General features: G+C 60.9%; 120 protein-coding genes and 2 tRNA genes (2 of these 122 only partly in view). 59 read left to right on the forward strand and 63 right to left on the reverse strand.

The features are described from left to right. From AC1DV9_RS08595 to guaA, 4 genes are all read left to right on the forward strand, one after another. A protein-coding gene (locus AC1DV9_RS08595) for a TspO/MBR family protein (RefSeq protein ID WP_477947244.1) crosses the window boundary here: on the forward strand, positions 1–112 show its final stretch. The gene continues 341 nt to the left of window position 1, outside the view; only the last 112 of its 453 coding nucleotides appear in the window; its start codon lies beyond the left edge, outside the window; it ends in the stop codon at positions 110–112. A 68-nt stretch (positions 113–180) separates the two neighbouring features. Beyond that, entirely contained in the window at positions 181–630 is a 450-nt protein-coding gene (locus tag AC1DV9_RS08600; protein ID WP_112385167.1) for a PaaI family thioesterase, read from the forward strand. Next, positions 627–1,265 carry a 5'-methylthioadenosine/S-adenosylhomocysteine nucleosidase gene (locus AC1DV9_RS08605; RefSeq protein WP_112385166.1) on the forward strand — a complete coding sequence of 213 codons (639 nt, stop codon included), beginning with the start codon at positions 627–629 and terminating at the stop codon, positions 1,263–1,265. The genes AC1DV9_RS08600 and AC1DV9_RS08605 overlap by 4 nt, the downstream gene beginning before the upstream one ends. A gap of 94 nt (positions 1,266–1,359) precedes the next feature. Beyond that, positions 1,360–2,922: a glutamine-hydrolyzing GMP synthase gene (guaA, locus tag AC1DV9_RS08610; protein ID WP_477947245.1), complete on the forward strand. Its 1,563-nt coding sequence runs from the start codon at positions 1,360–1,362 to the stop codon at positions 2,920–2,922. Positions 2,923–2,976: 54 nt separating this feature from the next. Here guaA and AC1DV9_RS08615 read toward each other — a convergent pair whose 3' ends face one another. Continuing rightward, positions 2,977–3,573 carry a TetR/AcrR family transcriptional regulator gene (locus AC1DV9_RS08615; protein ID WP_477947247.1) on the reverse strand — a complete coding sequence of 199 codons (597 nt, stop codon included), beginning with the start codon at positions 3,571–3,573 and terminating at the stop codon, positions 2,977–2,979. Between the two features lie 111 nt (positions 3,574–3,684). On the opposite strand from AC1DV9_RS08615, the gene AC1DV9_RS08620 reads away from it, so the two are divergent. Further along, positions 3,685–4,710 carry an SDR family oxidoreductase gene (locus AC1DV9_RS08620; RefSeq protein WP_477947249.1) on the forward strand — a complete coding sequence of 342 codons (1,026 nt, stop codon included), beginning with the start codon at positions 3,685–3,687 and terminating at the stop codon, positions 4,708–4,710. A 64-nt stretch (positions 4,711–4,774) separates the two neighbouring features. Here the strand turns inward: AC1DV9_RS08620 and AC1DV9_RS08625 are convergent, their stop codons facing one another. Further along, positions 4,775–5,338, reverse strand: coding sequence for a methylated-DNA--[protein]-cysteine S-methyltransferase (locus AC1DV9_RS08625; protein ID WP_477947251.1), 564 nt, complete (start codon positions 5,336–5,338; stop codon positions 4,775–4,777). 324 nt (positions 5,339–5,662) lie between these two features. Between AC1DV9_RS08625 and AC1DV9_RS08630 the strand changes: the two genes are divergently transcribed. From AC1DV9_RS08630 to ybaK, 4 genes are all read left to right on the forward strand, one after another. Beyond that, positions 5,663–6,136, forward strand: a complete 474-nt coding sequence (locus AC1DV9_RS08630; protein ID WP_310293424.1) for a 2'-5' RNA ligase family protein — start codon at positions 5,663–5,665, stop codon at positions 6,134–6,136. Between the two features lie 77 nt (positions 6,137–6,213). Beyond that, positions 6,214–7,272: a M14 family zinc carboxypeptidase gene (locus tag AC1DV9_RS08635; RefSeq protein WP_477947253.1), complete on the forward strand. Its 1,059-nt coding sequence runs from the start codon at positions 6,214–6,216 to the stop codon at positions 7,270–7,272. 2 nt (positions 7,273–7,274) lie between these two features. Then, positions 7,275–7,625: an ArsC family reductase gene (locus AC1DV9_RS08640; RefSeq protein ID WP_477947255.1), complete on the forward strand. Its 351-nt coding sequence runs from the start codon at positions 7,275–7,277 to the stop codon at positions 7,623–7,625. A 2-nt stretch (positions 7,626–7,627) separates the two neighbouring features. Beyond that, a complete protein-coding gene (gene ybaK / locus AC1DV9_RS08645; RefSeq protein ID WP_477947256.1) occupies positions 7,628–8,101 on the forward strand; it encodes a Cys-tRNA(Pro) deacylase in 474 nt (157 codons plus the stop codon). Here ybaK and AC1DV9_RS08650 read toward each other — a convergent pair. Continuing rightward, entirely contained in the window at positions 8,098–8,541 is a 444-nt protein-coding gene (locus AC1DV9_RS08650) for a MarR family winged helix-turn-helix transcriptional regulator (RefSeq protein ID WP_477947257.1), read from the reverse strand. The two genes, ybaK and AC1DV9_RS08650, sit on opposite strands and share 4 nt — an antisense overlap. 74 nt (positions 8,542–8,615) lie before the next feature. Between AC1DV9_RS08650 and AC1DV9_RS08655 the strand changes: the two genes are divergently transcribed. Both AC1DV9_RS08655 and AC1DV9_RS08660 read left to right on the forward strand, forming a co-directional pair. Then, complete coding sequence (locus tag AC1DV9_RS08655) at positions 8,616–9,293, forward strand: glutathione S-transferase family protein (protein ID WP_477947258.1); 678 nt, start codon at positions 8,616–8,618, stop codon at positions 9,291–9,293. A gap of 98 nt (positions 9,294–9,391) precedes the next feature. Then, entirely contained in the window at positions 9,392–10,642 is a 1,251-nt protein-coding gene (locus AC1DV9_RS08660) for an aminopeptidase (protein ID WP_477947260.1), read from the forward strand. 52 nt (positions 10,643–10,694) lie between these two features. Here the strand turns inward: AC1DV9_RS08660 and xseA are convergent, their stop codons facing one another. Both xseA and AC1DV9_RS08670 read right to left on the reverse strand, forming a co-directional pair. Beyond that, positions 10,695–12,281: an exodeoxyribonuclease VII large subunit gene (gene xseA / locus AC1DV9_RS08665; RefSeq protein WP_477947261.1), complete on the reverse strand. Its 1,587-nt coding sequence runs from the start codon at positions 12,279–12,281 to the stop codon at positions 10,695–10,697. A 59-nt stretch (positions 12,282–12,340) separates the two neighbouring features. Beyond that, positions 12,341–14,155: a hypothetical protein gene (locus AC1DV9_RS08670; protein WP_477947518.1), complete on the reverse strand. Its 1,815-nt coding sequence runs from the start codon at positions 14,153–14,155 to the stop codon at positions 12,341–12,343. A gap of 174 nt (positions 14,156–14,329) precedes the next feature. Between AC1DV9_RS08670 and AC1DV9_RS08675 the strand changes: the two genes are divergently transcribed. Both AC1DV9_RS08675 and AC1DV9_RS08680 read left to right on the forward strand, forming a co-directional pair. Then, positions 14,330–15,355, forward strand: a complete 1,026-nt coding sequence (locus AC1DV9_RS08675; RefSeq protein WP_112514361.1) for a glycosyltransferase — start codon at positions 14,330–14,332, stop codon at positions 15,353–15,355. Further along, on the forward strand, positions 15,352–15,729 hold the full coding sequence (locus tag AC1DV9_RS08680; protein WP_477947262.1) for a GtrA family protein: 378 nt from the start codon (positions 15,352–15,354) through the stop codon (positions 15,727–15,729). The genes AC1DV9_RS08675 and AC1DV9_RS08680 overlap by 4 nt, the downstream gene beginning before the upstream one ends. Here AC1DV9_RS08680 and AC1DV9_RS08685 read toward each other — a convergent pair whose 3' ends face one another. Continuing rightward, positions 15,730–16,716 carry a Gfo/Idh/MocA family protein gene (locus tag AC1DV9_RS08685; RefSeq protein ID WP_477947264.1) on the reverse strand — a complete coding sequence of 329 codons (987 nt, stop codon included), beginning with the start codon at positions 16,714–16,716 and terminating at the stop codon, positions 15,730–15,732. Positions 16,717–16,896: 180 nt separating this feature from the next. On the opposite strand from AC1DV9_RS08685, the gene AC1DV9_RS08690 reads away from it, so the two are divergent. Together AC1DV9_RS08690 and AC1DV9_RS08695 are read left to right on the forward strand one after the other, a co-directional pair. Next, a complete protein-coding gene (locus AC1DV9_RS08690; RefSeq protein WP_477947266.1) occupies positions 16,897–17,844 on the forward strand; it encodes an aldo/keto reductase in 948 nt (315 codons plus the stop codon). Between the two features lie 11 nt (positions 17,845–17,855). After that, positions 17,856–18,299 carry an N-acetyltransferase family protein gene (locus AC1DV9_RS08695; RefSeq protein ID WP_477947267.1) on the forward strand — a complete coding sequence of 148 codons (444 nt, stop codon included), beginning with the start codon at positions 17,856–17,858 and terminating at the stop codon, positions 18,297–18,299. Here the strand turns inward: AC1DV9_RS08695 and AC1DV9_RS08700 are convergent. Next, positions 18,289–18,906 carry a hypothetical protein gene (locus tag AC1DV9_RS08700; protein WP_477947268.1) on the reverse strand — a complete coding sequence of 206 codons (618 nt, stop codon included), beginning with the start codon at positions 18,904–18,906 and terminating at the stop codon, positions 18,289–18,291. The genes AC1DV9_RS08695 and AC1DV9_RS08700 overlap by 11 nt on opposite strands. Before the next feature lie 323 nt (positions 18,907–19,229). Between AC1DV9_RS08700 and AC1DV9_RS08705 the strand changes: the two genes are divergently transcribed. After that, on the forward strand, positions 19,230–19,523 hold the full coding sequence (locus AC1DV9_RS08705) for a hypothetical protein (RefSeq protein ID WP_112538347.1): 294 nt from the start codon (positions 19,230–19,232) through the stop codon (positions 19,521–19,523). Between the two features lie 49 nt (positions 19,524–19,572). Here the strand turns inward: AC1DV9_RS08705 and pheT are convergent, their stop codons facing one another. The 10 genes from pheT to infC all read right to left on the reverse strand — a co-directional run bounded on the left by pheT (position 19,573) and on the right by infC (position 28,871). Then, positions 19,573–22,008, reverse strand: coding sequence for a phenylalanine--tRNA ligase subunit beta (pheT, locus tag AC1DV9_RS08710; RefSeq protein WP_477947270.1), 2,436 nt, complete (start codon positions 22,006–22,008; stop codon positions 19,573–19,575). Between the two features lie 15 nt (positions 22,009–22,023). Beyond that, positions 22,024–23,106, reverse strand: a complete 1,083-nt coding sequence (gene pheS / locus AC1DV9_RS08715) for a phenylalanine--tRNA ligase subunit alpha (protein ID WP_310293451.1) — start codon at positions 23,104–23,106, stop codon at positions 22,024–22,026. A gap of 30 nt (positions 23,107–23,136) precedes the next feature. Continuing rightward, positions 23,137–23,955 (reverse strand): BUD32 family EKC/KEOPS complex subunit, encoded by an 819-nt coding sequence (locus tag AC1DV9_RS08720; protein ID WP_477947272.1) that lies wholly within the window; start codon positions 23,953–23,955, stop codon positions 23,137–23,139. 97 nt (positions 23,956–24,052) lie between these two features. Further along, entirely contained in the window at positions 24,053–24,457 is a 405-nt protein-coding gene (gene rplT, locus AC1DV9_RS08725; protein WP_112385144.1) for a 50S ribosomal protein L20, read from the reverse strand. Positions 24,458–24,496: 39 nt separating this feature from the next. Then, positions 24,497–24,700, reverse strand: coding sequence for a 50S ribosomal protein L35 (gene rpmI / locus AC1DV9_RS08730; protein WP_007813308.1), 204 nt, complete (start codon positions 24,698–24,700; stop codon positions 24,497–24,499). Positions 24,701–24,938: 238 nt separating this feature from the next. Then, positions 24,939–26,291 carry an ATP-binding protein gene (locus AC1DV9_RS08735; protein WP_477947274.1) on the reverse strand — a complete coding sequence of 451 codons (1,353 nt, stop codon included), beginning with the start codon at positions 26,289–26,291 and terminating at the stop codon, positions 24,939–24,941. Further along, on the reverse strand, positions 26,288–26,953 hold the full coding sequence (locus AC1DV9_RS08740; protein WP_477947276.1) for a response regulator transcription factor: 666 nt from the start codon (positions 26,951–26,953) through the stop codon (positions 26,288–26,290). Before AC1DV9_RS08740 ends, AC1DV9_RS08735 begins: the two co-directional genes overlap by 4 nt. A gap of 3 nt (positions 26,954–26,956) precedes the next feature. Further along, positions 26,957–27,466 carry a PepSY domain-containing protein gene (locus AC1DV9_RS08745; protein ID WP_477947278.1) on the reverse strand — a complete coding sequence of 170 codons (510 nt, stop codon included), beginning with the start codon at positions 27,464–27,466 and terminating at the stop codon, positions 26,957–26,959. A 149-nt stretch (positions 27,467–27,615) separates the two neighbouring features. After that, positions 27,616–28,176 carry a hypothetical protein gene (locus AC1DV9_RS08750; RefSeq protein WP_477947280.1) on the reverse strand — a complete coding sequence of 187 codons (561 nt, stop codon included), beginning with the start codon at positions 28,174–28,176 and terminating at the stop codon, positions 27,616–27,618. Between the two features lie 158 nt (positions 28,177–28,334). Further along, the gene (gene infC, locus AC1DV9_RS08755; RefSeq protein ID WP_112385381.1) at positions 28,335–28,871 is read right to left on the reverse strand and encodes a translation initiation factor IF-3; all 537 of its coding nucleotides are present in this window, start codon (positions 28,869–28,871) and stop codon (positions 28,335–28,337) included. 170 nt (positions 28,872–29,041) lie between these two features. Between infC and AC1DV9_RS08760 the strand changes: the two genes are divergently transcribed. Both AC1DV9_RS08760 and AC1DV9_RS08765 read left to right on the forward strand, forming a co-directional pair. Next, positions 29,042–29,845: an alpha/beta hydrolase gene (locus AC1DV9_RS08760; protein WP_477947282.1), complete on the forward strand. Its 804-nt coding sequence runs from the start codon at positions 29,042–29,044 to the stop codon at positions 29,843–29,845. A gap of 182 nt (positions 29,846–30,027) precedes the next feature. Then, positions 30,028–30,627, forward strand: a complete 600-nt coding sequence (locus AC1DV9_RS08765; protein WP_112385138.1) for a transglutaminase-like cysteine peptidase — start codon at positions 30,028–30,030, stop codon at positions 30,625–30,627. A 70-nt stretch (positions 30,628–30,697) separates the two neighbouring features. On the opposite strand, the gene mbfA is transcribed toward AC1DV9_RS08765, so the two are convergent. Next, positions 30,698–31,681, reverse strand: a complete 984-nt coding sequence (gene mbfA, locus AC1DV9_RS08770) for an iron exporter MbfA (RefSeq protein ID WP_477947283.1) — start codon at positions 31,679–31,681, stop codon at positions 30,698–30,700. Between the two features lie 179 nt (positions 31,682–31,860). Between mbfA and AC1DV9_RS08775 the strand changes: the two genes are divergently transcribed. Continuing rightward, complete coding sequence (locus AC1DV9_RS08775; RefSeq protein WP_477947285.1) at positions 31,861–32,328, forward strand: group III truncated hemoglobin; 468 nt, start codon at positions 31,861–31,863, stop codon at positions 32,326–32,328. Between the two features lie 3 nt (positions 32,329–32,331). On the opposite strand, the gene AC1DV9_RS08780 is transcribed toward AC1DV9_RS08775, so the two are convergent. From AC1DV9_RS08780 to AC1DV9_RS08800, 5 genes are all read right to left on the reverse strand, one after another. Then, positions 32,332–33,231, reverse strand: a complete 900-nt coding sequence (locus tag AC1DV9_RS08780; protein WP_477947287.1) for an EamA family transporter — start codon at positions 33,229–33,231, stop codon at positions 32,332–32,334. A 90-nt stretch (positions 33,232–33,321) separates the two neighbouring features. Next, on the reverse strand, positions 33,322–33,834 hold the full coding sequence (recX, locus tag AC1DV9_RS08785) for a recombination regulator RecX (RefSeq protein WP_477947520.1): 513 nt from the start codon (positions 33,832–33,834) through the stop codon (positions 33,322–33,324). Positions 33,835–33,881: 47 nt separating this feature from the next. Next, positions 33,882–34,907 (reverse strand): histone deacetylase family protein, encoded by a 1,026-nt coding sequence (locus AC1DV9_RS08790; RefSeq protein WP_477947289.1) that lies wholly within the window; start codon positions 34,905–34,907, stop codon positions 33,882–33,884. A 71-nt stretch (positions 34,908–34,978) separates the two neighbouring features. Continuing rightward, positions 34,979–35,500 (reverse strand): N-acetyltransferase family protein, encoded by a 522-nt coding sequence (locus tag AC1DV9_RS08795; RefSeq protein ID WP_477947290.1) that lies wholly within the window; start codon positions 35,498–35,500, stop codon positions 34,979–34,981. Positions 35,501–35,517: 17 nt separating this feature from the next. Then, positions 35,518–36,087, reverse strand: coding sequence for a helix-turn-helix domain-containing protein (locus AC1DV9_RS08800; protein ID WP_477947292.1), 570 nt, complete (start codon positions 36,085–36,087; stop codon positions 35,518–35,520). Positions 36,088–36,218: 131 nt separating this feature from the next. Between AC1DV9_RS08800 and lepA the strand changes: the two genes are divergently transcribed. From lepA to AC1DV9_RS08815, 3 genes are read left to right on the forward strand one after another with little or no spacing between them, the layout of a single operon-like run. Further along, positions 36,219–38,054 carry a translation elongation factor 4 gene (gene lepA, locus AC1DV9_RS08805; RefSeq protein ID WP_112385130.1) on the forward strand — a complete coding sequence of 612 codons (1,836 nt, stop codon included), beginning with the start codon at positions 36,219–36,221 and terminating at the stop codon, positions 38,052–38,054. A 57-nt stretch (positions 38,055–38,111) separates the two neighbouring features. Further along, positions 38,112–38,342: a type II toxin-antitoxin system CcdA family antitoxin gene (locus AC1DV9_RS08810; RefSeq protein WP_477947294.1), complete on the forward strand. Its 231-nt coding sequence runs from the start codon at positions 38,112–38,114 to the stop codon at positions 38,340–38,342. Further along, positions 38,342–38,641 carry a CcdB family protein gene (locus AC1DV9_RS08815; RefSeq protein ID WP_477947295.1) on the forward strand — a complete coding sequence of 100 codons (300 nt, stop codon included), beginning with the start codon at positions 38,342–38,344 and terminating at the stop codon, positions 38,639–38,641. Before AC1DV9_RS08810 ends, AC1DV9_RS08815 begins: the two co-directional genes overlap by 1 nt. On the opposite strand, the gene AC1DV9_RS08820 is transcribed toward AC1DV9_RS08815, so the two are convergent. From AC1DV9_RS08820 to AC1DV9_RS08830, 3 genes are read right to left on the reverse strand one after another with little or no spacing between them, the layout of a single operon-like run. After that, positions 38,638–39,096: a GFA family protein gene (locus AC1DV9_RS08820; RefSeq protein WP_477947297.1), complete on the reverse strand. Its 459-nt coding sequence runs from the start codon at positions 39,094–39,096 to the stop codon at positions 38,638–38,640. The genes AC1DV9_RS08815 and AC1DV9_RS08820 overlap by 4 nt on opposite strands. Before the next feature lie 55 nt (positions 39,097–39,151). Next, positions 39,152–39,706, reverse strand: a complete 555-nt coding sequence (locus tag AC1DV9_RS08825; RefSeq protein ID WP_477947299.1) for a sugar O-acetyltransferase — start codon at positions 39,704–39,706, stop codon at positions 39,152–39,154. Positions 39,707–39,713: 7 nt separating this feature from the next. Further along, positions 39,714–40,460 (reverse strand): type 1 glutamine amidotransferase, encoded by a 747-nt coding sequence (locus AC1DV9_RS08830; protein WP_477947301.1) that lies wholly within the window; start codon positions 40,458–40,460, stop codon positions 39,714–39,716. A gap of 116 nt (positions 40,461–40,576) precedes the next feature. On the opposite strand from AC1DV9_RS08830, the gene AC1DV9_RS08835 reads away from it, so the two are divergent. Further along, positions 40,577–40,870, forward strand: coding sequence for an Rdx family protein (locus AC1DV9_RS08835; RefSeq protein WP_477947303.1), 294 nt, complete (start codon positions 40,577–40,579; stop codon positions 40,868–40,870). A gap of 3 nt (positions 40,871–40,873) precedes the next feature. Here the strand turns inward: AC1DV9_RS08835 and AC1DV9_RS08840 are convergent, their stop codons facing one another. Beyond that, positions 40,874–41,311 (reverse strand): BA14K family protein, encoded by a 438-nt coding sequence (locus AC1DV9_RS08840; protein WP_477947305.1) that lies wholly within the window; start codon positions 41,309–41,311, stop codon positions 40,874–40,876. Positions 41,312–41,505: 194 nt separating this feature from the next. On the opposite strand from AC1DV9_RS08840, the gene AC1DV9_RS08845 reads away from it, so the two are divergent. Further along, positions 41,506–41,592: transfer RNA gene (locus tag AC1DV9_RS08845), tRNA-Leu, on the forward strand. A gap of 65 nt (positions 41,593–41,657) precedes the next feature. Here AC1DV9_RS08845 and AC1DV9_RS08850 read toward each other — a convergent pair. Together AC1DV9_RS08850 and AC1DV9_RS08855 are read right to left on the reverse strand one after the other, a co-directional pair. Beyond that, entirely contained in the window at positions 41,658–42,293 is a 636-nt protein-coding gene (locus AC1DV9_RS08850; RefSeq protein ID WP_477947307.1) for an NrsF family protein, read from the reverse strand. Further along, positions 42,280–42,846: a sigma-70 family RNA polymerase sigma factor gene (locus AC1DV9_RS08855; protein WP_477947309.1), complete on the reverse strand. Its 567-nt coding sequence runs from the start codon at positions 42,844–42,846 to the stop codon at positions 42,280–42,282. The genes AC1DV9_RS08850 and AC1DV9_RS08855 overlap by 14 nt, the downstream gene beginning before the upstream one ends. 227 nt (positions 42,847–43,073) lie before the next feature. On the opposite strand from AC1DV9_RS08855, the gene AC1DV9_RS08860 reads away from it, so the two are divergent. The 5 genes from AC1DV9_RS08860 (at position 43,074) to AC1DV9_RS08880 (ending at position 45,852) form a co-directional block, all read left to right on the forward strand. Continuing rightward, on the forward strand, positions 43,074–43,343 hold the full coding sequence (locus AC1DV9_RS08860; RefSeq protein WP_112385122.1) for a BufA1 family periplasmic bufferin-type metallophore: 270 nt from the start codon (positions 43,074–43,076) through the stop codon (positions 43,341–43,343). Positions 43,344–43,386: 43 nt separating this feature from the next. Beyond that, positions 43,387–43,674, forward strand: a complete 288-nt coding sequence (locus AC1DV9_RS08865; RefSeq protein WP_112514207.1) for a BufA1 family periplasmic bufferin-type metallophore — start codon at positions 43,387–43,389, stop codon at positions 43,672–43,674. Positions 43,675–43,739: 65 nt separating this feature from the next. Further along, on the forward strand, positions 43,740–44,594 hold the full coding sequence (bufB, locus tag AC1DV9_RS08870) for an MNIO family bufferin maturase (protein WP_477947312.1): 855 nt from the start codon (positions 43,740–43,742) through the stop codon (positions 44,592–44,594). Between the two features lie 9 nt (positions 44,595–44,603). Then, complete coding sequence (locus AC1DV9_RS08875; RefSeq protein ID WP_477947314.1) at positions 44,604–45,377, forward strand: HvfC/BufC N-terminal domain-containing protein; 774 nt, start codon at positions 44,604–44,606, stop codon at positions 45,375–45,377. 4 nt (positions 45,378–45,381) lie between these two features. Further along, on the forward strand, positions 45,382–45,852 hold the full coding sequence (locus AC1DV9_RS08880; RefSeq protein WP_477947522.1) for a DoxX family protein: 471 nt from the start codon (positions 45,382–45,384) through the stop codon (positions 45,850–45,852). Here the strand turns inward: AC1DV9_RS08880 and AC1DV9_RS08885 are convergent, their stop codons facing one another. Both AC1DV9_RS08885 and AC1DV9_RS08890 read right to left on the reverse strand, forming a co-directional pair. Further along, positions 45,853–46,185, reverse strand: coding sequence for a hypothetical protein (locus AC1DV9_RS08885; protein WP_477947316.1), 333 nt, complete (start codon positions 46,183–46,185; stop codon positions 45,853–45,855). Positions 46,186–46,244: 59 nt separating this feature from the next. Then, positions 46,245–47,837 carry a GumC family protein gene (locus AC1DV9_RS08890; protein ID WP_477947317.1) on the reverse strand — a complete coding sequence of 531 codons (1,593 nt, stop codon included), beginning with the start codon at positions 47,835–47,837 and terminating at the stop codon, positions 46,245–46,247. A 124-nt stretch (positions 47,838–47,961) separates the two neighbouring features. Between AC1DV9_RS08890 and AC1DV9_RS08895 the strand changes: the two genes are divergently transcribed. The 10 genes from AC1DV9_RS08895 (at position 47,962) to AC1DV9_RS08940 (ending at position 60,823) form a co-directional block, all read left to right on the forward strand. Continuing rightward, on the forward strand, positions 47,962–49,020 hold the full coding sequence (locus AC1DV9_RS08895) for a glycoside hydrolase family 5 protein (RefSeq protein ID WP_477947319.1): 1,059 nt from the start codon (positions 47,962–47,964) through the stop codon (positions 49,018–49,020). 4 nt (positions 49,021–49,024) lie between these two features. Next, positions 49,025–50,278, forward strand: a complete 1,254-nt coding sequence (locus AC1DV9_RS08900) for a hypothetical protein (protein ID WP_477947321.1) — start codon at positions 49,025–49,027, stop codon at positions 50,276–50,278. A 211-nt stretch (positions 50,279–50,489) separates the two neighbouring features. Then, positions 50,490–51,374, forward strand: a complete 885-nt coding sequence (gene purU, locus AC1DV9_RS08905) for a formyltetrahydrofolate deformylase (protein WP_112385113.1) — start codon at positions 50,490–50,492, stop codon at positions 51,372–51,374. A gap of 95 nt (positions 51,375–51,469) precedes the next feature. Beyond that, positions 51,470–54,397, forward strand: coding sequence for an aminotransferase (locus AC1DV9_RS08910; RefSeq protein WP_477947323.1), 2,928 nt, complete (start codon positions 51,470–51,472; stop codon positions 54,395–54,397). 507 nt (positions 54,398–54,904) lie between these two features. Next, positions 54,905–55,099, forward strand: coding sequence for a hypothetical protein (locus tag AC1DV9_RS08915; RefSeq protein WP_112385111.1), 195 nt, complete (start codon positions 54,905–54,907; stop codon positions 55,097–55,099). Positions 55,100–55,221: 122 nt separating this feature from the next. Then, positions 55,222–56,196, forward strand: a complete 975-nt coding sequence (locus tag AC1DV9_RS08920) for a P1 family peptidase (RefSeq protein ID WP_477947523.1) — start codon at positions 55,222–55,224, stop codon at positions 56,194–56,196. A 56-nt stretch (positions 56,197–56,252) separates the two neighbouring features. After that, positions 56,253–57,158 carry a LysR family transcriptional regulator gene (locus AC1DV9_RS08925; RefSeq protein WP_477947325.1) on the forward strand — a complete coding sequence of 302 codons (906 nt, stop codon included), beginning with the start codon at positions 56,253–56,255 and terminating at the stop codon, positions 57,156–57,158. A 104-nt stretch (positions 57,159–57,262) separates the two neighbouring features. Continuing rightward, positions 57,263–58,777, forward strand: a complete 1,515-nt coding sequence (locus AC1DV9_RS08930) for an ABC transporter substrate-binding protein (RefSeq protein WP_477947524.1) — start codon at positions 57,263–57,265, stop codon at positions 58,775–58,777. Between the two features lie 250 nt (positions 58,778–59,027). Continuing rightward, positions 59,028–59,975 carry an ABC transporter permease gene (locus tag AC1DV9_RS08935; RefSeq protein WP_477947326.1) on the forward strand — a complete coding sequence of 316 codons (948 nt, stop codon included), beginning with the start codon at positions 59,028–59,030 and terminating at the stop codon, positions 59,973–59,975. 23 nt (positions 59,976–59,998) lie between these two features. Next, entirely contained in the window at positions 59,999–60,823 is an 825-nt protein-coding gene (locus AC1DV9_RS08940) for an ABC transporter permease (protein ID WP_477947526.1), read from the forward strand. Here the strand turns inward: AC1DV9_RS08940 and AC1DV9_RS08945 are convergent. The 3 genes from AC1DV9_RS08945 to AC1DV9_RS08955 form a co-directional block, all read right to left on the reverse strand. Then, positions 60,820–61,674, reverse strand: a complete 855-nt coding sequence (locus AC1DV9_RS08945) for a C40 family peptidase (RefSeq protein WP_477947328.1) — start codon at positions 61,672–61,674, stop codon at positions 60,820–60,822. The genes AC1DV9_RS08940 and AC1DV9_RS08945 overlap by 4 nt on opposite strands. A 10-nt stretch (positions 61,675–61,684) precedes the next feature. After that, positions 61,685–62,035 carry a MarR family transcriptional regulator gene (locus AC1DV9_RS08950; RefSeq protein WP_477947330.1) on the reverse strand — a complete coding sequence of 117 codons (351 nt, stop codon included), beginning with the start codon at positions 62,033–62,035 and terminating at the stop codon, positions 61,685–61,687. 113 nt (positions 62,036–62,148) lie between these two features. After that, positions 62,149–63,537, reverse strand: coding sequence for a leucyl aminopeptidase family protein (locus AC1DV9_RS08955; protein WP_112514224.1), 1,389 nt, complete (start codon positions 63,535–63,537; stop codon positions 62,149–62,151). Between the two features lie 141 nt (positions 63,538–63,678). On the opposite strand from AC1DV9_RS08955, the gene AC1DV9_RS08960 reads away from it, so the two are divergent. Further along, the gene (locus AC1DV9_RS08960; RefSeq protein ID WP_477947332.1) at positions 63,679–64,503 is read left to right on the forward strand and encodes a tetratricopeptide repeat protein; all 825 of its coding nucleotides are present in this window, start codon (positions 63,679–63,681) and stop codon (positions 64,501–64,503) included. Between the two features lie 12 nt (positions 64,504–64,515). Here AC1DV9_RS08960 and AC1DV9_RS08965 read toward each other — a convergent pair whose 3' ends face one another. From AC1DV9_RS08965 to AC1DV9_RS09010, 10 genes are all read right to left on the reverse strand, one after another. Beyond that, on the reverse strand, positions 64,516–65,148 hold the full coding sequence (locus tag AC1DV9_RS08965) for a LysE family translocator (protein WP_477947334.1): 633 nt from the start codon (positions 65,146–65,148) through the stop codon (positions 64,516–64,518). A 91-nt stretch (positions 65,149–65,239) separates the two neighbouring features. After that, positions 65,240–66,226, reverse strand: coding sequence for a type II secretion system F family protein (locus AC1DV9_RS08970; RefSeq protein WP_112514227.1), 987 nt, complete (start codon positions 66,224–66,226; stop codon positions 65,240–65,242). Between the two features lie 18 nt (positions 66,227–66,244). Next, positions 66,245–67,252: a type II secretion system F family protein gene (locus AC1DV9_RS08975; protein WP_477947337.1), complete on the reverse strand. Its 1,008-nt coding sequence runs from the start codon at positions 67,250–67,252 to the stop codon at positions 66,245–66,247. Further along, positions 67,252–68,730 carry a TadA family conjugal transfer-associated ATPase gene (locus AC1DV9_RS08980; protein WP_112540008.1) on the reverse strand — a complete coding sequence of 493 codons (1,479 nt, stop codon included), beginning with the start codon at positions 68,728–68,730 and terminating at the stop codon, positions 67,252–67,254. The genes AC1DV9_RS08975 and AC1DV9_RS08980 overlap by 1 nt, the downstream gene beginning before the upstream one ends. A 30-nt stretch (positions 68,731–68,760) precedes the next feature. Beyond that, on the reverse strand, positions 68,761–70,041 hold the full coding sequence (locus AC1DV9_RS08985) for a CpaE/TadZ family protein (protein WP_112514230.1): 1,281 nt from the start codon (positions 70,039–70,041) through the stop codon (positions 68,761–68,763). A 15-nt stretch (positions 70,042–70,056) separates the two neighbouring features. Beyond that, a complete protein-coding gene (locus AC1DV9_RS08990) occupies positions 70,057–70,776 on the reverse strand; it encodes a CpaD family pilus assembly protein (RefSeq protein WP_477947340.1) in 720 nt (239 codons plus the stop codon). A 23-nt stretch (positions 70,777–70,799) separates the two neighbouring features. Then, positions 70,800–72,305, reverse strand: a complete 1,506-nt coding sequence (locus AC1DV9_RS08995; protein WP_477947342.1) for a type II and III secretion system protein family protein — start codon at positions 72,303–72,305, stop codon at positions 70,800–70,802. Positions 72,306–72,315: 10 nt separating this feature from the next. Continuing rightward, positions 72,316–73,128: a Flp pilus assembly protein CpaB gene (cpaB, locus tag AC1DV9_RS09000; RefSeq protein ID WP_310293539.1), complete on the reverse strand. Its 813-nt coding sequence runs from the start codon at positions 73,126–73,128 to the stop codon at positions 72,316–72,318. 110 nt (positions 73,129–73,238) lie between these two features. Next, positions 73,239–73,751, reverse strand: coding sequence for an A24 family peptidase (locus tag AC1DV9_RS09005; protein WP_112514233.1), 513 nt, complete (start codon positions 73,749–73,751; stop codon positions 73,239–73,241). 83 nt (positions 73,752–73,834) lie between these two features. Next, positions 73,835–74,023 carry a Flp family type IVb pilin gene (locus tag AC1DV9_RS09010; protein WP_477947344.1) on the reverse strand — a complete coding sequence of 63 codons (189 nt, stop codon included), beginning with the start codon at positions 74,021–74,023 and terminating at the stop codon, positions 73,835–73,837. A gap of 399 nt (positions 74,024–74,422) precedes the next feature. Here AC1DV9_RS09010 and AC1DV9_RS09015 point away from each other — a divergent pair, with 399 nt between their 5' ends. The 7 genes from AC1DV9_RS09015 to AC1DV9_RS09045 all read left to right on the forward strand — a co-directional run bounded on the left by AC1DV9_RS09015 (position 74,423) and on the right by AC1DV9_RS09045 (position 79,856). Further along, positions 74,423–74,836 (forward strand): pilus assembly protein N-terminal domain-containing protein, encoded by a 414-nt coding sequence (locus AC1DV9_RS09015; RefSeq protein ID WP_112514235.1) that lies wholly within the window; start codon positions 74,423–74,425, stop codon positions 74,834–74,836. A 133-nt stretch (positions 74,837–74,969) separates the two neighbouring features. Further along, positions 74,970–75,560, forward strand: coding sequence for a TadE/TadG family type IV pilus assembly protein (locus AC1DV9_RS09020; protein WP_112514236.1), 591 nt, complete (start codon positions 74,970–74,972; stop codon positions 75,558–75,560). After that, a complete protein-coding gene (locus AC1DV9_RS09025) occupies positions 75,560–76,141 on the forward strand; it encodes a TadE/TadG family type IV pilus assembly protein (protein WP_477947345.1) in 582 nt (193 codons plus the stop codon). The genes AC1DV9_RS09020 and AC1DV9_RS09025 overlap by 1 nt, the downstream gene beginning before the upstream one ends. Before the next feature lie 92 nt (positions 76,142–76,233). Beyond that, positions 76,234–77,454, forward strand: coding sequence for a phosphopentomutase (locus AC1DV9_RS09030; RefSeq protein ID WP_112514366.1), 1,221 nt, complete (start codon positions 76,234–76,236; stop codon positions 77,452–77,454). Further along, positions 77,451–78,419, forward strand: coding sequence for an adenosine deaminase (locus tag AC1DV9_RS09035; protein ID WP_477947346.1), 969 nt, complete (start codon positions 77,451–77,453; stop codon positions 78,417–78,419). Before AC1DV9_RS09030 ends, AC1DV9_RS09035 begins: the two co-directional genes overlap by 4 nt. A 107-nt stretch (positions 78,420–78,526) precedes the next feature. Further along, complete coding sequence (gene upp, locus AC1DV9_RS09040; RefSeq protein WP_112385089.1) at positions 78,527–79,156, forward strand: uracil phosphoribosyltransferase; 630 nt, start codon at positions 78,527–78,529, stop codon at positions 79,154–79,156. A 127-nt stretch (positions 79,157–79,283) separates the two neighbouring features. Beyond that, positions 79,284–79,856 (forward strand): TIGR02281 family clan AA aspartic protease, encoded by a 573-nt coding sequence (locus tag AC1DV9_RS09045; protein ID WP_112540000.1) that lies wholly within the window; start codon positions 79,284–79,286, stop codon positions 79,854–79,856. On the opposite strand, the gene deoA is transcribed toward AC1DV9_RS09045, so the two are convergent. The 9 genes from deoA to AC1DV9_RS09090 all read right to left on the reverse strand — a co-directional run bounded on the left by deoA (position 79,857) and on the right by AC1DV9_RS09090 (position 88,353). After that, positions 79,857–81,164 (reverse strand): thymidine phosphorylase, encoded by a 1,308-nt coding sequence (deoA, locus tag AC1DV9_RS09050; RefSeq protein ID WP_477947347.1) that lies wholly within the window; start codon positions 81,162–81,164, stop codon positions 79,857–79,859. A gap of 2 nt (positions 81,165–81,166) precedes the next feature. Continuing rightward, positions 81,167–81,940 carry a deoxyribose-phosphate aldolase gene (deoC, locus tag AC1DV9_RS09055; RefSeq protein WP_477947348.1) on the reverse strand — a complete coding sequence of 258 codons (774 nt, stop codon included), beginning with the start codon at positions 81,938–81,940 and terminating at the stop codon, positions 81,167–81,169. Next, the gene (locus AC1DV9_RS09060) at positions 81,933–82,742 is read right to left on the reverse strand and encodes a purine-nucleoside phosphorylase (RefSeq protein WP_477947350.1); all 810 of its coding nucleotides are present in this window, start codon (positions 82,740–82,742) and stop codon (positions 81,933–81,935) included. Before AC1DV9_RS09060 ends, deoC begins: the two co-directional genes overlap by 8 nt. After that, positions 82,739–83,128 carry a cytidine deaminase gene (locus AC1DV9_RS09065; RefSeq protein WP_477947351.1) on the reverse strand — a complete coding sequence of 130 codons (390 nt, stop codon included), beginning with the start codon at positions 83,126–83,128 and terminating at the stop codon, positions 82,739–82,741. Before AC1DV9_RS09065 ends, AC1DV9_RS09060 begins: the two co-directional genes overlap by 4 nt. 3 nt (positions 83,129–83,131) lie before the next feature. After that, the gene (locus AC1DV9_RS09070) at positions 83,132–84,103 is read right to left on the reverse strand and encodes an ABC transporter permease (RefSeq protein WP_112385083.1); all 972 of its coding nucleotides are present in this window, start codon (positions 84,101–84,103) and stop codon (positions 83,132–83,134) included. A gap of 9 nt (positions 84,104–84,112) precedes the next feature. After that, positions 84,113–85,216 carry an ABC transporter permease gene (locus tag AC1DV9_RS09075; RefSeq protein ID WP_112385082.1) on the reverse strand — a complete coding sequence of 368 codons (1,104 nt, stop codon included), beginning with the start codon at positions 85,214–85,216 and terminating at the stop codon, positions 84,113–84,115. A gap of 7 nt (positions 85,217–85,223) precedes the next feature. After that, on the reverse strand, positions 85,224–86,735 hold the full coding sequence (locus AC1DV9_RS09080; protein ID WP_310293565.1) for an ABC transporter ATP-binding protein: 1,512 nt from the start codon (positions 86,733–86,735) through the stop codon (positions 85,224–85,226). A gap of 71 nt (positions 86,736–86,806) precedes the next feature. After that, a complete protein-coding gene (locus AC1DV9_RS09085; RefSeq protein ID WP_112385080.1) occupies positions 86,807–87,799 on the reverse strand; it encodes a BMP family lipoprotein in 993 nt (330 codons plus the stop codon). Between the two features lie 236 nt (positions 87,800–88,035). Further along, positions 88,036–88,353, reverse strand: coding sequence for a hypothetical protein (locus tag AC1DV9_RS09090; RefSeq protein WP_112385376.1), 318 nt, complete (start codon positions 88,351–88,353; stop codon positions 88,036–88,038). A 225-nt stretch (positions 88,354–88,578) separates the two neighbouring features. Between AC1DV9_RS09090 and AC1DV9_RS09095 the strand changes: the two genes are divergently transcribed. Continuing rightward, a tRNA-Ser gene (locus tag AC1DV9_RS09095) sits at positions 88,579–88,668 on the forward strand. A gap of 51 nt (positions 88,669–88,719) precedes the next feature. Beyond that, positions 88,720–89,529, forward strand: a complete 810-nt coding sequence (locus AC1DV9_RS09100) for a potassium channel family protein (RefSeq protein WP_112385079.1) — start codon at positions 88,720–88,722, stop codon at positions 89,527–89,529. A gap of 8 nt (positions 89,530–89,537) precedes the next feature. Here the strand turns inward: AC1DV9_RS09100 and AC1DV9_RS09105 are convergent, their stop codons facing one another. Continuing rightward, positions 89,538–90,779, reverse strand: coding sequence for a DUF763 domain-containing protein (locus AC1DV9_RS09105; RefSeq protein ID WP_477947353.1), 1,242 nt, complete (start codon positions 90,777–90,779; stop codon positions 89,538–89,540). Positions 90,780–90,883: 104 nt separating this feature from the next. Then, positions 90,884–91,924: a glutamine synthetase beta-grasp domain-containing protein gene (locus tag AC1DV9_RS09110; protein ID WP_112385077.1), complete on the reverse strand. Its 1,041-nt coding sequence runs from the start codon at positions 91,922–91,924 to the stop codon at positions 90,884–90,886. 391 nt (positions 91,925–92,315) lie between these two features. On the opposite strand from AC1DV9_RS09110, the gene AC1DV9_RS09115 reads away from it, so the two are divergent. Then, positions 92,316–92,510 (forward strand): DUF2735 domain-containing protein, encoded by a 195-nt coding sequence (locus AC1DV9_RS09115; RefSeq protein ID WP_112514244.1) that lies wholly within the window; start codon positions 92,316–92,318, stop codon positions 92,508–92,510. Here the strand turns inward: AC1DV9_RS09115 and pncB are convergent. The 7 genes from pncB to AC1DV9_RS09150 form a co-directional block, all read right to left on the reverse strand. Beyond that, complete coding sequence (gene pncB / locus AC1DV9_RS09120) at positions 92,507–93,811, reverse strand: nicotinate phosphoribosyltransferase (protein ID WP_112385075.1); 1,305 nt, start codon at positions 93,809–93,811, stop codon at positions 92,507–92,509. The genes AC1DV9_RS09115 and pncB overlap by 4 nt on opposite strands. A gap of 166 nt (positions 93,812–93,977) precedes the next feature. After that, a complete protein-coding gene (locus AC1DV9_RS09125) occupies positions 93,978–94,325 on the reverse strand; it encodes a hypothetical protein (RefSeq protein ID WP_477947354.1) in 348 nt (115 codons plus the stop codon). A gap of 100 nt (positions 94,326–94,425) precedes the next feature. Then, complete coding sequence (locus AC1DV9_RS09130; RefSeq protein WP_477947356.1) at positions 94,426–95,385, reverse strand: 2-hydroxyacid dehydrogenase; 960 nt, start codon at positions 95,383–95,385, stop codon at positions 94,426–94,428. Positions 95,386–95,393: 8 nt separating this feature from the next. Further along, a complete protein-coding gene (locus AC1DV9_RS09135; RefSeq protein ID WP_477947357.1) occupies positions 95,394–97,031 on the reverse strand; it encodes an ABC transporter ATP-binding protein in 1,638 nt (545 codons plus the stop codon). Next, positions 97,028–98,176, reverse strand: coding sequence for an ABC transporter permease (locus tag AC1DV9_RS09140; RefSeq protein WP_477947358.1), 1,149 nt, complete (start codon positions 98,174–98,176; stop codon positions 97,028–97,030). The genes AC1DV9_RS09135 and AC1DV9_RS09140 overlap by 4 nt, the downstream gene beginning before the upstream one ends. Next, positions 98,176–99,264: a microcin C ABC transporter permease YejB gene (locus AC1DV9_RS09145; protein WP_112514248.1), complete on the reverse strand. Its 1,089-nt coding sequence runs from the start codon at positions 99,262–99,264 to the stop codon at positions 98,176–98,178. Before AC1DV9_RS09145 ends, AC1DV9_RS09140 begins: the two co-directional genes overlap by 1 nt. Positions 99,265–99,415: 151 nt before the next feature. Then, positions 99,416–101,251, reverse strand: a complete 1,836-nt coding sequence (locus AC1DV9_RS09150; protein WP_477947359.1) for an extracellular solute-binding protein — start codon at positions 101,249–101,251, stop codon at positions 99,416–99,418. 116 nt (positions 101,252–101,367) lie between these two features. On the opposite strand from AC1DV9_RS09150, the gene AC1DV9_RS09155 reads away from it, so the two are divergent. The 7 genes from AC1DV9_RS09155 to AC1DV9_RS09185 all read left to right on the forward strand — a co-directional run bounded on the left by AC1DV9_RS09155 (position 101,368) and on the right by AC1DV9_RS09185 (position 107,996). After that, complete coding sequence (locus AC1DV9_RS09155) at positions 101,368–101,940, forward strand: hydrolase (RefSeq protein WP_477947361.1); 573 nt, start codon at positions 101,368–101,370, stop codon at positions 101,938–101,940. Positions 101,941–102,049: 109 nt separating this feature from the next. Then, entirely contained in the window at positions 102,050–103,117 is a 1,068-nt protein-coding gene (mepA, locus tag AC1DV9_RS09160) for a penicillin-insensitive murein endopeptidase (protein ID WP_477947363.1), read from the forward strand. 85 nt (positions 103,118–103,202) lie between these two features. Further along, positions 103,203–103,583: a methylglyoxal synthase gene (locus AC1DV9_RS09165; protein ID WP_477947365.1), complete on the forward strand. Its 381-nt coding sequence runs from the start codon at positions 103,203–103,205 to the stop codon at positions 103,581–103,583. 12 nt (positions 103,584–103,595) lie between these two features. Continuing rightward, positions 103,596–104,621 carry a glucokinase gene (locus AC1DV9_RS09170; RefSeq protein ID WP_477947367.1) on the forward strand — a complete coding sequence of 342 codons (1,026 nt, stop codon included), beginning with the start codon at positions 103,596–103,598 and terminating at the stop codon, positions 104,619–104,621. 93 nt (positions 104,622–104,714) lie between these two features. After that, complete coding sequence (locus tag AC1DV9_RS09175) at positions 104,715–106,496, forward strand: ABC transporter ATP-binding protein (protein ID WP_477947369.1); 1,782 nt, start codon at positions 104,715–104,717, stop codon at positions 106,494–106,496. An 18-nt stretch (positions 106,497–106,514) separates the two neighbouring features. Then, positions 106,515–107,339 carry a 4-hydroxy-tetrahydrodipicolinate reductase gene (dapB, locus tag AC1DV9_RS09180; protein WP_477947370.1) on the forward strand — a complete coding sequence of 275 codons (825 nt, stop codon included), beginning with the start codon at positions 106,515–106,517 and terminating at the stop codon, positions 107,337–107,339. A gap of 21 nt (positions 107,340–107,360) precedes the next feature. Then, positions 107,361–107,996 carry a 2,3-bisphosphoglycerate-dependent phosphoglycerate mutase gene (locus AC1DV9_RS09185; protein WP_477947371.1) on the forward strand — a complete coding sequence of 212 codons (636 nt, stop codon included), beginning with the start codon at positions 107,361–107,363 and terminating at the stop codon, positions 107,994–107,996. Positions 107,997–108,042: 46 nt separating this feature from the next. On the opposite strand, the gene phnF is transcribed toward AC1DV9_RS09185, so the two are convergent. Continuing rightward, positions 108,043–108,780, reverse strand: a complete 738-nt coding sequence (gene phnF, locus AC1DV9_RS09190) for a phosphonate metabolism transcriptional regulator PhnF (RefSeq protein ID WP_477947372.1) — start codon at positions 108,778–108,780, stop codon at positions 108,043–108,045. 100 nt (positions 108,781–108,880) lie between these two features. On the opposite strand from phnF, the gene phnG reads away from it, so the two are divergent. Together phnG and phnH are read left to right on the forward strand one after the other, a co-directional pair. Then, complete coding sequence (phnG, locus tag AC1DV9_RS09195; RefSeq protein WP_477947373.1) at positions 108,881–109,345, forward strand: phosphonate C-P lyase system protein PhnG; 465 nt, start codon at positions 108,881–108,883, stop codon at positions 109,343–109,345. Then, a protein-coding gene (gene phnH / locus AC1DV9_RS09200; RefSeq protein WP_112539952.1) for a phosphonate C-P lyase system protein PhnH crosses the window boundary here: on the forward strand, positions 109,345–109,948 show its 5' portion. The gene runs 5 nt beyond the window's last position; the window shows 604 of its 609 coding nt (coding positions 1–604); the start codon lies at positions 109,345–109,347; the stop codon falls past the right edge of the window. Before phnG ends, phnH begins: the two co-directional genes overlap by 1 nt.

Here is a 109,948-nt window from a genome sequence, read left to right on the forward strand (position 1 = left end):
CATTGCCAATCGCTGGTCCTCGGACCGGATATCCGCCACCCTTTTCCTGCCCTACGCCGCATGGGTCGGCTTTGCGACAATTCTCAACGCCTCGATTGCCTACCTGAACTGATTTACCCCTTGGCATCCTTGTCGAATCCGGCGCGCCGTGCCACTTTCGCGGCTCGAAGGGGACAAGGCATGAGCGTCGGTAACAACGGTGATTTCCGCGAACGGATAAGGCAGAGCTTTTCGCGCCAAGCGGCGATGGAGACGATCGGAGCGGAACTGACGCGCGTCGAACACGGCGTCGTCGAGATCGAACTGCCGTTCGACGTGAAACTGACACAGCAACACGGCATTTTGCACGCGGGCATCATCTCTGCCGCGCTCGACAGCGCCTGCGGTTTCGCCGCCTACACGATGATCGATGCCGATGCCTCGATCCTGACAATCGAATTCAAGGTGAACCTGATGTCTCCAGGCAGGGGTGATCGCTTTCTCTTCCGGGGAGAGATCACCAAGCCGGGCAGCAACATCATCGTCGCAGACGGGCGCGGCTACGCGATCGGCGACGGTCCGGCCAAGCTGATCGCATCGATGACAGGCACGATGATGGTCGTGCGGGGAAGAGAGGGAATTACCGGATGAAGTTCGAACTGAAATCCGTTGCCGGAAAATCGATCCTGTTCGTAATGGCAGCGGAGGCGGAATACGGTCCATTCCTCAAGTCCCGCTTCGAGCCGTTGATGACCGGTATCGGTCCTGTCGAAGCAGCTGTGGCGATGACCAAGACGCTGACGCGGCTGGATGCCGCCGACGATCTCCCGCAACTCGTCGTCTCGCTGGGATCCGCAGGCTCTGCCAAGCTGGAGCAGACGGAAGTCTACCAGGTTTCCTCGGTCGCTTATCGCGACATGGATGCCTCGCCGCTCGGTTTCGAGAAGGGCAAGACGCCGTTTCTCGATCTTCCTGCGACGCTCGACCTGCCTCTGCGCATTCCCGGCATCCCCGAGGCGACGCTTTCGACCGGCGGCAACGTCATTTCAGGCGCCGCCTATCAGACGATCGATGCCGATATGGTCGATATGGAAACTTTCGCGATCCTGCGGGCCTGCCAGGGATATAACCTGCCGCTGATCGGGCTGCGCGGTATTTCCGACGGCATCGAGGAACTGCAGCATATTTCCGGCTGGACGGAATATCTGCATGTCATCGACCGCAAGCTTTCCTATGCCGTGGACAGCCTCTTTACAGCGCTCGAAGACGGTGTCTTCTGGTTCTGAAAGCCTTGCAGGCAGGGACAATCGGGACAATAAAATCGGCCAGGCCGTGATTTCCCGCATTGCAAGACCGGGTGCTATTCATTAAAGGCTCGCCATGACCCAGACAGCACATCCCGACAGCGTTCTCATCGTCGATTTCGGCAGCCAGGTAACCCAGCTGATCGCGCGCCGTGTGCGCGAAGCGGGCGTATACTGCGAGATCGTTCCCTTCCAGTCCGCCGAAGAGGGCTTCAAGCGCCTCCAGCCGAAAGCCGTGATCCTGTCCGGCAGCCCGGCCTCGACGGTCGATGAAGGATCGCCCCGTGCGCCGCAGATCATCTTCGACAGCGGCCTTCCTGTCTTCGGCATCTGCTATGGCCAGCAGACCATGTGCATGCAGCTCGGCGGCAAGGTCGAAAGCGGCCATCATCGCGAATTCGGCCGCGCCTTCCTTGAGGTCGATGAGGACAGCAAGCTGTTCGAGGGCCTCTGGTCGAAGGGCTCGCGCCACCAGGTCTGGATGAGCCATGGCGACCGCGTTACCGCGCTGCCTGATGGCTTCAAGGTCGTGGCAACCTCGCCGAACGCGCCTTATGCCTTCATTGCCGACGAGAAGCGCAAATATTACGGCGTGCAGTTCCACCCGGAAGTGGTGCACACCCCGGACGGCGCCAAGCTGATCGGCAACTTCATTCACAACATCGCCGGCATCAAGGGCGACTGGTCGATGTCGGCCTACCGCCAGAAGGCGGTCGATACGATCCGCGAGCAGGTCGGCGACAAGCGCGTGCTCTGCGCCCTCTCCGGCGGCGTCGACAGCTCCGTTGCGGCGCTTTTGATCCACGAAGCGATTGGCGACAAGCTGACCTGCGTGCTAGTCGATCACGGCCTGATGCGCAAGGACGAGGCGGCCAATGTCGTCGCCATGTTCCGCGAACACTACAATCTGCACCTGATCCATGTTGATGCATCCGACAAGTTCATCGGCGAGCTCGAAGGGGTCAGCGATCCCGAGACGAAGCGCAAGATCATCGGGCGCCTGTTCATCGAGACCTTCGAGGAAGAGGCCAAGAAGCTCGGCGGCGCCGATTTCCTCGGCCAGGGCACGCTCTATCCTGATGTGATCGAAAGCGTCTCCTTCACCGGCGGCCCCTCGGTGACCATCAAGTCGCACCACAATGTCGGCGGCCTGCCCGAGCGCATGAACATGCAGCTCGTCGAGCCGCTGCGCGAACTCTTCAAGGACGAAGTGCGCGTGCTCGGCAAGGAGCTCGGCCTGCCCGACAGCTTCATCGGCCGCCACCCCTTCCCGGGTCCGGGTCTGGCGATCCGCTGCCCAGGCGGCATTACCCGCGAAAAGCTGGAAATCCTGCGTGAAGCCGACGCCATCTATCTCGACGAAATCCGCAAGGCCGGTCTCTACGACGCGATCTGGCAGGCTTTCGCGGTACTGCTGCCGGTCCAGACCGTCGGCGTCATGGGAGATGGCCGCACCTACGAATTCGTCTGCGCGCTGCGCGCCGTGACCTCGGTCGACGGCATGACGGCGGATTTCTACCACTACGACATGGAATTCCTCGGCCGCGCCGCCACCCGCATCATCAACGAAGTCCGCGGCATCAATCGTGTGGTCTATGACGTGACGAGCAAGCCGCCGGGCACGATCGAGTGGGAGTGAGGGCGAGAACGCCCTTGCTTTCGCTTAGATCGTTTCGAGTCTGATCGGAAGCGCCTATTTCTTCGGTTCGATCAGGCTTGCAATGACCGGCGTCAGCAGTTCGACGAGCAAAGCCGGTTCCGCTTTCGTCAGCGGTTCAAGTTCGAGCATCTGCCGCATCATCTGCACACCTGCAACAACCGCCAGAAATAGAGCTGCACGCTCTGAAGCGTGGTCCCCTGAAATGGCCCCGGTCGCGGCGGCGTGATGCACTTTGGCGATACGCTCACGGGCAATTCGCGCCGCTGTCGCACTTCCAGTGGAGCGAAACAGGATCAGAAATCCGTCAAGCGGCACCTTGCCTTGCGTCGTCACCCCGACGAGCGCTTCCGCAAAGGCGCGGGATAACTCGGCCCGCTTCAGATTGTCCTGTGACAGGATGATCGGATCCCGCATCGTGTCGGTGACCACTTCACCGAACAAACCTTCCTTCGATCCGAAATAGCGCCCAACCATCATCGCGGTAACACCCGCTGCCTCAGCGATGCCACGCAGGCCAGCGCCATCATAACCATGTTCAGCGAAGGCTTTTCGTGCGGACGCGAGGATTGCGGCACGTGTCGCATCGGCTTTGGCGGCCCGGCTCGTGTGCGGCTGCGTTGATTTCATCATACACCCGTAGACTTAATTCGAAATTCAGTATACGGTCGTATATTGAATATAACAACCGCGGTCCGTTCTCACTCTACAACGCCGATCGCTCAATATCCTGAGGAGTTTCATATGGACGAACTTGTCCTCGTCACGGGCGGAACCGGCTTTATCGCACAACACTGCATCATCGCCCTGATCAATTCCGGTTACCGTGTCAGAACAACCGTGCGATCGTTGTCGCGCGAGGCAGAAGTGCGAGCCAACCTGAAAGCCGGTGGTGTCGAGCCCGGCAAGCGGCTGTCTTTCGTTGCCACTGATCTCAGTTCCGACGATGGATGGGCGGAAGCGACAACTGGCTGCACCTACGCTTTTCACGGCGCTTCACCCACGCCCTCCGGAACCTATGCTAGCGAGGAAGAATGGATCAAGCCTGCAGTCGATGGCAACCTCCGCGTTCTACGTGCTTCGCGCGATTCGGGCGTAAAGCGGGTTGTGCTCACCTCGGCGTTTGGAGCAATCGGCGCTGGGCACAAGCCCCTCGCCCGCCCCTTCGTCGAGACCGACTGGACCGATCTGACCGGAAACGTCGCGCCCTACCAGAAATCGAAGACCCTTGCCGAACGGGCGTCATGGGACTTCATTGCCAACGAAGGCCGCGGGCTGGAGCTCGCGTCTGTCAACCCCACCATGGTACTCGGACCGGCGCTGGGGGCGGATTATTCGCATTCGATCCGCACGATCAGAGAAATGCTGGAGGGTCAGCCCGGATACCCGAAGATCAAGACCTGCGTGGTCGATGTGCGGGATGTCGCCGAGCTGCATCTGCGTGCCATGACCGATCCTGCTGCAAACGGCGAACGCTTCCTGGCCACCTCAGGCGAAGGGCTTTGGCTGGCGGAAATTGCTAAGCTGCTTAAAGAGCGTATGGGCATGGCTGCTAGCCGTGTCTCGACGCGTGTGTTGCCAAACATACTCGTGCGTTCGATGGCTCTCGCCAACCCAGCAATGAAAGGTCTCGTGCCGCTTCTAGGGGCCAAACTGGACGCCAGCGGAGAAAAGGCAGAACGCCTGCTCGGCTGGACGCCTCGCTCGCGAGAAGAGGCAATTGTGGCCAGCGCCGAAAGTCTGCTAAGGTTGGGCCTTGTCAAAACCTGATTGCCGATGAGCAGATCCCGCCGTAAACTCGAAAGGCAGATGGGAGCAGAATCCCTCTCGCTGCCTAAAACCCCAGCGACTGCTGGGCCGGTTCAGGCGGACCGAGGTTGACACCCTCCAGTTCCAGCATCTTCGCCTTGGAGTTCGCCCCACCGGGGGCGGAGAAGCCGCCGAGCTTGCCGCCGGCGGCGAGGACGCGGTGGCAGGGGATGATCAGCGCAACCGGATTTTTCGCCAGGGCCTGACCGACGTCGCGGGCGGCTTCCGGGCCGCGGCCGAGTTCCTTTGCAAGCGTGCCGTAGGTCGTCGTCCTGCCCCAGCCGACGCGCCGGGCGGCGGCGTAGATTTCCCGGAAGAACTCATCCTGATTGGACAGATCCACCGCAACATCTGAGAAGTCCACAGTCTCCCCGGCGAAATAGCGTTTGACGGATTCGATCGTCGCCGCGACCGCGGCCGGCGGATCTGCGCGAAGACCTGATGACAGTCGCTTCAGCAGCAACTGTTCGGTCGAATGCCCGGATTTGGTCGGCAGCTGGAAGCGGACGATGCCGGCGGCATTCCAGGCTATGCCGCAAAAGCCGCCTGCGGTCTCGAAGATGCAGTAGTGATGCGTTGCCTCGCTCATGACGCAACCTCCATGATTGACTGCTCCAAAGATCGTATGCCTGCGCGCGGCCATCAACCCGATTCTTGCGCGCAACCGTCATCTCAACAGCTCGATTATTTGTTCTCTTTTTGTTCTTGTCAATTCCTGCACTGATTGCTAGCCTCTGGTCCTTCATGAGGAGGCGGCGGTTGCCGGTTGAAGATGGTTGCTCAAAACCAGACGGAATTTTCGTTTGACCGTGCGTCGGGGCCGGCGCCGAGTCACGGCGGAGCGGATCGAAAGCCTTTCAACGTCTATTTTGCACTGCGCCCCGACGAGCGGGCGGCAGAGCAGACGAGGCGCATGGCGGGTGATCTGCGGCGGCGTTTCGGCTTGCGGGAGAAGCCACGGCCCAAGCGCCTGCTCCACGTCTCGCTCTGCCATCTCGGGGAATGGGATGCGATCCCGCCGAGCATGCTGTTCGATGGTCTGGCGGCCGCCGCTGCCGTCAGAATGCGCCCCTTCAAGCTGACCTTCCGGCGCGCCGTGAGTTTTCGCCAGGGCAAGCCGGCACTGGTTCTGCGGGCAGACGAAGGGCGGCAAGAGGTTCTCTCATTGCATGCGCAGCTCGCCTTGTCGCTGCTCAACCGCGGCGTCAGCGTCCGGGTTCAGCCGAAGCTCGAGCCGCATATGACGCTGCTCTATGATTATCGCAGCGTGCCCGAGACGATCCTTTCGGAGCCGATCGTCTGGACGGCGAAGTCTTTCGTGCTGGTCAACAGCCTCGTCGGCGAAGGCCGGCATGTGGATATCGAAGAATGGCCGCTGCTTGGATGAGGAGCCCCTATTGACGCTTGCGCCGGTGCGGCGGAGTTGCTTAAAGCTGCTCCCAGCAGATTTTGCGGAGTGCTGACATGGATACGACCGAGATCATCATTCCTGGCGATACGCCGGGCATCGAATGGCGCCTGCCGGTGCTGCATTTCGAGGGCAGCGACCCGCACGCGCCGCGGATCTACATTCAGGCGGCGCTGCATGCCAATGAGCTACCGGGAACGGCACTGCTGCATTTCCTCTGCCGGAAGCTCAGAGCTGCCGAAGATGCCGGAAGGATCGCTAGCGACATTACGATCGTTCCGCAGGCCAACCCGATCGGCGCGGCGCAATCCCATTTCGGCGAGCTGCAGGGACGTTTCGATCTCGGATCGCGCACCAACTTCAATCGTGACTTCCCGCTGATTTCGCTGCGCGACCGCGATACGCTGGTAGAGAGTCTCGACCGGTATCCGGCTACGGATCGTCTCAAGCGGCAGCTGATCCACATGGCACTCGGCGCCGATCTGGTGCTCGATCTGCATTGCGACGATGAATCACTGCAATATGCCTATATCGACGAGGCCTTCTGGCCCGAGGCGGCCGATCTGGCCAGCGCTCTGTCGATGGATGCCGTGCTGCTTTCGGATGGCGAAAGCTCGGCTTTCGAAGAGGCCGTCGGCTTTGCCTGGAAATACGAGGTGCCCGGCGAGAAGCGCAGCCGCTTGCCCGGCAAGCTCTCCGTAACGGTGGAGCTTCGCGGCCGCCGCGACGTCTATCCTGACATGGCATCTGCTGATGCCGATGGCGTCTTCGCCTTCCTCGCCGCCCGCGGGGCGATCAGGGACAGCGCACCTCTCGGTGCTTTCACCGGACCCGCCGTGCCGCTCGACAATATCGAGATGATCCGCACGCCGGTTGCCGGCACCCTTCTTTTCCACCGCGACATCGGCGAGACGGTCGCTGCCGGCGATCTTTTGGCAACCATCGTCGCGCGGCCGGGCATGGCCGATGGCGAGACGGACATCCGTGCCCCGCAGGCAGGCTTGATCGTGACGCGCACGTCCGACCGGCTGGTGCGGCGGCGCGCAGACCTGATGAAGATTGCCTGCGGCGAGCCAAGCACGGCGCTGCGCAAGGCCGGCACGCTGGAAGACTAACGATGGCAACGACGATTTACGGCATCAAGAACTGCGACACGATGAAGAAGGCCCGCACCTGGCTCGAGGAGAATGGGGCGGGCTACGACTTCCACGATTATAAGGCCTCGGGCATCGACCGGGCACATCTGGAAGACTGGGTCGGCAAGGCCGGATGGGAAACGGTGCTGAACCGTGCAGGAACAACCTTCCGTAAGCTGACGGATGCCGATCGCGAGAACCTGACGCGCGACAAAGCGATCGCGCTGATGCTGGAGCAGCCTTCGATGATCAAGCGCCCGGTGCTGGAGCATGACGGCAAGCTGCTTGTCGGTTTCAAGCCTGATCTCTACGCTGCCGAATTCGGAAAGTGATCATGTCGAAGACGACGCGTGCCACGCAGGTCCTTGCCAAATCGGGCGTCGAATTCGCGGTCCATACCTATGACTACGATCCGAACGCCGAACGCGTCGGCCTGCAGGCGGCGGAAGCGCTCGGCGAGGAGCCACACCGGGTTCTGAAGACACTGATGGCCGAAGTCGATGGCAAAGCGGTCTGCGTCGTCGTTCCATCCGACCGTGAAGTGAGCATGAAGAAGCTGGCCGCAGCCTTTGGCGGCAAGTCCGCGAACATGATGAAGCCTGCCGATGCCGAACGGCTGACCGGCTATCATGTCGGCGGCATCAGCCCCTTCGGCCAGAAGAAGCTTGTGCCGACGGCCCTTGAGGAAGCGGCACTTGCGGAAGCGCTGGTCTATATGAACGGCGGGCAGCGTGGACTGCAGGTGAGGCTCGCGCCTGGAGATGCGCTCAAGGCGATGAACGCAAAGGCGGCATCGCTGATCGCCTAGGTCGACAGGTTCTTCAAAAGGCCTGCAAGCGCTTTTGCGGACGCATCGTCGAGCTTCGAGCCGACATGCCTTTCGATCGCTTTCGAATAGACCACCCACATCCGCTCGCGAAGCGCCCGGCCCGCATCGGTCACGACCACCCATCGGCCACGGCCATCCTCCGCAAATGCCTCGCGGCCGACCAGCCCCTCACGTTCGAGCCGGTCGATCAGGCGCGAGAGATTGTATTGTGCCAGCAGCGTGCGCTCCTCGATCTCGAAGGGCCTCAGACGGCTATCGGGCGCGCGGACCAGTTCCCACAAGACATCGTACCAGCCGAGCGGCGGCATGCCCGCCTGTTTCAGATCGGCCTCGATTGCCAGAAGCAACTTCTGCTGTGCACGCATGATACCGATCCACGCTTCGGTGGCGGCATCGGATGGGGTGGTTTTCTCCGGCATGGATGCAATTACATCTATCTTGACGGATGCCGCAAGCGTATTTATATGCAATTGCATCTATCATGGAGATACCGATGCTCAAGCTGACCCTCATCTCGCACCATCTCTGCCCTTACGTGCAGCGCGCCGCGATCGCGCTCGGCGAAAAGGGCGTCCCGTTCGAGCGTGTTGTCATCGACCTCGACAACAAGCCCGAGTGGTTTTCGAAGATCTCGCCGCTCGGCAAGGTTCCGCTGCTGCTTATCGAGGACGATGGCGAACAGACAGCGCTCTTCGAAAGCGCGGCAATCTGCGAATATCTGGACGAAACACAGCCGGGGCCGAGACTGCATCCCGGCGATGCGTTGCTGCGGGCGCGGCATCGCGGCTGGATAGAGTTCGGCTCGTCCATCCTCTCCGATCTCTGGACCTATGAGACGACAGGCGATGCACGGCAGCTGGAAGACAAGCGCAAGGTGATTGCCGGAAAATTCAGAACCATCGAGGCGGAACTCTCGGCCGGCCCGTTTTTCGCTGGCGATAATTTCAGCCTGGTCGATGCCGTCTTCGCGCCGATTTTCCGGTATTTCGACGTTTTCGATACGCTCGGCGAAAGCAATATCTTCAACGGGCTGCCAAAGGTGCAGGCATGGCGTAGCGAACTTGCGAAACGCCCCAGCGTGCGCGCGGCGGCCGCACCCGATTATCCGGAAAGGTTGATGGCATTTCTTGAAAAGCATCAGTCGGCACTGCTTCGGCAAACGGCTGCCTAGGGCCACATTCTCAAGCGGCGAATTCGATGCATCGAGCTTCATTTTCGCCGCAAACGGGTCTAAGTCTGCTGCCTGCAATTTATCAGGAGGTCCCGACCATGAACTTCATGCCCCAGAACCATTCGATCGACCCGGTCAAGCTGGATAAGCTTGCCGAGGTCGCGGTGAAGGTGGGCCTGCAGCTGCAGAAGGGCCAGGATCTGGTCATCACGGCGCCAGTCGTTGCCATTCCGCTCGTCCGCCTGATCACCAAGCATGCCTACCAGGCCGGCGCCGGCTTGGTGAATGCCTTCTATTCCGACGAGGAATCGACGCTCGCCCGCTATCAGTATGCGAGCGACGAGAGCTTCGATCGCGCCTCCGGCTGGCTCTACGATGGCATGGCCAAGGCCTATGCCAACAATGCCGCCCGGCTTGCCATCGCTGGCGACAATCCGATGCTGCTTTCGGACCAGGATCCGGGTAAGGTCAGCCGCGCCAACCGCGCCAATTCAAGCGCCTACAAGCCGGCGCTCGAGAAGATCTCGAATTTCGACATCAACTGGAACATCGTTTCCTATCCAAACCCTTCCTGGGCCAAGCTCGTTTTCCCCAATGATCCCGAAGCGATTGCCGTTGCCAAGCTCGCCAAGGCGATCTTTGCCGCGTCGCGCGTCGATCTCGATGATCCGATTGCCGCCTGGGCAGAGCACAACGGCAACCTCGCCAAGCGTTCGGCATGGCTGAACGGCCAGCGCTTCGCCTCCCTACACTTCACCGGACCGGGCACGGATCTGACGGTCGGGCTTGCCGACGGCCACGAATGGCATGGCGGCGCATCGACGGCGAAGAATGGCATTACCTGCAACCCGAACATCCCGACCGAAGAGGTCTTCACCACGCCGCATGCGCTGCGCGTCGAAGGCCATGTGTCGAGCACCAAACCGCTCTCGCATCAGGGCACGCTGATCGACAATATTCAGGTGCGCTTCGAAGGCGGCCGCATCGTCGAGGCCAAGGCGTCGCGCGGGGCCGAAGTGCTGAACAAGGTGCTGGATACCGACGAGGGCGCACGCCGCCTGGGCGAGGTGGCACTGGTTCCGCATTCCTCGCCGATCTCGGCCAGCGGCATCCTGTTCTACAACACGCTGTTCGACGAGAATGCCTCCTGCCACATCGCGCTCGGCCAGTGCTATTCGAAGTGCTTTGTGGATGGCGCAACGCTCAGCCAGGACCAGATCAAGGCGCAGGGCGGTAATTCGAGCCTGATCCATATCGACTGGATGATCGGTTCCAACAAGGTCGATATCGACGGCATCAAGCCAGATGGATCGCGGATGCCGGTCATGCGCCAGGGCGAGTGGGCGTAACGGCAATCCGGGCTGGCGCGCGATACCATCGAGCGCCGGCTCTCCCGGCGTCCTAGAAAAGGCTTCCCTGCTTCGGAGGGGGCGCCTGTTCGCCGGACTTGGGCGGACGCTTCTTCGTCGCTGGCGGCGCTCCGCCCTCGGTGGTTACGGCACCGATGCGGCCATCCGAGAATTCGATCGAGATCCCGGAACCTGCCGTCAGCATGGCGGCCTGCGAGACCGGCCGGTCCTCATCATCCCTGATAACGGCATAGCCGCGCTTCAGCACGTTCTTGTAGGAAAGCGACTGCAGCACCCGATCCTGAGCCGCCAGCTCTCCGCGCGCCCGTGTCAGCTGATGGCGCACGGCCGTGTCGCCATGGCGGGACAGATTGGCAAGGTGATCGCGCATCCGGGCGGTCTGCGTCGTCAGGCGCGCGGGGACAGACGACAGCGTCACGCCGAAGCGCTCGACCCGGCCTTTCAAGGCATCGATACGGCGCTCGACGATGCGCTCGGCCCGCGTCATCCGCTCGGCCAGCATCTGCCGCCGCTCGGTGATCCTGTTGGACAGCACATCCGGGCGCAGATGCGATGCCACGCGCTCGAAACTGCGGCGCTTGTTGATGGTATTGAGTTCCAGACCGCGACCAAGACCGGACGCTGCCTCATCGAACCGGCGGCGCGGCAGAGCCAGCAGCTGATCGAGCGATGGCAGCGCGCGCATCAGCGCCCGCACGGACTGGCGGCGATGATCCATCTGCCGTGTCATACAGCCTTGAAGACGGGCGGAAAGGCCGGCGATCTGCGCTTCCAGTTCCGCCTTGACCGGCACCGCCATTTCAGCCGCACCCGTCGGTGTCGGCGCCCTGACATCGGCCGCGTAATCGATCAGAGTCCAGTCCGTTTCGTGACCGACGGCCGAAATCAGCGGGATGGCGCTTTCGGCAGCGGCACGAACGACGATCTCGTCGTTGAAGCTCCACAGATCCTCAAGACTGCCGCCGCCGCGGGCAACGATCAGAACATCGGGCCTTGGCATCTCGCCCGAAGGCTCGAAAGCGTTGAAGCCGCGGATGGCATTGGCAACCTCTTCGCCGGATCCCTCGCCCTGCACCTTCACCGGCCAGACAAGCACATGAACGGGAAAGCGATCGGAGATGCGGTGAAGAATATCGCGGATGACGGCGCCCGTCGGCGAGGTGACCACACCAATTATCTTCGGCATGTAGGGAAGGCGGCGCTTGCGCGCCGGATCGAAAAGCCCCTCGGCACCGAGTTTGCGCTTCCGCTCCTCGATCAGCGCCATCAGCGCGCCGGCACCGGCCGGCTCCAGCGTTTCGATGACGATCTGGTATTTGGACGATCCCGGGAACGTCGTGATCTTGCCGGTGGCGATAACCTCCATGCCTTCCTCAGGCCGGAAGCGGAGACGCGAGAAAACACCCTTCCAGATGACGGCATCGATGCGTGCGCGGTCATCCTTCATCGAAAAATAAGCGTGGCCGGACGAATGCGGCCCGCGATAACCGGAGATCTCGCCGCGCACGCGGACCTGATCGAATGCGGTCTCGACCGTGCGCTTGATCGATCCCGATAGTTCGGAGACAGAATATTCCGTGAGGTTTGTTGGCGAATCGCCGTCGAAGACATTGCTCATGTCTTCGTTCTATCCGAAGTACGGCAAAAGATCAGCCGGAAGATCGCCGGTCCGCGGCGTCAATCCACCGGCTTGAAGAGGAAATACTGGACGCCTTCAGCCTTGGCATAGGGCTGAAGATAATCCGGCACATTGCCTTTGGCTAGCTGGGCGTAGAGGCCGTCAGGCTTGAGTTTTGCTAGCTGTGCCGAGGACACATCCTCCTGGCAATAAGCCAGTGCAGTCGCCCCCACGCCACGCAGGAACGCCTCTGCCTCCTTGGGCTCGGCCAAGCCGATATGCAATTCCGTGAGCATGCCTCGCGGGTTGCGGTGATAGGGGGCCGTCAGCACATGCTGGGCGCTGAACCGGAGGATCGGTACGCCCATTTCCCACGGCGCGACGATCATGCCTTGTGGCATGTTGTCGAGCGGCGCTATTGCCTGACGCGATTTGCAGGCGGATTCGGGTTCGTCTTCGCTTGCAACGGCGCTGGCCGCCGGGTTCACCTGCATCGCAACAAGATCGCCGGCGACGCCCCAAGCTGCCGGAACGCTGCCGATCACCACGAGGATGTAGCAGAGTGCCGCTGCAATATTTTCCCGGTCTGCATTGGAAACCTTGCGCACATCAATGATCAGAAGGGTCAGAGGCAGGATCGCCAACATGTTCGAGAACGTCGCACCCCGCACCTGCACCAGGGCGATAGCAAAACTAACCCCCAGCAGGAAAAGAAGCGTCAGGTGAACTTCCACGCGGTCGCGTTGCATGATGCGGAACACGCATATGGCGACACCGAAAAGGCCGGTCGCATAGAAGGCACCCAGAATATACGTTTCGGTGCGTGCCATCTCCACGAAGGATCGTGCCTCGGAGATGCTATCCAACCAAAGCTCGACAAGCATCGGATCAAGATTGCTCAGCGGATTCTGCAGGCATTGCGGCGCGATAAGCAGCGCGGAGATCGCGATGCAAAGGCCAACACCGGCGAGTACGGCAAAACGCATGAGGCGCGGCGCCCTGCTCGCAAAGGCGGCGGCAACGAAAAGTAAACCACCACCGATCGCTGACAGGCTATAGAAACCAAGCGAGAGATTGTCGCAGGTCACGGCCGAATAAAGCCGTGGCGGGACGGTGCCGAAGAAGAAGATACTGATGAAGACGGCAAGCGACAGGCCAAAGGCCTTTGCGGCACTCGCATAAACATCTCCATGCCACGCCCAGGCAATCGCAACGATCAGACAGATGGAGGCGACTGCCGGCGTTGTTTCGGCGCCGATCGCGATCGCGACTGCGGCACAAAATCCGGCGACGGCGAAACTCCATCCGCGATATTTGTCGTCGAGCAGCATTGCCACCATCATCGCGACGAGGCCCATCTGCGCATTGTGATGATCGATCGCGCCGGGCAAGAACCGGCCGCTCGTCAAGATCATCAAGAAAGTCAATGCGAGCGAGATGTGCATTGCCAGCGCGCCGCCGATACGGCGGCCGGCGATCGCCATTGCAAGCATCAAGGGCAGGACGAGCGAAATCGGCCAGACCGCGAGTGCCAGCGCCTCCGCTCGCTCTCCGGAAAAGAACAGTCCGAAAAACTTGATCAGCGCGGCAATCGGCAAATCGATCAGGCGCGACCAATGCATCAATGTCCCGCCAACGCCGAGACGATACTGCATGAGATCGAACCAGCCCTGACCGGCCAGCAGATCACGAACCTCGACAAGCCGCATGCCATCGTCATTGTCCGGACCGACGTAGTCCTTCGCATGCGGCAGCTTGATAAACAGGATCGCCACGAGCAAGACTGCGCTATAGGCGAATACAGAGGGCCAAAGCCGCGAGAACAGCGCCTGAAATCGTGCAAGCTTGCTGCCTGAAGGGGAAATGGCGGTCATCTCTACAGCGTTCGTCATTTCGGGAACTCGTTGCCAGTTCCAGCTGGTTTATCAGCAGGCGATCAAGAAAGAGTAAAACGTGCCAGTTGGGCGCAAGTGGCTGCCTGCGTCATAGCGTCTTATTAACATTGGCTGACTTATACTGCGCCCCGGCCAAACCCGGTGAGCAAGATCATGAACAGATCGCAGAACGATACCCCATCCATTGCTGTGCTCCTCCCCTGCTACAACGAGGCAGCAACGATCGGCGCCGTGGTTCGCGGGTTCAAGGCAGCGCTTCCCGAGGCCCAGATCTATGTCTACGACAACAATTCCACCGACGGCACCGCGCTGCATGCAATGCTGGCCGGCGCGAATGTCGTGCGCGAGCGGCGTCAGGGCAAGGGCCATGTCGTGCGCCGGATGTTTGCCGATATCGATGCCGATATCTACCTGATGGCCGATGGCGACGGCACCTATGCACCGGAAGACGGCGAAGACCTGATCCGCACTCTTCTGACGGAGCGCGCCGACATGGTGGTCGGCACCCGCCGGAACGTCCGCGCCGACGCAGGCCGTCAGGGCCACGCCTTCGGCAACCGGATTTTCAACGTCCTCTACCGGACGATCTTCGGTCCGGATTTTACCGATATCTTTTCCGGCTACCGCGCCTTCTCGCGCCGTTTCGTCAAGAGTTTTCCGGCGGTATCGGGTGGCTTCGAAATCGAGACCGAAATGTCGGTCCATGCCTCGCGCTTGAAGCTACCGGTCAGCGAGCTCGAGCTCGATTACGGCCGCCGGCCGGAAGGTTCGCATTCCAAGCTCTCCACCTTCAGGGACGGCGGCAAGATCCTCTGGATGTTTGCCATGCTGATGAAGGAAACGCGGCCCTTCGCCTTCTTCGGGATCATCAGCGCAACATTCATGCTGGCAAGCCTTGGTTTCATGACGCCCGTGCTGGCAGAATATTTCGCGACCGGTCTCGTCAGCCGCATGCCGACCTGGGTTCTGTCCATGGCGCTGATGATGATCTCGTTCATGCTTTTCACCGCGGGCACGATCCTTGATTCCGTTGCGCGCTCACGGGCGGAGCAGCTGCGCATCCACTATATGGCAGCTGGTGCCGCAAGCCGACGCGAGCGGCAGCGCACAGAGCTTTCCGAGAATATTGCCGAGCCGGCGCGCAAGCCTGTCGCGGCCCGCAAGGCAGGTGCCGCGTGAAAAAGCTGCTGCGCTTCGGCATCGCCGGCGGGATTGGCTTCGTTGTCGACGCCGGATTACTGATGCTTATGCTGCATTTCACACCGCTCGGCCCGTTCATCGCCCGGCTGATTGCGATCGCGCTGGCGATGGTCGTCACCTGGATCTTCAATCGGACATTCACCTTCGACCGCTCGCCGCATTCGCTTGCCGTCGAAGGTTTCCGTTACGGGTCCGTCGGGATCACGTCTGCGCTCGTCAATTACGGCCTCTACGCCGCCCTGCTGTTGACGATGCCCGCGCTGCAGCCACTGGCGGCGCTGGGGCTTGCCACCGCCGCCTCGATGTTCTTCAGCTTCTTCGGCTATTCCCGCTTCGTTTTCCGCAGCGAGTGATCAGACCGGCTCCCAGCCGTCCTTCTCGCTGGCGCGATAGATCGCGTCGATCACCTTCTGGTTCAGCTTCGAATTTTCCAGCGTGACGATCTCTTCCTGCTCGCCCTTGGCGGCGCGGGCAAAGGCTTCCGCCTGCTTGCGATACTGGCGGCTGTCCTGGAAGCGGAAGATGGTCGACTGGTTGTGGGCGCGATTGCTGAGCTCGATCTCCTCAGGCCCCCAGCGGTCAGCATTGAACGGCGACTTCACCTCGATGAAGCCTTCGGTGCCGTGGAACACCATCAGCTGGCGGTTGGCCATCTGCGTCGAGATGTAGAAGCTCAGCTCGAAATCGCCGAAGTCGGCTTTCACGCTCGAATAGACATCGGTGCCGAATTCCGGATCGCGCTCGGTAACGGCCTGGATGCGCAGCGGCTCCAGACCGGTCGAGAAGCGGGTGCTGATCGTCGGGTAGACGCCGATATCGGGCAGGCCGCCGCCGCCAAGCTCGGGGATGTTGCGCATGTTGCCCGGATCGCGGTTGAAATAGGTGAAGACACCCTGGACATGGCGTAGCTTGCCGATGGCGCCCTCGGCGATCAGCGAGCGGACTTTGCGCCAGACCGGTGCATAGGTGACCATGAAAGCTTCCGAGATCAGCACCTTGTTGCGGTCCCGCGCCGCGATCAGCTTGTCGATCTCCGCAGCCTTCAGCGCGATCGGCTTTTCGCAGAGGACGTGCTTGCCGGCATCCGCCGCCTTGATCGCCCATTCGATATGCTGCGACGTCGGCAGCGGGATGTAGACGGCGTCGATCGTGTCGGATGCCAGCATTTCTTCATAGGAGCCGAAGGCATGCGGGGCAGAGAAACGGTCCGCCATCTCACGGGCGCGGGCCAGATCACGGCTAGCGACGGCGGTGACGACGCAATTTTCGGCATCCTGAATGGCGGGCACGACAGCCTCACGACCGATCTTGGCGGTGGAAATGATACCGAAACGCAGCATGGATGAGCCTCCCAAAGGTTGATTGCGCGCACCTTATTCACCGGGCGGCAGGCAGGCAATGGCGCGGCTGCAGATCACGAAAGTTTGGTTTCCTTCGGCGCCGGGCTGCACTAGGTTATTTTCCGGCGGCGTTCTGCCGTGTCTGCACTTTCAATTAAATCAGCACTTTAGGAGAGCGCCATGGAAATGCGCCGGCTTGGAAAAACAGGTCTTTCAATTTCCCCGATCGTTTTCGGCGGCAACGTTTTCGGCTGGACTGCCGACGAAAAGACATCCTTCGAGATTCTCGATGGCTTCTTCGACGCCGGTCTCAACACGATCGACACCGCAGACGTCTATTCGGCCTGGGTTCCGGGCAACAAGGGTGGCGATTCCGAGGAGATCATCGGCCGCTGGTTGAAGAAGGGGAAGGTGGCGCGCGACAAGGCTGTCATCATCACCAAGGTCGGCTCCGACATGGGCCAGGGCAAGACGCTGAAGGAGCAGTATATCCTCAAAGCAGTGGAAGACTCCCTGCGCCGTCTGCAGACGGATTACATCGACGTCTATCTCTCCCATTGGCCGGATGCCGATACGCCACATGAGGAAAGCCTGACCGCCTATGCCAAGCTGAAGCAGCAGGGCAAGGTCCGCTCCTTCGGCTGCTCGAACTACGATGCGCCATTGCTTCAGGCATCCCTGGACGCGGCCGACAAGGCCGGGCTGCCGCGCTACGACGTTCTGCAGCCGGAATATAATCTCTACGAGCGCTCAAGCTTCGAGGGACCGCTTGCCGATCTTTGCGTCAAGGAAGACATCGGCGTGATCACCTATTTCAGTCTGGCCGCCGGCTTTCTCTCCGGCAAATACCGCACCAAGGCCGATACGGAAGGCCGGGCGCGCGAGGGGCGCGTTTCCCAATATCTCGACGCCAAAGGCATGCGCATCCTCGACGCGCTCGACAAGGTTGCCGCTGAAACAGGCGCCAAGCCTGCAGAAATTTCGCTCGCCTGGTTGCTGAACAAGAAAGGCGTGACGGCGCCGATTGCCAGTGCTACCAGCCTTTCGCAGCTCGAAAGCCTGGCAAAGGCCGCGAGGCTGCAGCTTTCCAGCGACGCTATGGCGCTGCTCGACAAGGCAGGCGCCTGAGGAGATAATCAATGACCGTGACGATCCGGGATGCGAGACCTGAAGATGAAAGCCGCTGGCGGGACCTCTGGAAGGACTATCTCGAATTCTATGACGTCACCGTCGATGAAAGCATCACCGATTCCACCTGGCGCCGGGTCTTCGATCCGGCGTCGGCAATCTTCATGCGTGTTGCCGAGGTAGAAGGCGCTGTCGCCGGCTTCAGCTTGTCGCTGACGCATGAGGGTACCTGGATCCATGGTAAGGACTGCTATCTCGAGGATCTCTTCGTCGATCAATCGATCCGCGGCAAAGGTATCGGGCGCGCCCTGCTCGACGATCTCGTCGATCTCTGCAGGACGAACGGCTGGTCGCGGCTCTACTGGCATACGAGCGAGAGCAACGCGCGGGCACGGGCACTCTACGACAGCTATGTCGAGAGCGACGGACATATCCGGTACCGTATCAATATCTGAGCGGCGGGAAGCCCTGGTAGAATTCGGAATGATCACCCTCCCAGTTGGTCATGCCTGACTTGGTCAGGATACCTCGCGGGCGCACGTAGCTCTGGATGATCCGCCGCGGACGCTCGTGCCATTGAATGTTGAAAGCCCATAGCTTCGGGAAGAAGCAGAGCGCCGCGTAGGGAAGCTTGTCGTGGATCCACCAGGCAAGCCGCTGCCAATCCTGTTCGTCGCGGTAGGTGTCGACGAGCCAAGGGACCACAACGCAGGCTGTTGCTCCCATGCAACCGTCGAGATCCCGCATATCCCAGATATGATCGGCTGCCGTCGCCGCATTTGACGAGCAGTTCAGCTTGTTCCTGTTGCCGAAGCCGTTCACTTCGGCGGACCGGTATCCCGACCGGATGTGAAGGCGGCCGAACGTCGCCTGCAGTGGTTCCAGAAGCTCCTCGCAAAGCCGCCTGCCCGCCTCGATCGCGAATTCCGGATCGTCGGGAATATTCGGAATGCGATAGAAATCGGCTATCTCGGAATGCAGGAAGTCGCGGAAGAAAAAATTCTTCGACAGGCGCGCACGTCCCATGTCTTCCAAAGACTTCATCGATCCCGGCTTTTTCATCAGCGCCCTCCTCTTACCACGCAGAGCATCGGCGAATTCGCTGCGTGTTTCCACCCGGTTTCGGCAAAACGGTCGCGATCCCGGGGTTGGTAGCGCGGCGCTGGCCCGCAAAGTAATTCGCGCCACCGCGTGCGCCAGAAAAGCGAAACGGCAGAAAATCGAGACCCCGCACGCGTCACGGATCAATAAAGGCAGCGGATCCGGCGAATAAAACGGCTCGCAACTTATAATACCAAAGGTATTGCGGCTTTCGCACAACCTAGCCTTCTTTTTGCATCGACCGGCACTAGTTAGAAGGCGTGACCGGAAATGGGGGACAAATCATGCCGGATGCCAAGAAGGACAGTGCTAAAGCGACATCAAGCAATCTGTCCGATATCGAAGGCCGTATGCTCGTGCTGGAAATCGTGGCGATGACATCGCTCGCCATGGTGCTTGATACATCCGATCCCGAGAATGCCAAAATCGGTCGAGGCGTGCTCTATCTCATCCGCGAGGCGGTGGAGAAAAAGTGTGAGGAAATGAACCTGTCCGAAGAGGCGACGGATACGGCGCAAGTGTATGTGGAGGAGCTTCTCCAGACAGCGATGCATTCGCTCTTTCCGGAAAAACACTAGGGATAAAGAAAAACCGGCTTCCGCCGGTTTCTCCTTCGATTTTCTGAACCTAGCTTCGCAGCACGCCGCCGGTGAATTTCGTCACGCTGGCGATGATCTTCTGCGTCAGCACTTCGAAATCTTCGTCCGTCAGCGTCCGCTCGACGGGCTGGATCTGAACTTCGATGGCCACAGACTTCTTGCCCTCACCAAGCGATGCGCCTTCGAAAATATCGAAGACGTTGACGCCGGTGATCAGCTTGCGGTCGACGCCGCTGGCAGCCTTGAGGATGGCACCCGCTTCCACCGTCTTGTCGACCACGAAGGCGAAATCGCGCTTGACGGTCTGGAAGGCCGAAAGCTCGAGCGCCGGCTTTGTGCGCGTCGCCTTCTTCTTCGGCTCAGGCATGGCATCGACATAGACCTCGAAGCCGCAGAGGGCGCCGGAGACGTCGAGCGCTTCCAGCGTCGAGGGATGGAACTCGCCGAAATAGCCGAGGACGACCTTAGGACCCATCTTGATCGTACCGGAACGGCCGGGGTGATACCATTCGGGACCGCCCTGCTCGATCTGGATATTGCCCATCGGCAGACCGCAGGCTTCGATCACGGCAAGCGCATCCGCTTTGGCATCGAAGACGTCTACGGGCTTGCCGCCGCCCTTCGCTGCGTTCGACCACATGCGGCCGGCCCCGGACATCGTTGCCGTTCCGCGGCGGACGCCACCAGCAACGCGGCGCTGGCCTTCCGGCCGGTCATTTTCGTAGGTGCCTGAGACTTCGAAGATCGCGACGTCGCCATAGCCCTTGTCGGCGTTGCGCTGGGCAGCGGTCAGCAGACCCGGCAGCAAAGAGGGGCGCATATCCGACATTTCGGCAGCAATCGGGTTGGCAAGCTTCAGCGCCGGTGAACCGCCGCCGAAAAGCTTCGCCTGATCTTCCGGAATGAAGGACCAGGTGACGGCTTCCAGCATGCCGCGCGAAGCAAGCGCGCGCTTGGCGGTGCGGGTACGGATCTGCAGCGTCGTCAGGATCTTGCCGTTGACGGCAGCATGGCTTTCGAGCGGCGCCGGCTTGATATTGTCGACGCCGTGGATGCGCATGACTTCCTCAACGAGATCGGCCTTGCCATCGACATCGGGACGCCAGGAGGGAACGGCGACCGAAACGCGCTCGCCGGAGCCGGAGACCTTGAAGCCAAGGCGACCAAGGATCGCATTGCTCTCATCGGTCGAGACCTCGAGGCCGGTCAGGCGCTTAACCTCGGAATAGGGGAAATCGACAATCTTGGCTTGATAGCCCTTGTAGCCGACAACCTCAGCCTTGGCAGGTTTGCCGCCGCAAAGTTCAAGAACCAGCTCGGTGGTGCGCTCAAGGCCCGGGACCATGTATTCCGGATCGACGCCGCGTTCGAAGCGGTAGCGGGCATCGGTGATGATGCCGAGGCCGCGGCCCGACTTGGCGATGTTCATCGGATCCCAGAGGGCCGACTCGATCAGGACATCGACGGTGTTCTCGTCACAGCCGGAATGCTCGCCGCCCATGATGCCGCCGATTGACTCGACGCCGTTGTCGTCAGCGATGACGACGTTGTTGGCGCCGAGCTTGTATTCGCGCTGATCGAGCGCCAGTACCGTTTCGCCATCCTTGGCACGGCGAACTGTCAGGTTACCCTTCACCTTGGCTGCGTCGAAGACGTGCATCGGGCGGCCCTGATCGAAGGTCATGTAGTTGGTGATATCGACCAGCGCGTTGATCGGGCGCAGGCCGATTGCCAGCAGGCGCTGCTGCATCCACTTGGGGCTCGGGCCGTTCTTGATGCCGCGCACGATGCGCAGGCCAAAACCCGGGCAAAGCCTCTCGTCATCGAGATCGAGCGTCACCTTCACCGGCGTCTCGCCTTCGACAGCGAAGGACGGCGCTGGGCGGGTCTTCAGCGTGCCGAGACCGGAAGCGGCGAGATCGCGGGCGATGCCGTAGATCGAAGTGCAGTCCGGACGGTTCGGCGTCAGGTTGATCTCGATCATGGGATCGTCGAGATGAGCATAGGCGGCGAAAGACGTGCCGATAGGCGCATCGGCAGGCAGGTCGATGATGCCGTCGTGATTGTCGGACATGTTGAGCTCCTTTTCGGAGCACATCATGCCGTGGCTTTCGACGCCGCGAATCTTGCCGACACCAAGCGTCACGTCGATCCCGGGCACGTAGTCGCCCGGTTGCGCCAGCGCGCCGACGAGACCGGCGCGGGCATTCGGTGCACCGCAGACGATCTGCAACGGCTTGCCGCCATTGACGTCAGGGCCGGCATCGACCGACAGCACCTTCAGACGATCGGCTTCCGGATGCTTTTCAGCCGACAGAACCCTGGCGATGACGAAGGGCTTGTAAGCAGCCTTGTCATCGACATCCTCGACCTCAAGGCCGATCTCCGTCAGGCGGGTGCAGATTTCATCGAGCGAGGCATCCGTTTCAAGATGATCCTTAAGCCAGGAGAGTGTGAATTTCATAGGTCCAATCCTCCCTTACGCGCTCAGGCCGCCGAACAGCGTCGGCATGTCGAGCGGGCGGAAGCCATAGTGGTTCATCCAGCGGACGTCGGCGTTGAAGAAGTCGCGTAGATCAGGCATCCCGTATTTCAGCATGGCGATGCGATCGAGGCCCATGCCCCAGGCAAAGCCCTGATATTCGTCCGGATCGAGGCCACCGGCGCGCAGCACGTTCGGGTGAACCATGCCGCAACCGAGGATTTCCATCCAGTCGGTGCCTTCGCCGAACTTGACGATCGGGCCGGAGCGGTCGCACTGGATATCGACCTCGAAGGACGGCTCCGTGAACGGGAAGAAGGACGGGCGGAAGCGCATCGTCACGCTATCGACTTCGAAGAAGGTCTTGCAGAACTCTTCCAGCACCCAGCGAATATTGGCGACATTGGCCTTCTTGTCGACGACGAGGCCCTCGACCTGATGGAACATCGGCGAGTGCGTCGCGTCACTATCCTGGCGATAGGTCTTGCCGGGGATGATGATGCGGATCGGCGGCTTCTGCGCTTCCATCGTGCGCACCTGCACCGGCGAGGTGTGCGTGCGCAGAACCTTGCGCTCACCGTTCTCGTCCGGATTGAAGAAGAAGGTGTCATGCATTTCGCGGGCCGGGTGTCCCTCGGGGAAATTCAGGGCCGTGAAATTGTAATAGTCGGTTTCGACGTCAGGACCCTCGGCGATTGAGAAGCCCATGTCGCCGAAGATCGCGGTGATCTCATCGACGATCTGGCTGATCGGATGAATGCGGCCGCGCTCTGCGGGAGACGAGCGGACCGGCAGGCTGACATCGACGGTCTCGGCCTTCAAGCGCGCATCGATCGCCGCGCGCTTCAGATCGCTCTTGCGCAGGTTGATGGCATCGGTGACCACAGTCTTCAGCGCATTGATCGCCGCGCCACGCGTCTGGCGCTCTTCCGGCGACATCGCGCCGAGCGTCTTCAGCAGTTCGGAAACAGATCCCTTCTTGCCGAGTGCGCCAACCCGCACCGCTTCGATCGCAGGCTCGTCGGCGGCGGCCGCGACATCGGCCAGCAGTTGCTTTTCCAGAGTTTCGAGTTCGGTCATCTTTTCCTGCCTTGCGGGCGTCAATGTGCTTCAGGAAGCGTGTTTCAAGTAACTGGTGGCCATGATGAACTGCCGCAGATCACTACCCATGTGAACGCGGCCAATCAACCGGGCAAACCACAAAAAGGCGCCCAGAAAGCCGGTGAGTTTGTGCAGTTCGTCAATGGCGCCGGCCGGTGCTGCTTCGCACCACGCTTTATAGGCCCGGTCATGGGTTTGACTGCCCAGCCGGGCGCGGCCTGCGATCTGCAGGAAGAGCAGCCAGATGTCGCGCGCCTGCGCCGTTGTCAGCGGCATGACGGTGTCGGGTTCTTCTTCGAAATCCATGAAGCCGATGCGGCCATCCTTGACGAACATGTCGCGCGGAAACGGGCGTCCATGGCACAAACCCTTGGCATGAAGCCGGCCGAGCTCGCCAGCACAGAGGACGAGTAGATCGTCATGGGCTACCGGATCGCTGCCAGCCATTGCGCGCAGCTGCTGTCCGACAGTCAAGCCGACATCGCTGAAAACGACGGCACTGCCGGACGAATAGACAACGCGCGCCGTCGGTACGTCCTTGGATGCGAACATGGTGATACGCCGGATTTCGCGTTGTGCCATGCCTTCGTCATCCAGCGCCGGTGACGGCCGGAGAAACGGCGCACCAACCAGATTGGCGATCATCCGCTGCAGAACGACCCAGCGCGAAGTGCACTCCGTGCCATAGCGCTTGATCCAGACAGCACCCTGCGACAGCGGCACACACTCGACCCTGTGCGAACCCGACAGCAGCGCAGTGAGAAGAACCGGAATGTCCTCCTCGCTCAGGCCGCGTCCGGCTTTCAGATTGTCGATAGCGTCCGCCACGTTCCCGTGACTCCCATTTCAAATCGCAAACAAAAACCCGCGCCAGCTAGCCAGCGCGGGTTTAAAAACATCGAAACTGAAGTTCGATAGCGCCGGCTTAGTTAACCGCTGCTTCAAACTCGTTCTTCGTGCCGGCGTCCTTGAGGTACTCAAGGGCCTTCTTGGATGCATCGACGAGGGCGCCGAATGCTGCAGGCTCATGGATCGCCATGTCGGAGAGAACCTTACGGTCGACTTCGATGCCAGCCTTGTTCAGGCCGTCGATGAAGCGGCCGTAGGTCAGGCCGAATTCGCGGACAGCAGCGTTGATACGCTGGATCCAGAGCGCGCGGAAATTGCGCTTGTTGACCTTGCGGTCGCGGTAAGCGTACTGCTTGGAGCGGTCAACCGCTGCCTTAGCCGTACGGATGGTGTTCTTGCGGCGGCCGTAAAAGCCCTTTGCGGCCTTCAGAACCTTCTTGTGCTTGGCGTGGGCGGTAACGCCTCTTTTTACACGTGCCATTTCATGATCTCCTTAATCTACAACGTTCGCGGAAGAGTCTTAGAGACCGTTCGGCAGATAGTTCTTCACAACCTTGCGGCCATCGGGTTCAGCCAGAACCATCGTGCCACGTGCATCGCGAATGAACTTGTTGCTACGCTTGATCATGCCATGGCGCTTGCCAGCAGCTGCAGCCTTGACCTTGCCGGTTGCGGTGATCTTGAACCGCTTCTTGGCAGAGGACTTCGTCTTCATCTTGGGCATTTTGCTACTCCGTTTCTGTCCTCCCTGCATGTTTCAAAGAAACCCTCGAGCGATGTCCGGAAAACCGACCGTCGCAACCAGGTGCGGGAGCGTTTGTTGTTGATCTGCGGGCCCGGTGACGAAACCTGCCCGCAAGCATTCGAAACTGCCACGGCATGCCCTGCCGGTCAGTTCGGACGCGCGCTTATAACCGCAGTGTCATGAAAGTGCAACGGGGCGGCCGGCGGAATCTTGGCACTCAGGCCGCGGGCATCAGATTCTTCGGCGCGGGCAACGCCAAGGTGACTTCCAGGCCGCCGAGATCCGAGCGCGAAAGGACAATCCTGCCGCCGTAAGCCTCGGCGATGTCGCCGGAAATGGCAAGCCCGAGACCGGAACCTGCATGCGCATCGTCAGCGCTGACGCCGCGCTTCAACATCATCGCATAGTTTTCGGGAGGCACGCCAGGGCCGTCGTCGCCGACCCGGAGGATAACGGCCTCGCCTTCCCTGGACGCCGAGACATCGATGCGGGAGCGGGCAAAGCGCACCGCATTGTCGAGAATGTTGCCCATGGCCTCAGCGACATCGGCGGGATCGGCTTCGATGGTCAGCGCCGGATCGATATCGACTTTCCAGCCAACGCCCTTGCCGTCGGTGACCGGTGAGAGAACACTGACCAGCTTGCCCGATATGCCGAGAAGCGACGTCGTCGCCATGCGTTCGACACCCATCCTCGCGGCCTGCAATTGCCGGTCGGCCCGCTGGCGCACGAGTTCGATCTGCTGCAGGGCGGTATCGCGCTTGTCATCCGGCAGGGTTTCGACGAGATGGGACAGAACCGTTAGCGGCGTCTTCAATCCGTGCGCCAGATCGCTCGCCCGCGATCGTGCCCGTTCCACGGCGGTTTCGCGCTCCGCCAGCAGAAGATTGATCTCGTTGACCAGCGGGCGGACCTCGCTCGGTCCTTCGGCACCGATATGCGCGCTGCGTCCGGCGCGGATATTCGCCACCTCGTTGCGCAGGCGCACCAGCGGCTTCAGGCCGATCAGCCCCTGCAGAAAAGCGGCGGCAAGCAGAAGCAGGCCGGTTGCGGCCAGCATCAGCTGCAGCGGCCGATGATAATTCGACAGCGCGCTTTCCATCTCGTCTTTGGAGAAGGCCGTATAGATCGTAAAATGTTTGCGCGCATCACCCTCACCGACAGACATCGCCTTCACGGTGACCAGGATCGTCGCCCCATCCGGCCCTTCGGCCTCGTGAAACCCGCAATAGAGATCCCTGGAGAGGCTATCCCTGGTCAGTTCCTCGTCCCAGAACGACCGCGAACGGAGCGGCGGCTGAGTGGGGTCGTCGGGCGTTATCTGCCAGTAGCGTCCGCCGGCCGGTGTCTGGAACCGCGGATCGGACGGTTCGCTGATCAGCGAAAGCGCACCGTTTTCGATCGCCAGACGGGCACCCAGAGCATCCGATACCGCGGTCATCTCGTTCGCATACTGGTCGGCCAGATAGTCTTCGAACAGATGACCGAGGACGAACCAGACCAGTGCAAGAGCCACCGCAATCGCAACAAGGGCGCCAGCGGCCAGACGGAAACGCAATGACTTCGTCATCGTGTCTTGCCCGGCAGCACGTATCCGAAGCCGCGGCGCGTTTCTATCGCGCCGCTATCGGTCTTCTTGCGCAATCGCGCCACCATGGCCTCGACGGCATTTTTGGCGGCGTCGTCATCGCGGCCCTGGACCTGGCTCGCAAGTTCCGCTGGCGTCAGCACGGCGCCCCGACGATCGATGAACACGGAGATCATCCGGTATTCGAGAGGGCTCAGATCAAGTTCGCGGCCATCGAAGGTCACACGGCGGGCCTGTTCATCCAGCGTGAAGCGGTCGGCCGATTTCACCCGCTGCTGCATCCTGCCTGATCGGCGAAGCAGAGCGCGAAGGCGTGCCAGCAACTCCTCGCTGCGGAAGGGCTTCGGCAGGTAATCGTCGGCCCCGGCGTCGAAACCATCGACGCGTTCCATCCAAGAGCCGCGGGCCGTCAATACGAGAACCGGCGTTTCGAGACCATTGGCCCGCCAGCGCTTGAGGATCGAAAGGCCATCCATGCCGGGAAGACCGAGATCGAGGACGATGGCAGCGTAATCACCGGTTTCGCCCTGCTCCCAAATTTCGGGGCCGGAGTTCAAGGTTTCGACGAGATAGCCTTCGCGTCCCAACGTCTCGGCAAGGTGCACCGATATATTGGCGTCGTCTTCGGCCAGCAGGATCTTCATCGGTCACTTGTCCCCGATCACTTCGCCACTGCGGGCATCGACACGCAGCGTGCGTATGGTGCCTTTTCCATCCCGAAGCTTGAGCTGATAGACATCACTGAACAGCGAGCGGCTGAGATTGACGTCGATCACCCGGCCGTAACGGCGGGAATCGATCTTCTGCAGCAGCGATTTCAGCGGCAGGATGCGGCCTTCGCGCACGGCATCGCGTGCGCGGTCGTAATCGGCGCGACCGGAGCCGCTGCCGCTGCTCGTTCCGCGGCCACCGTGATCATCGCCTCCGCCGTCGTCATCGCCGCCGTGGCCGCCATGATCGTCTCCGCCATCGTGGCCGGAGCCTCCCGATCCCGAGTTCGAGCCTGAACCGGATGAGCCGGAGCCACTGGAGCCGCTGCTGCCGGAACTGCCACTGCTGCCGCCGCCATCTTTTGCCGCTGCCGGAGACGCAGACAGTGCGGCCGCAACGATGGCGGCTGACAGCAGGAGAGCGGTCGATCTGCGGGTGAAAGACATGCCTGATCCGGACCTCATATACGGCTGATAAACTGAACGCTTACATGCACCCGCACAAGAGGCACAGGAAAGCGGGCTTTAAACGGCAGATGCTCCGCCGGCAAACGGCGGAGCATCGATCTTCCGGGGCGGGCGGAAGAACCAGGCGATTACGGCGCTACCGCAGGCCTGATGGAAACATTGGTGATTGGGCCGGGGTTACGGACGGCATCGGAGCGGTGCGGCTTCACTTCGACGGTCTGGACGCCGTGTTCCAATTCGACCTCGACTTCCAGCCTGCGGCCCAGCTGATCGACGGCGGTAAGCGAACCGTTGAGCAGACCTTGAAGACTTGCCGCGGAAACCGAGAGCGGAACGCGGGGACGATCGCTGCGGTCATTCTCGCGGCCACGGCGTCCACTATCATCCGCCCCCGCAGCAACCGTCCGGCCGCCATGGCGATCGCCGCCATTGTCGTCATCGCTGGAGTTGCCGCCACTCCGGCCGCGGCCACTGTTGCTGCCACTGTCGTGGCCGCCGCCATGGTCGTCGCCAGAGGCATCGTCGCTGCCGCCGCGGCCCGAACTGCCGCTGCCGCCGTCATGACCGCCACGGGCATAGGCAGCCGCGGAAAAGAGGGAATATCCCGAAGGCTGAAGGGCGGGTAGAGCAGCGGCCAGCGCAAGCGCGGCGGCCGAGGCCAGCGTGATCCTTTGAAGACGGGGGGCCATGGTCGTTTCCTTTCCATCCGTGTTTCGATGGAAGGAGCATGACATCTCCTGGCTGACAGGCCGCTGAGCGGCTCTGTCAGCAGACTGTCAGAAAGTAGCCCCAGAAAACACAAAAGCCGCCCTTGCGGACGGCTTCGATGCATCTTGATGGACCGCGCTCACTTGGGCGCGAGCACCATCATCATCTGTCGGCCTTCAAGCTTCGGCTCGGCTTCGACCTTTGCATATTCGGTCGTGTCGGCCTTGACCTGCTGAAGCAGCTTCATGCCCAGTTCCTGGTGAGCCATTTCACGGCCACGGAACTTCAGCGTTACCTTTACCTTGTCGCCTTCTTCGAAGAAGCGGCCCATCGCCTTCATCTTCACGTCATAATCATGCGTGTCGATGTTCGGGCGCATCTTGATTTCTTTGACTTCGACGATCTTCTGCTTCTTGCGCGCTTCGGCAGCCTTCTTCTGGTTCGCATATTTCAGCTTGCCCAGATCGAGAATCTTGCACACAGGCGGCTCGGCATTGGGGGAAATTTCCACCAGGTCGAGACCGGCTTCCTCAGCCATTTTCAACGCCTGATCGGTGGCAACGATGCCCAGGTTCTGTCCCTCTGCGTCAATCAGCTGAACACGGGGTATGCGAATTTCCCGGTTCGAACGCGGCCCTTCCTTAACGGGCGCGTCGGTTTTAAAAGGTCTGCGAATGGTCGTACTCTCCTCGAGTTGTTGAATGCTGCAGCTCGTACTCCCACGGGGGCACAAACGGGGTCTCGTTATCGCTGCAACGGAGTCAGTAGCACGCTTTAGCGGAAAAATCACCCGCTGTCAGCCTGTCAAGAATCTGTTTTATAGGCGGGAACAACAGGAGTTCAGCCGTGTCCGAGACATCCATCGCCCCTCAGCCGAAGTTTATCACCGCCGGAGAGGGTGACGACGCCCGCCAGATCGCCTTCATTCTGCGTCAGGCGAATGCTGGACCGGACGCCCCTCTTCTGCTCTGGCTTTCGGGATATCGCTCGGACATGAGCGGCACCAAGGCAATCGAGCTCGACAGGCTGGCGGCGGAAACGGGTCTTGCCTGCCTCCGTCTCGATTATTCGGGCCACGGGCTTTCCGGCGGCAAATTTACCGACGGGACGATCTCGCGCTGGCTTGAGGAGACGCTCGCGGTTCTCATGCATGTCAATCCGAAGCGCGTCATTGCCGTCGGATCATCGATGGGAGGGTGGATCGCGCTTCGTCTGGCCCAGGAACTGGGCAAGATCGCCGATGGACCGAAGCTTGAGGGCATGGTGCTGATCGCGCCCGCGCCGGATTTCACCTCGGATCTGATCGAGCCGCATCTGACCAAGAAGGAACGCGCCTCTCTGGAAGAGCGCGGCTATTTCGAAGAAAAGTCGGAATACAGCCCCGAGCCCAATATCTATACCCGGGCCCTGATCGAGGACGGCCGCGCCAACAGGGTGTTGACCGGGATCATCCAGACAGGATGCCCGGTTCATATCCTGCAGGGCATGAAAGACCCGGATGTGCCCTATGCACATGCCATGAAGCTGATCGAGCATCTGCCGTCCGACGACGTGGTGCTGACCTTCGTACGCGACGGCGACCACCGGCTTTCGCGGCCGCAGGATATCGAGCGCATGCTTTCTGCGGTCAGCGCGCTTATCCGTCAATAAGCGAATTCGGATGCATGAATAGTATCTCCGGTTGAGAGGATACCGCGCAAGCCCACCTTCTGTGGCATTTTAACCATGTCCGAGAGTTGTAACTCCCTACCAAGAAGTAACGATTGACTCCGAACGCCCCTCCCCGTTAACTCTTTGTTAATAAATACAAGGGCGATGCAGGGAATACGGGCGTGCGGATCAAGGGTTACCTCGTGGCCATGATGGCCATGCTAGCGATGTCTTCGGCTGCCTTGCCGGCTTCGACATCCAACCTCTCCATGGTTACCGGCGGAGCGACATCGCAGCCGATCGGCCATTACGATTTCTGTCAGATCCACCGCGACGAATGCGGCCCGAACCGCAACACTGCGAACATGCAGATGACCCCCGACCAGTGGACGCTGGTGCGTTCGGTCAACACGACGGTCAACACCACGATCAAGCCGATGACCGACAAGGAAATCTACGGCAAGGACGAGGTCTGGGCCTATCCGACGACGGCAGGCGACTGTGAAGACTATGCGCTTCTGAAGCGCCGCATCCTCATTCAGCGCGGCTTTTCGCCGGCAAACCTTTTGATGACGGTCGTACGCAAGCCTGACGGTGAGGGGCATGCGGTTCTGACGCTGCGCACCACGGATGGCGATTTCATTCTCGACAATCTGTCGACCAACGTGAAGCCATGGTTCGACACGAACTATTCCTTCATCAAGCGCCAGTCGAGCTACAATGCCGGGCGCTGGGTCACCATCGAGAACGGCCGCGACGTTCTGGTTGGCGCCCTGCAATAATCACTTCAACCGGTTCTTGGGTGGCCTTCCGAAGCTTGCTTCGGGAGGCCTTTTTTCTTTCTCGCGGAAGTCAACCGTTGCCGATCAGGATGCCGGCGCCGAGCACAAGTCCGCCGCCGAGAACCACCTGGAAGGCGGCGCGCAGGAACGGCGTTTCCATATACTTGTTCTGAATGAAGGCGATCGCCCAGAGTTCGAAGAAGACGACGACGGCCGCGGTGATCGTCGCCGTCCAGAAATGCGGGATCAGATAGGGCAGCGCGTGCCCGAAGCCGCCGAGCGCCGTCATGATACCGCAGGCGAGGCCTCGCTTGATCGGCGATCCACGGCCGGAAATCTTGCCGTCGTCATGCGCCGCCTCGGTAAAGCCCATGGAGATACCGGCGCCTACAGAGGCGGAAAGACCGACGAGGAAGGTTTGCCAGGTATCCTGCGTGGCGAAAGCGGCGGCGAAGATAGGCGCCAGCGTCGAGACCGAACCATCCATCAGGCCGGCAAGACCGGGCTGGACATAGGTCAACACGAACTGGCGGCGGACGCCTTCGTTCTCTTCTTCCTTGACGGTCTCCGGCGTGTGCTTTTCTCCGAGCATGCGGGCGATATCTTCGTGCCCCTGTTCGGCCAGCGCCAGATCGCCGAGAAGCTGACGGGTCGAGGCGTCAGTCGTCTGCTTGGCCGCCTCGACATAGAAGCGGTAGGCCTGCTCCTCCATGGCCTCCGTCTCGCGCCGCATGGCGTCGAGAGACAGGTTCTTGCGCAGCCAGTCAGGCTTGCGATCGTAGAAGCCCTGCACATGCTCGCGGCGGATCAGCGGGATGCGCTCGCCGAAGCGCTGGCGATGGATTTCGATCAGCGACCGCCGATGGGTACTTTCCACCTCCGCCATGTCTTCAAACACCTGCGCGCTCGCAGGATAGTCGCGCTTCAGCTGATCTGCATAGGCGAGATAGATGCGCGCATCATCCTCTTCCGAGGCGATTGCAAGTGCCAAGATTTCCTGTTCGGACAATGATTTGAAGGATCGCTTCTGCGATCTGAAAAGACGCGCCAGCATCGGCATGCTCCAGTAATTTAGAATTATTCTAAATCTAAAGAGCGCCGTGGCAGCGGTCAAGATCGAACGCGCCCGATTTGACAGATTGCCGCAATCTTCAGTTCCGGCTTTGGCGGCGCGCCCGCAACGCCTATATGAAGGGCGCCGTCGCATACGGCAAAGCCGGGGTGGTTTTAAAAATGAACAACGAATTGCAGGGCCGCGCTGCCCATGTTGCGGCGATCCGCGAGCGCGCGGAAGCCGAGATGAAATCGATCGGCATCGACGATGCCTTTATTGGGATGCTGGTCGAGACATTCTACAGCCGGGTGCTTTTACATCCCGAACTCGGGCCGGTCTTCGATGCGCGGCTTTCGGGGCGGTGGCCGGAGCATATGGAAAAGATGAAAAGCTTCTGGTCTTCCGTTGCCTTTCGCAGCGGGGCCTATGGCGGAAAGCCCGTTCAGGCCCATACCGGCGTCGCCAACATGACGCCGGAGCTGTTTCCAAAATGGCTGGCGCTGTTTGCAGCGACGCTTGACGATATCGCTCCGACCCCGGAGGCCAAGGCCTGGTTCATGGCAACCGCAGAGCGTATTGCCCGAAGCCTGACCCTCTCGCTGTTCTACAATCCGGCTCTCGACGATCCGGCACGCGAACGCGCCTGACCGTCACGCCTTGCCGGCGAAGAAGGTCGCGCCGGCACTTGCCAGCACCACGAGTGCCGTTCCGGCCATCTGCAGCAGCGTCATAGGCTGAGTCAGAATGACGAAACCGGCGGCGGCGCCGATCGCCGGTTCCAGACTCATCAGAATGCCGAAAGACGCCGTGGGCATGCGCCGGAGCGCCGTCATTTCCAAGGCATAGGGCAGAAGCGGCACGAGAAGGGCCAGTCCCGCCATCTCGATCAAGCCGGAGCCATCAAGATGGGGTACAGCGCCCATGAATCCGAAAGGCGTGGCGACGACGGCAGCAACGAGCAGCGACATCGACAGGCCTTCGAAGCCCTTGAAGGTTGCGCCGACCTTCTTCGTCAGCAGGATATAGATGGCCCAGCCGGTTCCGGCGCCAGCTGCAAAGAGCACACCCGGCAGATTGCCGACCCAGCCTTCGCCATCGTAGGCGAGGAACAGCACGCCGGCGGCTGCGACGACGGGCCAGATCAGACGGCGCGTCAATCCATAGCCGAATGTCGCAACCGACAGCGGCCCCAGAAAGTCGATGGCGACGGCAAGGCCGAGCGGGATATGCTGGATCGCCGCGAAGAAGCAGATCGTCATCAATGCCGTGATCGTGCCAAGCACGAGAGCACTGACCCATTGATCTCGGCTATAGCGCAGAACCGGCGGACGAACGATGACTGCGAGGATCAGCGCCGCGAAGACCAGGCGGAGCCAGGAAGCCCCTGCGGGTCCATAGGTCGCGATCGCATGCGAGGAAAGCGCCGCACCGAACTGGATCGACGACATCGAAAGAAGGCACATCAGTGCGCCTGCCGCGACGCCGCTCGACGGCACGGCCGCTGCCGAGCCGTCCGCATTCAACGCCGTATTTTCAGGCTGTACGCCCATTGCTTCCTCCCGATTTGCCGCTCTGAATAAGGCTGCGAAGCGACGGGGGCAAATTCAAACTTCTGATGCGAGGAGAAGCTCTATTGATGGCTAGCGATTGCGCCCGGTATCCAGCGCTTCTTCGGCATCATCAAGTGACATCTCAAAAACCTTCTTGCCGATATCGAAGCTGAAGCCGGCCCGGGCAAAAGCCGACAGTTCCTTGGCCTTGCGCTTCTCATCGAGCTCGCTCTTGCGGAACGGGCCGAAGGCGCGCTTGCGGGCCAGAACGACGGCTGCGTAAAGGTCGTCCGCTTCGGCGACGGCGGCCGCAACCGTCGGCTTGGCTACGCCCTTTTGTGATAGCTTCTGGGCGATCGCGCGCTTCGACTTGCCGTTGCGCATGCCCGAGCGCGTGCCGATTTCGGCATAGGCGGTGTCGTCGAGCGCCTTGTTGTCATAAGCAAACTTCACGGCGGAATCGGCAAGCGCCTTGACCTGCGCCTCGCTGATATCCTCGAACTTCTGCCGCGCCTTGCGGGCGATGGCATCGAACAGCTGCTTCTCCGTATGCATCCGCCGCTCCAGGCGGTAGATCGCCGAATTGCGCGCCCATGAGAACATGCGCGGCGTCGGCACGTCGGATGACGGCGTTTCCTCTTCCAAGCCGCTTAAGCCTCCAGACCCTTGAGGACATTGGCGACGTTCAAGCCGATTTCCGGCACGCCGTAACCACCTTCCATGCAGGTCAACACCGGCAGTCCCGTCGACGCGATCATCGCTCCCATGCGGATGAAATCGTCCGAAGTGAGCTTTAAGAAGGAGATCGGATCACGCTCGAACGTATCGACGCCGAGCGAGACGACAATTGCTTCGGCGCCGAACGCCTTGATGCGGGCAAGCGAATCCGAAAGGGCGGCCGCCCATTGGCTCCAGGCAGTTCCGCGCGGCAGCGGATAGTTGGCATTACTGCCCTCGCCTTCGCCTTCACCCGTCTCGTCCGCATAGCCCCAGAAATACGGAAAGGCGTTGGCGGGCTCGCCATGCAGCGAGGCGAAGAAGATGTCGCCGCGGCGATAGGTGATATCCTGCGTGCCGTTGCCATGATGAAAATCGACATCGAGGATCGCAACCTTCCTGGCGCCGAGATCGAGAAGGCGCTGCGCGGCGACGGCAGCATTGTTGATAAAGCAATAGCCGCCGAAGAGATCGATGCCTGCATGGTGACCGGGCGGGCGGCAGAGCGAAAAGGCGAAGCGATTGCCTGAATTCAGCCAGTCGGCACCCGACATCGCGCATTGCATCGAGGCGATCGCCGCCTCATAGGTGCCATTGGTAATCGCGGTCTCCGCCGCATTGGCATAATAGCCGAGAAGCGCGCCGATGTCGGTCGGCACCCGCAAGGTCGAGCGGCGCACGGGAAAGGACGCCGGGATCGCCTCGCCTTCAGCGCCAGTCGCCGCCCACATGTCCCAGGCCTTTGACAGGAAATCGAGATAACCGGCATCATGCACCTTGCGGGCCGTTTCCAGACCATGGCGGACCGGCGCGGCAACATCTCTGAACCCGGCATCCTTGACGGCATCCAGAATCCATTCGGCGCGGAAGGGGCCTTCAAAGGGCGTGACGAGCTGTCCGTTGTGCAGCTCGGTCTTCGCGTCACGCAGCTTGTGGTCTTCGGAATAGATGACGCGCATGGCGCATGCCCCTCGTTATGTCGCGGATAAGGCGCGGTGAGGCGCCGATTTGTCAATGGGTCCGGAGCGGCTCAAACAGCCAGCCGCTTGTAGAACAGCGTCGTCGAGCAATAGCCGCCATCCGGCCACATCGCGTATTCAGGAATCACGCCGGCGCGTTCCCAGCCGAAGCGTGGATAGATCGCTTCCGCGTCGCTGCCGGTCGCCGTATCCAGAACCAGAAGATGCTTGCCGTGACGGGCAGCCTCCTTCTCGATCGCCTCCATCAGGAGACGTGCGAGCCCATGACCACGCGCCGAGCGGTGAACGAGCAGTTTCTTCAGGTCGCCGCGATGCGGCTGGTTCGGCATCGTGGCAAAGCCGACCTGAACGGTACCGAGGATCCGGCCATCGATGACAGCCACGGCTAGCAGATTGACCCCGACTTCGACGCTCTCGGCGACGCCCTGCCAGTAGGGCTCGGCATCCTCGGCCGTATAGGGCTGCATGAAGCCGACGGAGGCGCCGCCCGCGACGCAATCCGCCAGCACATCGCAGAGCTCCGGAATGGCCGAGCGGGTTTCATCGGCGGTCAAAAGGCGTATCGAAGTCATCAGAGATCTCCTGGATATCATCGCGAACTGCGGCTCAGCACGACGCAGTAACGGGCGGGCTTGCTCGACGGATTGTGGAAGACGTGCCCCTCGCCGACAGGCATGAAGAGGCAATCGCCGGGAAAGAGACGGTGAACCTTGTCCCCGGCCGTCATCTCCATCTCGCCTTCGAAAACCCAGATATGCTGGGTCATGCCGTGGCTCGCCGCATGCGGCGGAAAGCTGACGCGAGCGCCGGACGGAAACTCGACGTCGACGATATCGACATCCGACGTGGTGCCGGGCGGGGAGACGGCGCGCCTGATATAGCCGGTCTCCGGATCCCGCCACACCTGTTGCTCGTGACGCCGGGCAAGCGGTGACGCCGCGCTTTCATCCTCCGCAAAGAAGGTCGAGAGTGAAAGGCCAAGTGCTGCGCAGACGCGCGCCAGAAGCGATGCCGTCGGGCTTGCCTCGGCGCGTTCGATGCGCGAGATCATCGCCCGGCTGACGCCGGAGCTGGTTGCGAGATCCTCCAGCGTCAGGCCTTTTTCCAGCCGCAGACTGCGGATCCTGGCGCCGATCGCCGCTTCCAGTCCCTGCTCCAACACTCTGCTCCGTATTTCTACTATACGAGAAATACATGATCCTATGATGGAATCAAGTGGCGCCGGACACCGCCATTTATCCTAAACAAACTCCTGCTTTTCCCCTATGCGTCAGGGGAAGGCGCTGCTATATGGCGCGCATGAGCACCAATTCTACCCGCACTCCGCTTGACCATATCCGCAACTTCTCGATCGTGGCCCATATCGACCACGGCAAGTCGACGCTGGCCGACCGTCTGATCCAGACGACCGGCGGCCTTGCCGAGCGCGACATGTCGGAACAGGTGCTGGATTCGATGGATATCGAGCGCGAGCGCGGCATCACCATCAAGGCCCAGACGGTTCGCCTGCATTACAAGGCGAACAACGGCGAAACCTATATCCTGAACCTCATCGACACGCCTGGCCACGTCGACTTTGCCTATGAAGTGTCGCGGTCGCTGTCGGCCTGCGAAGGTTCGCTGCTCGTCGTCGATGCCTCCCAGGGCGTCGAGGCGCAGACGCTCGCCAACGTCTATCAGGCAATCGACAACAACCACGAGATCGTCACCGTCCTCAACAAGATCGACCTGCCGGCCGCCGAGCCGGACCGCATTCGCGAGCAGATCGAGGAAGTGATCGGCATCGACGCATCGCAGGCCGTCCTGATTTCCGCGAAGACCGGCCTCGGCATTCCGGATGTTCTGGAAGCCATCGTTCACCAGCTGCCGGCGCCGAAGAGCGAAGGCGGCGACAAGGCGCCGTTGAAAGCGCTGCTGGTCGATAGCTGGTACGACACCTATCTCGGCGTCATGGTTCTGGTGCGCATTCTCGACGGCGTGCTGACCAAGGGCCAGACCATCCGCATGATGGGCACCGATGCCAAGTATCAGGTCGAGCGCGTCGGCGTTCTGACCCCGAAAATGCTGGCCGTCGATAGCCTCGGCCCGGGCGAGATCGGTTTTTTCACCGGCTCGATCAAGGAAGTGGCCGATACGCGCGTCGGCGATACGATCACCGAAGACAAGAAGCCGACGGCGCAGGCGCTGCCGGGCTTCAAGCCTGCCCAGCCGGTGGTCTTCTGCGGCCTTTTCCCGGTCGATGCGGCCGATTTCGAGGACCTGCGCGCTGCCATGGGCAAATTGCGCCTCAACGACGCGTCCTTCTCGTTCGAGATGGAATCGTCTGCTGCACTCGGCTTCGGTTTCCGCTGCGGCTTTCTCGGCCTGCTGCATCTCGAAATCATCCAGGAGCGCCTGGAGCGCGAATTCGATCTCGACCTGATCGCCACGGCGCCTTCGGTCGTCTATCACCTGTCCATGACCGACGGCTCGACGCGCGAGTTGCACAATCCGGCGGACATGCCTGACGTCGTGAAGATTTCCGAGATCGAGGAACCCTGGATCAAGGCGACGATCCTGACACCGGACGACTATCTCGGCGGCATCCTGAAGCTCTGCCAGGACCGCCGCGGCATCCAGACCGAACTCACCTATGTCGGCAAGCGCGCCATGCTCTCCTACGAGCTGCCGCTCAACGAAGTGGTGTTCGATTTCTACGACCGCCTGAAGTCGATCTCCAAGGGATATGCCTCGTTCGACTACCATCTGCATGGGTATCGCGAAGGCAACCTCGTGAAGATGTCGATCATGGTCAATGGCGAGCCTGTTGATGCGCTTTCCATGCTGGTGCACCGTTCGGCCGCCGAAAAGCGCGGTCGCGACATGTGCGAAAAGCTGAAGGACCTGATCCCGCGCCACATGTTCAAGATCCCGATCCAGGCAGCGATCGGCGGCAACGTCATCGCCCGCGAAACGATCTCTGCCATGCGCAAGGACGTGACCGCCAAGTGCTACGGCGGCGACGCCACCCGCAAGCGCAAACTTCTGGACAAGCAGAAGGAAGGCAAGAAGCGCATGCGCCAGTTCGGCAAGGTCGACATCCCGCAGGAAGCGTTCATTGCGGCGCTGAAGATGAAGGACGAATAGCGCTTCTCAAATCCAACTGATGCGCATATTCTTTGCGCATCAGCTATGGAGAGCGCCTTGCCTCAACATGTCCGTAAGCCAGCGAATTTATCGCTTGACGAAGAGCTTGTGACACAAGCGAAGGATCTCAAGATCAATTTGTCACGGGCTGCCGAAGATGGAATAGCGCAAGCCATAAAGGTCGAGCGCGAGCGGCTTTGGCGTATTGAAAACGCCGAGGCGATTGCAGCTTCCAACGCCTACGTCGAAAAACACGGCCTGCCGCTGCAGAAATATCGGCAGTTCTAGTGGCACGGTTTCATGTCTATAGCCTTCGCCACAGCGATGCGCTTGTTCTTGACCTACAGTCCGACCTACTTGATGAACTGACGACCCGAATGGTGGTGCCGATGCTGCCGCCAGACGAACTTTCACGTGTCATGCGGCAGCTCAATCCGCAATTTACGCTGCGCGGCAGTCCCTATGTCATGGCCACGCAATTCGCCGGAGCGATTTCGGTCGCGGAGCTCGACGAATCCATCGCAAATCTGACGTCCGAAAGTCACCGGATTATCGCCGCGACCGACTTCCTCTTCCAAGGCTTCTAAGCCGGCTGCGCCATATATTCCTTCACCAGGCCCTCATACGCATCCATTTCCGGCAGCGCCGGATAGCTGTGTTTCGCTCCCGTCTCGGCAAAGGCCAGCTTCTCACTTGTCCAGGTCTCGATGAAGGGTGCGAACCAGCTGGTATCGTCGAACATCGTGGCGCGGACATTGACGAACCAGTCCATGCCCTCTGGCCTGGTGAACATCCAGGTCATGCAATAAGGGCAGAAATAGTGATGCGCTTCGGGGCCGTGAAGGCCACCGATCACCGGCTCGCCACTGGTGACCTCGAAGCCCGCTGCCGGAATGGCAGCACTCAATGAATAGGCGCTCGAGGACATCTTCTGGCAGCCCGTGCAGTGGCACGCCATGGTCAACAGCGGCTTGGCGCTGATCTTCAGCCGAACTTGACCGCAACGGCAACCACCCTCCCAAGGCAACGCGTTCTCGCTCATTCTCTCCTCCTGTTGTCTCTTGCTGATCTAGGACGCATGTACGGCGCTTCCAGCACTAGTCTCGCTTGACCGGCCGGGCGGGATTGCCGACCACGGTTGCGCCCGCCGCAACATCTCTTGTCACCACGGAGCCCGCGCCAACGATCGCGCGATCGCCGATCGTCACCCCGCCGAGAATGATCGCGCCGCCGCCGATCCAGACGTCTTCGCCGATCACGACCGTACGAGCGATCTCGATGCCCTGGCGACGCAAGTCAGGGTCCTTGTGATGCTCGGCGCAATAGATCTGAACGCCCGGACCCAACATCGAGCGGCTGCCGATATGCACGCGCCCGGAATCGAGGATCGTGCAGCCGGCATTCAGATAGACGCGCTCGCCGAAGCTCAAATTGATGCCATAGGAACAATGGAACGGCGCCTCGATGAAAACCTCATCCGCCACGTCCAGAAACAAGGCCTTCAGCGCTGGAGCGATCATGCCGCGCGCATCGGGCGCCATCGTATTGTGCTGATGTACCGCATGCCGCGCCGCGATCCGGAGACGATCGAGTTCGGGGTCGAGACAGCAGTACCATTCACCTGCCGCCATCTTTTCGTAGTCGCTGGCCATGGCTGCCTCAGGCGCTCAGGCGGCTGTCTGCGGCGTCTTCCAAGGCGACCGACGGCCTGATGGTACTGACGAAGGCACGCGCGATCGCCAGACCAGCATGATCGGCATCGGCGGCATGTTTTGCCGCGGTCTGCGGAAACCGTTCGTGCCAACCGGGCTCGATGCTCTCGACCATATCACGGAATTCGGCATTCCATTTGGTGACGACTTCCAAATTGGCTTCGAAATGAAACTGCGTGCCATAGACGGCCCTGCCGATGCGGAAGCATTGGTTGGGGAGAGCCGCCGTCGACGCGAGACGGATGGCGCCGGGCGGCAGCGTGAAAGTATCGGAGTGCCATTCGAAGATCGGGAAGCGATCGCCGATCTCGCCGAAGAGCGGATCGGCAAGCCCGTCCGCCGTCACATCGACGGGCGTCCAGCCGAATTCGCGCGTCGCGTCCAGAATATTCTCAGCACCATAGGCACGGGCGAGAACCTGGCTGCCGAGGCAGATGCCGAGCACGGATTTCCCGGCATCGCCGAATTCGCGCATCAAAGCGGCGAGTGCCGGCAGATAGGGATGATCCTCATCATCGACAGCGCTCTGCTCACCGCCGAGTACGACAAGCGCGTCGTAGCCGTCGCGACCGGCAGGCAAGGCCTGGCCCTTCCACGGACGGAACCACTCAAGCACGGCACCGGCCTCATGGAGGGCATCACCCAGCGCGCCGATATGCGTGTTCGGCATGTTTTCAACGACGGCGACCTGCATTCTCACCTCCTGCTTCGTACGGGGAAGTGACCACGGGCGGCGGCGACATGCAAGCAGCCAGATTGCGCGGACCGGCCGAAACTTCTAAATCGGAGAGAGATCGAAAGGAACGCCGCATGACCGAAAAGGCCCGTGTCACCATTCTCTATTGCATCCAATGCAACTGGCTGCTGCGCGCCGGCTGGATGGCGCAGGAACTGCTGCAGACCTTCACCGACAGCCTCGGCGAAGTGGCGCTCATTCCGGGCACCGGCGGCAATTTCGAGATAAGGGTGAATGGCGACTTGATCTGGGAGCGCAAACGCGACGGCGGCTTTCCCGGACCGAAGGAGCTCAAACAGCGGGTGCGCGACATCATCGAGCCCGATCGCGATCTCGGCCACACCGACCGCGCATCGCTGGAAAGCTGACGCTCAGTCGAAAGGCGAGTTGCAGGTCTTGTAGACGCCCTCGTAGGTGACGAAGCGGTCGGTCTTCGGATTGTAGGACCGGTATTGGTTGCGGCACCATTCTCCATGCATGCCCTGATCCTTGGCCGCCGGCTGAACCCTGCGGATCGGCGCCGGGTCATAGGACAGCGCCGGCCGCCCCGTGCGTGGCGCTTGCGCTCTCGGCTGATAGTAGGTCGGCCCGGTCACGCCGCGCGGCCGGTAGTTCGGCTGCACATAGGCAGGACGATGCCATTGCTGCGGTCCGAAACCGAAGCAGCCGCGATAATCGCACATCGTCGATTGCACGTTGATAATATCCGGATTGCGGACCTGGAACGGTGCAAGCACCGGGGCAGCCTGTACTGCCAGTGGCAGAAAACCGGCAACCAGGCCGAAGATGGTGCTGCGTAAAGCAAACATCAGTGATTCCTTTCCGATGCTTCTCATATAGGTCACGGCATCCGTTCGAACATCGGCAGAGGCAAGCCAAACGTTCAGTTCCCCGTGAACGCGGCCTTTCACACCATCCCGGCAATTCTTTTTTACATACTGTCAGGAAAACTTCAAAAACCCTGTTGACAGCAAAGAGCCACCCCCGTACATGGCTCTCCGTCGCCCAGATGGCGGAATTGGTAGACGCGCCAGCTTCAGGTGCTGGTACCCGAAAGGGTGTGGAGGTTCGAGTCCTCTTCTGGGCACCATTCCCATTTAAAAATAGCAGCTTAGGCCGGTAGCAATCGCTTCCGTAAGCTCGCTATTTTTCTCTTCACCACCGCAGATATCGCGAGCCGATCAGCGCCCCGAGCGCGGTGACAGCTGTGGCGGCCGCTGTGTACCAGGTGGCCAGAAACAACGGGCTGTCGTCGGGGCAGTGCCAGGCGTAGAGCGCGGCTGCGAGCCCGGCGGAGGCGAGGCCTGCGACGGCACCGCCGAGGGTCGGGTTTGCCGGTGCGGCACTCTTCAGCGCCCAGAGAAAGCCCGCCAGCGGCGCCAGCGACAGGACAGGAATGAAGAAGACGCAGAAGGCCGCGTTGCGGCCCATCAGCGCCGTGCGCCAGGCGTCCTCAGGGATGGTCGTCAATTCGGTTGCGACGCCCGCGATCACCATGGCCAGCGGGATGAGCAGGCTGAGAGCCGATATCTTGAGTGGAATGCCGGGGCGGCCGATGCGGAAGACGAGTCCGCAGGCGGTGACGGCGAGTGTCAGCGTGGTCACGATCTTGAAGAGGACGCGCGCGGTCTCGATGGCGCTTGCCATGTCGTGGCGAATGCCGATGGTTGCCAGCAGCAGGGCGGCGGAGATGACGCCGCCGCCGAAAAGCGCGCCAAGCAGCATCGGCCCCAGGCGGGTCCGCACCGGCGCGTCCTCGGACAGCATGCTGATCAGGTCATCGGTCTTCACTCGTCTCACTCCGGTATAAGGCTGCCAGCGACTTCAGGGCGCGATGCAGCGCAACGCGCACCGCTCCTTCCGTCATCTTCAGCCTCTCGGCCGTTTCCCGTATTCCCGCCCCCTCCATCGAAATGGAGCGGACGATATCGCGCTGCGGATCTTTCAGCCGCTCCAGCATATGCTCGGCGTCGAGCCGGTCCAGGTTGCCTGCCTGCTCTTCCGCCTCGAGCGTCGCCATGACGTCGTCGATCGGAACGTCGATGTGACGGCCGCGGCGGCGCAGGCTGTCGATCAGCTTGTTGCGCACGATCGTCGACAGCCATGGCCCGATCGGGCGCGCCGGATCCCACGTGCCGCGCTTGAGGTGGACGGCGAGCAGCACTTCCTGCACCACGTCCTCCGCTTCGCTTGCCGGTGCGCCGAACTGGTCGCAGCGCCGGCGCGCCATTGCGCGCAAGTGGGGCGTCACGGCCGACAGGAAGCGGTGGTAGGCCTGCGTATCGCCCTCGATGGCGCTGCGCATCCAGCCTGCCCATTCCTCTTCACGCGCCGAATGTTTCACCCGACATAGTCCTCTACGGATGGGCACACATTTTTGTTACTGCCGCATCTCAAATATTTCGAACAGACGCGGATGCCTTTGTTTTCAGGGTTTTCGCTTGCCATCCCGTAAACGGCAAGAGCTTCCGGCGCAAAAAATCCAGGATGGCGCTGTAACAACGCCTGCCACCGCTCCGTAGCCCACCATGCAAGCCAATCACGGCTCGGCAATCTTACGGAGATGAAACCATGAAGAACAGCATCGTCACGCTTGCACTGGCAGGCTCCATCGCTTCGGCGCTCGCAACCATTGCGGCGCCGGCAGCATCCGCCGCCGACAACAAGGAAAAGTGCTACGGCGTCGCCATGAAGGGGCAGAACGATTGCGCCGCCGGCAAGCATGATTGCGCCGGCAAATCGACGGTCAGCTACGACAAGATGTCCTTCAAGCTCGTTCCGGCCGGCACCTGCGTCTCGATGAAGACGCCCAAGGGCCATGGTTCGCTGACCCCGGCCTGACCGCCCGAACGCCTGCAGAAACTCACCACACCGGAGAAGACCCATGACAAAACTACCTGTCACCGTGCTTGCGGCCTCGGTCGCCACAGCGCTCTCGCTGATCGGCAGCGTAACGACCGTTTCGGCTCAGGATGCCGCAAAGGAGAAATGCTACGGCATCGCGCTCAAGGGGCAGAACGACTGCGCCGCAGGCCCGGGCACGACCTGCGCCGGAACGGCCAAGATCGACTACCAGAAGAACGCCTGGAAGCTGGTGCCCGCAGGCACCTGCATGTCGATGAAGACGCCGGATGGCACCGGATCGCTGACACAGGGGCCGGCTCCGGTCTGATCCGCTTCCGTCGACAAGAGGCGGCGCCACCGACGGCGCCGCCGGACCAACCGGAGAGAAATGGAATGAAACCCTCCGCACTTGCCGGCCGTCCCGGCGTGGGCTTCAAGCCCGAGCATTTTGCCAGCATCATCGCTGCCCGCCAGCCGGTCGGCTTCTTCGAGGTTCATGCCGAGAACTACATGGGCGATGGCGGGCCACCGCACGCCCAGCTCGGCAAGCTGCGCGAGGACTATGCGCTGTCGATCCACGGGGTCGGCCTGTCGATCGGCTCGATGCAGCCGCTCGATACCCACCATCTGCGAAGGCTGAAAACCGTCTGCGACCGCTATGAGCCGGAGAGCTTCTCGGAGCATCTCGCTTGGTCCTCGCATGACACGGTTTTCCTCAACGACCTGCTGCCCCTTCCCTATACGCCGGAAACGCTGTCGCGCGTTTCCGATCATATCTCGCAAGTGCAGGATGTGCTGCAGCGGCAGATGCTGCTGGAAAATCCGGCCACCTACCTGCTATTTGCGGAAAGCACGCTCGAGGAGACCGAGTTTCTGAGCGAGATCGTCAAGCGCACCGGCTGCGGGTTGCTGCTGGATGTCAACAACGTCTTCGTTGCCGCGACGAACCACAATATCGATCCGCGGGCGTATCTTTCCCGCTTTCCGGTTCAGTCCGTGCGCGAGATCCATCTCAGCGGCCATTCCGAAACGGTGGATGACGATGGCGCGCCGCTGCTGATCGATTCGCACGATACGCCGGTCAAGGATCCGGTGTGGGCGCTCTACGAAGAGCTGATTGCCCGCACCGGCCCGATCGCGAGCCTCGTCGAATGGGACAATGACGTTCCCGACTGGCCGGTTCTGAGAGCCGAGGCGGAAGCTGCAGGGGAAATCCTGGCGCGGGCCGCCAAGCTGCGCGCGGCGTGAGGTCAGACCATGTCGATCACCACACAACGACATTTTGCTTCTGCGCTGAGAGACAACGATTTGCCGGTGCCCGCAGAGCTTGTCTCCTGGAATACTGCACAGCCGCCGCGCCGCTTCGGCGTCTACCGCAACAATGTGATTTCGGGTCTGATCGGCGCGATTGTCTCGCGATTTCCGGTGGCGGAAAGGATCACCGGCGCGGAGTTCTTCGCTGCGATGGCGCATGAGTTCGTGCTGCTTCATCCGCCGCGATCGCCGCTGCTGCTTTCTTATGGCGATGATTTCGGGGATTTCGTCGAGAGCTTCGAACCCGCACAGGAGATCCCCTATCTGCCTGACGTGATCCGGCTGGAAGCGGCGCGCGGCAGGGCCTATCACGCCGCCGATGCCGCGCCGATTGTGGCAGAGATGCTGGCTTCGTTATCCGCGGAGCAGACGGCCGGGCTGACCTTCTCCCCTCACCCCTCTCTATCCGTCCTCCGGTCGGAACACCCTGCCGTGACGATATGGGCGATGAACGCCGGAGAGATGGCATTTGGCCCCATCGAGGATTGGCGGGGTGAGGATGCGCTGGTCGTCCGCCCTGAGATGATCGTCGAGGTTCACCGGCTGCCCCCGGGCGGTGCCGTCTTCCTCGCTGCGCTTGTGCAAGGCACCACGCTTGCCGAAGCCGCAGGTGAAGCCCTTTCGCTCGCCGCCGATTTCGACCTTTCCGCCAATCTTGCCGGAGCGCTGAAGGCAGGCGCATTCACCGGCCTATCCACAGGAGCCGACGATGAATGAGAACATGACACTTTCAGCACCTGATGGCCGCGGCTTTGCCCATACATTCAAGAGCGCCGCCGCGCTTCTCGACCGCATCCCGCATGATCTGATCGCGACCATTTCCCGGCTGTCGATTGCCGCGGTTTTCTGGCAATCGGGGCAGACAAAGGTCGATGGCTGGCAGGTGACGGACAATGCGGTCTATCTGTTCCAGACCGAATACAAGCTGCCGCTCGTCGACCCCTGGCTTGCCGCCCATCTCGCAGCCTTTGCCGAGCACTTCTTCCCGCTATTGCTGGTGTTGGGACTGGCGAGCCGCCTGTCGGCGCTGGCCCTGCTTGCGATGACGCTGGTGATCGAGATCTTCGTCTATCCCGATGCCTGGCCGACGCACGGCACATGGGCCGTTTGCTTCCTGGTGATTATCGCCAGAGGCCCGGGGCGTCTGTCGCTGGATTATCTGATATCGCGTTATTTTGCCCGCAAAGACTGATCAGCGAACCGGCTGGTAGTGGCCACGCAGAGGGACCTGCGTGCCCTGAGTGACGAGTCCATCGCGATCGCAGACATAGACGATGGTCGGCATACCGCCGGAGCGGAAGATCCAGTCACCCTGCCGGCGAATATGGCCGGTCTCGGTGTGGCAGGCGTATTGTTCCTCATCCTTCTTGTCCGCTTGCGCCTTGACGCCCGGCAGATCGGTATAGGGATAGAGCCTTTGGACGCCGGATGTGCCGGCGGCGCTCCAATCCGTTGCAGAAGCCTGCAGCGGCAACAGGGCGGCAAGGGCAGCTGCCAGGATCAGTAACAAGGAACGCATTGTCATCTCCCTCGGCACGATGCCCCGGAACTCTTTTCCTGATGTAGGATGAGAGTGCCACCGCATCAAGCGCGGCGGAAATATCCGCGTACCACCGGATGGGCGCAAAGGCTGGCCAGAATGGCAAGCGCCGCACCCAGCGCGAAACCGCCGAACAGCCCGCCGAGCAGGCCTGCGATCATCAATGTCTTCTTGCCGGGACCGTCCGGCTTTACCGGCGGCTCGGCTTCGGAAATCACACGAATGTTACTCTGCGGCAGGTTCTGTTCTTCCGCCGTCTGGCTGGAGCGCTTCAGCAACGTCTCGTAGATGTTGCGCACGGCGGTCGCCTTGCGCTGCAACTCGTTGAGCTCCACCTGCTTGTCGGATGCGGTGGCCTGCAGCGCCTTCTGGATATTCAGTTCCTTGGCAACCGCGTCTTCTGCCTTCTTGGCCTGATCATATTCGGCCTTGGCCGAAGTCACCATGCGCTGCAGTTCGCCCTTGATCTCGTCGCGGGTGCTCTGCAGGGACGAGCGTGCCGCCTGGAGGCGCGGATGGCGGGAGCCCATCTGGCTTTCGAGGCTGCCGACGATGGCTGCCTGCGTCGCATATTGCTGCCTCAGGCTTCCGAGCGCCGAGTTGACCGCAGAGCTGCCGCTCTCTGTCTGGCCGCTGGCGACGACGGCTTCGAAACTCATGCTAGCGGCGGCATCGGCCCGTGTCTTGGCCTGGATCGTCTTGTCCTGAGCGGTGACGAGCAGCGTATTCAGCGAACCGAGACGCTGGTCGGAGATCAGCTTGCCATCGGTTTCCGACATGTCGTTGTCGGAGCGGAAGCTTTCGACCGCCTGTTCGGCATCCTGAACCTGCTTGCGAAGATCGGCGAGCCGCCCATCGAGGGTCGCGGTGGTGTTTTCGTAAAGCCCGGTCGAGGCACTGCTTTCCTCCTGCATGAAGGAGGCAACGACCTGGTTTGCCAGTTTGGCCGACTTTTCCGGGTTATGGGTGACCGCCGTCAGCGAAACCACGTAGGTGCCGGTCTGGCGGGCAATGGTCAGCGACTTCTGAAGTGCGCTGATGACAGCCGCGTCATCCGTCCGCCCGCCGTTGAAATCGGGATCCTCGTTGAGCTTCATCGTGTCGGCAACGCGCTTCAGCACATTGCCAGAGGTCAGGATCTGCACCTGGCTGTCGATCATCGACGAAATCATTTCGGGCGAGATCGTCGATTGCTGCGTGGAAGGGTCTGCAAGCCCGATCTGCCGGGGATCAAAATAAAGGCTGGCCGTTGCCGTGAATTTCTGCGGCAGCATCGGCAAAACGGCAGCGCCTGCGACCGCGCCGAGCGCAGCAAGCGCGGCAATGAGCAGCTTGCGGTTCCAGATGGCGAAGATCGCCGAGCGGACATCGAGCAGCGGTTCATCGGCACGGATGACGGGCTCAGGACGGACGACCGGCGCTTCAACCACTGCCGGAGCGGGCGGTGCAGCCTGCGGAGCCGCGGGCTCGATACGCGCTGCCTCGGGCTCCTGCGGCAGTTCGGCAGTGACCTTGGCAAAATCAGAGGGGCGCAGGACGGGCGAACGCGGACGCACGGGTTCGGATGCAGCCTGCGCGGGCTCGAAGCTCCGCCAGCCCGGCAACCGGCTCACCCTGTTCCTGTCGAATTGGCTCATCAGCGCTCTCGTGGCCCGCCGGCAGACTGCAGCGGAGGTAGGTTAATTTTAGAAATCCTTAGCTAACGGACCGTTAAGATGCGCCCACCGATATTAGCGGCTACTTCTGAAACCTGGGAAAACCATGAGAGCCACCTCCTGCCACTGGCGCCGCCTGCTGACGATCGCCGCAGCACTTCTGCCGCTGCAGGCGAGTGCTGCCGGCACTGCGGGCCCATGCCTCCGAGGAGTCAATCTCTCCGGCGCCGAATTCGGCAACCCCGATGGGACGGTTTTCAAGGACTATGCCTATCCGTCCGAAGAAACCGTCGCCTATTTCCAGGAGAAGGGCATGAACACGGTGCGCCTGCCGTTTCTCTGGGAACGGCTGCAGCCGGAACTTGGCCAATCCCTGAACGAAGACGAGCTTCAAAGGCTGAAGGATGCGGTGGCGCTGCTGCGCAAGCACAAGATGACCATCATTCTCGACCCGCATAACTACGCCGAGTACAAGAAGACGCAGATCGGCACCGCGCCGGTGACGACGCTCGCCTTCGCCGATTTCTGGACGCGCCTGGCTGCCGAATTTTCCGATCAGGACGACGTGGTCTTCGGGCTGATGAACGAGCCGCACGACATTTCTGCCGCCAAATGGCTCGAGGCCGCCAATACCGCCATTCGCGGCATCCGCACGGTCGGCGCCAAGAACTATATCCTCGTTCCCGGAACGCGCTGGACCGGCGCGCATTCCTGGCAGAGCGGCGATGACGATGCCAACGGCACCGTGATGCTCGGCATCAAGGATCCACGCAGCAATTTCGGCTACGAGGTTCACCAGTATTTCGACAGCGACTCCTCAGGTACCAAGGACGAATGCAGCGGCAACGCCAGCGCCAAACAGGCCATTCTCGACATGTCCGACTGGGCCCGCAAGAACGACACCCGAGTGCTGCTTGGCGAATTCGGCGTCTCGCAGGCACCGGAATGCGTTGCAGGGTTGAAGGAGGTGCTCTCCGCCATGCAGGACAATGCCGACGTGTGGCTCGGCTGGACGTATTGGGTGGCGGGCGACTGGTGGCCGGAGACCGAACCGCTCAACGTACAGCCGCATGACGGCAAGGACCGCAAGCAGCTGGCAGCCTTGCAAGCCGCCGCCAAGGCGCCCGCAGCCGCCAAAGATGCATGCGTGCTGATGGGCGAATGACGCGATGAAGGCGGCGGGCACAGAAACGGTCGAACCGATACAGTGGGGAATTCTCGCCGCCGGCGTGCTGTCGGTCACCTACAACGCCATCCTTGCCTTCATCAATCACAACATCATGCCGCTTTCGCCGGCCTATGTGGTGATGAGCGAAATGCTGATCCTCGGCTACAGCTTTGCCTTCATCCTGCGAAAGGGCATTTTCGAGGAAGATCTCGTCCCGCTCGGCTACCTGCTGGCGACGATCGTGCTGACTGTTTACGTGATGGCGATCAGCAAGTCGGCCTATATCGACCATCTGCGCAATATCCTGATCGTCTTCGCCTTCGTCGTCATGGGACGCTGGACAAACGAGCGGACGCTGAAGCTGGTCTTCAAGATCTGCTGCCTGGCAGTTCTTTCGGTGCTGATCTGCGAAATCGTTTCGGTGACGGCCTATGTGGCGCTCTTCCATCCCGCGGAATATTTCGAGAATACGCGCGGCGTGCCGCGAGCGACTTATAGCGATCTCGGCCTGTTTCGCGGCGCGCTTGGCTTTCCCGATCGCTTCTCCTTCGGCATCATCGACCACCGCTCCTCATCGATCTTCCTGGAACAGGTTTCGCTGGCAAATTTCTGCGGTGTGATGGTGATCTATCTCGTCAGCTTCTCGAACCGGCTGACGTTTTTCGATCGCATGATCTTCGTGGCGACTGTCGTCCTTATCCTGCTCACCAATGACACCCGCACCATGCTGATCTTCAGCGTCGTCTGCCTTGGCGGCTATGTCATTTATCCCTGGCTGCCAAAGATCCTCGACTTCTTCATGATGCCCGGGATCATCGTCGTTGGCTTCATTATCCACGCCTTCAAACCAAACGCGCATGACGACGACTTCGTCGGCCGCATCAGCGGCACGGTGCGCAACATCATCGCCATGGACCTCCCGGCAACGCTGGGGCTCGAGCTTGAAAAGGGGCTGGGCTACGTCGATAGCGGCTATGTCTTCATCACCTACAGCGCGACGATCTTCGGGCTCCTTCTTTTCTGGCTGTTCGTTTCCTTTTTCCCGGCGGGAGAGACGCCGAACCAGAAGCGTCTCAGCCATTCGCTGTCGCTCTTCATGTTCCTCAATCTGATGATCGGCTCGACGGCGATCTTCTCGATGAAGACTGCAGGGGTGGCATGGCTGCTCGTCGGCTTCCTGAAGGTCAACGAGGGAACACGCCGGGCGGCGCCTCCCGCGGCCGGCCCTGCCGTGGTGGCCGCTGCCGTCAGATAGCTGCGCGGCGGGGATATGCGACGACGCAAGCGGAACGGACTTTCTTCAAGTCAGCGGTCATTGATAGATGCATCGACAGAATGCGGGAGCTTGCAAGCGCCTGATAGGTTGCCTTGCAAAATGTTGCACGAATGAAAGAGCCGTGGCCTATTCGACGGGCGACGTTTGATCTAAGCAGCCTGCCGGCGAAGCCGCGAGAGGGAAGACGGACATGACGAACTATGTTTTGACGGTGACGTGCAAATCGACGCGCGGAATCGTTGCGGCGATTTCCAACTATCTTGCCGACAAGGGCTGCAACATCGTCGACTCCAGCCAGTTCGACGACCTCGACACCGGCAAGTTCTTCACCCGCGTCTCCTTCATCTCCGAAGAGGGCGTGAAGCTGCCGGCTCTCGTTGAAGGCTTCAAGCCGATAGCCGAGAAGTTCGAGATGGACGCCGAGATCCACGACGGCCAGAGCCGCATGAAGGTGCTGCTGATGGTGTCGCGCTTCGGCCATTGTCTGAACGACCTTCTCTACCGCTGGAAGATCGGCGCGCTGCCGATCGACATCGTCGGCGTCATCTCCAACCATTTCGAGTATCAGAAGGTTGTCGTCAATCACGACATTCCTTTCCACCACATCAAGGTGACCAAGGAAAACAAGCCGCAGGCCGAGGCGCAGATCCTCGAGATCGTCGAGCAGACCGGCACCGAGCTGATCGTGCTGGCGCGTTACATGCAAGTGCTGTCGGATGCGATGTGCAAGAAGATGTCCGGCAAGATCATCAACATCCACCACTCCTTCTTGCCGAGCTTCAAGGGCGCCAACCCCTACAAGCAGGCCTATGAGCGTGGCGTGAAGCTGATCGGCGCGACGGCGCATTATGTCACCGCCGATCTCGACGAAGGCCCGATCATCGAGCAGGACACGGCCCGCATCACACACGCGCAGTCAGCAGACGACTATGTCTCGATCGGCCGCGATGTCGAGAGTCAGGTTCTGGCCCGCGCCATCCATGCCCATATCCACCACCGCGTCTTCCTGAACGGCAACCGCACGGTCGTCTTCCCGGCAAGCCCGGGCTCCTACGCATCCGAACGTATGGGCTGATTGCGCCGGAAAGGCGTGCTGCCAGACGCTTGCCCATAGCATGCATTCGATTATCTGCTTAGTGTGAACAATCGAATCATGCCCTGGGGGATGCGATGACCGACGAAGCGCTCACCGATCGTATGGAGCTGCCGCGACCGGACGTGACGCCGGATGAAGCCTTAAGCATCCTCGAAACCCGCTACGGACTGTCGGGTACGATCATAGAGCTCGGCAGCCAGCAGGACCGGAACTACCGGCTCGACACCGGCAACGGCCGCTTCGTCCTGAAGATCTGCCACATGGCCTACGAGACTTTGGAGCTCGAGGCGCAGAATGCTGCCATCCACCACCTGACCACGATCGAAGGCGCACCGCGCGTGCCGCGGCTGCTGACATCGACCGACGGGCAGGAAATCATTGCGGTGACCGTTCGCGAACAGACCTATCAGGTTCGCGTGCTCGAATATCTGGAAGGCGAAAGCCTCACCCATCGCAAATATCTGCCGAAGAATTCGGTGACGGCTCTCGGCGCCCTCTGCGCCCGTTTGGCCCAGGCGCTCGCCGATTTCGATCATCCGGGTCTTGAGCGCAGTCTTCAATGGGATCTGCGACGGGCCGGACCTGTCGCCGTCCAGCTTCTGTCTGCTATCACCGACAGCGCGGCCCGCGACCGGATTGCCAAGACAATGGTGCTTGCCGTCCGCCGCATCCAGCCGCTGGCCTCGGCGCTTCGCGTTCAGGCCGTCCATCATGACGTGACCGACGACAATGTCGTCAGCCTTCCCGATGCCCATGGCCGGCTGATCCCCGACGGGGTGATTGATTTCGGCGACATCATTCGCGGCTGGCTGGTTGGCGATCTGGCCGTGACATGCGCTTCGCTGCTGCATCACGCCGATGGCGATCCGCTCTACATCTTGCCGGCCGTCAAGGCCTATCACGAGATCTACCCGCTGACGGCGGAGGAACTGAAGGCGCTCTGGCCGCTGATCGTGGCGCGCGCCGTCATCCTGGTTGCCAGCGGCGAGCAGCAGATTTCGATCGACCCTGGTAATGACTATGCCCGCGGCAATCTGGAGCATGAACGCATCATCTTCGACACGGCGATGTCGGTGCCATTCGAGCTGATGGAAGCGGCAATCCTGAAGGTTGGCGGGATCGAGCCCACGCTTCCCGACAATGCATCCTGGCTGCCGCTTCTGCCCGATATCAACACGGCCGACATCACCTATCTCGACCTCGGCGTGCAAAGCCGCCATTTCGCCGGTGGCAACTGGCTGAATGCGGAGATGGACTGGCGGCTGCTTGCCCGCGTCGCCAATGACAGCGGCGCTGCGGCAACGCGATACGGCGAATACCGGCTTTCGCGCGCCAGCACGCTGAGCGCCAGGCCGCACTCCACCTTTGCGCTGCATAGCGATATCTGCCTTTCCGGCGGCAACCCGGTCGCGGCTCCCTTTGCGGGGCGGATCGATCTGAAAAACCATCATCTGGTGCTCGCGGGCACAGGTGTCAGCCTGCATCTCGACGGCATCGAGCCCACGGTGGAGGATGGTGCCGAGATCGAGGCCGGGCAGGTGATCGGCACGGTTTCGGGTGACAGCGCTTCGCTCGGTGGCCTGCGCATCCAGCTTTGCACCGTTGCCGGCCTGGAGCCGCCGCTCTTTGCCACGGCAGGCGATGCCGGCGCCTGGGCAGCCCTTTGCCCCTCGCCTTCGCTGCTACTCGGCGATGGCTGCAATGCGCCGAAGCCCGATACAGAGGGCTTGCTTTCCAAACGGCAGGCGCATTTCGCCAAACCGCAGAAGAATTATTACGACCGGCCGCCACAGATGGAGCGCGGCTGGAAGGAGCACATGTTCGATGTCGAGGGACGCGCCTATCTCGACATGGTCAACAACGTAACGATTCTCGGTCATGGCCACACGCATCTCGCCGACGCGATCGCCGACCAGTGGCTGAAGCTCAATACCAATTCGCGCTTTCACTACGAGGCGCTTGCCGATTTCTCCGAGCGTCTCGCGGCACTCGCGCCCGAAGGGTTGGACAGGGTCTTCCTCGTCAACAGCGGTTCGGAAGCCAATGATCTGGCTCTAAGGCTTGCCTGGGCGCATAGCGGCGCGCGCAACACGCTTTGCCTGCTTGAAGGCTATCATGGCTGGTCGGTGGCGAGCGATGCGGTTTCCACGTCGGTGGCCGACAATCCGCAGGCGCTGTCGACACGCCCTGCCTGGGTTCATCCGCTCGCGGCGCCGAATACCTATCGCGGCGAGTTCCGCGGGCCGGAGTCAGCGCGCGATTATCTGGCCGCCGCCATTCCGGTGCTGCAGGCGATCGACAACAGCGGCCAGGGGCTGGCGGGCATCATCGCCGAGCCTGTCTATGGCAATGCTGGCGGCATTCCGCTGCCCGAGGGCTATCTCGCCGGTCTCTACGCGGAAGTTCGCGCCCGCGGCGGCGTGTGCATCGCCGACGAGGTACAGGTCGGATACGGGCGGCTTGGCCATCACTTCTGGGGCTTCGAACAACAGGGCGTCGTTCCCGATATCATCACCATCGCCAAAAGCATGGGTAACGGCCACCCGCTCGGCGCCGTGATCACCACGCAGGCAATCGCCGATTCGCTGGAGCGTGAGGGATATTTCTTCTCGTCGTCCGGCGGCAGCCCGGTCAGCTGCGTCGCCGGCATGACGGTGCTCGACATCATGCGAGAGGAGAACCTGCAGGAGAACGCCCGCGAGGTCGGCGATCATCTGAAGGCGCGGCTTGTGAACTTGATCGAACGGTTTCCGATCGCCGGTGCCGTCCATGGCATGGGCCTCTATCTCGGCCTCGAATTCGTTCGCGACAGGGAGACGCTGGAACCGGCAACAGGAGAGACCGCGGCAATCTGCGAACGCCTGCTGGAACTCGGTGTTCTCATGCAGCCGACCGGCGATCACCTGAACGTGTTGAAAATCAAACCGCCGCTGTGCCTGACGATCGAGAGCGCCGATTTCTTTGCATACATGCTGGAAAAGGTGCTTTCTGAAGGCTGGTGATAAAGCCGCCGAGCGTTAACGAATTCGGTCATTTCGCGGCATACCGCTTTTTAATGAATTGCACCATTGCCGGAATCAGACAGGCTTCCTATGTCTGCTGCGGTGATCGACCGTCACGTGAATTGCACAAAGTCTTGATAAGTTCTTTCTGCCAATTCGGATATGATGGAATGAAATTGTTCCGATCGCCGACATTTTGACACGTTTCAGAATATGTTTCTGACTGACGATCCGCTATTCTCTACTAAGTAAGTAGATTATTAGAAGTCAGTCATCGCCGGTCCCGGCTCTACGGGATCATCACGAGTGCAACGCTAACGCAAGGAACGAGACATGATTGAAATCGATATTCTCGCCTATCTCCTTGGGCGCCCTGTGCTCGGCAATGACCGTCCGGGCGCCCTCTCCCGCCCGAACTGTCGAATGTGACGTTCGTCCCCCTTTCAACGGTACAAGACAAGTCAATTCGCCGTCGCTCGCGCAGTCCGCGCAGCAGGAGTTCTACGCATGAAAAAGCAAGTTATAGAATATGCAGGCGTTCCCGTCGGGATCGTCATTCCGGATGAAGACCGGCTGAAATTCATCGCCGTGAAGTTTCACGTGCACGACCTCGACGAGCAGCGTTTCCGCTCGCCCGACGAGGTGAAGCTCGCGATCCACGACCTGATGACCCGCCGTCATCCAAAGCCGCTGCATGCCTGATTGCAGGCACGGGCTTTCCCAATTCGTTTCTTCGGAAGAATTCTGACCGGCCCCATCACTTGGGGCCGGTCTTGTTTTTTGCCTGTTGTTGCGCTCCTAATCGCCGCACGCACCGGGGACCGATCTTGCTCAATCTCATCACCGATATTGCCGGAATTTCCATCGGCCATGCCACCGACCTGACGCTTGGGTCCGGCGTGACCGCCATCCTTTTCGACGAACCGGCCGTGGCGTCGGGCAGCGTACTCGGCGGTGCGCCCGGCGGACGGGACACGGCGCTGCTCGATCCGTCGATGACCGTCGAAAGGGTCGATGCCTTCGTGCTGTCGGGCGGTTCGGCCTTCGGGCTGGATGCCGCGGGCGGCGTTCAATCGTGGCTGCGGCAAGCCGGGCGAGGGTTCGCCGTCGGCGACATCCGCGTGCCGATCGTGCCGCAGGCGATCCTCTTCGACCTCCTGAATGGCGGCAACAAGAATTGGGGGCTTCACGCGCCCTACCGTGACATGGGCTACGAGGCCTGCCGCAGTGCCAACAAAGGCGTTTTCGATCTTGGCACGGTCGGCGCGGGAACCGGTGCAACGACCGCGACGTTCAAGGGCGGGCTCGGTTCGGCCAGCGCGGTCGGCAGCGGCGGGCATGTGATCGCCGCCATCGTCGCGGTCAATGCGCTCGGCTCGGCAACGATCGGCAGCGGCAAGCATTTCTGGGCCGCGCCTTTCGAACAGGGCAGCGAGTTCGGTGGTCTCGGAATGCCACCGTCCATCGACCACCGGATGCGTCTCAAGGGCATGAATGCACCGGCGACGACCATCGGCGCCATCGTCACCGATGCCATGCTGACCAAGGCGGAGGCGCATCGCCTGTCGATCGCCGCGCATGACGGACTGGCGCGGGCGCTGCTCCCCGCCCATCTGCCGCTCGACGGCGATACCGTCTTTGCCGCAGCGACAGGCGCCAAGCCGGTCGAGACGCCCGGGACCCTCATGGAGCTTTGCCATCTCGCCGGTATCGTCATGGCCAGGGCGATCGCCCGTGGCGTCCACGAAGCGACAGCGCTTCCGCACCTCGGAGCGCAGCGCGCCTGGCGCGGCATCTAGCCTCGCCCAGCGCGATTGCCTAAAGAGAAGCGCAGAGCAGAAGGCGGGAGAGACGCATGCAGATCCGGGCGCTGATGTATTTCGACGAACTGGTCAGAACCAGCTCGATGCGCCAGGCGGCGGAGAACCTGAACGTTGCACCGACAGCCGTCAGCCGCCAGATCGAAAACCTTGAGGAATTCTTCGGCACGCCGCTCGTCGAACGCAGCGCCCGCGGGGTGACGCTGACGGCCGCCGGTGAACTGCTGGCCACCCGTGCCGGGCGGACGCTGCGGGAGCTCGAGCACGTCCAGCAGCTGATCGAGGATCTGAAAGGGCTGGAGCGCGGGCGGGTAACGATCTTTGCAAACGGCGCCATCGTCGCCAGCCTGCTGACCCCGGCGCTGGCCGAATTCGGGCGAAGCTATCCGAATATCCGCTTCGAGGTCATCATCACCAGCGCGCGCCAGGCGATCGAGGCGGTCAATTCCGCTCAGGCCGACATGGCATTGACGCTCTTTGCGCCCGCGACGACAGAGGCCAAAGTCATCGCCCGCTCGGAAATCGCCTATGACGTCATCGCTTCCAGCCGGCATGCGCTTGCCGGCCTCAAGGAGGTGACGCTGCGCGAGCTTGCCCGCCATACGCTGGCGCTTCCCGAAAAATCTTTCGGTTTCCGGCAGAGCTTCGATGCCGCTGCCGGGCGTCAGGGTCTGACGATCGAGCCGGCATTCACCGTCAGCGCGCTTGAGATGCTGAAAGAACTGGTGCTGAGCGACATGGCCGTGACACTGCTGCCGCAGCTTTCCGTGCGGCGCGAGATCGAGGCCGGGGCGCTGACTGCCATAAAGCTCGCCGCCGAAAGCGCGATCCGCACCCATGCCGAACTCTCGATCGCGCCGGACCGGCAGCTTTCCTTTGCCGCAGCGAAACTTAGCGGCTTTATCGAGGATTTCATGCGCAGCCAGTTAAAGGCGCGCTGATGCCGTGGTGAGCGAGCCTCTTGCATTGCCCCCGGTTTTAGTGTGTATCGATTTTCGATACGCAGAGAACACAATTTGTGTTCACCAAAACCGACGGGATATCGATGATCCGCCTTGCCCCCTCCGTCCGCCTCCTTCCCATTCTCGCGGTTCTCTACGCTGCCGCTCCCGGCGCAGTCATCCCTGCCGATGCAGCGCCGAAGACGACACTCAATCTCGGCATGGGCGTGGAACCGACCGGGCTCGACCCCACCATCGCGGCGCCCGTGGCAATCGGCCAGGTGACATGGCAGAACGTCTTCGAAGGCCTCGTCTCGATCGACGAGAGCGGCAAGGTGCAGCCGCAGCTCGCCAGGAGCTGGGACGTGTCTGCGGATGGCCTGACATATACATTCAAGCTACAGAGCGGCGTTACCTTCCACGATGGTGAAATCTTCGACGCGACCGCGGCGAAATTTGCGCTCGATCGTGCCCGTGGCAAGGACTCAGTCAATCCGCAGAAGCGATTCTTCGTATCGATCGCGTCGATCGATACGCCGGATGCCGAAACGCTGGTCCTGCATCTCTCGGCGCCCACCGGCAGCCTGCTCTACTGGCTCGGCTGGCCGGCATCGGTGATGGTCGCTCCGAAATCGGCCGGTACCGACAAGACCGTGCCTGTGGGCACCGGGCCATTCAAGTTCGTCAACTGGGCGAAAGGCGACAAGGTCGAGCTGGCGAAGGACGAGACTTACTGGAACAAGCAGGTTTCGGTGAAGCTCGATACGGTGACCTTCCGCTTCATCGCCGATCCGCAGGCGCAGGCAGCAGCCCTCAAGGCCGGCGATATCGATGCGATCCCGGAATTCGCCGCGCCGGAGCTGATGAGCTCATTCGATGGCGACCCGCGGCTGACGACGAAAATCGGCAACACCGAACTTAAGGTCGTCGCCGGCATGAACAACACCAGGAAGCCGTTTGACGACAAGCGGGTCCGCCAGGCGCTGATGATGGCGATCGACCGGCAGACGGTAATCGAGGGCGCGTGGTCCGGTCTGGGAACGGCGATCGGCAGCCATTACACGCCGAATGATCCCGGCTATCAGGACACGACGGGCGTGCTGGCCTATAGTCCGGAGAAAGCCAAGGCGCTGCTTGCCGAGGCCGGCTATCCCGAAGGTTTCAGCTTCACCGTCAAGGTGCCGCAAATGGCCTATGCGCCGCGCAGCGCGCAGGTGATGCAGGCGATGTTTGCCGAAATCGGCGTGACGATGAACATCGAGCCGACGGAATTTCCGGCCAAATGGGTGCAGGACGTCATGAAGGACCGCGCCTTCGACATGACCATCGTGGCTCACGCCGAACCGATGGATATCGACATCTATTCGCGCGATCCCTACTACTTCAACTACAAGAACCCCGGCTTCAACGCCCTGATGACAAAGGTGCAGCAAACGGCGGACCCGGCCGAGCAGAACCGGATCTACGGCGAGGCCCAGAAAATCCTGGCAGAGGACGTGCCGGCGCTTTATCTCTTCGTGATGCCAAAGCTTGGCGTCTGGAACAAGAAGCTGACAGGCCTTTGGGAGAACGAGCCTATTCCCTCGAACGTTCTGACGAATGTTTCGTGGACGGAATAATCGGCATACTGAGTTCGCAGCAGTACAAACGATCTTGGATTGGTGAGATGCCGGAACTTGCTTGCGCCTTTCATCTTTCCTCACTCCTGTGCTTGCCGCAGAAATCCAATGCGCCCCAATCCTGGGGCGTGACAGACCTCCTCGTACCGGTCATTCACCGCACCGACGCGCGGTGGCTGGACCCCTTTAACGAGCACAATGATGTGGGAGCGTGGAGAGCACACGCAGCTTTTGCCAGGGCGGCGATCGCATGATGTCTCTGCTTGCCCGCCGCATCGCCGGTCTGGTGCTCACGCTGGCTATCGTCTCCTTCCTGATCTTCGCGGTGATGGACCTGCTGCCCGGCGATCCCGCCTCGATCATGCTGGGCACATCGGCAGCGCCTGACACGCTTGCAGCCTTGCGCCATGAACTCGGGCTCGATCAGCCTCTGATCCTCCGCTACGGGTATTGGGCGGCCGGCGTTCTCAGCGGCGATCTCGGCCAATCCTATACCTATGGCGTTCCCGTTGCCGGGCTGATTGCCGAACGGCTGGCTGTCACCCTGCCGCTGGCGATCTTCGCGATCGCTCTCTCGGTGACGATTGCACTGCCGCTCGGCAGTTTTGCCGCGGCCCGGCGCGGCGGGATCGCCGACGTCGTCGCAACCCTGTTTTCGCAGATCAGCATCGCCGTTCCCGCTTTCTGGGTCGCCCTGCTGATGATCATTCTGTTTTCGACGTCGCTTGGGCTGATGCCGGCTGGTGGTTTCCCGGGATGGGGACATGGCATCTGGGCAGCACTGCAGGCGCTCGTCATGCCCGCCGTGGCACTCGCCTTGCCGCAGGCCGGCGTGCTGACGCGGGTGACACGGTCGGCGGTGCTCGAGGTGCTGCACGAAGACTTCGCGCGCACGGCAACGGCCAAGGGGCTTTCATCCGCCGCCGTGCTCTGGCGGCATGCGGTGCCGAATGCGCTGGTGCCCGTCATGACGATCCTCGGGCTGCAGTTTACCTTTCTGGTCGCGGGGGCAGTGCTGGTCGAAAACGTCTTCAATCTTCCCGGTCTCGGACGCCTGGCGCTGCAGGCGCTGGCGCAGCGCGACATCACCGTCATGCAGGACGTCGTGCTGTTCTTTGCGGCGCTGGTGATCGTCATGAATTTCGTCGTCGACACGTCCTATCTGGCGATCGACCCGCGGCTGCGGAGGGCGGCGTGATGGCAAACATCTCTGCGGGCACCATGCTGCCGGTCAGAAAAATTAGCCGGCAAATTACATTGTCTACAGGCGCGCTGATTGTTGGCGCACTGCTGGCCGTCGCTGTCATCTCGCTGTTCTGGACGCCGCTGCCGCCGGCGAAGATGCAGATCGTCCACAAGCTTCAGCCGCCGCTCGCCTATGGTTTGCTCGGCACGGACCAGTTCGGGCGCGACGTGCTGTCGATGCTGATGGCCGGGTGCTGGAATTCTTTATCGATCGCCCTCACTTCCGTTGCGATCGGCGGCGCGATCGGCTCGATCATCGGCATTTCCGCCGCAGCGATCAGGGGCATTTTCGAAGCCCTGCTGATGCGGGCCTGCGACGTGATTTTCGCCCTGCCCCCGATCCTTTCGGCGATGATTCTCGGCGCGTTTCTCGGAACCGGGCGCTTCACGGCGATCATTGCGATTGCCGTCTTCATGATCCCGGTCTTCGCGCGCGTGACACTGGCGACCGCGATGCAGGCCTGGAGCCGCGATTATGTGCTGGCAGCACAGGCGATCGGCAACAGCCGCCTGACGATCTCCTTGCGGCACGTGGCGCCCAACATCATGAGCCAGATCATCGTGCAGGCGACCATTCAGCTGGGACTGGCGATCCTGACAGAGGCGGGCCTCAGCTTTCTTGGCCTCGGCATGGCGCCGCCTGCGCCGACCTGGGGGCGCATGCTGGCGGATTCGCAGACCTTCATGGGGACGGCACCGTGGCTCGCAATCCTGCCCGGCCTGACGATCGCGCTCGCTGTTCTCGGCTTCAACCTGCTCGGCGATGGTCTCAGGGACTGGCTGGACCCGCGCCAGCGTTAGAACGGCCGGCGATAGCCGTTTGGCTGCTCATAGAGCCAGCCGATGCGCTCGACCGCTTCCTCGAAATTCTCGCGGGCGACGGTCATGGTGTGGCCATTGGCATGGATGATGGTTTCGGCATCCTCCATGACAGCCACATGCCCCTTCCAGAACACCAAATCGCCGCGGCGAAGCTCGGAGCGGTCGATCGGTGTGCCGAGGCCTGCTGCCTGCATGTCGGTATCGCGCGGCGCACCGCGGCCGGTCATTAGCAACGCCAGCTGTACGAGGCCGGAACAATCGATCCCGAGGCCGGAGCGCCCGCCCCAGAGATAGGGCGTGTTCAGGAACTGCAGCGCGATCCCCACGTAATCTGCATCCTTGCCCGAGCCGATCGGCTGCAGATGCTTCGAGAAGATAGCTGTGCCGTCAGCAAGCAGGTGATAGTGATTTCCTCTGGCTTCCGCCTCGCCGGTAATGTGGACGCGGCTGCCCATCGACAGAACCGACCGGTAGGGTTTGCGAAGCTCAGGCTCCTGATAGACGAAGGTCCGCTGGACGTTGACCACATGCGTGGGCTCGGGAGCCGCCGTTGTCAGCATCTCTTCCGGCATGTAGCCAACATAGCCATCCGACGCCGCCTTGAGCCAGCACCAGCCGCCGGAGCGTTCGAAGATCGTCACGTCTTCTCCCATCAGCAGTTCGGTATCGATACCGCGCGTTAGATCGGCAACCGGGCGAAGCGGCGCGACCGGAACGGCGACACGCGCCGAAGAGCCTGAGACGAAGCGCGCAGCCTCGACTTTGCCCTCAAGCGAGGCGTCGGCGAGATCCGGTCTGTGCGCATTGAGGCGCCGGTCGAGCATGGTCATGACAGTCCCTTCAAGGCGAAAGCTTGCGGCCCTGCTCGCGCACGAGATCGCCCAGCTTTTCAAGATAGAGCGCACCGCCGACGGTGCGTTTGATGATGACATTACGCCGATCCGCGTCGTCGCGCACCCTGTCGACCAGCCCCATTTCACCCATCGTATCGAGGGCGCGGGTGATGACAGGCTTGGTCACCTCAAGGGTGGCAGCAAGACCGCGAACAGTGTGTGGCGGAGGCACGAGGTAGATTTGCAGAAGGATGGCCATCTGCCGAAGCGTCAGGTCGCGATTATCATGACGCACCTGATCGAGGGCAACGCCATGCCAGAGCCCCAATGCCTGCGAAGCAGTCAGTTCGATCGGCACAGGCCCTCCGGAGATCGTTACGCTAACGTTCCTATTGTCCGCAGCGCGGGCACATACGCAAGAGGCGGCAGAATCTGCCGCCTCTCAAGGTGAATAAAATTTTAACGATCGCCTCAGAGGCTCTGGCGGATATGGTGATAGAGCGCGCGGATCGCCTGCGCCTCGCCGCCCCCCGGGGAATGCGCCCGTTCCGATGGCGCCCAGCCGTAGATGTCGAAATGGGCCCAGCTCTTCGTCTTGCTGACGAAACGTTTCAGGAAGAGTGCCGCGGTGATGGCGCCTGCCATCCCGCCTGCCGGCGCGTTGGTGATGTCGGCGAGCTTCGAACGGATATCCTTGTCGTAGCCCATGTAGAGCGGCAGACGCCAAAGTGGGTCGTCCGTCTCCAGGCTCGCTTCAGTCAGGTCATGCGCCAGGCTCGCATCATCCGTGAAGAAAGGCGGCAGATCGGGGCCGAGCGCGACACGCGCGGCACCCGTCAGCGTTGCCATGTCGATCAGCAGATCGGGGGACTCTTCGTCGGCATAGGTCAGCGCATCGGCGAGGATCAGTCGGCCTTCGGCATCGGTATTGTCGATCTGGACGGTCAGGCCCTTGCGGCTCTTGTAGATATCGCCGGGGCGGAAGGCGTTGGCTGAGATCGAGTTTTCGACAACGGGAATGATGACGCGCAGATCGACCTTCAGCTTGGCGTCCATAATCATCAGCGCCAGGCCCATGACATTGGCAGCGCCGCCCATGTCCTTCTTCATCAGCAGCATGGAGGAGGATGGCTTGATGTCGAGGCCGCCGGTATCGAAGCAGACGCCCTTGCCAACCAGCGTGACCTTGCGATGGCCCTTCTTGCCCCAGCGCAGCTCCAGCAGGCGCGGCGCATCGGCGCTGGCGCGGCCGACGGTGTGAACCAGCGGAAAATTCTCCTTCAGCAGGTCATCGCCGATGATGACCGACATTTCCGCCTTGTAGTGCTCGGCAAGGCCGCGGAAAGCCGCTTCCAGCTGCTCCGGTCCCATGTCGTTGGTCGGCGTGTTGATTAGGTCGCGGGCAAGGAACACGCCGGCAAGCTGACGCTTGATATCGGCGGCATCGGCATCGCGCGGGATCATCAGTGTCGCGGCGGCCGGCTTTTCGGAGCGGTAACGATCGAAGCGGTAGCTGCCGAGGCCGAAGCCGAGCGCCAGACGGTTGGCCGTCAGCGGCGCGGTTTCGATATGCCAGTCGCCAGCCGGCAGCGAGCGTGCCAGCTTTCCGGTGATGTATGGCTGTTCGGAAGGGTTCGTGCCGAGACCGAAGAGAGCGCCGCCGAGATGGCCTTCTGCCGTCGGGATCAACAGCAGCGAGCCGCTTTCGGCACGATAGCCGGCCTTCTTTGCCCAATCGAGAGCGATCGGATCGATGGTGCCGGTTTCGATATGGGCAGGCGTCACTGCGAAAATCGGGAGTGTCGAGCCGCCCTTGTTGTTGAAGGGCGTCGGTCTCTCGATAAATTGATAGGGGGCCATTGGAGTCCTTCGGCGGTATCCGGAATCGTTTCTTAACGGTCTGTTAGGGTTAACAGACTATTGCTGGAGCGAAGATTGCGTCACACCTTTCCCTGTTCCGATTAGAGGTCAGGCGCCTGTTTCTGAATTCAGGAAAGCGCGATGCCTCGTTTGGCCACCACTTCGCTCAAGACCCGTCTCCTGCAGGGTGCCGTTGTGGCGCTGGTCGGCCTGACGCTCGCCGGCTGCTCGACAACCAAGGACAAGATGACCACCGGGTCGATCCCCGCTTCTGCTAAGCCGGTCGAGACGATGGACGTCAACGAAATGCGGTCTGCCACCGAGCGTGCCGGACAGATATACGAGAAAAACCCGCGCGATCCAACCAATGGCGTCTATTATGCGAGCTTGCTGCGCTCGGCCGGACGTGACGCTCAGGCGCTGGCCGTCATGCAGCAGGTGGCGATTTCCAATCCGAGCGACCGCAACGTTCTGGCGGCCTACGGCAAGGCGCAGGCAGCGGCCGGACAGCTCCAGCAGGCGCTTGACACCATCAGCCGCGCGCAGACGCCCGACCGGCCCGACTGGAAGCTGGTTTCTGCCCAAGGCGCAATCCTCGACCAGATGGGCAAGGCCAGCGAAGCACGGGCGCGCTATCGCGACGCGCTGGATATCATGCCGAACGAACCCTCGGTTCTTTCCAATCTCGGCATGTCCTATGTGCTGACGGGCGATCTTCGCACGGCGGAAACCTACATGCGGCAGGCGGCAGGCCAGCCTAGTGCCGACAGCCGCGTCCGCCAGAACCTGGCGCTCGTCGTCGGACTGCAGGGGCGCTTTCCGGAAGCCGAGCAGATTGCCCGGCGCGAACTCTCTCCGCAGCAGGCCGACGCCAATGTCGCCTATCTGCGCTCGATGCTCTCGCAGCAGAATTCCTGGCAAAAGCTGGCTTCCAAGGATAGCCAGGCGCCGAACAACACCAACTGATCCGGCGATTCTCTATCGCAGGGTCACCCCCGCATAGATCAGGCGTAGGCCAAGTCCACCCATGACGAAGCCGGCGGCACGGTCGACCCATGCCTTTGCCGCCAGATAGGCCTGCCGCGGTCTGCGGGCCGAAAAGGCCAGCGCGACCACGGTGTACCAGCCCGTCTCGATGGCGAAAATTCCGATCGGCAAGCCGACGGCGACGGCGAGCGGAACGGATTTCGGCAGAAAAGCTGCGAAAATGCTGGCATAGACAACAATGGTCTTCGGGTTGCTGAGCTGCGTCAAAAGTGCCGTCGAGAAGCTGCGCCGGAGTGACGAGCGGCCCTCGGTAACGCCTGTCACCTCAAGCGGGTCTGCGGCACCCTGCCAGATGCGATAAGCGATATAGACGAGATAGGCGCCGCCCGCGATCTTCAGCACGAGATAAAGCCAGGAGAATTGCGTCAGCAGCGCGGTCAATCCGGCGAGCGCAAGCGCGCTGAAGATAACGCCGCCGATGCCCATGCCCAGGGCGGCGCAGAGGCCGTCGAGGCGCGATCGGGAAATAGCGATCCGGGAGACGACGACAAAACTCGGACCGGGGCTCATTGCCCCGATAAGCATGGCCGCGAAAATACTGGCGAGAATGGCAGCAGACGACATGCGAGCTCCTCGTGACCGAAGAGCGCGATACCGGCTCTTCCGGTCGATCAGGATCTATGGCTAGACCGGTTGGCCACGCTCTTCAAGGGCCTCAGAAGCGATCGGCGACCTGGATACCGGCTGGGCCGAGGATGACGGCGACCAGAACCGGCAGGAAGAACAGGATCATCGGCACCGTCAGCTTCGGCGGCAGAGCGGCCGCCTTCTTTTCCGCCTCGTTCATACGCTCGTCGCGACCTTCCTGGGCAAGAACACGGAGCGCCTGCGAGATCGGCGTGCCGTAACGGTCGGCCTGGATCAGGGCCGCCGTGACCGAACGGACGATGTCGATCTGCGTTCGAGTGCCGAGGTTTTCGAGCGCCTGACGGCGATCGGGCAGGAAGGACAGCTCTGCTGTCGTCAGGACCATTTCCTCGGCGAGCGCTGGCGATTGTTCTCCCAGTTCTTCCGAGACACGGCGCATCGCAGCTTCGATCGAGATACCCGATTCAACGCAGATCAGCATCAGATCGAGTGCATCCGGCCAAGCGCGCTTGATCGAGTGCTGACGCTTGCCCATACGGTTGGAGATGAAAATATTCGGAGCGTAGAAGCCCAGATAGGCGGTTCCGATGACCACGAGAAGCCTGATCGGGAAAGGCTTTTCGATCATGTGGCCAAGGCCGAAGATGTAGAATGCGGCGCCCGCAAGAAACACAAACGGCAAAAGGAAACGCGCCACGAGAAAGGTATTCAGCGCATTCTCAGACCGGAAGCCTGCGGCCTTCAGTTTGTTCATGGTATTTTCGTCGACCAGCGCTTCGCGCAGATTGAAACGCTCGACGATCTGGCGAACGGAACGATTGTTCTGCGTTCTCAGCGAGGCCTTGCTCGACGTGGTATCGGAGTTCATTCGCGCGCGTTCACGTGCCCGGATCTGATCGCGTTCGGTCGAAACAGCGCGCATGCGCTTATTGAGATCGCCGCGCTCGAAGAAAGGGACTGCAATCGTATAAAACGTTGCGAAAACGGCGATCGCGACGAACAGCGCGACCAGCATGGACGGATCTGTCAAACGTGATGCAAGATCTGAAGACATGGCTTGCTTCCCTCTCCGTCAGATATCAAAACTGACCATTTTCTTCATCACGAAGATGCCGATAGACATCCAGAAGGCCGACAGGCCCATGATCAGATGGCCGCGCGGATCGGTAAAAAGGATCATCATATATTGCGGGGAGCTCAGATAGACGAGCGTCGCGACGATGAACGGCAGAGCGCCGATGATGCAGGCTGAGGCCTTCGCTTCCATTGACAGCGCCGAGACCTTTGCCTTCATCTTCTTGCGATCCCGAAGGACCTTGGAAAGATTGCCGATCGCCTCCGAAAGGTTACCACCGGCCTGAGATTGAATGGCGATGACAATGGCAAAGAAACTGACTTCCTGCAGCGGCATATAATTTGTCATACGGGCGCAGGCATCGGGCACACTGAGACCGAGCTGCTGCGATTCGACGACGCGGCGAAATTCCGTCTTTACCGGATCGCGGCCTTCGTTGGCGATCAGTCTGATGGCATCGTTGAGCGGCAGGCCGGACTTGATCGAGCGGACGATGACATCGAGCGCATTCGGAAACTCGGTCAGAAAGTTGTTCTGACGGCGCTTGATCAAGAAGCTCAGTATCCAGCGCGGCAGACCGAGGCCCGCAATGACGGGCACAGCCAGAACCATCAGTGTGGGAGCGCCGGCCAGGAACGCAATCAGCATCAGGAAAAAACCGAAGCCAGCGCTGAACATGTAGAATTTCGCCGGGGTGATGGAAAATCCAGCCTGCGTCAGGCGCGACTTCAAGGAGAGCTTGCGCTTGTGGTTCTCCTGCTGCCGCTTCTCGAGATCCTTCAGGTTGTCCTGCACCGACTTGCGGCGTTTGGACATTTCCTGAACGCGATCCCGCGCCGCCTTGACGTTCGACCGGTCTGCTTCGGCCGAACCGACGCGGCTGACGCGGCTCGCGGCCTTTTTCTCGGTTTCCATGCGGGTGAAGAGCAAGCTGTAGCAAACGGCTCCCGCGGCGATAGCCACGAGGAGAATGATGCCAAGGACGATGGGATCAAAACCGAACATCACGCCCCCTTCGACTTCGTTTCCATTTCGTCAAGGGCTGCGGCCAGCCGCTTCTCCTCGTTGTAGTAGCGGGCGCGATCCCAGAAGTTCGGCTTGCCGATGCCCGTGGACATGTGACGGCCAATCAACCGGCCTGCAGCATCTTCGCCATCGATCTCGTAGCGCATCAGGTCCTGGGTGATGATCACATCGCCTTCCATGCCGATCACTTCGGTGATCGCCGTGATGCGGCGCGAACCATCGCGAAGGCGGGCCGCCTGAACGATGACATCGATCGATCCGGCGATGATTTCGCGGACGGTCTTTGCCGGCAGGCTGAAGCCGCCCATCGCGATCATCGATTCGATACGGCTCAGGCATTCACGCGGCGAGTTTGAGTGGATCGTTCCCATCGAGCCGTCGTGGCCAGTGTTCATCGCCTGCAGAAGGTCGAACACTTCAGGTCCACGCACTTCGCCGACGATGATGCGTTCAGGGCGCATACGCAGGCAGTTCTTGACCAGGTCGCGCATGGTGATCTCACCTTCGCCTTCGATATTAGGCGGGCGGGTTTCGAGACGCACGACATGCGGCTGCTGAAGCTGCAATTCGGCCGTGTCTTCGCAGGTGATGACACGCTCATCGCGGTCGATATAGTTCGTCAAGCAATTGAGAAGTGTCGTCTTGCCGGAGCCGGTACCGCCCGAAATGACAACATTGCACCGGACGCGGCCGATGATCTGCAGCAGAGTTGCGCCCTCGGGCGTGATTGCGCCGAAGCGGACCAGCTGATCGAGCGTCAGCTTGTCTTTCTTGAACTTACGAATCGTCAGTGCCGGGCCATCGATTGCCAACGGCGGCGCGATGACGTTCACACGCGAACCATCGGGAAGGCGCGCATCGCAGATCGGGCTCGATTCATCGACGCGGCGGCCGACCTGGCTGACGATGCGCTGGCAGATCGACAGCAATTGGCCATTATCGCGGAATCGGATTTCCGATTCGATAGTCTTGCCGCCGACTTCGATGAAGGTCTTCCCGGCGCCATTGACCATGATGTCGGCAATATCGTCGCGTGCCAGCAACGGCTCCAGCGGGCCGTAACCCAGGACGTCGTTGCAGATGTCCTCGAGCAGCTCTTCCTGCTCCGAGATCGACATCGCGAAATTCTTGATCGTGATGATGTCGTTGACGATATCGCGAATTTCTTCGCGGGCACTTTCGGCATCGAGTTTGGCAAGCTGAGACAGGTCGATCGTATCGATCAGCGCGGAGAAGACCTGCGCTTTGGTGTCGTAATATTCGTCCGTGCGCGCCGGGCGGCGACGCTGCGGTGTCTGCATCGGCGGCGGCGTTACCTGAGAGCGTGCGGGTTCGCGGTTCGGTTCGACGATGACGCTCGGAGAGGCCGACGGCGAAACAGCAGCGGCAGCCGGCGGCGGCGGGGCTGCAACGCCGCCGGCCTTTCCGAAACCTTCATTTCCGCGTTTTCCGAACATGCCAGATTCCAATCTACACTTTTACGTCTGTCACTTGCCGCGCTTCAAAAGCCCGAGAAGGCTGCCGCGTTTGGCCTTCTTGAGGGCAACCCGGCCGGTGACGATGTGGGCAACCTGCGAGAAGGTTTCCGCCGTGGGTGATTTCGCATCCATTTCGGAGATCATCCGGCCGCTGTTTGCAGCGTTTCCAAACAGATTGATGTCGAATGGAATGATCGCGATCGGGTCGATCTCCAAAGGCTCGCAGAAGTCGCCCGGGGTAATTTCCGGACGTTTGGGCATGCCGACCTGATTGAGAATGAGATGCGGTGCCTTGTCGTTTGGCCGCACCTTGCGCAGGGCGTCGAGCATATTCTTGGTGTTGCGCAGGTTAGCCAGGTCTGGTGCGGCGCAAATCACCACCTCGTCGACCGAGCCAAGGACGGAGCGCGTCCACTCGGACCACGTATGCGGAACATCGAGCACGGTTATAGGTGCATTGCGCTGCAGCACATCGAGGACAGGCTGGAAGGCCTGACCGTCGAAATCATAAACCCTGTCGAGGAGAGATGGAGCCGCAAGCATCGACAGGTGCTCGGAGCACTTCGTCAACAACCGGTCCAGGAAAACTTCGTCGAGCCTTTCAGGCGCGAAGACCGCTTCGGCAATGCCCACGGTTGGATCCTGGTCGAAGTTGATATTGGCGGTTCCGTAAGGAAGATCGAGATCGGCGAGGATCGTTTCCGTCGAGAACAGGTTGGAGATACCGAAGGCGCAGTTATGGGCGATCGTCGAGGCGCCGACACCACCCTTGGCGCCAATGAAAGCAATGCTCTTGCCGAGCGGCTCGGCGTCCGGATCGACAAAGATTGCCGCCATAGCCGTCATCAGATCCGGCATGGCGACCGGCTGGACGATATATTCGGAAATCCCATTGCGGATCAGATCGCGATAGAGGGAGATGTCGTTGTAGTAACCGACAACGACGACCTTGGTCGAGGGATCGCAGACACTTGCCAGCGGCGCGAGCTCAGCCATGAGGCTCGCAGCATTCGCCTTGGTTTCCAGAATGATCAGATTCGGTGTCGGAGTGGTCTGAAACATATTCGCAGCGGCCGCAATGCCGCCGCTCGTTATGCGCAAGCTGACCTTCGACATGCGGCGGTCGTTGCCGCAGCGTTCCATCGTTTCCTGAAGACCTTCGCTCTCGCAAAAGGCGTGAACCGAGATACGCGGAAGTGGCCGCATATTCTCGAGCTCGGCCATGCGAACCGCTTCTTCGGCATTGCGAAGTTCGGTCGTGTTCTTGATCTCGTAATCGACTGCGCTCATTCGTTCAATTCCGCATTAGAAGTCGGAGCTACCGTTCGTCTCGATGGTCGTGCGATAGGTGCGATATTCGGTGATGGCGTCGTTACGCCGTGCCGCGTCGATCGGCGTCATGCCGCGGGGCGCGATGAAATCTTCCGGATTGGCGACCTGGGCAGCCAGATTGTTCTGATAGGCGCAACCGAAATTGTAATAATTCTGGTTGTCGAAGCCGCCTCCGATATCCTTTGGCCACTGGCCGCATTGGGTCGTGACGGCCGTGGTCCCGATGAAGGTCAGACGGATCGGGGCTGCATCGCCGCCGCCTGCGGCCGCATAGGACGCATAAACGATCTTTGATGTGGGGATACCGCGCGAGGCGAGTTCGGCGCGCACCTGCCCGCGAACCTGGCTGACGGCAAACGCATTTGCCGAGCCCTGCGGTGACATCAGATAGACAGGACCGGATGCGCGCGAAGTATAGGTTGTCGCAAAGCCCCGGATCAGATCTCGCTGAGCAATCGTCAGACGGCGGTCCGTGGTTGCGACAGGAATATCGACGGCCTGTTCGGCTTCGGTAACGACGATGGGATGACGCTGACGATAGTCATCCGGGATGCCGCCGGTGGTGAGATTGTCACGCGGAGCAGCGCAGCTTGTCAGCGCGGCCGCAGCGAGCAGACCGGCCGCCGTCAGTAATTTCGATGCGCTTCTTTTGATCTTCGTCATATCGGCCACCGCCTGATTGGGCTTCGTCATGATTGTGTCCCGCCGCATCGTTTTCATTTGTAGATAAACCCGATGGAACCGTGGAACTGAGCGTCGGCAACCGGCGCCTCGCGGCCGCCGTAGACCTTGTTCACCCGGTTCATGAAGAACGCCTGGCCATCATTTTCCGGGCTGAAATTGTCGTCGGGACGGTTGAGCAGATTGCGAGCGACCGGACGCACGAGATAGGGCGTCGCGATAATGACAAGCTCGGTTTCCTCACGCTGGACGCTGCGCTGGCGGAACAACGTGCCGAGCAGCGGGATCTTGTTGACCCCCGGCGTGCCATTCGACGTCTGCGCGACGTTATCGCGTATCAGGCCGGCAAGCGCGATGGAGCCGCCCGAAGGCAGTTCGACTGAGGTTTCGGCAGAGCGGCGCTGATAGGTCGGAGCAGATCCGGTGGCGGACGGTGCTGGTTCGGAAACGTTCGTCTTGATTTCCAGGCTGATACGGCCAGAGGAAAGCACGACAGGCTTGAACGCCAGACTGATGCCGTAGTTATACGGAACGACAGTGGTATTTCCGTCATTGTCTGTCGTCGAGTACAGAACCTGGCCGCCGGAGTTGAAGGTTGCCGCCTGACCCGAGATCGCGGTCAATGTCGGCTCCGCCAGCGTGCGAACCACCTTGGCCTGCTCTAGCGCGCTCAGATAGGTCGAAATATCATAGCGGCCGATCGACGACTTGAAGAGAGCCGCGAGGCCGCCGCCAAGCGTAGCTGCGGACGAATTGGCAGTCGGCGAACCCAATTGTGCGACGTTGAGCCCCGAAGAGTTCGAGACGAGATTGTCAAACCCGATCTGCTTGAGGATCTCGCGGCGCACTTCGGCAATCGTCACCTTCAGTGTGACCTGATCCTCGCCCTGGATCTGCAGCAGGTTGACCACTTGCGACTGCTGCCGGGCTTCCGCGAACAATGCGACGTCGCCCTGTTGTGCTGTGCTGGAGGCGGTTTCCGTACGGGTGGTCGCTTCACCGCCCTTCAGGAAGGCCTGCGCCAGATCGGCAGCCTGGGTCGCGTCCTGCGGCGTACGGACCGTTCCCGTCAGGACGATGTTGTCCGAGACGATCTCGACATTGATATTCGAGTCCTGAATGAAGCGCTTGAGATTGGCTTCAAGACCGGAGACATCGCGCTCGATCTCGATGTCGAGGCTGACGACTTCCTGACCGTCGCCGCCGAAAATGAAGATGTTGGTCTGGCCAACCTTCTTGCCGAACAGATAGATACGGCGCGACGTCCGCGTCACGGCATCGGCCATCGAGGGATCGGAGACGAGGATATCGTGCGCATCCTCTGGCAGGTCGATGACGACCGCCTTGTTGAGGCCGATCTTGAGACGGCGATGTGCGCCGGGCCCCGTTTGCGAGATACGGACAATACCATCGGAATCAGCAAATGCACTTGAAGCGCCAAGAATTGGTGCCATGAAACCTGGCGTCAGGCCCGTGACGGCTGTGGTCAGCGACAGGAAGCCGGTGAGCAGAAGTCTGGTGCGCCGCATTGTCTTGGTCATCTCAACGTCCTCATTCTGCCTTGGGCGCACTGCTGTCGGTAACGATCGATCCAGACTTGATGACCTGAACCAAGGCGTTTCCGTTGTCGCCGCTCAGGAGATAGTCAGCGGCGCTCGTATCCTGATCCTGCGCGTCGGCAATCGAGCGCAACGCCAGCGACAGCCGGTCCGCCATCTGCTGCGCAACGACGAGGACCTTCGTCTGATCAGGGGTGAGCTCAAGTGTGGCAGTCGTACCAACGACGGCCTTTGAGCCATCGTCCTTCTCCTGAATCTGCTGGTCGATCGCGAGAACCCGAACATTGCTCAGAACCGTCTCGGTGATGAACTTCTCGGTACCCGTGCCCTTGCGGACCATGATCACGTCGACGCGGTCATTGGGGAGGATGAAGCCGCCCGCTCCTGTTGCAACCGAGATTTCAGTTGCAACGGCGCGCTTGCCGGCAGGCAGAAGAGCCGAGAGAATGCGGCTGTTGGAATCGGCGACCTTTTCAGGCCGGATCGGTTCGCCTTCGAATATCGGCAGGCGGACGACGGCGCCCTGCAGCTCCTTCAGAGCATCGGGCTTGTCCGTTTCTGTGATGAAACCCTGCACGACGCCGCCCTGTGGCCAGGGCATCCAGTGTACGGCCTTGTCATCGATGCGGGCGCCAACGGGAAGATTTGAGCTGGAGACGAGAACATTGACCGTCGGCTCCTTCTCGACGACCGACTGAACCTGGGTGACGACACCACCGCGTCCAGCGAGCTTCATCGCCAAAAGGCCGGCCAGGCCGGCGGCGACAACGGCCACTGAAAGTATGAGAAGACGCGCGGGCTTCATCGATCATTCCTCGAAACGATGCATATTCGTCCCGCAGAATGGTCAGGAATTGGTATAATTATAGTTAACGGAAGCCTTACATTTTAAGTTAATGGGCGATTAAAACGCCGCTATTTCAGGGCTTCCAGCGTTGCCACAAAGATTGGCGAAGACGGGAACGCAATAAAACCTCCCGCTGCGATCGCAATACCATATGGAATCTTCTTGGCGAGAATCAGCGAATTCGGAACCGGCACACCGATCGCCAGGATGGTATTAGACTGCGTTCTCAGCAAGAGGATGGCGAAGGTTAGCAGTCCGCCGAACAGGCCAACAGCGGCGATGAACATGACAAGCGAGGGCGTGAAGCCGAACCACAATGCGGCGGCAGAAAGAAGCTTCGCATCGCCTCCACCCATGACGTTCATGGCGAACAGCGCAAAACAGGCGAGAAAGACAGCGGCACCGGCAAGCAGTGAAAGCCCGATTGCATCAAAGGGCATACCGGTCAGCGGTGCAGCGATCAGGAAACTGCCAACGAGAACGAGCGACACCCGGTTCGGGATCGTCATTGTAAACAGATCGGAGAGTGCCGCCACTGCCAGGCAGAACGGAAAAATCACGAACACGGCTGCAGCAATCATGTCTCACCCCCGAAAAGGAAAAGGCTCACGTCTCAGGTGAGCCTTCGCACGGCATATCTTTTGACGATCGCCTATCAAGCAGCTTACTTGGAAGCGGCCGTAGCGGCGGTGCTCATCTTCGTGCTCAGGTTCTGGAACACGTTGTTGATGTTGGTACCGAGGCTGGTTGCACCGGCGATGAGCGCTACAGAGATGAGCGCTGCGATCAGGCCGTACTCGATTGCGGTCGCACCAGATTCGTCCTTCAGGAAACGGCTTACAAGCTTGGTCATGTCTAACTCCTACTCCAGTTGATGTTCAGCACGTCCGCCAACTGTTTGCCGTTGATCGGATTGGCTCAACCTAGCGAGGCGCTGTTTCAATCGGCTTAAAGAAGAGGGTTACCAGACTGTTAATGCTAAAGTAGAGCCGCTCATGGTAATCAGTTTCTTAGCGGATATATTATCATTTTATCTATGCATGAAAGACGTTCACCGCCAAGCATTCCTGGCGTTACATTTCAATACAACAGCCAGTCCCGGAATGATACGCTTCCCTATGGCGCCGGCGGAAACGTCCTGTTTCGGGATGCCAGAAGCCGCGATTTGGCGAAATAAGAGACTTTTAAGTCTTCATTCACCAATTTTTTCCATGCTGTTGAGAAATTCTGCAGAAATTCAAGAGAGAGTTCCATGTCATCACGCGGCAAGAGTGTATTGGTCGCCTGCATCGCTGCCTTGCCGTGGTTTGCTCTTTTGCAACCCGCGTCGGCGGAAGAAGACATGCTGCGGGTTTACATGGATCACGCGCGCGTGCTGAAGCTCGACCGGGCGGTCAGCAAGGTCATCGTCGGCAATGCCAAGGTTGCCGATGCGACGGTCGCCGATTCCAAGACGATCGTGCTGACGGGACGTAGCTTCGGAACGACCAACATCGTTCTGCTGGACATCGATGGAAACGCTATCCTCGACCAGACGATTCTGGTGTCGATCGACGAAGGCAACACCGTCCGGGTCTACCGCCAGACCGACCGCTCGGTTCTGTCCTGTTCACCGGCCTGCGAACAGCATACGCAACAGGCCGCGACCGAAGCAACAGGCGGCTAGCATATCGGCCTCGGTCGCCATCTGTTAAATTGTTGCTTCCCTCTGAAACGGAAAATCAACGATCGCTCCCTAGTATCGGTGCATGACAAACTCGCCCCAAAGCGCAATTCCCTGCCCGCAGGACCAGCCTGCCATGCCCGGCACGAAGAAGCGCGGGCGGTTTAGAGCGTTCGCGCGTTCCAAGGACGGCTCTGCAGCGATCGAATTTGCACTGCTCGCCATTCCCTATTTCATGGTGATCTTCGCGATCATCGAAACCTTCGTCGCCTTCGCGGCCGAAGAGTTGGTATCCAACGGCGTCGATACGATGGCCCGCCGCATGCGCACCGGCCAGATCACATTCAGCTTGGGCCGGGCCACGGACGTGGCGGACGTGAAGGACTTCAGGCAGCGGTTCTGCAATGAGGTTTCCATCCTCATCAATTGCTCCGCTGCCGAGGTGGCAACGCCGAACAAGCTCTGGCTCGACGTCCGGACATTCACGAATTTTTCGGACATGCCGGTAACCATTCCGATGAACGCAACGGGCCTCGATACAACCGGGATCCAGTATAGCCCTGGCGGCTCAGGTACGAAGAATATGATACGTGCCTATTACAAATGGCAGGTCATTACCGATCTGGTCCGCCCCTATATTACGCCCTATCGCAGTTCGACCGGCGCCCACCTCAATGAATTCCTGATCGTTGCCACCGCAGCTTTCCAAAACGAGCAATACCCGTGATGGCCAGCGCGCTCCAATTCAGAATCACGTCCAAGTTGGCCGGACTTTTCGGCGATCGCAGCGGTGTTGGCGCTATTGAATTCGCGATCCTCTTTCCGATTCTCGTGATGCTCTATATCGGTGCCTTCGAGATCACGGTCGGGCTAAGCGTGAGCAAAAGGGCAGCGCGTGCCGCGGGTTCTGTCGCCGACATCGTTACTCAGCAGCAGGGTGTCACGAAGACCTCGCTTCAGCAGATCACTACTGTCGCCAACGCGATCTTCGCGCCGTACAATACGTCCCAGATGCAGGTCAAGCTGACCGGCATCACGATGGACGCCAGCGCCAACGCGAAAGTGCTCTGGTCATGGGGAAATTCGACAACATCGGCACCTTATGCAGCGAACTCGGCCGTTACGGGCGTTCCTGCCGATATGCAAAAGGCCAGCAGTTTTCTTGTTCGCGCCGAGTTGAGCATACCATACCAGCTCTTTGCCTTTAGCCCCGCTTTCCTGCCGGGCAATCTGCAGACGCTGACAATCCAGCGAACCTATTATTATCGCCAGCGTCAGAACGACAGCATCGCCTGCAGCGACTGCTGAGCCCGTTGTTTTAGCAATTTGCCAAGCCCGCCACGCCGTTATATGCCTGAGCGCCATCACGGCCCGCGGGCCGCATAGCGATTGGTTTGATGATGGCACGTGCATTTCTCTTCGTACTTGATTCCTTCGGTGTCGGCGGCGGCCCCGATGCTGCCAGCTATGGTGACGAGGGTGCCGATACGCTCGGCCATATCGCAGAGTTCTGTGCGGCAGGTGCTGCAGATCGCGCCGGTTTACGGTCAGGGCCGCTGCTTCTGCCAAACATGTCGGCGCTCGGTCTGCTCGACATCGCCAAGACCGCCACGGGACGCCTGCCTGCGGGCATGCCGATACCGGAAAAGGTTTATGGTATTCACGGCTGCGCCAACGAAGTCTCCCGCGGCAAGGATACGCCGTCAGGTCATTGGGAAATCGCCGGAACGCCCGTCACTTTCGACTGGGGTTATTTTCCAACAGAGGGCGATGCCTTTCCGCCGCATCTCGTCGAGGCTCTTTGCGCCGCCGCTGATGTGCCCGGCATTCTCGGAAATTGCCACGCGTCCGGCACAGACATCATCGCCCGGTACGGCGAAGAGCATATCCGCAGCGGCAAACCGATCTGCTACACGTCGGCGGATTCCGTGTTTCAGGTTGCCGCGCACGAGAAGTATTTCGGGCTCGAGCGCCTGCTTGGCTTCTGTCGCATCGCGCGGGCTCTGCTCGACAGCTACAATATCGGACGCGTCATCGCCCGCCCATTCATTGGTGAAACCGTCTCTATATTCGAGCGCACCGGCAATCGCCGCGATTTTTCGGTGCCGCCGCCCGAGCCGACGCTGCTCGACCGGCTGGTGAAGGCCGAGCGCAAGGTGCACGCCGTCGGCAAGATCGGCGACATCTTCGCCCACCAAGGCATTTCCCGCGTCATCAAGGCGAATGGCAACGACGCGTTGATGGACGCGTCATTGGCGGCGATGGACGAGGCGAAGGATGGCGATCTGGTCTTCACCAATTTCGTCGATTTCGACATGGTCTATGGTCACCGCCGCGATGTGCCGGGTTATGCCGCAGCGCTCGAGGCTTTCGACGCCCGCCTTCCCGATGTGCATCGCAAGCTGGCGCCCGGCGATCTCGTGATCCTGACGGCCGATCACGGCTGCGATCCGACTTGGCGGGGAACCGACCATACCCGCGAACGCGTGCCGATCCTTGCCTATGGCCCCGGTCTGCGCTCGCGCGATATCGGGATCCGCAGAACATATGCCGATATCGGCGAGACGGTTGCCCGGCATCTCGGTATTGCCGCCGGGCCGCATGGGAGAAGTTTTCTATGACATCGCATTTGAAGAAGGTCGAACTGCACTGCCACCTGGAAGGGGCGGCACCACCGGCGCTGACGCTGGCGCAGGCGCGCAAATACAATATCGATATCTCGCCTTATCTGCGCGACGGCACCTATGTCTGGCATGATTTTGCCAGCTTCCTTGAGTGCTATGACAAGGTCTCCGAGGTCTACAAGACCGAGGAAGACTACGCGCTTCTGACCGAAACCTATCTCGAAGAACTTGCCGGTATCGGCACGATCTATAGCGAGCTGATCGTGTCACCCGATCATGGCAAGCGCATCGGCCTCGGGGCCGACGCTTATATTGCCGGTGTTTGCGAAGGTATCCGGCGGGCGAAAGCCACTCACGGCATCGAGGCACGGCTGATCGTCACCGGCGAGCGCCACTTCGGCCCTGAGAGCGTGATCGGGGCAGCAGAATATGCCGCCAAGGCCAGGAACCCGCTGATTACAGGCTTCAACCTCGCCGGCGAAGAGCGGATGGGCCGCGTTGCGGATTATGCTCGGGCATTCGATATTGCGCGCGATGCCGGTCTTGGCCTGACGATCCATGCCGGTGAAGTCTGCGGCGCCTTCAGCGTCGAGGATGCGCTCAATGATGTGCGCCCTTCGCGGATCGGCCATGGCGTTCGCGCAATCGAGAACCCCGACCTCGTCAAGCGGCTTGCCGATCAAGGCACTGTTCTGGAAGTCTGCCCCGGATCGAACATCGCGCTCAAGGTTTTCCCCGATTTCGCGGCACATCCTCTGCGGAAGCTGAAGGAAGCGGGCGTACGCGTGACCATCAGCTCCGACGATCCGCCGTTCTTTAACACGTCGCTGAAGCGAGAATACGAGCTGGCCTCGGAGGCCTTCGGCTTTAGCGACGGTGAAATCAATGATCTGACCCGGACGGGTATCGAAGCGGCCTTTGTCGATGAGGAGACGCGGCGGGCACTGCTTGCCCGGCTCTGAGCCCGCCGGACTGGGGATCATCCCCTGAAAATCGCCTGCACTCTTGCAGTCCGGGCGATTTCCATGGAAGAAACGTCCGATAACGATAATCAGAGGAAGGCTTGGCCATGGAAGGCGTCACCGTCATCGATCACCCGCTTGTTCAGCACAAACTGACCATCATGCGGCGCAAGGAGACATCGACGGGCAGCTTCCGCCGGTTGCTGCGCGAAATTTCCACCCTGCTCTGCTACGAGGTCACGCGCGATCTCGAGCTGACGATGGAAACCATCGAGACACCGCTGCAGACGATCGAGTCCCCGGTGCTCGAAGGCAAGAAGCTGGTTTTCGCCTCGATCCTGCGCGCCGGCAACGGCCTGCTCGAAGGCATGCTCGACCTGGTGCCCTCGGCCCGCGTCTCGCATATCGGCGTTTATCGCGATCACGAAACGCTGCAGCCGGTCGAGTATTTCTTCAAGGCACCCGAAGACATTTCCGAGCGCCTGATCATCGTCGTCGATCCGATGCTGGCCACCGGCAATTCGGCAATCGCGGCGATCGACAAGCTGAAGGAACGCGGCGCGCGCAACATTCGCTTCCTCTGCCTGCTGGCTGCCCCCGAGGGCCTGAAGAATTTCCGCGACGAGCATCCCGATGTGCCGGTCTTCACCGCTTCGATCGACAGCCATCTCAATGAGCAGGGCTACATCATGCCTGGCCTCGGCGATGCCGGCGACCGCATGTACGGAACGAAGTGATTTCAACGCCGAATTTACCAAATCAGTGCAGAAACAAGGCCCGGACAGTCGATCCGGGCCTTTTGACTTCAGGCGTTAGCAACTTGTCAGCAATTATGGCGTAGCTGCTTGAAGCATGAGGCCTCGCATGATGCGCGGTTTATACAGGAAGGATTTCTGTTTCATGCTCATGCGTACGGTCATTTTCGCGAGCATTGCTGCGGCGCTGGCGACCCAGGTGCCATCGTTGTTTACGGCGACGAGCCCGGAACCCGCGAACCAGCCCATTTCAGCCAATTACGTTTCAGCCGCGCCTGATGCCGCGTCCCCTGCTGCGCCCGCTTACGGCAGCGGCACCATGCGCCTTCCGGCTGACGCGCAGGGCCATTTCAATGGCGACTTCAAGATCAATGGCAAGCCGGTGCAGGGTATGATCGATACAGGCGCCACCTATGTGGCGCTGAACGAGAGCTTGGCGCGCCGCCTCGGCTACGGCGGCAACCAGCTCGATTTCCGCTATGCGGTCAATACTGCCAACGGCCAGACAAAGGCAGCGCATGTGACGCTCGACCGCGTCGAAATCGGCGGCATTCGCGTTCAGGGCGTTGAAGCTTTCGTGCTGAAGGACGATGCGCTGTCCCAGACGCTTGTGGGCATGAGCTTCCTGAAGAAGCTGCAGTCCTACTCGGTCGCCGACGGCTCGCTGAGCCTCAAGCAGTAATCAGACGCGGCCTGAGATGACGGCAGACAGATCCGGTTTGCCGCTGGCTATGCGATAGGTGGCGAGAATACCGGCTGCAGCCTTTGCGGCCGCAGTTTCATCTGCTGCGTGAACTGTAGCGACCGGCTGCCCCTTTTCGACCTGCGTTCCAAGCGGCAGGAGATCGGAGAAGCCGACGCTATGGTCGATCTTGTCCGAAGGGTGCCTGCGCCCCCCACCGAGATCGATGACGGCCATTCCGACGTCTCTGGCGTTGCAGCTGGAGAGCCAGCCGCTTTCGGGCGCCAAGACCGTTTTCCGGACAGCGGCGGCCTTCAGATATTTCGATGGTTTCTCGACGAAGTCAGCTGGGCCGCCGAGCACGCTCACCATGCGCCCAAATATTTCGGCGGCGCGTCCCGAGGAGAGCGCGCTGCGCGCCATTGCCTCGCCTTCCGGCAACGAGGTGGAAACGCCGCTGCTCACCAAGATCTCTGCGGCAAAAGCAAGCACGATCTCTTCCAACCGCGTGCCGGACTTCTTGCCAGCGAGAAAATCGAGGCAATTCCAGATTTCGACGGCATTACCGGCAGCATCGGCCAGAGGCTGGTTCATGTCGGTGATCAGTGCGGATGTCTTGACGCCTGCGCCGTTGGCAACTTCGACCAGCGCGGCGGCGAGGATCATCGCTTCCTCATGATCGGTCATGAAGGCGCCGTTTCCGGTCTTGACGTCGAGCACCAGGGTCTGCAGCCCGGCCGCCAGCTTCTTGGAGAGAATGGACGCGGTGATCAGCGGAACGGAATCGACGGTCGCGGTTACATCGCGCACGGCGTAAAGCTTGCCATCGGCAGGCGCCAGCGATCCGGTCTGGCCGATGATGGCGCACCCGACGTCCTTGACGGCTTTTCGGAACAGGGCTGCATCAGGGGTAATTCCATAGCCGGGAATGGATTCCAGCTTGTCGAGCGTTCCGCCGGTATGGCCGAGACCGCGGCCCGATATCATTGGAACGGCGAGGCCGCAGGCGGCGGCGATCGGTGCCAGCATCAGCGAGACGTTATCGCCGACACCGCCTGTGGAATGCTTGTCGGCGATCGGCCGGTCGATGTCTCTCCAGTCGAGCATATCGCCCGACCGCGCCATGGACAGCGTCAGCGCCACCGTCTCGGCGCGAGACATGCCCTTGAACCAGACGGCCATGGCAAAAGCGCCGATCTGGCCTTCCGATAGACGTCCGGCCGCGAGGGCTGCGATGAACGCCTCGATCTCTTCGGTGGAGAGCGTCTCGCCGTTTCGCTTGCGCCGGATGATCTCCTGCGGAATCATGCTCAGTAGCTCGAGGCCTTGGCGGGCGCCGGCTGCGTACTACCAAGCACCGCCAGGATATCGTCGAGAACGCCAGAAGCGCCGAACCGGAAGGTCGACGGCATCGGCCAGTCCGGCGTCATGATTGTTTCAGCCAGGCTCAGATAGAGTGCTGCGTCGGCGACAGAGCCGATGCCACCGGCAGGCTTGAAACCAACCTTCCGGCCGCTCTGGCGAATGGCGCGAAGCATGATATCGGCAGCCTCGAGGGTAGCGTTGACGGCGACCTTACCGGTCGATGTCTTGATGAAATCCGCCCCGGCCTCGATCGCCAGTTCGGAGGCACGGCGGATCAGTGCGGGATCCTTGATCTCACCCGTCTCGAGGATCACCTTCAGCAGCGCGCTGCCGCATTCGGCACGGATCGCCGCGACCATGTGGGTCACGGCTTCTTCGTTGCCCGCGAGGAACTTCTTATAAGGAATGACCAGATCGATCTCGTCGGCGCCATCGGCGATCGCTTCGCGCGTTTCGGCCGCGACATCGGCAATTTCCATGTCACCCGAAGGGAAATTGACGACCGTTGCGATCCTGACCTTGTGACCCTTGCCGAGTACTGTGCGAGCACGCGCAACGAAACGCGGCCAGATGCAGATCGCAGCGCTATTGCCATAAGGCGTTTGCGCGCGTTCGCAGAGCGCATCGATCTGCGCTTCGGTGCAATCGTCCTTGAGGCTCGTCAGGTCGAGCAGGGAGAGCGCGACAGCCGCCGTCTCCTTGTGCGTATGATTAGTCATTGTTGCTTCCTCCACCCGCGACCATTTCCTTGAGGATGGCTGCGAGACGCGCGCCGCCAACGGGCGCCATGTCTTTCGTTTCGTCATGGCTGAGTTCGGCACCGGTCATGCCGGCCCCATAATTGGTGATTACCGAAGCTGCCGCAACCCTGAGGCCCAACATTCGGGCGATGATCACTTCCGGCACGGTCGACATGCCGACGGCATCGGCACCGAGAATGCGCGCCATGCGGATTTCGGCCGGCGTTTCGAAGCTCGGCCCGGAGAACCACATATAGACGCCCTGCGACAGCGTGATGCCGAGCTTTTCGGCGGCCTTGCGCATCGAGATGGAGAGTTCCGCATCATAGGCATTGGTCATGCCGACGAAGCGGTGATCGCTCTCCTCGCCGATCAGCGGATTCATGCCGGAATAGTTGATGTGGTCGGTGATCTGCATCACCGAACCCGGCGGCATGTCCTCGCGCAGCGAGCCGGCGGAATTGGTCAGAAACAGCGACTGAACGCCGAGCCCCTTCAAGACCTCGATCGGCAGACGCATGGCATTGGCATCGCCCTTCTCATAGAAGTGCACGCGGCCGGACAGCATGATGACGGGGACGCCGCCGAGGCGGCCGGCAACAACCTCCCCTGCATGGCCGGATACGGCGCTCACTGGGAAACCGGGCAGATCCTTGTAGGCAATGCGAACCGGGTCCTCCAGCTCGCCGACGAGCGAACCGAGGCCGGAACCGAGGATGATTCCGTGCCGCGGCAGGAGCCCGCCGAGCTCGCCGGCGAGCAGGTCCGTTGCCGCGTTCATCCGAGTTCGGTCTCGAAGCTGAAGGGCAGAAGCTCCTCCATGGTCATGGTCTTCTTCACGCCTGCTTCGTCACAGAGGTAGATCTTCGTGTCCTTGGAGGCAAATTCCGAGATCTTCTGGCGGCAGCCGCCGCAGGGCGGGCAGAGCGGCAGCTTCTCGGCGATAACGGCCATTTCGACGATCTTCTTGGCGCCGCCCATGATCATGGCGCTGATTGCCGTCGGTTCGGCGCACCAGCCCTGCGGGAAGGACAGGTTCTCGATATTGGCGCCGGTATAGACATTGCCGTCCTCGGCGCGGATCGCCGCGCCGACGGGGAATTTCGAATAGGGGGCGTGGGCGAAGGCCATGGCGCCGCGTGCGGCTTCGAACAAATCGTGGGACATGGTTTAACGTTCCTTCGTATAGGGCACGCCGCCCGCCTTCGGAGGTGTTGCGACACCGATGAAACCGGCCAGCAGCACGCAGGTGAGAATATAGGGCAGTGCCTGGAAAATCTGCACCGGCACTTCGCCGATCAGCGGCACTTCCTTGCCCTGCATGAAGTTTGCCAGCGCATCGAGGAAGCCGAAGAGCAGGCAGGCGAACATGACCGGGACCGGCTTCCACTTGGCGAAGACGAGCGCTGCCAGGGCGATATAGCCCTTACCGGCCGACATGTCCTTGATGAAGGCCGCCGACTGGGCGATGGCCAGATAGGTGCCGGAGAAGCCGCAGAGAATACCGGCGCACATCACGGCGCGGTAGCGCAGCCAGGTGACCGAAATGCCGGCAGTATCGACCGCACCCGGGTTTTCACCGACAGCACGAAGGCGAAGGCCGAAACGCGTGCGGTAGAGGATCCACCAGGACAGCGGCACGGCGACGAAGGCCAGATAGGTCAGGACGTTGTTGCCGGAGATGACATTGGCATAGAGCGGACCGATGACCGGCACTTCGCGCATCGCATCGGCGCCGGGCAGCGTGATCGGCGTGAAACGGGCGTCGCCCGCCAGCTGCGGCGTACGTCCGCCCTGCCCGAACCAGGCCTGACCGAGCACGATGGTGATGCCTGCGACGAAGAAGTTGATGGCGACGCCAGAAATGATCTGGTTGCCGCGATTGGTGATCGAGGCAAAGCCATGGACGAGGCTGAGGGCCACGGAGCAGAGCACGCCCGCAACGAGGCCGAGCCATGCCGAGTCCGTGATATAGGCGACGCAGGCGGCGGCGAAGGCCGAGCCCAGCATCTTGCCTTCGAGGCCGATATCGAAGACACCGGCGCGTTCCGAGAAGAGACCGGCGAGCGCGGTGAAGATCAGCGGGATCGACAGGCGGATCGTCGAGCTGAGAACGCTGATGAAGATGTCATAATAATCCATCGTGCGCCCTCACTTGCCCTTGAACTGCTGATAGATGCGGACCAGCGCCGGGCGGAACATATATTCGAGCGCACCGGCAAACAGGATAACCAGACCCTGGATGACCAGGATCATCTCCCGGGTGATGTTCGGCATCTCGAAGGAGATCCAATCGCCGCCCTGATAGAGGATGCCGAAGAGGATTGCCGCCAGGATGATGCCGACAGGGTGGTTTCGGCCCATCAGCGATACGGCGATACCGACGAAGCCCGCGCCGCCGACGAATTCGACCTGCAGGCGCGCCGAAGCGCCCATCACCGGGTTCAGCGCCATCATGCCTGCCAAGGCACCCGAGAGCAGCATGGCGATCATGACGGTCCGTGCGTAGGGAATACCGGCATAGGCGGCAGCCGTCGGGCTGACGCCGAGCGTGCGCATCTCGAAGCCGAGCTTGGTGCGCCAGATCAGCAGCCAGACCAGCCAGGCAACGACAAGCGCGATAACGAAGGAGACGTTGAACGGGGCCGCGCCGAGCTTGCCGCCGAACATTTCCATGACCCAGCCGAGCTTCGGCAGCTGGCCACCATCGAGGAAAGTGCGGGTTTCAGGCGCCATCTTGCCGGGCACGATCAACACATGCACCAGCAGGTACACCATCAGCGCCGCGCCGATATAGTTGAACATGATGGTGGTGATGACGATGTGGCTGCCGCGCTTGGCCTGCAGATAGGCCGGAATGAAGGCCCATGCGGCACCAAAGATACCGGCGCCGATCACGGCGAGCGGCATCGTCACGTACCAGGGCACGTACTTATCGAGGGCGAGTGCCACCAGCGCACAGCCGAGACCGCCGAGATAGGCCTGTCCTTCGGAGCCGATATTGAAGAGGCCCGCATGGATGGCGACGGCGACAGAAAGACCGGTGAAGATGAAGCTCGTCGCGTAGAACAGCGTGAAGCCGATGCCTTCGCCGCTCCCGAGCGCGCCCTCGATCAGCAGCGACAGCGCGTCGAGCGGGCTCTCGCCGATCAGCCAGACAACGAAGCCGGAGATCAGGAAGGCGACGAGGAGATTCAGGATCGGGATCAGGCCGTAATTGATCCATTTGGGCAGTGGGACTGAAGCAGTGCTCATAAAGGCCTCACGCGGCAATGCCGGCCATCATCAGGCCGAGGGTCTGTTCACCGGCATCGGGCGTCTTTTCGCCGACGACATGGCCGGCAAACATGACAAGGATACGGTCTGAAAGGGAGCGGATTTCATCGAGCTCGACGGAGACGAGCAGGATCGCCTTGCCCGCGTCGCGCATCTCGATGATCCGGCGGTGGATGAACTCGATGGCGCCGATATCGACGCCGCGGGTCGGCTGACCGATGATCAGGGCTGCCGGATCACGCTCGATTTCACGAGCAACGACGATCTTCTGCTGGTTGCCGCCGGAGAAATTCGCGGTCTTCAGCCGCGGGTTCGGCGGGCGGATATCGTATTTCTCTATCTTTTCCATGGCGTCCTTGCGGATCGCATCAAGATCGAGAATCGGACCTTTGCTGTAGGCCGGATTGCGGTGATAGCCGAGGACCGAGTTTTCGTATTCCTCGAACTTCAGAACCAGGCCCATATGATGGCGGTCTTCAGGAATATGGGCGAGACCGAGTTCGCGCAGACGCGCCGGATCTGCCTTTTCGATCGACTGGCCATCGAGCAGGATTTCTCCCGAGGCGGGCTTGCGGATACCGGCGATCGCTTCCAGCAGCTCCGACTGGCCGTTGCCGGCAACGCCGGCAATGCCGACGATTTCTCCGGCGCGGACGTCGAAGGAGACGTTATCGACCATGGTCACGCCGCGGTTGTCTTTCACCGTCAGGTTCTTGACCGACAGGATGACCTTGCCCGGATTGGCCTCGCCCTTCTGGACGCGCAGCAGGACACGGCGGCCGACCATCAGCTCGGCGAGTTCCTCGACCGTCGTTTCCGAGGTCTTACGGGTCGCCACCATCTCGCCGCGGCGCATGACCGACACCGTATCGGTAATCGCCATGATCTCGCGCAGCTTATGGGTGATGAGAATAACAGTCTTGCCCTGGTCGCGCAGCACCTTGAGGATGCGGAAAAGGTGATCGGCCTCGGCAGGCGTCAACACGCCCGTCGGCTCGTCGAGAATCAGGATCTCGGCGCCTCTATACATCGCTTTCAGGATTTCGACGCGCTGCTGCAGGCCGACGGGAAGCTGCTCGATCAGCGCATCCGGGTTGACCTCCAGGCCGTATTCCTTTTCCAGCCGCTTCAGCTCGGCGCGCGCCGCAGCAACGCCACGGGCGAGCAGCGCTCCGCCTTCAGCGCCGAGCATGATGTTCTCGAGCACCGTGAAATTATCGACCAGCATGAAGTGCTGGTGCACCATGCCGATACCCGCCGCGATCGCCGTCTGGCTATCGCGGATCGAAATCGGCGTGCCATTGACGCGGATTTCACCGGCGTCGGCATGATAGAAACCATAGATAATCGACATCAATGTCGACTTACCGGCACCGTTTTCGCCGATGATGCCATGGATAGACCCCTTGGCAACGGTAAGATTGATGTCCTTGTTCGCGTGGACGGCACCGAATTTCTTATCGATGCCCACGAGTTCGATTGCGGGCGTGTCTGTCACAGCAGGCTCCAAATAAGAAAAGGGCGTATGGCGGTAAAATCAACACGCCATACGCCCATCTCAATCGCGGATCACTTCGGGCAAGCGTTGTCCGTGGTGTAGTCGTGAACCTTGATGGTTCCTGCGATGATGTCAGCCTTTGCCTTGTCGACAGCAGCCTGCATTTCCGGGGTGATCAACGCCTTGTTGTTGTCGTCGATCGCAGCCGCAACGCCGTCTTCCTTGACGCCGAGAGCCTGAACGCCACCGGTGAACTTGTCAGCCTTGGTGTCGGCATAAGCGTTGTAGACGGCGAGGTCGACGCGCTTGACCATCGAGGTCAGGACGGAGCCCGGATGCAGGTAGTTCTGGTTGGAATCGACGCCGATCGACAGCTTCTTGTTGTCGGCAGCGGTCTGGAGAACGCCGAGACCGGTTGCACCGGCTGCCGCGTAAACAACGTCAGCGCCCTGGTCGATCTGGTTCTTGGTGAGCTCGCCGCCGCGAACCGGGTCGTTCCATGCAGCACCGGTGGTGCCGGTCATGTTCTGGAACACTTCGACGTCAGCCTTGACCGAGCGCGCGCCCTGCTCATAGCCGCATTCGAACTTGCGGATCAGCGGGATGTCCATGCCGCCAACGAAGCCGACCTTGCCGGTCTTCGATGCCAAGCCGGCGAGAACGCCAACGAGGAAGGAGCCTTCTTCTTCCTTGTAGACGACCGAACGGACGTTCGGCTTGTCGACGACGGCGTCAACGATGATGAACTTGGTGTCCGGGAATTCTGCAGCGACCTTTTCGATTGCCGAGGTCCAGGCGAAGGAAACGGCGACAACCGGGTTGAAGCCACGGCTCGCGAAGTTGCGGATTGCCTGCTCGCCCTGCGTATCACCTGTTGGTTCGAAGTCGCGGTAAGCGATACCGGTTTCCTTCTTGAACTTCTCAGCGCCATTGTAGGCAGCTTCGTTGAAGGACTTGTCGAACTTTCCGCCGGTGCCGTAAACCAGAGCCGGCTTGACGTCGGCGGCGAGCGCCGTCGTGGACATCGCGGCCACGGCCAAAAGCGAAAGGAGGGTTTTTTTCATGAGTTGCAGCCCTGTTGTTGCTATTTGTTTGGGGTCCTCCCGCAAGCCTTCTTCGAGGCATGTCTGCGGAACCACCGGCCTCCCCCCGGAGACCTGGCTTCGCGCATCCTTGCATGGCTGAATGAAAATTTCACGAGAAATTTTTCGGGTGGTAAAAATTTGCCGGGGATGCCGAAAAACAGTTCAATCAGGCTGATTTCTGCGCAAAAGCCGCCAACAAACTGCTTTTTCGGTGATCAGGCCGTGAACCGGCCTGCAACCGGGGGCTTCTTATATCCGACCATCCAGAGCAGCAGCGCCAGCACCAGAAACACGCCGAAAGCGGGCTGCAACATCAGCCACTGGAAAATGAAGGTGTAGAAGCGCGGATGAACATAATAGGCGATCGACGATTGCAGCGCCACCAGCGAAGCGGGGCTGACATCCTGCCAGGCATCCCCCATGGGCGTCATCACCACAGCTGAGGCCGCGACCGACTGGATGGAATCGATGGTTCCCGCGATCACCGCAACGGCAAGCGCGACAAGACTACTCAAACGCAACAAGAAACGCATAAAACCCTCCGGCGCACTCATGCCGAAAACCCCGGCCAGCCACGCCATTTTCCACCCTCAGAAGCAGGATAAATCCGAGCCTTCTAAAGTGCAATGGATGACGCGAGCGGAGTTTTATCCGAAGAAGTCAAAAAACTGTTAGATTTAGGTTGATCCCCGAAAATTCATCGGTATATATCGCGCCGTTCCAACGATTTGTGTTTGACGATGCAGATCGAAATAGCAGGACAGGTGGCCGAGTGGTTTAAGGCGCACGCCTGGAACGCGTGTGTGCGTGAAAGCGTACCGTGGGTTCGAATCCCACCTTGTCCGCCATTTTCCTTTTCGTTTCCTCGACGTGTGCTTGAAGCAGGTGCCGCGCCGCATATGTTCCTGCGGATGAATGACGGGACGCTACCGCCTGAGACATCAGGGCTTACCAGCCTTCGCCAGAGACTGCGCGTGCTCTATCTGGGGCGCGAAGAGAAGGCGATCACGTTTCAGGCCGTTCTGGCTGTCGTCGATCTCGCAATTCTTGCCTTCTTCGTTCTTGGTCCTTATCTGCGCTCGGGCCCATCCTATCTGATCATCGACTACTCGATTGCCGTCTGGATCGGGCTCGAGCTTTGTGCGCGGGCGCTGATCGAACGCAATCTCGGCGACTGGCTGAAGAGGCCGATTACCTGGATCGACATATTCGTGCTGCTGACGCTGCTGTTGCCGGAGTTGCTGTTCAACTTCGCCTTCCTGCGGGCAATCCGCATCTGGACGATCGGCCAGAGCGCGCTTCTCAAAGTTCTGCTTCGCTATTGCGGTTTGAGGCATCTGGAAGATGTGATGCGGGCGTCGATCAACGTCATCGTCTTTCTGTTTCTCGTCACGGGCTTTGTCTACACGTTCTTTTTCCGCGGCCTTCCCGGCATCACTGGCCTCGTGGACGCTCTTTATTTTACGGTTGCGACAGTGACGACAACGGGTTTCGGGGACATCACCCTGCCGGGAACACTCGGCAAGCTGACGTCGATCGTGACGATGATCATCGGCATCTCTCTGTTCGTGCGCCTGGCTCAGGCCGTCGTACGTCCGTTCAAAGTGACGTTTCCCTGCCCGCAATGCGGGTTGCAGCGCCATGATGCGGATGCAGTGCATTGCAAGGCCTGCGGCCATATCCTGAACATTCCCGATGAAGGGGCATGAGAGGCAGATTACCTCTCCTCCCCCTCCCAGCCGAACACGCTGCGGCCGATCCATTCCGGCGAGTTCCTGAATTCTCCGGCAACGATCTCCTTGAGATCGGGTCCGGTCACGTAGCGCTCCAGCTGGCGGGACTGGTCGTCAAGCCGCTTGAGGGCCTCAAGCTCTTCCTCGCGACCGAGGCGGCCCTTGTGAACCGCCGATTTCATGACCTTGATCGTTTCGTCATAGACCTTCAGCGGCACCGGGAACGGATGCCGGTCCTTGCCGCCGTGGGCGATCGAGAAGCGGGCGGGGTCTGAAAAGCGGTAGGGAGCCCCGTGCACCACTTCGGCGACCATGGCGAGCGCCTGGACGGTGCGGGCGCCGACGCCGGGAACGAGGAGAAGCTGCTCGAAATCTTCAGGGCCACGATCGGCGGCGGCAGCCAGATTGCCGTGCAGCCGCTTCATGTTGACGTCCTTTTCGCGGACATCGTGATGCGCGGGCATGATCAGGTGCGGTAAGAGCATCTGGTCGGGCAACGGGGTAGGCTTTGCCGGGCTGAACGCCAGCGCGACGGCTTCGCGGACGATTCGGTCGGGGCCGAGCGTTGCGAGGAGATCGAGCTGTCCGGCACGCGAGCGTTCCGCCCGCTTGTCGGCGAGATTGACGATATTGCCCTGGCTGCGGCCCTCGATCGCCGCGTGCGGCGAGTTGACGAAGCTTTCCAGCCCCTCGGATAGCCAGTGATAGCGGCGGGCCTGCCTGTTGTCGCCGTTCATGCCCTGCTGAACGACCACCCACTTGCCGTCGTCGGCGACGATGAAGCCGTGCAGATAGAGATCGAAACCATCCTGCAGGGCAGCGCTATCGACCTTGGCGACAAGGCGGCTTGTCCGCGCCAGCGAGATCCCGTCGATACCGACGCGATTGCCGATCGCGGCAAGCTCATCCGGTGTGCGCCGCGATTGCGCGCCACGACCGCCGCAGACATGCAGGCCGAGCTCACCGGAGAGCGGCGTCAGCCCGCGTTTCAGCGCGCCGAGCACACTGGTGGTGATGCCAGACGAATGCCAGTCCATGCCCATGACGGCGCCGAAGGACTGGAACCAGAAAGGATGTGCGAGGCGGCGCAGGAATTCATCGCGCCCGTAGTGATGCACGATCGCCTCGGTGATCACCGCACCGAGCTTCGTCATCCGGTCACCCAGCCATTTGGGAACCCTGCCGCCATGCAGGGGAAGATCGGCGCTGCCTGCTCTTTGAGCCATGGAAGCAATTATAGCTGCGTCGCGCAGCCGAAGGAAACCGATCCTTCAAAAAGAAAACGCCGGCTGCAAGCAGCCGGCGCCCTTGGGAGGAAAACCTCTTTGGATTATGCAGCAGCCGAAGCGTAGCTTTCGGTCGGCACTTCCGAAATCGTCTTAAGAACCTGGGAGGCGATCTGGTAAGGGCAGCCCTGCGAGTTCGGGCGGCGATCTTCCAGGTAGCCCTTGTAGTCGTTCTTGACGAAGGAGTGCGGCACGCGGATCGATGCGCCACGGTCAGCAACGCCGTAGGAGAACTTGTTCCACGGAGCAGTTTCGTGCTTGCCGGTCAGGCGCTTGTCGTTGTCCGGACCGTAGACGGCGATATGAGCTTCAAGGTTCTTTTCGAACTGACCCATCAGAGCCTCGAAATAGGCCTTGCCGCCAACTTCGCGCATGAACTTGGTCGAGAAGTTGCAATGCATGCCCGAGCCGTTCCAGTCGGTGTCGCCGAGCGGCTTGCAGTGATATTCGATATCGATGCCGTACTGTTCAGTCAGGCGCTGCAGCAGGTAGCGAGCCATCCAGATCTGGTCGGCAGCGCGCTTGGAGCCCTTGCCGAAAATCTGGAACTCCCACTGGCCCTTGGCGACTTCAGCGTTGATGCCCTCGTGGTTGATGCCGGCAGCAAGGCACTGGTCCAGATGCTCTTCGACGATTTCGCGAGCGACCGGGCCAACGTTGGACGAGCCGACGCCACAGTAATACGGACCCTGCGGAGCCGGGTAACCCTGTTCCGGGAAGCCGAGCGGACGGCCGTTTTCGTAGAAGAAATATTCCTGCTCGAAACCGAACCACGCATCTTCGTCGTCGAGAATGGTTGCGCGGCTGTTGGAAGGATGCGGGGTGACGCCATCAGGCATCATGACTTCGCACATGACGAGGACGCCGTTGGTACGGGCCGGGTCAGGATAAATAGCGACCGGCTTCAGCACGCAATCCGAGCTGCGGCCTTCAGCCTGCATCGTCGAGGAGCCATCGAAGCCCCAGAGCGGAAGCTGTTCCAGGGTCGGAAATTCAGCAAATTCCTTGACCTGCGTCTTGCCGCGCAGATTCGGTACCGGAGTGTACCCATCGAGCCAGATGTACTCGAGCTTATACTTTGTCATTGGCCAGTCTCTCAAACGTGTGCGTGTCACAAATCCTGAGGGTGCGTTTCACCAGCGGATGCACAGTACCAAGCACGTGGCGTGCCAGTTTGGCGGACGCGCCTGAGGGTGCGTCAAAACGCGCAGGCAGGGAGACCGCGGCGCAAGGCGTTAACTTTCAATAAAAGCTTGGGGTTAGACGGGAACCGGGCCGATAACGGCGCGTTTTTCTTTTGAAAGTGCAAACGCCTGAAAAAGATGCAGGAGCACCATCGTATTTCGCGCACTTTATCAATCGCTTACGAAGAGCACAGCAATTGGCGCTATTTTGTGCAATTTGCATAATTCATGTGCAATCTGCTATTGTGACGGTCCGACTAAACGCGAATGTCGATAAGGGAAGGCAAATAGGATGCCGACAAACGTTCATGGCGAAACCGCCAAGATCTACCAGTTTCCGGTGAAATTGCGCCGCGCCGGCGAACGCTTCGGCGCCCGCCAGCCGCTGGATATCGATCCGGATATTTGCGATGCCGCTTTTGACAGCTGGTATCATCAGGATGCGATCCGCGAGGACGAAGAGAATAACCGCAAGCCGCAAGCTTAAACGAAAACTGCCTGATCAACGCGATCTTCGCTTCCGAAGATCTTCAGATACCGCTCAACCTCACCCGGTTCACCGGTGGCTTTTTGAGGATTGTCGGACAGTTTGACGGCCGGCCGACCATTCGCGTCGCTGACCTTGCAGACAATCGAGATCGGATCGAGGCCGGACATATCGATGGGCGCGCAGCCCACGAAATCGTTGGTGAGGTTCGTCCCCCAACCGAAGCTCATGCGAACACGGCCCTCGAAATGCTTGTAGGTGTCGATAATCGCATCGACATCCATGCCATCCGAAAAAATCAGAAGCTTCTGGCGCGGATCGCGGCCCATCTTCTTCCACCATTCGATGATCTTCTCGCCGCCTTCGACCGGCGGCGCGCTGTCCGGGCGGAAACCCGTCCAGTCGGCAACCCATTCCGGCGCATCACGCAGGAAAGCGGCAGTGCCGAAGGCATCCGGCAGAACAATCAGAAGATTGCCGCCATAGAGCCGGTTCCAATCGCGCAGAACCTTGTAGGGCGCCTTGCGCAGGTCGTCGTCGGTCTCCGCGAGGGCGGCGGCGACCATCGGCAGCTCATGAGCATTCGTACCGACGGCTTCGAGGTCGGAGTCCATGGCAAGCAGCACGTTGCTGGTGCCCGTGAAAGCCGGGCCGATGCCTTCCTTCAGCGCTTCAACGCACCAGCGCTGCCACAGGAAGCTGTGACGGCGGCGCGTGCCGAAGTCCGAGATGCGCAAGCCGGGCAACTCCTTCAGGCGCTCGACCTTCGACCACATCCGCGCCTTGGCGCGAGCATAGAGAACATCCAGAGTAAACGGTCCGAGCGCCTTCATCGCCGAGCGCGACCGCAGCTCGTTGATGATGGCGAGCGCCGGTATTTCCCACATCGTGGTTTCCTTCCACGAGCCGTGGAAATCCAGGACGTACTGGCCGTCTTTCTTCGACAGTTCATATTCCGGCAGCTGGAAATGCGAGAACCAGGCGAGGAATTCAGGCTCGAAGATCTGGGCGCGGCCATAGAAGCTGTTACCGGCGAGCCAGATCATCTCCTTCTTGGAGAGGCGCAGCGTGCGTGCGTGATCCAGCTGCTCGCGCAGTTCGCCCTCGTCGATCTCTTCGGCGAGATGCACGCGTTTGGTGCGGTTGATCAGCGTGAAGGTCGCATTCACATCCGGATAGAGCTTCCAGATCATCTGCAGCATCAGAAGCTTGTAGAAGTCCGTGTCAATGAGACTGCGGACAATGGGGTCCAGCTTCCAGGCGTGGTTATAAACCCGTCTTGCGATATCGGTCTTGGCCATGCTCCACCCCATACCAATCCGGTCGGGGGCCACCGCTGCGGCCGGCACACGACGACCGGCTCGTGCGCCTTCTTATCGAAAAATCAGCGGCCAAAGTCCAGTGCAAATACAAAGCCCTGCCGTCCGGGACGGCAGGGCTTGCGATGACCGCCAGACCCATGCACGGTTATTGCGCGGAAGGTGTTGCCGGTGCGTTGGGCTGCGCGCTACCCGCAGGGGGCGTTTCCGTCGGCACCGCGGTGCCGTTCTGCAGCGAAGGCGACGCCGGCGGCGCTGCCGGCTGTTCCGATTGCATCTGCTGGCCGGGCTGCTGCGGAGCGACCTCGCTCGCCTCACGCCCGCCCCAGATCTCCACTGGAATCCAGACGATGAACGCGAGCACCAGAGCGACGATCAGAACCGTCAGGACACGGCGGCCGGTCCGGCCCTGTTTGGCCTTGACCGGAGAAATCTGTTCTTCCTCGTGCAGCTTGCCATCCGATTTTTCCCAACGGGTTTCCATCTGATGCGCCATTCCTGTCTCCTTCCGGTAAGCGGACAGCCGGAATGCGGCCTGCCGAAAGCTTCCGGTGAGAACAACGAAGAGAAACGGCGAATGTTCCCGGCCGGGCCGGTCAGTATCCCGCGCCGCGATTGACGAGGAACTGCAGCGGCTCGCCCTTTTCGAAGCGGGCCATCTGCTGCTCGACATGCCGGAAGAGTGCGTTTTCTTCGGAGATCGCGGCGTCGTGCGGCGTGATGAAGACGCTGTCGAGACCCCAGAGCGGATCGTCAGCCGGCAGCGGCTCGACTTCGAAGACGTCGAGCGATGCGCCGCCGAGGATACCGCCTTCGATGGCCGCGACGATATCGCTCTGGACCTGGCTCTTGCCGCGCCCGGCATTGATGAAAACAGGTTTGCCGAGCGCGCCGCCCTGGCGAAGCTTCGTGAATAGGCCGGCGTTGTAGAAGCCTGTCGTTTCCGGCGTCAGCGGCAGAAGGCCAACGAGAATATCGGTCTTCGACAGAAAGAGATCGAGGCCCGCGGCATCGAATGTCTCGACGCCGTCAAGCTCTTTTCTGGTGCGCGACCAGCCGATGACGTTGAAACCCATGACCTTGAGCTTGCGGACGGCATCCTGGCCGAGCACGCCCAGCCCCATGACGCCGACGGTAATTTCGGCAGCTTCTGGCGGCGCCATCTTGCCCCAGATGCGATCACGCTGATGCTGGTCGTGTCCGCGCTGATCGCGCAGATGCATCAGGCACTGCATCACCACCCATTCGCTCATCCGCACCGTCAAGCTGCGATCGACGAAGCGGACGATCGGCACGTCGGGCAGACCCGGCAGCGTCATGATGCTGTCGACGCCGGCACCGCCGGAAAAGATGATCTTCAGGTTCGGCGCCCGCTCGAAAAGGTCAGCATCCGGCTTCCAGAGCAGCGCGTATTCGCAGGTGCTGAGATCCCTGCCCTTGCTCGTGGGATCGGCTAGGCTGATGCTGCCGCGATCCGCAAAGGCGGTTTTCAGGATGCGGGCGATACCTTCGGGATTGAACTTGAGATCGACGAGAACGGGCGGTCTTGCGGACATGGTCTTCTTTACTGCTGAACGGCAGGCGTCGGCACTGCCTCGATGTTGAATGCGGCGGCCATCAGCGCCTTGGTGTAATCGTCCTTCGGTGCCTGGAATATCTCGGCAGACGGCCCCTGCTCCACCACCTTGCCGAAGCGCATGACGATGACATCGTTGGCGAGCGCTTTGACGACCTTCAGGTCGTGGCTGATGAAGAGATAGGCAAGGTCATGCTTTTTCTGCAGATCGCGCAGCAGATCGACCACCTGGGCCTGGACGCTCATATCGAGCGCCGATGTCGGCTCGTCGAGCATGACGAAGCGCGGCTTCAGCACCATGGCGCGGGCAATGGCGATGCGCTGGCGCTGACCACCGGAGAATTCATGCGGGTATCGCCAGCGGGTCAGCGGATCGAGGCCGACCTCTTCCAGCGCCCAGCAGACGCGCTGGTCGCGATCTTCGTGCGAGAGCGAGCGCTCGTGCACCTTCAGTCCTTCGGCGATGATATCGCCGACCGACATGCGAGGGCTGAGCGAGCCATAGGGATCCTGGAAGACCACCTGCAGCTGATTGCGCAGCGGCCGCATCTGCGTGAACGAATAGCTTGCTATATCCTTGCCGACGAAGCTGATGCGTCCCTTGGACGAGATCAGCCGCGTCAGCGCCAGGCCGAGCGTGGTCTTGCCCGAACCGGATTCGCCGACGACGCCGAGCGTCTGGCCGGCCCGCAGCGACAGATCGATGCCATCGACGGCCTTGACGTGATCGACCACGCTGCGCATCAGCCCTGCCTTGATCGGGAACCAGACGCGGATATCCGAGCCTTCCATGACGACAGGTTTCGTAAGGTCGGACAGCGGCGGCTCGCCGCGCGGTTCGGAGGCCAAGAGGTGGCGGGTATATTCGTGCTGCGGCCGGGTGAAGACTTCCTCGACCGTACCCGTCTCGACGATCTTGCCCTTGGTCATGACGCAGACGCGGTCGGCGAATTTGCGCACAATGCCGAGGTCATGGGTGATGAACAGCATTGACATGCCATGCTCGCCCTTTAGCTTGCGCAGCAGTTCGAGTATCTGCGCCTGCACCGTGACGTCGAGCGCCGTCGTCGGCTCATCGGCGATCAGTAGTTCCGGCCGGTTGGCGAGCGCCATGGCGATCATCACACGCTGGCGCTGACCGCCCGACAGCTCATGCGGATAGGCCTTGAGACGCTTTTCCGGCTCGCGGATACCGACCTGGTTGAGAAGCTCCAGCACGCGCTTGCGCGCCGCAGCACCCGTCACGCCCTGATGCAGGTCGAGGATTTCGGCGATCTGCTTCTCGATCGAGTGGAGCGGATTGAGCGAGGTCATTGGCTCCTGAAAGATCATCGTGATGTCGTTGCCGCGCACCTGACGCAGCTCCTTATCCGATGCCTTCAGCAGGTCCCTGCCCTTGAAGAGGATCTGCCCCGTCGGGTGGCTTGCCGTTGGATAGGGAAGCAACCGCAGGACGGAGTTGGCCGAGACCGATTTGCCGGAGCCGGATTCACCGACCAGCGCCACGACTTCACCCTTGCGGATATCGAAGGAAATGCGATCCACAGCCAGCGATGTTTCGCCGCCCTGATGAAAGGCAACCGAGAGATCGCGGACCGAGAGGAGGGTTTCGGGGCTCTCGCTCATTGGAACGTCTTTCTTGGGTCGAAGGCGTCGCGGACCGCCTCGCCGATGAAGATCAGCAGCGAGAGCATGATCGACATGGCGAAGAAGGCGGTGAGCCCCAGCCATGGCGCCTGCAGGTTGGACTTGCCCTGGGCGATCATTTCACCCAGCGACGGCGAGCCGGGCGGCATGCCGAAGCCCAGGAAATCCAGCGAGGTCAGCGTGGTGATCGAGCCCGAGAGGATGAAGGGCAGGAAGGTCAGGGTCGCGACCATCGCGTTTGGCAGCAGGTGGCGCCACATGATCGTGCGGTTGTTGACGCCAAGCGCCCGGGCGGCACGCACATATTCGAAGTTTCGCGCCCGCAGAAATTCGGCACGGACGACACCGACGAAGCCGACCCAGGAGAACAGCAACATGATGCCGAGCAGCACGAAGAAGCCGGGCGGCAGGATCGCGGCAATGATCAGCAGGATATAGAGCACCGGCATCGACGACCATATCTCGATGAAGCGCTGCAAGAGCAGGTCAGTCCAGCCGCCGAAATAGCCCTGCACCGCGCCGGCGGTGACGCCGACGACGGCCGAGCAGATGGTCAGCGCCAGGCCGAAAAGCACAGAAATGCGGAAGCCGTAGATGACGCGCGCCAGCACGTCACGGGCCTGGTCGTCCGTGCCCAGCCAATTGAGATTGCCGTAGTTGCAGTTCGGGTCGTTGACGCCCTGCGGATAACCGGCGCAGCGTTCCTCGGCGCCCATTAGCCAGAAGGGCGCGGTCGGGGCGGAATGCGGGATGTTCGAATTGACCGAGCGGTAGGAATAGCGGATCGGCGGCCAGATCATCCAGCCATTGGCATTGATCTCATCGGTGATGACATCCGACCGGTAATCGGTCTCGGCCAGGAAGCCGCCGAACTTTTCTTCCGGATAATCGACGACGACAGGGAAAAGGATCTCGCCCTTGTAGGAGGCGATGATCGGCTTGTCGTTGGCGATGAATTCGGCAAACAGGCTGAGGATGAACAGCACCATGAACAGCCACAAGGACCAGTAGCCGCGGCCATTGGCGCGGAAATTCCGCCAGCGGCGGATATTGGTCGGCGACAGCAGCCCCTTGCGCGGCGGTTTGACGGGTGTGGCAGTAGCGGGATTGGCGGCGGTATCCATCAGACATCCCTCCGCTCGAAATCGATGCGCGGATCGATCCAGGTATAGATCAGGTCCGAGATCAGGCCGACGAAGAGGCCGAGAAGCGAGAAGATGTAGAGCGTTGCAAAGACGATCGGATAGTCGCGGTTGACCACCGAGAGGTAGCCAAGACGGCCGAGGCCATCGAGCGAGAAGATGTTCTCGATCAGCAGCGATCCGGTGAAGAAGGCGGAGATGAAGGCGCCGGGAAAGCCGGCGATGACGATCAGCATGGCATTGCGGAACACATGCCCGTAGAGAACCTGGCGCTCGTTGAGCCCTTTGGCCCGCGCCGTCGTCACATACTGCTTCTTGATCTCCTCGATGAAGGAGTTCTTGGTCAAGAGCGTCGTCGTCGCGAAAGCCGCCAGCGACAGCGAGATCAGCGGCAGCGCCAGATGCCAGAAGTAATCGAGCGGCTTCTGCCACCAGGCGAGCTGGTCGAAATTGTCGGAAACCAAGCCACGGAGCGGGAACCAGTCGTAGAAGGATCCGCCAGCAAAGAGCACGATCAGCAGGATACCGAACAGGAAGCTCGGCACTGCATAGCCGACGATGATCACGCCAGACGTCCAGACGTCGAAGGTCGATCCGTCCTTGACCGCCTTGCGGATGCCGAGCGGGATGGAGATCGTGTAGGAGAAGATCATGATCCAGACGCCGAGCGAGATCGACACCGGCAGCTTGTCCTTGATCAGATCGAGAACCGAGGTGTTGCGGAAGAAGCTCTCGCCGAAATCGAAGCGGATATAATTCCACATCATCTCGCCGAAGCGGGTGAGCGGCGGCTTGTCGAAACCGAACTGCTTTTCGAGCTTGGCGATCAGCTCTGGGTCGAGGCCCTGGGCGCCACGATATCGCGATCCCTCGTCACCACCCTGCCCCAGAAGATCACCGCCACCGCCGGAAAGACGCTGGTCGGCGCTGTCGGCCTGGCCGGTGAGCTGCGCGATCACCTGCTCGACCGGACCACCCGGCGCGAACTGGATGACGGTGAAGGAAATCGCCATGATGCCGATGATCGTCGGTATCATCAGAAGCAGGCGGCGAAGGATATAGGCTCCCATCAGCGCGCGGCCTTCCAGGTCTTGAATTTCGCCGGGATGCGCATCCTGTCAGAAGTCGTCAATCGCTGGGCCTTTCACCGGTTAGCCCGGCTTTTTCATGGTGATTCGAATGGACCATTTGGACCTCAGCGGCCCAGCCAATGCAAGTCCGCTATTTCGCGTCCTTCGACCACCAGACATCGGGGAAGCCAATGGAATATTCCGGCAGCTCCGCCGGGTGAGCGATCTTGTCCCAATAGGCGAGACGCGAGTTGTTGCTGTAGAAGAGCGGAACGACGTAGTGGTTGGCGAGCAGCACCCGGTCCATCGCCTTGATCGCCGCCACCTGCTCGTCGCGACTGGGGGCGAAAATGATCATCTTGATCAACGTATCGATCGCCGGATTGGTGATACCGGCATAATTGCGCGAGCCCTGCTGCGCGGCGGCCTGGGAGCCCCAATAGTCCATCTGCTCGTTGCCCGGGTTCATCGTCTCGCCCCAGATCGACCAGATCATGTCGTAGTCGAAGCTCCGGACGCGATTCGTGTATTGCGAGGCATCGACCGTGCGCAGGCGGGCGTCGATGCCGATCTTCTTGAGATTGTTGGCGAAGGGCATGACCGAGCGCTCGAAAGACGAGTTCGAGAGTAGGATCTCGAAGCTCATCGGCTGGCCGGTCTTGCTGTTGACCATCTTGTTGCCCTTCAGCTCGTAACCGGCTTCCTTGAACAGCCCGATCGCCGTCTTGAGGTTGTCGCGCAGCTTCTGCGGATCGCCTGCAACAGGGTTCGTGTAAGGCGTGGTGAACACCTCCGGCGGCACCTGATCCTTCAGTCCCTGCAGGATTTCAAGCTCACGGCCCTGCGGCAGCGCAGAAGAGGCAAGGTCCGTTCCCCAGAAGTAGCTGTCGATCCGCTTGAAGGCGCCATAGGCCAGGTTCTTGTTCAAATCCTCGAAGTCGAAAGCGTAATTCAGCGCTTCGCGGACGCGTGGATCCTTGAACTGGTCGCGGCGGGTATTGGGTGTCAGCGCCTGCATGATGCCGACGGAACGCAGAGCGTTCGGCACTTCCTCCCGGATCACCCGGCCATCCTTGACGGCCGGAAAATCATAGGCGGTCGCCCAGCGGCTTGCCTGGTTTTCCTGGCGGTAGTCGACATTGCCAGCCCGGAACGCCTCGAACTCGACGTCGCGATCTCCGAAGAACGTATAGGTGATGTTGCGGAAATTGTTCTGGCCGAAATTGACGTTAACGTCCTTGCCCCAATAGTCGTCGCGCAGTTCGTAGCGCACTGTGGAACCGGCGGTGAAGGCGGCGATCTTATAGGGCCCGGAGCCCATGGGCGTCTCAAGCGTCGTCTTGGTTATGTCGCGCGGCTTGCCGTCAGCACCCGTCCCTTCCCACCAGTGCTTCGGCAGGATCGACAACTGGCCGAGAATATTCGGAAGCTCCTTGTTGCCCTTCTCGTCAAACGTGAAGGTCACATCGCGTTCGCCGGTCTTTTCCGCCTTCGTGACATGCTTATAGTAATTCGAAAGAAGCGGATTGAGCTCCTTTGCCTTGTCCAGGCTGAAGATGACATCCTCAGGCGTCACCGGTTGACCGTCGGCCCATTTTGCTTCCGCACGCAGCCTGAATGTCGCGCTGGAGAAATCGGCGGGGTAGGAAATACCTTCCGCCAGCAAGCCATAGCTGGCGAGCAGTTCATCGTCGGCCGATTTCGTCAGCGTCTCGAACACCAGCGGCGAACCGTCCGCGAGTTCACCCTTCGAAAGCAAGGGATTGAAGGTATCGAATGTGCCTGTCGTCGACAGATTGAGCGTGCCGCCCTTCGGCGCATCCGGATTGACATAGTCGAAGCGCTTGAAGCCCGGCTTGTATTTGAGTTCGCCGATAGTCGACGTGCCGATCTGGAAGTTCTGCTCCTGGGCTTTAACGGGCAAGGCCAGCGCGCTCAGTGCCACGAGAGCAACAACCAGACTTTTCTTCGACCCCACAAACGCCATTCGCCAACCCCTATTGTTTCGGTTCGGGCGAGAATAAGGAAAATGGCGGCGAAAAACAGGAGAGAGTTTGGTTTTTGCCGATCTCGCGAAATTTTGACCTGCCGTTCGGAGCCCCCATGTCCCTTTACGATCCCAAGACCACCGCACTTATCTCGATCGACCTGCAGGTCTTTATCACCAGCCGGCCGGTTGCTCCTCACAGTGCTCAGCACGTCATTGAAAACACCGCGGCGATTGCCAGACAGCTGAAATCACAAGGCGGCACCGTCATACTCGTCACCGTCGGGTTCGCTGCGGACTATGCCGATGCCGTCAATCAGCCGGCCGACGAACCAGCGAGCTTCCCCAAAGGCGGATTGCCCGCCGCCGCACTCGAAGCGCCGCCGGAGATTGCGGCACTGACTAACGATGCCCATGTCGTCAAGCGTCAGTGGAGCGCGTTCTACGGCACCGATCTCGATCTTCAGCTTCGCCGCCGGGGCATAACGACCGTCATCCTTGCAGGGATCGCAACCAATTTCGGCATCGAATCGACCATTCGCGATGCCTATGCGCATAACTACGCGGTCATTGCCGCCGAAGACGCGATGACGAGCTTCACCGCGGAGATGCACGGATTTGCGTGTGAGAAAATCCTGCCGCGACTGTCGCGCGTCAGAAAGACCAGCGATATCCTCGCCAATCTCTAAGCAGAAGCGGCCCGCCTTTCGCGCGAAGCGTGATGAAAACATCGATTCACCAGAATTGCTTTTCACGGTAAATTCAACCGCAAATCACCTGGCAATTTCGGGAACCCGCATGACGCTCCGCCTCGCTTCGTCCAAGATCTTCGGCAAACTCGCTCTGGCGGGCGCATTGAGCGCCGGCCTCATATCGGCTGAAGCCGATGCGCAGCAGAAACAGCCGAGCCCGGGGAGTGCAAAAGCGATCTTCGGGTCGGTTTCGCTTCCCTCTCAGGGGCCCGCGCAGCCGATTGGGTTCTATGCCAAGGGCTGCATGTCGGGTGCCGTTGCGCTTCCGGCCGACGGCCCGACCTGGCAGGCCATGCGGCTGTCGCGCAACCGGCGCTGGGGCAATCCCGCGATGATCGCGCTTCTAGAGCGGCTCTCCCGCGATGCGCAGCAACAGGCAGGCTGGCCGGGTCTGCTTGTCGGCGATATCGCGCAGCCGCGCGGCGGACCGATGTTCAATGGGCACGCCTCTCATCAGGTCGGCCTCGATGCAGATATCTGGCTCACCCCGATGCCATCGCAGCGCATGAGCGCGCAGCAGCGTGAAGATCTGCCGTTCACGACGATGCTGCAGAAGGGCAAGTTCCTGACCGTCGATCCGAAGATCTGGACGCAGTCGCACGCCGAACTTCTGATGCTTGCCGCCAGCTACCCGCAGGTCGAGCGGATTTTCGTCAATCCCGCGATCAAGAAGAAGATGTGCGACACCTGGACCGGCGACCGCACCAATCTCGGCAAGCTGCGCCCGGAATATGGCCACGACTCGCATTTCCATATCCGTATCAAGTGCCCGCCGGGCGCCACCGCCTGCAAGCCGCAGGCGCCTGTTGCTGCCGGAGACGGCTGCGACAAGTCGCTCGCCTGGTGGTTTACCAAGGAACCGTGGGCAAAACCCGCACCGCCGAAACCCGGCACACCGCCGCCGAAGCCGCCGCGCGAGGGCCAAGTTTCGGATCTACCTAAGGCCTGTGCGGCCGTGCTCGATACACCTTCCGTAGCCTCGGTGGCGGCAGCGACCTATGGCGGCCCTTCGGCGGCAAGCGCGCTGACGGCGACACCAGCTGCGGCGCCTGCCGTTTCGGATGAGGGTCTGCCGCCCACCGGTCCGATTCCCGCCGACAAGCCGATGCAATGATCACAGCGCAGGCTTGTGTTTCAAATCGCACGCTTGGTATAGAAACGGCCAAATCGATTGAAACCCGTGATGGAGGTCCTTCTTGATGGCCAGCGGCAAATGCCTCGCATTGATTGCGCATGACCAGAAGAAAGACGACATGGCGGAATTTGCCCGCCGCAACCGCGACCTTCTCGCAAAATGGAAGATTGTCGCGACGGGCACCACCGGCGGCCGCGTTCTCGATGCCGTCCCCGATCTCGACGTGACGCGCCTGAAGAGCGGCCCGCTCGGCGGCGACCAGCAGATCGGCGCGCTGATATCGACGGGCGAGATCGGTGCGCTGATCTTCTTCGTCGATCCGCTGACGCCGATGCCGCATGATGTCGATGTAAAGGCGCTGATGCGGCTGGCGATTGTCTACGATATTCCGATGGCGCTGAACGAAGCGACCGCCGATAAACTCATTCCGACCCTGAAAGCTTGAGCGGAAAAGGCCATGTCCATGCTTGATGCCAGCGATGCCCAGATGCCCTTCCCGATCCTGATCGGCGATATCGGCGGAACGAATGCGCGCTTCTCGATCCTCGCCGATGCATCGGCCGAAGCGATCAATTTTCCGAATGTACGGACGGCGGATTTCGAGACGATCGACGACGCTATCAAGGCAGGCGTTTTTGCAAAGACGGATCTGCGGCCGCGTTCGGCCATTCTTGCCGTTGCCGGTCCTATCAATGGCGACGAGATTCCGCTGACCAACTGTGACTGGGTCGTGCGGCCGCATACGATGATATCGGGCCTCGGCATCGAGGATGTTCTCGTCGTCAACGACTTCGAGGCACAGGCGTTGGCGATTTCGGCGCTCGCGCCGGATGAACGCGAACAGATCGGTCCAGCCTCGGGCGACCTGATCGCTTCACGTGCCGTTCTCGGGCCGGGTACGGGTCTTGGCGTTGGCGGTCTGGTTCATGCGCGTGGCTCGTGGATCCCGGTTCCCGGCGAAGGCGGCCATGTCGATCTCGGTCCGCGCTCGGAGCGAGACCTGCAGATTTTCCCCTTTATCGAACAGATCGAGGGGCGCGTTTCGGCAGAGCAGATTCTTTGCGGCCGCGGGATCGTGCATCTCTATCGCGCCATCTGCATTGCCGATGGTATCGACCCGAAATATAGCGATCCGGCCGATGTGACGTCGCACGCACTTGCCGCAACCGATCCCGTCGCTGCCGAGACCATTTCGCTGTTTTCGACCTATCTCGGCCGGCTCGCCGGCGATATCGCGATGCTTTTCATGGCGAAAGGCGGCGTCTATCTCTCCGGCGGCATTTCGCAGAAGATCCTGCCGGCGCTCCGCAGACCGGAATTCCGCGCCGCCTTCGAGGACAAAGCGCCGCACTCGCACTGGCTGCGCGACATCCCGACTTTCGTCGTCACGCACCCGCTGGCGGCACTGGCCGGACTTTCCTTCTACGCCCGTGCACCGGAGACCTTCGGCGTTTCGACGGATGGGCGGCGCTGGCGGAGCTAGCGCCAGTCTAGCCAAGCCGCTGGCAAATCTTTATAGAGCCCCGCGAGTGCGTGGGCTTGCCGCGCACACGATCTGAAACGGGAAGCGCAATTTTTGGAATCGCCCGCAAACAAGAGCGTGAATAGCGATACGGTCGCGAGCGTACTGAAGCGCATCATCGCCGAGAACGGCCGTGAGCACGTCATGGGCTACGTCTTCGCGATCATCTGCCTGATCATCGTCGCGCTCTCGACGGCCTATACCGCCTGGATCATGCGCGCGATCATCGACGAGGCTTTTGCCAACAGGCGGGCCGACATCGTGTGGGTCATCTGTCTGTCAATCTTCATCGCCTTCGTGGCGCGTGGTTTCGCCAGTTATGGCCAGGCGGTGGCGTTGTCGAAGGTTGGCAATAATATCGTCGCGCGTTACCAGCGACGGATCTATGCGCACCTGATGACGCTGTCAGTCGGCTACTACAACGACACGCGCTCGGCGCAGATCGCCGCCCAGGTCAGCCAGAACGTCAGCGGTATCCGCGATGTAATGAACCTGACAATCACCTCGACGGCACGCGACCTGCTCTCCTTCGTCTCGCTGGTCGCGGTCATGGTCTATCAGGACCCGATCCTGAGCGTCATCATTTTCGTGATGGCGCCGCCGTTGCTTCTAGGACTTCGCTATCTTTCCAAGCGCCTTCGGGATGTCACAAAAGAATCGATCCACCTGAACAGCCGTGCTTTCGGGGCAATGCAGGAATCGATCCAGGGCATAGCGATCGTCAAGGCGTTCACCATGGAACGCGAGCTTGAGAAGAGGGTCAATCAGATCATCGGGGTCGCCGAGCAGCGCGCCAACAAGATCGCCCGCCTTTCCGAACGCAACGCTCCGATGACCGAGAGCTTTGCGGGTCTGGCCGTGGCCGGTGTTCTGGCCTACGCCGCTTACCGCTCTATCTATTACAACGTCCCTCCGGGCGCGTTCTTCTCCTTTATCACCGCGTTGCTGCTTGCCTACGATCCGCTGCGCCGCCTTGCTAAGCTTCAGGTGCAGATGGAGCGCGCCGCCGTCAACGCGCGGATGATCTATGAACTGCTCGACATGGAGCCGCGGCAGCGCGATCTGCCGGATGCGAAGCCGCTGACGGCGACAGAGGCCCGCATCGAATTCCGCAATGTTTCCTTTGCCTATGGCAACGACCCGGTGCTGAGCGATGTGAGCTTTGTCGCAGAAGGCGGCAAGACCACGGCTCTTGTGGGGCCATCGGGTGCCGGCAAATCGACGATCATCAATCTGATCCCGCGCTTCTACGATCCGAAGAGCGGTGAGATCATCGTCGATGGGCAGGACATCGCCCATGTGACGAAGCAGTCGCTGCGTGAGCAGCTCGCTTATGTCTCGCAGCAGCCCTACCTGTTCGAGGGTTCGATCCGCGACAATATCCGTTATGGCCGTCCGGATGCGACGGATGCGGAGATCGAGGAAGCAGCCCGCCTCGCCTATGCCCACGACTTCATCATGGCCCAGCCCGACGGCTACGACACAGCGGTCGGTGAGAATGGCGTGACGCTTTCCGGTGGTCAGCGGCAGCGCCTTTCGATCGCGCGGGCACTGGTGCGCAATGCACCGATCCTGCTTCTCGACGAGGCGACTTCAGCGCTCGATACGGAATCGGAAGCGGCCGTGCAGAAGGCACTCGACGAGGCAATGACCGGACGAACCGTCGTCGTCATCGCACACCGGCTATCGACCGTGGTGCGCGCCGACAAGATTGTCGTCATGCAGCAGGGCCGGGTTGTCGAGGAAGGCAATCACGAGACGCTTGCGAAGCTCGAAGACGGACTTTACGCTCGCCTCAACAATCTCCAGAGGCCGGCGGCCTCGAACTCCATCTGATACGGGAGTGCTGAAGACATGAGCGATGCTGCTATGAAACTGGTTGTAGTTGGAGCAGCAGGACGAATGGGCCAGACGCTGATCCGGCTGATCGATTCCATCGACGGCGTGACGCTGCATGCAGCGATCGAGCGCGCTGGATCGCCTTTCGTCGGCCGCGATGCCGGCGAACTGGCCGGGCTTGGACCGAACGGCGTGATCATCGGCGATGATCCGCTTTCCGCCTTCCTGCATGCCGAGGGCGTACTCGATTTCACCTCGCCGACCGCGAGCGTCGAATTTGCCGGACTGGCCGCGCAGGCGCGCATCGTCCATGTCGTCGGTACGACGGGATGCTCGGATGCCGACGATGCCAAGATCCAGGCGGCCGGGCGCCATGCGCGCATCGTGAAGTCGGGCAATATGAGCCTCGGCGTCAATCTTCTTAGCGTTTTCATCGAACAGGCGGCGCGGGCACTTTCGCCAGAAGACTGGGATATCGAGGTTCTCGAAATGCACCACAAGCGCAAGGTCGATGCGCCCTCCGGCACCGCGCTGTTGCTCGGGGAAGCCGCTGCAAAGGGCCGCGCTGTCGACCTGAAGACCCAGTCTGTTCGCGTTCGTGACGGTCATACCGGCGCCCGCGAAGCGGGTACGATCGGCTTTGCGACGTTGCGCGGCGGGTCCGTGATCGGCGAACATTCGGTTCTCTTCGCCGGCGAAGGCGAGATCGTCTCGATGTCGCATAGCGCGGCGGATCGCTCGATCTTCGGCCGCGGTGCCATCAGGGCGGCGCTCTGGGCGCGCGGCAAGAAGCCGGGTTTCTATTCCATGCTCGATGTCCTCGGGCTCTCTTCACAATAATCCCCACGGAGGCAGACTTTTATGAGCGGCACACTCGTTCTCGTTCGGCATGGCCAGAGCGACTGGAACCTGAAGAACCTCTTCACCGGCTGGAAGGACCCCGATCTGACCGAACTCGGCATTCAGGAAGCCACCACCGGCGGCCAGGCACTCGCCGACTACGGCATCAAGTTCGACGTTGCCTACACGTCAGCGCTCACCCGTGCGCAGCACACGCTGAAGTTCATCCTCGACAAGGTCGGCCAGCCCGGCCTGCAGACGATCAAGGATCAGGCTCTCAACGAGCGTGACTACGGCGATCTTTCCGGCCTCAACAAGGACGATGCCCGCGCCAAGTGGGGCGAGGAGCAGGTTCATATCTGGCGCCGCTCCTACGACGTCCCCCCTCCCGGCGGCGAAAGCCTGCGCGACACTGGCGCCCGCGTCTGGCCTTATTACCTGACGGAAATCCTGCCGCGCGTTCTGCGTGGCGAGAAGGTTCTCGTTGCGGCTCACGGCAACTCGCTGCGTTCGCTGGTCATGGTGCTCGACCACCTGACCCGGGAGCAGGTTCTGGACCTCAATCTCGCGACCGGCGTTCCGATGGTCTACAAGCTGAAGGCTGATTCCACGGTCGCTTCCAAGGAAGTGCTGGGCGACATGTCCGCCGCACACTGAGCCGGATTCGCAATCAATTTGAAGCCGGGCCAAGCGCCCGGCTTTTTTAGTTTTCGATGGTGAACTGCACCCGGTCGGCAGCAAAGCGGGTGATGGAATATTGCACGGGAACGCCGTCGAGATCGGTATTCATCGCCTTGGTGATTAGCAGGATCGCGCCCGGTGTGAGCTCAAGATCGGCGATATCCCCGGCGTCGGCATGCGCGGCGGTGATCTCCGTCGTTGCGCGCACATAGTCCTGCAAGCCAAGCAGCGCGAAGGCCTTGGTGATCGATTCCGTCTTGCGATAGGTTTCTGCGATATCGCCGAAGCGCGCGGCCGGAAACCAGCTCGTCGCCCGCGACACCGGGCGCTTGTCCGCCTCCCTTGTTGTCTCCAGCCTGATGACCGCGTCGCCTACGCGCATCTTCAGCCAGCGGGCGACCTCCGCATCAGCAGATTCTTCGGCAGCCGCCAGCAGGAAACCGCGCGTTTCTCTTGCCTGGCCGCTGATACCCGTCGTGAAACGGGTGCGCTTGCTGATCGGGAAGTTCAGCCGTTCCCGACGCTCGATCAGCGTGCCGCGGCCCTGCACGGCGCGGACGATGCCTTCCTGCGCCAGCGCGGCAAGGGCACTTCGAACCGTATGCCGGTTGACGCCGAACTGCTCGGCGAGCATCGTTTCCGGCGGCACCATGCCCGTTTCATCATAAGCACCGCGGGTGATTGCCTCGCGGATTCGATCCGCTATCTGGCGCCATAGCGCCACCCCCGTCTGCCTTTGCACCTGCTTCAGCCCAGCCATTTCACCCCTGCCGTGTCACACGCTTGTCACGTCCCCGATTTAAGCGTAACCATATCTTGTATGGTTGTCTATATCAATAGACATTTCGAAGGATGTGGCGATGAGAGCAGCAGAGAAAATCGAGGCAGCCGACAGCAGGAAAAGAGTGGTCGATCTCCTCGCCCGCTCCGACCTTGCCGAATTGAATGACGCCTGGGAGGCGCTTGCGGACAAACCGGAAGTGCAGGCTGTGCGCGGCCCCGAAACCGGGCTGGTGATGGTTCGTGGCCGTATTGGCGGCGGCGGCTCGCCCTTCAATCTCGGCGAAGTGACGGTCACCCGTGCAACGATCCGGCTGGCAAGCGGGACCGTCGGCCACGGCCAGTCGCTCGGCACCGATCGGAAGAAGGCACGGCTTGCGGCGATTTTCGATGCTCTCTGGCAGGAAGAGGCAAGCAGGGCTTTCGTCGATGAAAAGCTGCTTCAGCCGATCGCCCGCCACATTGCCGCCGCAGCGCAGCAGAAGGCCGACGAGACGGCCGCGACCCGCGTCGATTTCTTCACCATGGTGCGGGGAGAAGACTGATGGAACTCAAGACCGATACTTTGACCGGCGGCTTTGCCGAACCAGTTTTCCAAGCCCAGAGCGTCTTCAAGGCGATGATGGATGCGATGGCCCGCCCGGGCTCAGTCCAGACGCTGGCGCCCGATGCGGCGCCGCCGGCTCCCCTTGGCGTAGCGGCCGGTGCAATCGCACTGACGCTCTGCGATCACGACACGCCCGTCTGGCTTTCGCCTGCGCTCAACAAATCCGCCGTGCCGGGCTGGCTGAGCTTTCATACCGGCGCGACCGTCACGACCGAGAAGGCCGAAGCGCGCTTCGCCTTCGTCGACAGCGGCATGGCAGTTTCGTCTTTTGGACTCTTTGCGCCGGGCACGCAGGAGTATCCCGACCGCTCGACAACGGTTGTTATCGAGATCGCTTCGCTCGAAGGCGGCAAGACGCTGGCGCTGATGGGGCCGGGGATCAAGACCGTGACGGAAATCGCGCCGTCGGGATTGCCGGAGACGTTCATCCGCCTCTGGAACGAGAACCGCACCCTCTTCCCGCGTGGCATCGACATCGTTCTGACGGCGGGCAGCAGTTTCCTCTGCCTGCCGCGCACCACCAAAATCACCGCAACGGAGA

It is taken from the genome of Rhizobium sp. 01L410, assembly GCF_056400165.1.

Excerpts from the sequence above, each read along its gene's own strand:
- AC1DV9_RS09025 (WP_477947345.1), top strand. The coding sequence starts at position 75,560 with ATGGCCAGCGCGCTCCAATTCAGAATCACGTCCAAGTTGGCCGGACTT.
- AC1DV9_RS08775 (WP_477947285.1), top strand. The coding sequence starts at position 31,861 with ATGAACAACGAATTGCAGGGCCGCGCTGCCCATGTTGCGGCGATCCGC.
- deoC (WP_477947348.1), bottom strand. The coding sequence starts at position 81,940 with ATGACTAATCATACGCACAAGGAGACGGCGGCTGTCGCGCTCTCCCTG.
- AC1DV9_RS08735 (WP_477947274.1), bottom strand. The coding sequence starts at position 26,291 with ATGACGAAGTCATTGCGTTTCCGTCTGGCCGCTGGCGCCCTTGTTGCG.
- AC1DV9_RS09030 (WP_112514366.1), top strand. The coding sequence starts at position 76,234 with ATGGCACGTGCATTTCTCTTCGTACTTGATTCCTTCGGTGTCGGCGGC.
- AC1DV9_RS09045 (WP_112540000.1), top strand. The coding sequence starts at position 79,284 with ATGATGCGCGGTTTATACAGGAAGGATTTCTGTTTCATGCTCATGCGT.
- AC1DV9_RS08635 (WP_477947253.1), top strand. The coding sequence starts at position 6,214 with ATGGATACGACCGAGATCATCATTCCTGGCGATACGCCGGGCATCGAA.
- AC1DV9_RS08650 (WP_477947257.1), bottom strand. The coding sequence starts at position 8,541 with ATGCCGGAGAAAACCACCCCATCCGATGCCGCCACCGAAGCGTGGATC.
- AC1DV9_RS08820 (WP_477947297.1), bottom strand. The coding sequence starts at position 39,096 with ATGAGCGAGAACGCGTTGCCTTGGGAGGGTGGTTGCCGTTGCGGTCAA.
- AC1DV9_RS09155 (WP_477947361.1), top strand. The coding sequence starts at position 101,368 with ATGTCCCTTTACGATCCCAAGACCACCGCACTTATCTCGATCGACCTG.
- lepA (WP_112385130.1), top strand. The coding sequence starts at position 36,219 with ATGGCGCGCATGAGCACCAATTCTACCCGCACTCCGCTTGACCATATC.
- AC1DV9_RS08660 (WP_477947260.1), top strand. The coding sequence starts at position 9,392 with ATGAACTTCATGCCCCAGAACCATTCGATCGACCCGGTCAAGCTGGAT.
- AC1DV9_RS08625 (WP_477947251.1), bottom strand. The coding sequence starts at position 5,338 with ATGAGCGAGGCAACGCATCACTACTGCATCTTCGAGACCGCAGGCGGC.
- AC1DV9_RS08880 (WP_477947522.1), top strand. The coding sequence starts at position 45,382 with ATGACACTTTCAGCACCTGATGGCCGCGGCTTTGCCCATACATTCAAG.
- AC1DV9_RS09165 (WP_477947365.1), top strand. The coding sequence starts at position 103,203 with ATGGCCAGCGGCAAATGCCTCGCATTGATTGCGCATGACCAGAAGAAA.
- AC1DV9_RS08700 (WP_477947268.1), bottom strand. The coding sequence starts at position 18,906 with ATGAAAAAGCCGGGATCGATGAAGTCTTTGGAAGACATGGGACGTGCG.
- AC1DV9_RS09020 (WP_112514236.1), top strand. The coding sequence starts at position 74,970 with ATGCCCGGCACGAAGAAGCGCGGGCGGTTTAGAGCGTTCGCGCGTTCC.
- AC1DV9_RS08860 (WP_112385122.1), top strand. The coding sequence starts at position 43,074 with ATGAAGAACAGCATCGTCACGCTTGCACTGGCAGGCTCCATCGCTTCG.
- pheT (WP_477947270.1), bottom strand. The coding sequence starts at position 22,008 with ATGAAATTCACACTCTCCTGGCTTAAGGATCATCTTGAAACGGATGCC.
- AC1DV9_RS09185 (WP_477947371.1), top strand. The coding sequence starts at position 107,361 with ATGAGCGGCACACTCGTTCTCGTTCGGCATGGCCAGAGCGACTGGAAC.
- bufB (WP_477947312.1), top strand. The coding sequence starts at position 43,740 with ATGAAACCCTCCGCACTTGCCGGCCGTCCCGGCGTGGGCTTCAAGCCC.
- dapB (WP_477947370.1), top strand. The coding sequence starts at position 106,515 with ATGAGCGATGCTGCTATGAAACTGGTTGTAGTTGGAGCAGCAGGACGA.
- AC1DV9_RS08945 (WP_477947328.1), bottom strand. The coding sequence starts at position 61,674 with ATGACCATGCTCGACCGGCGCCTCAATGCGCACAGACCGGATCTCGCC.
- cpaB (WP_310293539.1), bottom strand. The coding sequence starts at position 73,128 with ATGAAGCCCGCGCGTCTTCTCATACTTTCAGTGGCCGTTGTCGCCGCC.
- AC1DV9_RS09130 (WP_477947356.1), bottom strand. The coding sequence starts at position 95,385 with ATGTCCGCAAGACCGCCCGTTCTCGTCGATCTCAAGTTCAATCCCGAA.
- AC1DV9_RS08910 (WP_477947323.1), top strand. The coding sequence starts at position 51,470 with ATGACCGACGAAGCGCTCACCGATCGTATGGAGCTGCCGCGACCGGAC.
- deoA (WP_477947347.1), bottom strand. The coding sequence starts at position 81,164 with ATGATTCCGCAGGAGATCATCCGGCGCAAGCGAAACGGCGAGACGCTC.
- AC1DV9_RS08890 (WP_477947317.1), bottom strand. The coding sequence starts at position 47,837 with ATGAGCCAATTCGACAGGAACAGGGTGAGCCGGTTGCCGGGCTGGCGG.
- AC1DV9_RS08990 (WP_477947340.1), bottom strand. The coding sequence starts at position 70,776 with ATGACGAAGCCCAATCAGGCGGTGGCCGATATGACGAAGATCAAAAGA.
- purU (WP_112385113.1), top strand. The coding sequence starts at position 50,490 with ATGACGAACTATGTTTTGACGGTGACGTGCAAATCGACGCGCGGAATC.
- AC1DV9_RS09110 (WP_112385077.1), bottom strand. The coding sequence starts at position 91,924 with ATGACAAAGTATAAGCTCGAGTACATCTGGCTCGATGGGTACACTCCG.
- AC1DV9_RS08895 (WP_477947319.1), top strand. The coding sequence starts at position 47,962 with ATGAGAGCCACCTCCTGCCACTGGCGCCGCCTGCTGACGATCGCCGCA.
- AC1DV9_RS08900 (WP_477947321.1), top strand. The coding sequence starts at position 49,025 with ATGAAGGCGGCGGGCACAGAAACGGTCGAACCGATACAGTGGGGAATT.
- pheS (WP_310293451.1), bottom strand. The coding sequence starts at position 23,106 with ATGACCGAACTCGAAACTCTGGAAAAGCAACTGCTGGCCGATGTCGCG.
- AC1DV9_RS08795 (WP_477947290.1), bottom strand. The coding sequence starts at position 35,500 with ATGACTTCGATACGCCTTTTGACCGCCGATGAAACCCGCTCGGCCATT.
- AC1DV9_RS08750 (WP_477947280.1), bottom strand. The coding sequence starts at position 28,176 with ATGGCCCCCCGTCTTCAAAGGATCACGCTGGCCTCGGCCGCCGCGCTT.
- AC1DV9_RS09010 (WP_477947344.1), bottom strand. The coding sequence starts at position 74,023 with ATGACCAAGCTTGTAAGCCGTTTCCTGAAGGACGAATCTGGTGCGACC.
- ybaK (WP_477947256.1), top strand. The coding sequence starts at position 7,628 with ATGTCGAAGACGACGCGTGCCACGCAGGTCCTTGCCAAATCGGGCGTC.
- AC1DV9_RS09140 (WP_477947358.1), bottom strand. The coding sequence starts at position 98,176 with ATGGATACCGCCGCCAATCCCGCTACTGCCACACCCGTCAAACCGCCG.
- mepA (WP_477947363.1), top strand. The coding sequence starts at position 102,050 with ATGACGCTCCGCCTCGCTTCGTCCAAGATCTTCGGCAAACTCGCTCTG.
- AC1DV9_RS08685 (WP_477947264.1), bottom strand. The coding sequence starts at position 16,716 with ATGCTGCGTTTCGGTATCATTTCCACCGCCAAGATCGGTCGTGAGGCT.
- AC1DV9_RS08985 (WP_112514230.1), bottom strand. The coding sequence starts at position 70,041 with ATGAGCGCAGTCGATTACGAGATCAAGAACACGACCGAACTTCGCAAT.
- AC1DV9_RS09170 (WP_477947367.1), top strand. The coding sequence starts at position 103,596 with ATGTCCATGCTTGATGCCAGCGATGCCCAGATGCCCTTCCCGATCCTG.
- AC1DV9_RS09150 (WP_477947359.1), bottom strand. The coding sequence starts at position 101,251 with ATGGCGTTTGTGGGGTCGAAGAAAAGTCTGGTTGTTGCTCTCGTGGCA.
- AC1DV9_RS08790 (WP_477947289.1), bottom strand. The coding sequence starts at position 34,907 with ATGCGCGTCATCTATTCCGAAGACCACAAGCTGCGTGACGCGAAGACC.
- AC1DV9_RS08915 (WP_112385111.1), top strand. The coding sequence starts at position 54,905 with ATGAAAAAGCAAGTTATAGAATATGCAGGCGTTCCCGTCGGGATCGTC.
- AC1DV9_RS08825 (WP_477947299.1), bottom strand. The coding sequence starts at position 39,706 with ATGGCCAGCGACTACGAAAAGATGGCGGCAGGTGAATGGTACTGCTGT.
- AC1DV9_RS09145 (WP_112514248.1), bottom strand. The coding sequence starts at position 99,264 with ATGGGAGCCTATATCCTTCGCCGCCTGCTTCTGATGATACCGACGATC.
- AC1DV9_RS08875 (WP_477947314.1), top strand. The coding sequence starts at position 44,604 with ATGTCGATCACCACACAACGACATTTTGCTTCTGCGCTGAGAGACAAC.
- AC1DV9_RS08600 (WP_112385167.1), top strand. The coding sequence starts at position 181 with ATGAGCGTCGGTAACAACGGTGATTTCCGCGAACGGATAAGGCAGAGC.
- AC1DV9_RS08620 (WP_477947249.1), top strand. The coding sequence starts at position 3,685 with ATGGACGAACTTGTCCTCGTCACGGGCGGAACCGGCTTTATCGCACAA.
- AC1DV9_RS08740 (WP_477947276.1), bottom strand. The coding sequence starts at position 26,953 with ATGAAGATCCTGCTGGCCGAAGACGACGCCAATATATCGGTGCACCTT.
- AC1DV9_RS08670 (WP_477947518.1), bottom strand. The coding sequence starts at position 14,155 with ATGACCGCCATTTCCCCTTCAGGCAGCAAGCTTGCACGATTTCAGGCG.
- AC1DV9_RS08865 (WP_112514207.1), top strand. The coding sequence starts at position 43,387 with ATGACAAAACTACCTGTCACCGTGCTTGCGGCCTCGGTCGCCACAGCG.
- AC1DV9_RS08835 (WP_477947303.1), top strand. The coding sequence starts at position 40,577 with ATGACCGAAAAGGCCCGTGTCACCATTCTCTATTGCATCCAATGCAAC.
- AC1DV9_RS08690 (WP_477947266.1), top strand. The coding sequence starts at position 16,897 with ATGGAAATGCGCCGGCTTGGAAAAACAGGTCTTTCAATTTCCCCGATC.
- pncB (WP_112385075.1), bottom strand. The coding sequence starts at position 93,811 with ATGGCCAAGACCGATATCGCAAGACGGGTTTATAACCACGCCTGGAAG.
- recX (WP_477947520.1), bottom strand. The coding sequence starts at position 33,834 with ATGTTCTCATGGGCGCGCAATTCGGCGATCTACCGCCTGGAGCGGCGG.
- AC1DV9_RS08745 (WP_477947278.1), bottom strand. The coding sequence starts at position 27,466 with ATGTCTTTCACCCGCAGATCGACCGCTCTCCTGCTGTCAGCCGCCATC.
- AC1DV9_RS09075 (WP_112385082.1), bottom strand. The coding sequence starts at position 85,216 with ATGAGCACTGCTTCAGTCCCACTGCCCAAATGGATCAATTACGGCCTG.
- AC1DV9_RS08615 (WP_477947247.1), bottom strand. The coding sequence starts at position 3,573 with ATGATGAAATCAACGCAGCCGCACACGAGCCGGGCCGCCAAAGCCGAT.
- AC1DV9_RS09085 (WP_112385080.1), bottom strand. The coding sequence starts at position 87,799 with ATGAAAAAAACCCTCCTTTCGCTTTTGGCCGTGGCCGCGATGTCCACG.
- AC1DV9_RS08640 (WP_477947255.1), top strand. The coding sequence starts at position 7,275 with ATGGCAACGACGATTTACGGCATCAAGAACTGCGACACGATGAAGAAG.
- AC1DV9_RS08960 (WP_477947332.1), top strand. The coding sequence starts at position 63,679 with ATGCCTCGTTTGGCCACCACTTCGCTCAAGACCCGTCTCCTGCAGGGT.
- AC1DV9_RS09105 (WP_477947353.1), bottom strand. The coding sequence starts at position 90,779 with ATGGCTCAAAGAGCAGGCAGCGCCGATCTTCCCCTGCATGGCGGCAGG.
- AC1DV9_RS08605 (WP_112385166.1), top strand. The coding sequence starts at position 627 with ATGAAGTTCGAACTGAAATCCGTTGCCGGAAAATCGATCCTGTTCGTA.
- AC1DV9_RS08940 (WP_477947526.1), top strand. The coding sequence starts at position 59,999 with ATGCTGCCGGTCAGAAAAATTAGCCGGCAAATTACATTGTCTACAGGC.
- phnG (WP_477947373.1), top strand. The coding sequence starts at position 108,881 with ATGAGAGCAGCAGAGAAAATCGAGGCAGCCGACAGCAGGAAAAGAGTG.
- AC1DV9_RS09070 (WP_112385083.1), bottom strand. The coding sequence starts at position 84,103 with ATGGATTATTATGACATCTTCATCAGCGTTCTCAGCTCGACGATCCGC.
- AC1DV9_RS08965 (WP_477947334.1), bottom strand. The coding sequence starts at position 65,148 with ATGTCGTCTGCTGCCATTCTCGCCAGTATTTTCGCGGCCATGCTTATC.
- AC1DV9_RS08955 (WP_112514224.1), bottom strand. The coding sequence starts at position 63,537 with ATGGCCCCCTATCAATTTATCGAGAGACCGACGCCCTTCAACAACAAG.
- AC1DV9_RS09005 (WP_112514233.1), bottom strand. The coding sequence starts at position 73,751 with ATGATTGCTGCAGCCGTGTTCGTGATTTTTCCGTTCTGCCTGGCAGTG.
- AC1DV9_RS08980 (WP_112540008.1), bottom strand. The coding sequence starts at position 68,730 with ATGTTCGGAAAACGCGGAAATGAAGGTTTCGGAAAGGCCGGCGGCGTT.
- AC1DV9_RS08930 (WP_477947524.1), top strand. The coding sequence starts at position 57,263 with ATGATCCGCCTTGCCCCCTCCGTCCGCCTCCTTCCCATTCTCGCGGTT.
- AC1DV9_RS09015 (WP_112514235.1), top strand. The coding sequence starts at position 74,423 with ATGTCATCACGCGGCAAGAGTGTATTGGTCGCCTGCATCGCTGCCTTG.
- upp (WP_112385089.1), top strand. The coding sequence starts at position 78,527 with ATGGAAGGCGTCACCGTCATCGATCACCCGCTTGTTCAGCACAAACTG.
- AC1DV9_RS09125 (WP_477947354.1), bottom strand. The coding sequence starts at position 94,325 with ATGGCGCATCAGATGGAAACCCGTTGGGAAAAATCGGATGGCAAGCTG.
- AC1DV9_RS09060 (WP_477947350.1), bottom strand. The coding sequence starts at position 82,742 with ATGAACGCGGCAACGGACCTGCTCGCCGGCGAGCTCGGCGGGCTCCTG.
- rplT (WP_112385144.1), bottom strand. The coding sequence starts at position 24,457 with ATGGCACGTGTAAAAAGAGGCGTTACCGCCCACGCCAAGCACAAGAAG.
- AC1DV9_RS09065 (WP_477947351.1), bottom strand. The coding sequence starts at position 83,128 with ATGTCCCACGATTTGTTCGAAGCCGCACGCGGCGCCATGGCCTTCGCC.
- AC1DV9_RS08925 (WP_477947325.1), top strand. The coding sequence starts at position 56,253 with ATGCAGATCCGGGCGCTGATGTATTTCGACGAACTGGTCAGAACCAGC.
- rpmI (WP_007813308.1), bottom strand. The coding sequence starts at position 24,700 with ATGCCCAAGATGAAGACGAAGTCCTCTGCCAAGAAGCGGTTCAAGATC.
- AC1DV9_RS09135 (WP_477947357.1), bottom strand. The coding sequence starts at position 97,031 with ATGAGCGAGAGCCCCGAAACCCTCCTCTCGGTCCGCGATCTCTCGGTT.
- AC1DV9_RS08630 (WP_310293424.1), top strand. The coding sequence starts at position 5,663 with ATGGCGGGTGATCTGCGGCGGCGTTTCGGCTTGCGGGAGAAGCCACGG.
- guaA (WP_477947245.1), top strand. The coding sequence starts at position 1,360 with ATGACCCAGACAGCACATCCCGACAGCGTTCTCATCGTCGATTTCGGC.
- xseA (WP_477947261.1), bottom strand. The coding sequence starts at position 12,281 with ATGAGCAATGTCTTCGACGGCGATTCGCCAACAAACCTCACGGAATAT.
- AC1DV9_RS08840 (WP_477947305.1), bottom strand. The coding sequence starts at position 41,311 with ATGTTTGCTTTACGCAGCACCATCTTCGGCCTGGTTGCCGGTTTTCTG.
- AC1DV9_RS09090 (WP_112385376.1), bottom strand. The coding sequence starts at position 88,353 with ATGCGTTTCTTGTTGCGTTTGAGTAGTCTTGTCGCGCTTGCCGTTGCG.
- mbfA (WP_477947283.1), bottom strand. The coding sequence starts at position 31,681 with ATGCTGGCGCGTCTTTTCAGATCGCAGAAGCGATCCTTCAAATCATTG.
- AC1DV9_RS08780 (WP_477947287.1), bottom strand. The coding sequence starts at position 33,231 with ATGGGCGTACAGCCTGAAAATACGGCGTTGAATGCGGACGGCTCGGCA.
- AC1DV9_RS08995 (WP_477947342.1), bottom strand. The coding sequence starts at position 72,305 with ATGACCAAGACAATGCGGCGCACCAGACTTCTGCTCACCGGCTTCCTG.
- AC1DV9_RS08655 (WP_477947258.1), top strand. The coding sequence starts at position 8,616 with ATGCTCAAGCTGACCCTCATCTCGCACCATCTCTGCCCTTACGTGCAG.
- AC1DV9_RS09100 (WP_112385079.1), top strand. The coding sequence starts at position 88,720 with ATGTTCCTGCGGATGAATGACGGGACGCTACCGCCTGAGACATCAGGG.
- AC1DV9_RS08695 (WP_477947267.1), top strand. The coding sequence starts at position 17,856 with ATGACCGTGACGATCCGGGATGCGAGACCTGAAGATGAAAGCCGCTGG.
- AC1DV9_RS08705 (WP_112538347.1), top strand. The coding sequence starts at position 19,230 with ATGCCGGATGCCAAGAAGGACAGTGCTAAAGCGACATCAAGCAATCTG.
- AC1DV9_RS08885 (WP_477947316.1), bottom strand. The coding sequence starts at position 46,185 with ATGACAATGCGTTCCTTGTTACTGATCCTGGCAGCTGCCCTTGCCGCC.
- AC1DV9_RS08935 (WP_477947326.1), top strand. The coding sequence starts at position 59,028 with ATGATGTCTCTGCTTGCCCGCCGCATCGCCGGTCTGGTGCTCACGCTG.
- AC1DV9_RS09115 (WP_112514244.1), top strand. The coding sequence starts at position 92,316 with ATGCCGACAAACGTTCATGGCGAAACCGCCAAGATCTACCAGTTTCCG.
- phnF (WP_477947372.1), bottom strand. The coding sequence starts at position 108,780 with ATGGCTGGGCTGAAGCAGGTGCAAAGGCAGACGGGGGTGGCGCTATGG.
- AC1DV9_RS08675 (WP_112514361.1), top strand. The coding sequence starts at position 14,330 with ATGAACAGATCGCAGAACGATACCCCATCCATTGCTGTGCTCCTCCCC.
- AC1DV9_RS08830 (WP_477947301.1), bottom strand. The coding sequence starts at position 40,460 with ATGCAGGTCGCCGTCGTTGAAAACATGCCGAACACGCATATCGGCGCG.
- AC1DV9_RS08970 (WP_112514227.1), bottom strand. The coding sequence starts at position 66,226 with ATGTCTTCAGATCTTGCATCACGTTTGACAGATCCGTCCATGCTGGTC.
- AC1DV9_RS08975 (WP_477947337.1), bottom strand. The coding sequence starts at position 67,252 with ATGTTCGGTTTTGATCCCATCGTCCTTGGCATCATTCTCCTCGTGGCT.
- AC1DV9_RS09035 (WP_477947346.1), top strand. The coding sequence starts at position 77,451 with ATGACATCGCATTTGAAGAAGGTCGAACTGCACTGCCACCTGGAAGGG.